At 31.8% G+C, this 115,343-nt stretch carries 102 protein-coding genes and 1 tRNA gene (2 of these 103 running past the window's edge); 47 read left to right on the forward strand and 56 right to left on the reverse strand.

The annotated features are described in order from the left end of the window. The 5 genes from DEA20_03240 to DEA20_03260 form a co-directional block, all read right to left on the reverse strand. Window positions 1-607: the beginning of a hypothetical protein gene (locus tag DEA20_03240; protein ID HBS48184.1), read on the reverse strand. Its footprint begins 2,582 nt before the window's first position; 607 of the gene's 3,189 nt are visible here — the first part of the coding sequence; the start codon lies at window positions 605-607; its stop codon lies beyond the left edge, outside the window. Window positions 608-742: 135 nt separating this feature from the next. Beyond that, a complete protein-coding gene (locus DEA20_03245; protein ID HBS48185.1) occupies window positions 743-2,830 on the reverse strand; it encodes a hypothetical protein in 2,088 nt (695 codons plus the stop codon). Window positions 2,831-2,984: 154 nt separating this feature from the next. Continuing rightward, a complete protein-coding gene (locus DEA20_03250) occupies window positions 2,985-3,209 on the reverse strand; it encodes a DUF378 domain-containing protein (GenBank protein HBS48186.1) in 225 nt (74 codons plus the stop codon). Window positions 3,210-3,326: 117 nt separating this feature from the next. Then, complete coding sequence (locus DEA20_03255; protein ID HBS48187.1) at window positions 3,327-4,034, reverse strand: hypothetical protein; 708 nt, start codon at window positions 4,032-4,034, stop codon at window positions 3,327-3,329. A 140-nt stretch (window positions 4,035-4,174) separates the two neighbouring features. Beyond that, window positions 4,175-4,855 carry a hypothetical protein gene (locus DEA20_03260; protein ID HBS48188.1) on the reverse strand — a complete coding sequence of 227 codons (681 nt, stop codon included), beginning with the start codon at window positions 4,853-4,855 and terminating at the stop codon, window positions 4,175-4,177. 113 nt (window positions 4,856-4,968) lie between these two features. Between DEA20_03260 and DEA20_03265 the strand changes: the two genes are divergently transcribed. The 8 genes from DEA20_03265 to DEA20_03300 all read left to right on the forward strand — a co-directional run bounded on the left by DEA20_03265 (window position 4,969) and on the right by DEA20_03300 (window position 11,605). After that, complete coding sequence (locus tag DEA20_03265) at window positions 4,969-6,417, forward strand: chromosomal replication initiator protein DnaA (protein ID HBS48189.1); 1,449 nt, start codon at window positions 4,969-4,971, stop codon at window positions 6,415-6,417. Between the two features lie 58 nt (window positions 6,418-6,475). Further along, on the forward strand, window positions 6,476-7,390 hold the full coding sequence (locus DEA20_03270) for a hypothetical protein (GenBank protein HBS48190.1): 915 nt from the start codon (window positions 6,476-6,478) through the stop codon (window positions 7,388-7,390). 88 nt (window positions 7,391-7,478) lie between these two features. Continuing rightward, the gene (locus DEA20_03275) at window positions 7,479-8,432 is read left to right on the forward strand and encodes a 16S rRNA (cytosine(1402)-N(4))-methyltransferase (protein ID HBS48191.1); all 954 of its coding nucleotides are present in this window, start codon (window positions 7,479-7,481) and stop codon (window positions 8,430-8,432) included. 133 nt (window positions 8,433-8,565) lie between these two features. Next, window positions 8,566-8,826, forward strand: a complete 261-nt coding sequence (locus tag DEA20_03280) for a septation protein SpoVG (GenBank protein HBS48192.1) — start codon at window positions 8,566-8,568, stop codon at window positions 8,824-8,826. Between the two features lie 17 nt (window positions 8,827-8,843). Continuing rightward, window positions 8,844-8,918: transfer RNA gene (locus DEA20_03285), tRNA-Gln, on the forward strand. 40 nt (window positions 8,919-8,958) lie between these two features. Beyond that, window positions 8,959-9,816: an acyl-[acyl-carrier-protein]--UDP-N-acetylglucosamine O-acyltransferase gene (locus DEA20_03290; protein ID HBS48193.1), complete on the forward strand. Its 858-nt coding sequence runs from the start codon at window positions 8,959-8,961 to the stop codon at window positions 9,814-9,816. 26 nt (window positions 9,817-9,842) lie between these two features. Beyond that, window positions 9,843-10,793, forward strand: a complete 951-nt coding sequence (locus DEA20_03295; GenBank protein ID HBS48194.1) for an oxidoreductase — start codon at window positions 9,843-9,845, stop codon at window positions 10,791-10,793. An 8-nt stretch (window positions 10,794-10,801) separates the two neighbouring features. Then, complete coding sequence (locus DEA20_03300) at window positions 10,802-11,605, forward strand: hypothetical protein (GenBank protein HBS48195.1); 804 nt, start codon at window positions 10,802-10,804, stop codon at window positions 11,603-11,605. Window positions 11,606-11,607: 2 nt separating this feature from the next. Here DEA20_03300 and DEA20_03305 read toward each other — a convergent pair whose 3' ends face one another. From DEA20_03305 to DEA20_03330, 6 genes are read right to left on the reverse strand one after another with little or no spacing between them, the layout of a single operon-like run. Beyond that, window positions 11,608-13,188, reverse strand: coding sequence for a hypothetical protein (locus DEA20_03305; protein ID HBS48196.1), 1,581 nt, complete (start codon window positions 13,186-13,188; stop codon window positions 11,608-11,610). After that, window positions 13,189-14,301, reverse strand: coding sequence for a putative lipid II flippase FtsW (gene ftsW / locus DEA20_03310; protein ID HBS48197.1), 1,113 nt, complete (start codon window positions 14,299-14,301; stop codon window positions 13,189-13,191). Next, window positions 14,270-15,721 (reverse strand): UDP-N-acetylmuramoyl-L-alanine--D-glutamate ligase, encoded by a 1,452-nt coding sequence (gene murD, locus DEA20_03315; protein ID HBS48198.1) that lies wholly within the window; start codon window positions 15,719-15,721, stop codon window positions 14,270-14,272. Before murD ends, ftsW begins: the two co-directional genes overlap by 32 nt. A 9-nt stretch (window positions 15,722-15,730) precedes the next feature. Further along, complete coding sequence (locus DEA20_03320; GenBank protein ID HBS48199.1) at window positions 15,731-16,261, reverse strand: hypothetical protein; 531 nt, start codon at window positions 16,259-16,261, stop codon at window positions 15,731-15,733. A 20-nt stretch (window positions 16,262-16,281) separates the two neighbouring features. Beyond that, window positions 16,282-16,986 (reverse strand): hypothetical protein, encoded by a 705-nt coding sequence (locus DEA20_03325; GenBank protein HBS48200.1) that lies wholly within the window; start codon window positions 16,984-16,986, stop codon window positions 16,282-16,284. Beyond that, window positions 16,917-17,480 carry a hypothetical protein gene (locus DEA20_03330; GenBank protein ID HBS48201.1) on the reverse strand — a complete coding sequence of 188 codons (564 nt, stop codon included), beginning with the start codon at window positions 17,478-17,480 and terminating at the stop codon, window positions 16,917-16,919. The genes DEA20_03325 and DEA20_03330 overlap by 70 nt, the downstream gene beginning before the upstream one ends. Before the next feature lie 230 nt (window positions 17,481-17,710). On the opposite strand from DEA20_03330, the gene murB reads away from it, so the two are divergent. The 4 genes from murB to DEA20_03350 are packed head-to-tail and all read left to right on the forward strand — an operon-like array spanning window position 17,711 to window position 20,633. Then, window positions 17,711-18,688 (forward strand): UDP-N-acetylenolpyruvoylglucosamine reductase, encoded by a 978-nt coding sequence (murB, locus tag DEA20_03335; GenBank protein ID HBS48202.1) that lies wholly within the window; start codon window positions 17,711-17,713, stop codon window positions 18,686-18,688. Window positions 18,689-18,699: 11 nt separating this feature from the next. Beyond that, the gene (locus DEA20_03340; GenBank protein ID HBS48203.1) at window positions 18,700-19,248 is read left to right on the forward strand and encodes a hypothetical protein; all 549 of its coding nucleotides are present in this window, start codon (window positions 18,700-18,702) and stop codon (window positions 19,246-19,248) included. A 29-nt stretch (window positions 19,249-19,277) separates the two neighbouring features. Further along, window positions 19,278-19,880, forward strand: coding sequence for a hypothetical protein (locus tag DEA20_03345; GenBank protein HBS48204.1), 603 nt, complete (start codon window positions 19,278-19,280; stop codon window positions 19,878-19,880). Window positions 19,881-19,910: 30 nt separating this feature from the next. Continuing rightward, window positions 19,911-20,633, forward strand: a complete 723-nt coding sequence (locus tag DEA20_03350) for a hypothetical protein (GenBank protein ID HBS48205.1) — start codon at window positions 19,911-19,913, stop codon at window positions 20,631-20,633. A gap of 307 nt (window positions 20,634-20,940) precedes the next feature. On the opposite strand, the gene DEA20_03355 is transcribed toward DEA20_03350, so the two are convergent. From DEA20_03355 to DEA20_03370, 4 genes are read right to left on the reverse strand one after another with little or no spacing between them, the layout of a single operon-like run. Next, window positions 20,941-22,071, reverse strand: a complete 1,131-nt coding sequence (locus tag DEA20_03355) for a tRNA-guanine(34) transglycosylase (GenBank protein ID HBS48206.1) — start codon at window positions 22,069-22,071, stop codon at window positions 20,941-20,943. Next, window positions 22,047-22,727, reverse strand: coding sequence for an integral membrane family protein (locus DEA20_03360; protein HBS48207.1), 681 nt, complete (start codon window positions 22,725-22,727; stop codon window positions 22,047-22,049). The genes DEA20_03355 and DEA20_03360 overlap by 25 nt, the downstream gene beginning before the upstream one ends. Then, entirely contained in the window at window positions 22,724-23,806 is a 1,083-nt protein-coding gene (locus tag DEA20_03365) for a hypothetical protein (protein HBS48208.1), read from the reverse strand. Before DEA20_03365 ends, DEA20_03360 begins: the two co-directional genes overlap by 4 nt. Before the next feature lie 50 nt (window positions 23,807-23,856). Beyond that, entirely contained in the window at window positions 23,857-24,903 is a 1,047-nt protein-coding gene (locus tag DEA20_03370; GenBank protein ID HBS48209.1) for a hypothetical protein, read from the reverse strand. Between the two features lie 260 nt (window positions 24,904-25,163). On the opposite strand from DEA20_03370, the gene DEA20_03375 reads away from it, so the two are divergent. From DEA20_03375 to DEA20_03385, 3 genes are read left to right on the forward strand one after another with little or no spacing between them, the layout of a single operon-like run. Beyond that, window positions 25,164-26,471 (forward strand): glycine--tRNA ligase, encoded by a 1,308-nt coding sequence (locus tag DEA20_03375; GenBank protein ID HBS48210.1) that lies wholly within the window; start codon window positions 25,164-25,166, stop codon window positions 26,469-26,471. 11 nt (window positions 26,472-26,482) lie between these two features. Beyond that, window positions 26,483-26,737 carry an AbrB family transcriptional regulator gene (locus DEA20_03380; protein HBS48211.1) on the forward strand — a complete coding sequence of 85 codons (255 nt, stop codon included), beginning with the start codon at window positions 26,483-26,485 and terminating at the stop codon, window positions 26,735-26,737. Beyond that, window positions 26,734-27,114, forward strand: a complete 381-nt coding sequence (locus DEA20_03385; protein HBS48212.1) for a type II toxin-antitoxin system death-on-curing family toxin — start codon at window positions 26,734-26,736, stop codon at window positions 27,112-27,114. Before DEA20_03380 ends, DEA20_03385 begins: the two co-directional genes overlap by 4 nt. Window positions 27,115-27,197: 83 nt before the next feature. Here the strand turns inward: DEA20_03385 and rplU are convergent, their stop codons facing one another. The 4 genes from rplU to DEA20_03405 form a co-directional block, all read right to left on the reverse strand. Beyond that, window positions 27,198-27,536 carry a 50S ribosomal protein L21 gene (rplU, locus tag DEA20_03390; GenBank protein HBS48213.1) on the reverse strand — a complete coding sequence of 113 codons (339 nt, stop codon included), beginning with the start codon at window positions 27,534-27,536 and terminating at the stop codon, window positions 27,198-27,200. Window positions 27,537-27,646: 110 nt separating this feature from the next. Further along, a complete protein-coding gene (locus DEA20_03395; protein HBS48214.1) occupies window positions 27,647-28,192 on the reverse strand; it encodes a single-stranded DNA-binding protein in 546 nt (181 codons plus the stop codon). Between the two features lie 147 nt (window positions 28,193-28,339). Beyond that, complete coding sequence (locus tag DEA20_03400; GenBank protein HBS48215.1) at window positions 28,340-29,191, reverse strand: hypothetical protein; 852 nt, start codon at window positions 29,189-29,191, stop codon at window positions 28,340-28,342. A gap of 452 nt (window positions 29,192-29,643) precedes the next feature. Continuing rightward, on the reverse strand, window positions 29,644-29,910 hold the full coding sequence (locus DEA20_03405) for a hypothetical protein (protein HBS48216.1): 267 nt from the start codon (window positions 29,908-29,910) through the stop codon (window positions 29,644-29,646). A 322-nt stretch (window positions 29,911-30,232) separates the two neighbouring features. Between DEA20_03405 and DEA20_03410 the strand changes: the two genes are divergently transcribed. Together DEA20_03410 and lpxB are read left to right on the forward strand one after the other, a co-directional pair. Further along, window positions 30,233-30,862, forward strand: a complete 630-nt coding sequence (locus DEA20_03410; protein HBS48217.1) for a hypothetical protein — start codon at window positions 30,233-30,235, stop codon at window positions 30,860-30,862. Window positions 30,863-30,874: 12 nt separating this feature from the next. Then, entirely contained in the window at window positions 30,875-31,972 is a 1,098-nt protein-coding gene (gene lpxB / locus DEA20_03415) for a lipid-A-disaccharide synthase (protein HBS48218.1), read from the forward strand. Between the two features lie 97 nt (window positions 31,973-32,069). Here the strand turns inward: lpxB and DEA20_03420 are convergent, their stop codons facing one another. From DEA20_03420 to DEA20_03430, 3 genes are all read right to left on the reverse strand, one after another. Continuing rightward, window positions 32,070-32,975: a hypothetical protein gene (locus DEA20_03420; GenBank protein HBS48219.1), complete on the reverse strand. Its 906-nt coding sequence runs from the start codon at window positions 32,973-32,975 to the stop codon at window positions 32,070-32,072. A gap of 211 nt (window positions 32,976-33,186) precedes the next feature. Then, window positions 33,187-33,954, reverse strand: coding sequence for a hypothetical protein (locus DEA20_03425; protein HBS48220.1), 768 nt, complete (start codon window positions 33,952-33,954; stop codon window positions 33,187-33,189). A gap of 54 nt (window positions 33,955-34,008) precedes the next feature. Further along, window positions 34,009-34,587 carry a hypothetical protein gene (locus DEA20_03430; GenBank protein ID HBS48221.1) on the reverse strand — a complete coding sequence of 193 codons (579 nt, stop codon included), beginning with the start codon at window positions 34,585-34,587 and terminating at the stop codon, window positions 34,009-34,011. Window positions 34,588-34,708: 121 nt separating this feature from the next. Here DEA20_03430 and DEA20_03435 point away from each other — a divergent pair, with 121 nt between their 5' ends. Genes DEA20_03435 through DEA20_03445 form a run of 3 tightly spaced genes read left to right on the forward strand, consistent with a single transcriptional unit; the run spans window position 34,709 to window position 37,999 of the window. Then, the gene (locus DEA20_03435) at window positions 34,709-35,680 is read left to right on the forward strand and encodes a hypothetical protein (GenBank protein ID HBS48222.1); all 972 of its coding nucleotides are present in this window, start codon (window positions 34,709-34,711) and stop codon (window positions 35,678-35,680) included. Between the two features lie 49 nt (window positions 35,681-35,729). Continuing rightward, a complete protein-coding gene (locus DEA20_03440; protein ID HBS48223.1) occupies window positions 35,730-37,061 on the forward strand; it encodes a hypothetical protein in 1,332 nt (443 codons plus the stop codon). Further along, on the forward strand, window positions 37,049-37,999 hold the full coding sequence (locus DEA20_03445; protein ID HBS48224.1) for a hypothetical protein: 951 nt from the start codon (window positions 37,049-37,051) through the stop codon (window positions 37,997-37,999). The genes DEA20_03440 and DEA20_03445 overlap by 13 nt, the downstream gene beginning before the upstream one ends. Before the next feature lie 20 nt (window positions 38,000-38,019). Here the strand turns inward: DEA20_03445 and DEA20_03450 are convergent, their stop codons facing one another. The 10 genes from DEA20_03450 to DEA20_03495 all read right to left on the reverse strand — a co-directional run bounded on the left by DEA20_03450 (window position 38,020) and on the right by DEA20_03495 (window position 46,189). Beyond that, window positions 38,020-38,358, reverse strand: coding sequence for a hypothetical protein (locus DEA20_03450; GenBank protein ID HBS48225.1), 339 nt, complete (start codon window positions 38,356-38,358; stop codon window positions 38,020-38,022). 62 nt (window positions 38,359-38,420) lie between these two features. Further along, window positions 38,421-39,053, reverse strand: a complete 633-nt coding sequence (locus DEA20_03455) for a hypothetical protein (GenBank protein ID HBS48226.1) — start codon at window positions 39,051-39,053, stop codon at window positions 38,421-38,423. 329 nt (window positions 39,054-39,382) lie between these two features. Next, window positions 39,383-39,853: an IS200/IS605 family transposase gene (gene tnpA, locus DEA20_03460; protein ID HBS48227.1), complete on the reverse strand. Its 471-nt coding sequence runs from the start codon at window positions 39,851-39,853 to the stop codon at window positions 39,383-39,385. A gap of 79 nt (window positions 39,854-39,932) precedes the next feature. Continuing rightward, window positions 39,933-41,525: a hypothetical protein gene (locus DEA20_03465; GenBank protein HBS48228.1), complete on the reverse strand. Its 1,593-nt coding sequence runs from the start codon at window positions 41,523-41,525 to the stop codon at window positions 39,933-39,935. A 13-nt stretch (window positions 41,526-41,538) separates the two neighbouring features. After that, complete coding sequence (locus tag DEA20_03470) at window positions 41,539-42,639, reverse strand: hypothetical protein (protein ID HBS48229.1); 1,101 nt, start codon at window positions 42,637-42,639, stop codon at window positions 41,539-41,541. A gap of 12 nt (window positions 42,640-42,651) precedes the next feature. Next, window positions 42,652-43,575 carry a hypothetical protein gene (locus tag DEA20_03475; protein HBS48230.1) on the reverse strand — a complete coding sequence of 308 codons (924 nt, stop codon included), beginning with the start codon at window positions 43,573-43,575 and terminating at the stop codon, window positions 42,652-42,654. Between the two features lie 10 nt (window positions 43,576-43,585). Beyond that, window positions 43,586-44,005, reverse strand: a complete 420-nt coding sequence (locus tag DEA20_03480) for a hypothetical protein (GenBank protein ID HBS48231.1) — start codon at window positions 44,003-44,005, stop codon at window positions 43,586-43,588. Then, window positions 44,002-44,544, reverse strand: a complete 543-nt coding sequence (locus tag DEA20_03485) for a hypothetical protein (protein HBS48232.1) — start codon at window positions 44,542-44,544, stop codon at window positions 44,002-44,004. The genes DEA20_03480 and DEA20_03485 overlap by 4 nt, the downstream gene beginning before the upstream one ends. Beyond that, entirely contained in the window at window positions 44,540-44,944 is a 405-nt protein-coding gene (locus tag DEA20_03490) for a hypothetical protein (GenBank protein HBS48233.1), read from the reverse strand. The genes DEA20_03485 and DEA20_03490 overlap by 5 nt, the downstream gene beginning before the upstream one ends. An 18-nt stretch (window positions 44,945-44,962) precedes the next feature. Continuing rightward, window positions 44,963-46,189 carry a hypothetical protein gene (locus DEA20_03495; GenBank protein HBS48234.1) on the reverse strand — a complete coding sequence of 409 codons (1,227 nt, stop codon included), beginning with the start codon at window positions 46,187-46,189 and terminating at the stop codon, window positions 44,963-44,965. A gap of 139 nt (window positions 46,190-46,328) precedes the next feature. On the opposite strand from DEA20_03495, the gene DEA20_03500 reads away from it, so the two are divergent. After that, window positions 46,329-47,339 carry a hypothetical protein gene (locus tag DEA20_03500; GenBank protein ID HBS48235.1) on the forward strand — a complete coding sequence of 337 codons (1,011 nt, stop codon included), beginning with the start codon at window positions 46,329-46,331 and terminating at the stop codon, window positions 47,337-47,339. 707 nt (window positions 47,340-48,046) lie between these two features. Then, window positions 48,047-49,441: a phosphomannomutase gene (locus tag DEA20_03505; protein ID HBS48236.1), complete on the forward strand. Its 1,395-nt coding sequence runs from the start codon at window positions 48,047-48,049 to the stop codon at window positions 49,439-49,441. Window positions 49,442-49,449: 8 nt separating this feature from the next. Here the strand turns inward: DEA20_03505 and DEA20_03510 are convergent, their stop codons facing one another. After that, on the reverse strand, window positions 49,450-50,832 hold the full coding sequence (locus DEA20_03510) for a hypothetical protein (GenBank protein HBS48237.1): 1,383 nt from the start codon (window positions 50,830-50,832) through the stop codon (window positions 49,450-49,452). A 181-nt stretch (window positions 50,833-51,013) separates the two neighbouring features. Between DEA20_03510 and DEA20_03515 the strand changes: the two genes are divergently transcribed. Further along, window positions 51,014-53,302: a hypothetical protein gene (locus DEA20_03515; GenBank protein HBS48238.1), complete on the forward strand. Its 2,289-nt coding sequence runs from the start codon at window positions 51,014-51,016 to the stop codon at window positions 53,300-53,302. A 128-nt stretch (window positions 53,303-53,430) separates the two neighbouring features. After that, complete coding sequence (locus DEA20_03520) at window positions 53,431-54,918, forward strand: hypothetical protein (protein HBS48239.1); 1,488 nt, start codon at window positions 53,431-53,433, stop codon at window positions 54,916-54,918. A 203-nt stretch (window positions 54,919-55,121) separates the two neighbouring features. Here DEA20_03520 and DEA20_03525 read toward each other — a convergent pair whose 3' ends face one another. Both DEA20_03525 and DEA20_03530 read right to left on the reverse strand, forming a co-directional pair. Beyond that, entirely contained in the window at window positions 55,122-55,778 is a 657-nt protein-coding gene (locus DEA20_03525; GenBank protein ID HBS48240.1) for a hypothetical protein, read from the reverse strand. 160 nt (window positions 55,779-55,938) lie between these two features. Continuing rightward, window positions 55,939-56,583: a hypothetical protein gene (locus tag DEA20_03530; protein ID HBS48241.1), complete on the reverse strand. Its 645-nt coding sequence runs from the start codon at window positions 56,581-56,583 to the stop codon at window positions 55,939-55,941. 182 nt (window positions 56,584-56,765) lie between these two features. Here DEA20_03530 and DEA20_03535 point away from each other — a divergent pair, with 182 nt between their 5' ends. From DEA20_03535 to DEA20_03550, 4 genes are all read left to right on the forward strand, one after another. Then, a complete protein-coding gene (locus tag DEA20_03535; protein HBS48242.1) occupies window positions 56,766-58,109 on the forward strand; it encodes a phosphoglucosamine mutase in 1,344 nt (447 codons plus the stop codon). A 16-nt stretch (window positions 58,110-58,125) separates the two neighbouring features. Next, window positions 58,126-58,806: a hypothetical protein gene (locus DEA20_03540; GenBank protein HBS48243.1), complete on the forward strand. Its 681-nt coding sequence runs from the start codon at window positions 58,126-58,128 to the stop codon at window positions 58,804-58,806. After that, the gene (locus tag DEA20_03545) at window positions 58,803-59,852 is read left to right on the forward strand and encodes a hypothetical protein (protein ID HBS48244.1); all 1,050 of its coding nucleotides are present in this window, start codon (window positions 58,803-58,805) and stop codon (window positions 59,850-59,852) included. The genes DEA20_03540 and DEA20_03545 overlap by 4 nt, the downstream gene beginning before the upstream one ends. 66 nt (window positions 59,853-59,918) lie before the next feature. Next, window positions 59,919-60,932, forward strand: a complete 1,014-nt coding sequence (locus DEA20_03550) for a hypothetical protein (protein HBS48245.1) — start codon at window positions 59,919-59,921, stop codon at window positions 60,930-60,932. A gap of 81 nt (window positions 60,933-61,013) precedes the next feature. Here the strand turns inward: DEA20_03550 and DEA20_03555 are convergent, their stop codons facing one another. The 4 genes from DEA20_03555 to grpE are packed head-to-tail and all read right to left on the reverse strand — an operon-like array spanning window position 61,014 to window position 64,813. Beyond that, window positions 61,014-61,745 (reverse strand): TlyA family rRNA (cytidine-2'-O)-methyltransferase, encoded by a 732-nt coding sequence (locus DEA20_03555; GenBank protein HBS48246.1) that lies wholly within the window; start codon window positions 61,743-61,745, stop codon window positions 61,014-61,016. An 18-nt stretch (window positions 61,746-61,763) separates the two neighbouring features. Then, on the reverse strand, window positions 61,764-63,428 hold the full coding sequence (locus DEA20_03560; protein HBS48247.1) for a hypothetical protein: 1,665 nt from the start codon (window positions 63,426-63,428) through the stop codon (window positions 61,764-61,766). Window positions 63,429-63,475: 47 nt separating this feature from the next. Further along, a complete protein-coding gene (gene pssA / locus DEA20_03565) occupies window positions 63,476-64,285 on the reverse strand; it encodes a CDP-diacylglycerol--serine O-phosphatidyltransferase (protein HBS48248.1) in 810 nt (269 codons plus the stop codon). Between the two features lie 12 nt (window positions 64,286-64,297). Next, a complete protein-coding gene (gene grpE / locus DEA20_03570; protein ID HBS48249.1) occupies window positions 64,298-64,813 on the reverse strand; it encodes a nucleotide exchange factor GrpE in 516 nt (171 codons plus the stop codon). Window positions 64,814-65,103: 290 nt separating this feature from the next. Here grpE and DEA20_03575 point away from each other — a divergent pair, with 290 nt between their 5' ends. The 8 genes from DEA20_03575 (at window position 65,104) to DEA20_03610 (ending at window position 76,606) form a co-directional block, all read left to right on the forward strand. Next, on the forward strand, window positions 65,104-66,315 hold the full coding sequence (locus DEA20_03575; GenBank protein ID HBS48250.1) for a hypothetical protein: 1,212 nt from the start codon (window positions 65,104-65,106) through the stop codon (window positions 66,313-66,315). A 37-nt stretch (window positions 66,316-66,352) separates the two neighbouring features. Then, the gene (locus DEA20_03580) at window positions 66,353-67,219 is read left to right on the forward strand and encodes a hypothetical protein (GenBank protein ID HBS48251.1); all 867 of its coding nucleotides are present in this window, start codon (window positions 66,353-66,355) and stop codon (window positions 67,217-67,219) included. Between the two features lie 382 nt (window positions 67,220-67,601). Beyond that, window positions 67,602-68,084 (forward strand): hypothetical protein, encoded by a 483-nt coding sequence (locus DEA20_03585; protein ID HBS48252.1) that lies wholly within the window; start codon window positions 67,602-67,604, stop codon window positions 68,082-68,084. After that, window positions 68,077-68,916 carry a hypothetical protein gene (locus DEA20_03590; protein HBS48253.1) on the forward strand — a complete coding sequence of 280 codons (840 nt, stop codon included), beginning with the start codon at window positions 68,077-68,079 and terminating at the stop codon, window positions 68,914-68,916. The genes DEA20_03585 and DEA20_03590 overlap by 8 nt, the downstream gene beginning before the upstream one ends. After that, window positions 68,897-71,938: a hypothetical protein gene (locus DEA20_03595; protein ID HBS48254.1), complete on the forward strand. Its 3,042-nt coding sequence runs from the start codon at window positions 68,897-68,899 to the stop codon at window positions 71,936-71,938. The genes DEA20_03590 and DEA20_03595 overlap by 20 nt, the downstream gene beginning before the upstream one ends. 116 nt (window positions 71,939-72,054) lie before the next feature. Then, window positions 72,055-73,371 (forward strand): hypothetical protein, encoded by a 1,317-nt coding sequence (locus DEA20_03600; GenBank protein ID HBS48255.1) that lies wholly within the window; start codon window positions 72,055-72,057, stop codon window positions 73,369-73,371. 43 nt (window positions 73,372-73,414) lie between these two features. Beyond that, a complete protein-coding gene (locus DEA20_03605; protein ID HBS48256.1) occupies window positions 73,415-76,117 on the forward strand; it encodes a hypothetical protein in 2,703 nt (900 codons plus the stop codon). Window positions 76,118-76,336: 219 nt separating this feature from the next. Next, window positions 76,337-76,606: a hypothetical protein gene (locus DEA20_03610; protein ID HBS48257.1), complete on the forward strand. Its 270-nt coding sequence runs from the start codon at window positions 76,337-76,339 to the stop codon at window positions 76,604-76,606. Between the two features lie 239 nt (window positions 76,607-76,845). Here DEA20_03610 and DEA20_03615 read toward each other — a convergent pair whose 3' ends face one another. After that, a complete protein-coding gene (locus DEA20_03615; GenBank protein ID HBS48258.1) occupies window positions 76,846-77,775 on the reverse strand; it encodes a hypothetical protein in 930 nt (309 codons plus the stop codon). A 226-nt stretch (window positions 77,776-78,001) separates the two neighbouring features. Here DEA20_03615 and DEA20_03620 point away from each other — a divergent pair, with 226 nt between their 5' ends. Next, complete coding sequence (locus tag DEA20_03620) at window positions 78,002-79,246, forward strand: hypothetical protein (protein HBS48259.1); 1,245 nt, start codon at window positions 78,002-78,004, stop codon at window positions 79,244-79,246. Window positions 79,247-79,271: 25 nt separating this feature from the next. Beyond that, window positions 79,272-81,050: a hypothetical protein gene (locus DEA20_03625; protein HBS48260.1), complete on the forward strand. Its 1,779-nt coding sequence runs from the start codon at window positions 79,272-79,274 to the stop codon at window positions 81,048-81,050. Here DEA20_03625 and DEA20_03630 read toward each other — a convergent pair. The 4 genes from DEA20_03630 to DEA20_03645 form a co-directional block, all read right to left on the reverse strand. Next, window positions 81,047-83,683 carry a DNA mismatch repair protein MutS gene (locus tag DEA20_03630; protein ID HBS48261.1) on the reverse strand — a complete coding sequence of 879 codons (2,637 nt, stop codon included), beginning with the start codon at window positions 83,681-83,683 and terminating at the stop codon, window positions 81,047-81,049. The two genes, DEA20_03625 and DEA20_03630, sit on opposite strands and share 4 nt — an antisense overlap. Before the next feature lie 981 nt (window positions 83,684-84,664). Then, a complete protein-coding gene (locus tag DEA20_03635) occupies window positions 84,665-85,618 on the reverse strand; it encodes a hypothetical protein (GenBank protein HBS48262.1) in 954 nt (317 codons plus the stop codon). Beyond that, window positions 85,612-86,469, reverse strand: a complete 858-nt coding sequence (locus DEA20_03640; protein HBS48263.1) for a hypothetical protein — start codon at window positions 86,467-86,469, stop codon at window positions 85,612-85,614. The genes DEA20_03635 and DEA20_03640 overlap by 7 nt, the downstream gene beginning before the upstream one ends. Before the next feature lie 9 nt (window positions 86,470-86,478). Further along, window positions 86,479-86,781: a hypothetical protein gene (locus tag DEA20_03645; protein HBS48264.1), complete on the reverse strand. Its 303-nt coding sequence runs from the start codon at window positions 86,779-86,781 to the stop codon at window positions 86,479-86,481. 254 nt (window positions 86,782-87,035) lie between these two features. On the opposite strand from DEA20_03645, the gene DEA20_03650 reads away from it, so the two are divergent. Then, window positions 87,036-87,335 (forward strand): hypothetical protein, encoded by a 300-nt coding sequence (locus tag DEA20_03650; GenBank protein ID HBS48265.1) that lies wholly within the window; start codon window positions 87,036-87,038, stop codon window positions 87,333-87,335. 66 nt (window positions 87,336-87,401) lie between these two features. On the opposite strand, the gene DEA20_03655 is transcribed toward DEA20_03650, so the two are convergent. The 5 genes from DEA20_03655 to DEA20_03675 form a co-directional block, all read right to left on the reverse strand. Further along, window positions 87,402-89,300 carry a hypothetical protein gene (locus tag DEA20_03655; GenBank protein HBS48266.1) on the reverse strand — a complete coding sequence of 633 codons (1,899 nt, stop codon included), beginning with the start codon at window positions 89,298-89,300 and terminating at the stop codon, window positions 87,402-87,404. 62 nt (window positions 89,301-89,362) lie between these two features. Next, window positions 89,363-90,667, reverse strand: a complete 1,305-nt coding sequence (locus tag DEA20_03660; protein HBS48267.1) for a hypothetical protein — start codon at window positions 90,665-90,667, stop codon at window positions 89,363-89,365. Window positions 90,668-90,702: 35 nt separating this feature from the next. Next, complete coding sequence (locus DEA20_03665) at window positions 90,703-93,603, reverse strand: hypothetical protein (protein HBS48268.1); 2,901 nt, start codon at window positions 93,601-93,603, stop codon at window positions 90,703-90,705. A 72-nt stretch (window positions 93,604-93,675) separates the two neighbouring features. Next, window positions 93,676-95,247 carry a murein biosynthesis integral membrane protein MurJ gene (gene mviN, locus DEA20_03670; GenBank protein ID HBS48269.1) on the reverse strand — a complete coding sequence of 524 codons (1,572 nt, stop codon included), beginning with the start codon at window positions 95,245-95,247 and terminating at the stop codon, window positions 93,676-93,678. Window positions 95,248-95,691: 444 nt separating this feature from the next. Continuing rightward, on the reverse strand, window positions 95,692-96,378 hold the full coding sequence (locus DEA20_03675; GenBank protein ID HBS48270.1) for a lipoprotein-releasing system ATP-binding protein LolD: 687 nt from the start codon (window positions 96,376-96,378) through the stop codon (window positions 95,692-95,694). A 208-nt stretch (window positions 96,379-96,586) separates the two neighbouring features. On the opposite strand from DEA20_03675, the gene lon reads away from it, so the two are divergent. Beyond that, entirely contained in the window at window positions 96,587-98,941 is a 2,355-nt protein-coding gene (lon, locus tag DEA20_03680; protein ID HBS48271.1) for an endopeptidase La, read from the forward strand. Between the two features lie 70 nt (window positions 98,942-99,011). On the opposite strand, the gene DEA20_03685 is transcribed toward lon, so the two are convergent. Further along, entirely contained in the window at window positions 99,012-100,226 is a 1,215-nt protein-coding gene (locus DEA20_03685) for a hypothetical protein (GenBank protein HBS48272.1), read from the reverse strand. A 201-nt stretch (window positions 100,227-100,427) separates the two neighbouring features. Between DEA20_03685 and DEA20_03690 the strand changes: the two genes are divergently transcribed. The 3 genes from DEA20_03690 to DEA20_03700 all read left to right on the forward strand — a co-directional run bounded on the left by DEA20_03690 (window position 100,428) and on the right by DEA20_03700 (window position 103,344). Continuing rightward, window positions 100,428-101,552 (forward strand): carbohydrate kinase, encoded by a 1,125-nt coding sequence (locus DEA20_03690; GenBank protein HBS48273.1) that lies wholly within the window; start codon window positions 100,428-100,430, stop codon window positions 101,550-101,552. 11 nt (window positions 101,553-101,563) lie between these two features. Further along, window positions 101,564-102,484 (forward strand): hypothetical protein, encoded by a 921-nt coding sequence (locus tag DEA20_03695; protein ID HBS48274.1) that lies wholly within the window; start codon window positions 101,564-101,566, stop codon window positions 102,482-102,484. A gap of 191 nt (window positions 102,485-102,675) precedes the next feature. Beyond that, window positions 102,676-103,344, forward strand: a complete 669-nt coding sequence (locus DEA20_03700; protein HBS48275.1) for a hypothetical protein — start codon at window positions 102,676-102,678, stop codon at window positions 103,342-103,344. 1 nt (window position 103,345) lies between these two features. Here the strand turns inward: DEA20_03700 and mutL are convergent, their stop codons facing one another. From mutL to DEA20_03725, 5 genes are all read right to left on the reverse strand, one after another. Continuing rightward, window positions 103,346-105,220, reverse strand: a complete 1,875-nt coding sequence (gene mutL / locus DEA20_03705) for a DNA mismatch repair endonuclease MutL (GenBank protein ID HBS48276.1) — start codon at window positions 105,218-105,220, stop codon at window positions 103,346-103,348. Continuing rightward, a complete protein-coding gene (locus tag DEA20_03710) occupies window positions 105,213-105,947 on the reverse strand; it encodes a hypothetical protein (GenBank protein ID HBS48277.1) in 735 nt (244 codons plus the stop codon). Before DEA20_03710 ends, mutL begins: the two co-directional genes overlap by 8 nt. Window positions 105,948-105,962: 15 nt before the next feature. Next, window positions 105,963-108,428, reverse strand: coding sequence for an outer membrane protein assembly factor BamA (gene bamA, locus DEA20_03715; GenBank protein HBS48278.1), 2,466 nt, complete (start codon window positions 108,426-108,428; stop codon window positions 105,963-105,965). Between the two features lie 125 nt (window positions 108,429-108,553). Continuing rightward, on the reverse strand, window positions 108,554-110,113 hold the full coding sequence (locus DEA20_03720; GenBank protein ID HBS48279.1) for a hypothetical protein: 1,560 nt from the start codon (window positions 110,111-110,113) through the stop codon (window positions 108,554-108,556). A gap of 251 nt (window positions 110,114-110,364) precedes the next feature. Beyond that, window positions 110,365-111,756: a hypothetical protein gene (locus DEA20_03725; GenBank protein ID HBS48280.1), complete on the reverse strand. Its 1,392-nt coding sequence runs from the start codon at window positions 111,754-111,756 to the stop codon at window positions 110,365-110,367. Between the two features lie 289 nt (window positions 111,757-112,045). Between DEA20_03725 and tsaD the strand changes: the two genes are divergently transcribed. Continuing rightward, window positions 112,046-113,116, forward strand: a complete 1,071-nt coding sequence (gene tsaD / locus DEA20_03730) for a tRNA (adenosine(37)-N6)-threonylcarbamoyltransferase complex transferase subunit TsaD (protein ID HBS48281.1) — start codon at window positions 112,046-112,048, stop codon at window positions 113,114-113,116. On the opposite strand, the gene DEA20_03735 is transcribed toward tsaD, so the two are convergent. Then, entirely contained in the window at window positions 113,099-113,818 is a 720-nt protein-coding gene (locus tag DEA20_03735; protein ID HBS48282.1) for a hypothetical protein, read from the reverse strand. The genes tsaD and DEA20_03735 overlap by 18 nt on opposite strands. Window positions 113,819-113,891: 73 nt before the next feature. Between DEA20_03735 and DEA20_03740 the strand changes: the two genes are divergently transcribed. The 3 genes in view from DEA20_03740 to DEA20_03750 are tightly spaced (at most 12 nt apart) and all read left to right on the forward strand, a layout consistent with a single transcriptional unit that may run on beyond the window. Continuing rightward, window positions 113,892-114,377, forward strand: coding sequence for a hypothetical protein (locus DEA20_03740; GenBank protein HBS48283.1), 486 nt, complete (start codon window positions 113,892-113,894; stop codon window positions 114,375-114,377). A 12-nt stretch (window positions 114,378-114,389) separates the two neighbouring features. Continuing rightward, a complete protein-coding gene (locus tag DEA20_03745; protein ID HBS48284.1) occupies window positions 114,390-114,842 on the forward strand; it encodes an SsrA-binding protein in 453 nt (150 codons plus the stop codon). Window positions 114,843-114,848: 6 nt separating this feature from the next. Continuing rightward, window positions 114,849-115,343, forward strand: partial view of a biotin--[acetyl-CoA-carboxylase] ligase gene (locus DEA20_03750; protein ID HBS48285.1) — the 5' portion only. It continues 267 nt past the right edge of the window; the window shows 495 of its 762 coding nt (coding positions 1-495); its start codon is at window positions 114,849-114,851; the stop codon falls past the right edge of the window.

Below are 115,343 nucleotides of genomic sequence, written 5' to 3' on the forward strand. Positions count from 1 at the left end.
GCCTAATAAGTCTAAACTGATTTATTAAATCTAAATCATTCAACATTTCTAATGTTTTGCTTTCATCTTTCTTTTGAAAAAACTCATTAAATATTATATCTACACTTTCTGAATTTAAACTTTTTATCGAATCTATTAACGTTTTTCTATCAGTAAAACCTTCTATGTATACTTGCGCTAATAATTTAGCTGAATCAGATCCACCATCCCCACATTGTTGCTTCAAGAGTTTGTTTCTATTGGCTACATTTTTAAATCCATGCTTTAATATCAAAGCAGCTGCTGCTTTTCCATAATCTTTATCAGGAGAAGTAAGAGCAAGGTTACAATAAGCATAAAACAAAAAAGTATCTAAATCTTCATCTTTTAAAGCATGTTTTTTTTGGTTCAATAAATATTCAAATATTTCTATTCTTTTTCCAAAATAATTATCTTCTTGTATTGCCCCTATTAACTCTTCGTATTCAACTCCGGCCTCTACTTTTTGTTTAACCTCTTCCAAACGGGCATTCCTTCTTAACATTTCTACCAGATCTTCAGAAAATAAATTTTGTGTAAGCCCAACCAAAAACAAAATCATAAATACTTTTAAAACATATTTTTTCATTTTTACCCCTTTTTCTTAAATTTTATAAATCATCATTTTTAATTTATATCGAAAAAAACATATCAAAATCAAACAAACAAAAAGAGCCCGCTAAAAAACGGGCTCTTTTGTTTAATAATAATTTATAATAATTTATTAAGCGTTTATCTCTTTTATCAAAGCGTCCATATTTGGTTTGCGTCCTAAAAAATTCTCTAGCAAAATATTTGGATCTACGCTTCCGCCTTTTGCCAAAATTTCATCTGCGAATTTTCGCCCCATCTTTTGATCGAGCAAACCATGTTTCTTAATAAAATCAAACAGATCAAGTGAATAAACAAATGACCACATGTAACAATAATATGCAGAATCATAACCAACTAAATGCCCAAAAGATGCCTGGTCATGAGTTTGTGGTTCATATGCTATACCAATTGAATATTTATCATAGAGATCTTCTACTATCTTGCTAGTTTCTTTCACCGCACCTTCACCATAAATATTCAGTGAAATCGAAGCCAAAATAGCCTGCCGGTTTATAAAAAATCCCATATCAAAATTTTTCAATTTAACTTTTTTATCAATAAGATCATCTGGCAATGGCTCACCCGTTTTATAATGTGATGAAACTTTTTTAAGCATCTCTTTATCCCACATCCACTCTTCAAACATTTGTGATGGCATCTCACTAAAATCTATCTTTGTTGCTTCACTGGAAAAAGATGCTAAATCTGTAGATCCAAGAAGAAAATGCATCGCATGCCCAAACTCATGAAATAAACATGTTACGTCATCATGTTTTAAAAGCGCAGGTTTATCCTTTGTTGATTTTGGGTAATTCGCAATAATAATCGCAACTGATGGTCTTATGACTGAATTACCTTTTTCATCCATATACTTAATAGATTGAACTATACCACCATGACAAGCATGAGAAAATTTACCTTCGCGAGGATGCAAATCTAATAAAATAAAACCTCTAAATTTATTACTATCACTATCAAATGCTTTAATTACCTTAACTTCTTTATCCCATAACCCTTTAGGTTGTACAATCTCAAATTTCAATCCTAAAAACTTTTGGTATATTGCAAAAATTCCATCTATTGTTTTTTCAAGAGGGAAATATTCTGACAACTTGGTTTCATCCAAATCAAAATGCTTCTTTTTATACTCATTAATAACATAATGCACATCCCAAGGCTTTATTTTTCCATCCTTTGTCAAACAAACACCATCAGGTAGATCACAGATCCAGCTTTTAATTTCTTTTTTAGCCTTATCTTCAATAATTGCGCGCAAATCAAAAAGAAATTTATCTACATTTTCCGGAGATTTTGCCATCGCAGAATTCAACTCTAAATGCGCATAACTTTTAAAACCTATCTTCTTAGCAATAGCGTCGCGAATTTTTATAATTTTTTCTAAAATTTCTACATTCTTAGGATAAGCCCTATTTTCAAAAGCTAAATAAAATCGCTTCCTTGTATCTTCAACTTTACAATTTTCTCTAACTGCAAAACGTGTTGGTTCATCACAACGTAAAATGTATTTACCATCTTTATCTATTTTTAAACCAGAAATCAAATCTTCCGAAAGCCCCTCTAAAGCACTTTTATCAACCGCTATAAAACTCTTATCCTCTGCAACATTAGTCTCAAACTCAAGCACTAAAGATATTACCTCTTTTTTTAACTTTTGGACTTCTTCAAACTTTTCATCAGATAAATCTAACCCTGCACAAACAAAATCTTTCATCTTTTCTTCTAGAAAATATTTCTGACTTTCATTTAAGTTTTCAGATTTAGCATTACCATCTACATATTTTTTAAATGCCTTGTAAAAATTTTTACTATAAAAAAGATCTATCCCTATTTTTTGAATTTCATTTACATTCTTTTGACATTCGGCCCTAACATCTTTTTTGGGACTAACAAGTAAAAGAGCGTAAAATAACTTCATCCGCTCACTATAATAATCAAAAACTCTATCAAAAGCCCTGGCCGTATTTTCAAAAGATCTTTGATTGGCGGGGATCTCGATAATTTCGTTCAGTTCTTGGTTTATAACATTGCAAGCATGTTCCCTATCAGCTCTAATAGTCGCTACTTTTTTGGGGAAAAATTTTACTAAATCTTTTACCGTTTTGATCTGAGTACCGCTATTCATTTTTGATCCGGCATTAACACAAATCGGAAAAAGTAAAATTGCAATGGCAGATTTTTTAATAATATTACTAAGCATTCAAACCCTTTAATTAGATACATCAAACTCTAAGATATTTTCAATCTGTTCAAGAATAAAATATAAACTTAAGTTTAGCAAAAAAGGAAAATCCTAAAACTAAAAAAGGCCTGGAAAAATCCAAGCCATTTTTAGTAATAAAATAGAATTTAGTTTACTTGCATGAGGTGCAATGACAAGAACCTGCAAATAAAGTCAAAATGGTAAGAATTCCACTTACAGCTATAAGGCCGTAAATAATTTTATCTAAATAAGGAACTGATGGAACAGCTTTAGCTAAGCTTTCAACAATATCTAATCCGAAAAATGCCTTTAATCCCCAATTGATAGCACCAACTCCACTCAACAAATATGCAAGCCATGAACAACACTTCATCATAAAAGCTCTCCTTTAATTTAGAAGCTTCGACATACAAACTAAAACAAAATTAACGCTAAACAGTCGTTAATTTAACTTTTCGATCATAAATTAATCAAAAATAAAAAATCAAGAATATCAATACAATTTTAAAGATTTAGCTTTTTTTGAAACCCAATTTTTAACACTTGACCACCAAGAATATATAGAAATTTCTTTGCTACCATTTTTTTTACGCGATTCACTTTTTTTATCAACTTTATGGGAAAATGTATTCATACTTACCAATTTTTCAATTTCTCCTTCAAGCAAGCTCTTATTGGTAAATGCATAATTTTTAGGAATTATAAGCAAATCACCCTTAAAAAATAGTATGAAAGGAGAAACTTCGTTATTTTGATCTTTAATTGTTGCCAAAAATTGTAAAAATTCAACAATGTTATTTTTCATTAATACAGAATTATCCAAAGAATTAGGCGCCGACTGCGAAATAACAAGTAAATCGGTAATCAATTTTTCCAAAAGATCTGTGTTCTCATTTATATCTATAGAAACAAATTTCACTTTATGACGAAAGATCTCTGCCAACTGTTGAAAATCAAAATCATTTTTACTAACAGAGGAATAAAATTTTGCCACTACCGGAAGAGGATTTGAAATCACTTCTTCTTCAAAAACATCTATGTCATTAACTTTCACAACAAAACTATCATAACCTTTTTGCGTCAATTCAAAAGACCGATTAGATAAATTATCAAAGATAGGATTAAGTAATCCTTCATAAGAAAAAATATTAGAGGAAAAAACAAGGGTAAAAAAGACCACAAATTTAAAAATCTTATTCATAAAAAAGAATTCTATATTTTAAAAATTTTATTTTAGTATTGCCCCACCAACCCTTATTCATGATTTCATATTAAGAGAAAATTAGTTTCGAAATCAATATTAAATTTTAATTGATTAAAAAGACTTAAGAAATGCCGTTTTTAAGCCTGCCTTTTATTTAATCTTTTTTTTAAATCAATAGCACCTAAATGTTTAGGCTCTAAAAATAAAACAATATCCGCTTCTTTTTTCGCCAAAGCATAATTTTTCAAAAATTCTTTAGATAAATAAGCAAGATAAAAATGTGCATCCAAATAATTCGGTGCAATTTCAATAGCCTTTAAAAAAGCTTCCTTTGCTTTAACAAATTCTTTGCTTATTATAAAAAATCGCCCCTCGTTTACCAATGCCACTTCAGGAGTAAAATAATCTTTATTATTTTCCAAATGCTTCCAAATTTCTAATCCCTTATCCCCCTCACCAATTTGAGAAAGTAAACATGCATAATTATTTAAAACCTCACACCTTAACTTTGGTTGCATATTTTTATTTAAAAGTTTTTCAAAAATATTTTTTGCCTCCTCATACTGTCTTAATTTAAAAAACAAAGATGCTTTTAATGCAATAAAATCAACGCGATTTTCTTGTGCAATTGCACTATCAAGATAGGAAATAGCGGTTTTTATAGCCTGTTCGTTTTGAGGATATTCATCAAGAGCAAGCAATGCCATTTTATAAGAAGTTTCAGCACTATTTTTTTTATTTTCCTGCTTCGCACACCCCGATAAAAAAAACAAGCCTAATAAGAGCAAAAATATATTTATAAAGATTTTGATACTCATAAAATCTCCTCTTTGATATAATTTTTTATCACTTAAAAAATAACTCTATTAATTAACAAAATTTAGATTTAAATTTATGCAAAATTAAAAATAAATGCTACAGAGGCTAAAACGTGCAACTAGTTTGGAATGAATTTTTAAAAATCATCGAAAAAGAAGCTGGTAATCAAGTTGTAGAAACTTGGTTTAAGGCGGTTACTTTAGAACAATGGAATAAAGAAACAAATTCGGCATTTCTTCTTATGCCCAATCCCTTTGTGCAAAAATGGATTGAAGAACATTATTCTGAATTAATAAAAATGCATCTAAGTCGTCTTCTATGCGCTAAAAACCTTACCCTATTTTTAACTTGCAAAAAAGATGAAAAAAAACTTATACCTGCATCACACCTACAAAAACAAATCTTAATAAATACTAATGACGAACTTTTTGCAGCTTCATCAGAAATAAAACAAATTTTAAACCAATCACTTGAAAAGACAAACAAGTCAACAGCTCTACAAATCAAACCACAAAATTCAATTGTCAAAAGAAAAAAGAATTTTAATAAATTAAATGAAATTCATACTTTTGATTCATTTGTAGTCGGCCCCAATAATGCATTAGCTCATGCTGCAGCACTTGCCGTCTCGCAAAAACCTGGAATAGTTTATAATCCTCTTTTTATTTACGGAGGCACCGGTCTTGGCAAAACACATTTACTCCATGCGATCGGTAATGAAGCAAAAAAATTAAATCCTTCCTGTTTTGTTTACTATGAAACATCGGACAACTTTATTTATGAATTTGTAAATTCAATAAAAACAGATCAGGTCAGATTATTTAGAGAAAAATATCAAAAAGCAGATATTTTACTGCTTGATGACATTCAATTTTTTTCAAAAAAGGAACAAACACAAGAGGCATTCTTCCACATCTTTGACAGCCTTCAGCAACACAACAAACAAGTCGTTTTTTCAAGCGATACTGCACCAAAAGACATTTCAGGACTTCAAGACAGACTCAAATCTCGGCTTCAAAGTGGATTAATCGCGGACATTTATATGCCAACATTTGAAACTAAAATGGCAATTTTAAATAAAAAGGCAGCTTTTCACTCCGTCGTTCTAAATGAAGAAGTTACAAAATTTATAGCATCCAAACCTGCATCTAGCATTCGCGAACTAGAAGGTTATTTAATAAGACTGTCCGCCATGTCTTCATTGACTACTCAAGCAATTTCACTTGAGCTTGCAAAACAAATTTTAAAAGAAGATAACATTGAAGAAAAACAAAATGTATCCGCGGAAACAATAATAAAAGCCGTAGCAAAATACTACACACTAAGTGTGTCAGATTTGAAATCAAAAAGCAGAAATAAAAAATTAGCATTCGCCAGACAAATCGTTTTTTATATGATGAAAAAATTTACACTCTATTCTTTGCAGTCTATTGGTGAATATTTAGGTAAAAAAGATCATACAACTGTGCTTCATGCAATTACCAAAATAGAAAGATTAAAAGAGAATGATCAAAATGTTACAACAAAGCTGAAAGCTATCGAAAATTTAATTCTTAAATAAATTTATTCAATTAACCAAGATAAATCTGATACGATAAAAAAATTAAAAGGAGAACAAAATGAAAAATTTTAAAATTGTATTAACATCTTTCTTGTCAATTTTAACATGTTTATTGCTTAGTAGTTGCTATAAATACCCAAAACCACCCGCAATGATCGAAAAAGAAAAAGAAGTCGATCGAGAAAAACGAAAATTAGATTTCTTAGTAGAAAATACAAATACCTCAACTTTGTTTATTACATGCTTTTATTACGCAAAACCATCTACGAATTTACGATGGGAATGGAGAAAAACACAAGTATTAGAAGTAGGACCAAATAAAACAACTTCTATAAAAATAGGTTTTATACCAAGTAAAGAAGATTACGACGATATATACGGTTATTTAGGAATATTTGATACTAAAACAAAAGCCGAAGATGCTATTTTCGAACTCACCGCCGATGAAAATAAAGCCGACCTTGATAGATTGAGTAGATTAAAAGGCGAAAAAGTAGTTTTATATACCATAAAATATGGACTTGAGACTCTGAACACTTATAGATTCGACCCGCTACAACAAGGTCAAATCCCTGAACTTGATTTTTACTTAACAAATAAAACAGGCGCAAACCTCTACATAAACCTATTTGCATATGAACAAGAAGAAGGGCAACCAATGTGGGAATTTGATAGAAACGGCCCTATTTTTGCAAAAAATGGAGAAACCATTTTTGTTGATGTCGATACCATTAAAAACAGCTATTCTCGTCAAAATGTTCGTGGCTACCTTGCAGCCTTCGAAGAAAATGAAAAAACAATAGCTGAAAATTCTAGCTATGAACTACTAAAACCGGAAAATAAAATAAATCTTGGATATCTAAGCGAACTCAATAGCGGTACCGTAATTTTAACCGCCAAAAAATATGGAATTTTAACGAGTGAAAAAGATTCTAGATACCCAGCAATAGAATTTACAGTAAAAAATAAGTAATTTTTTAGCTTTTTTAAGCTTATTTAAACATTTTTAAATAATTCATCTATAATAAAAATCTAAAAAAATAATTAAATTTAAGGTTTTTATGCAATTTATGGAAAATTTAAAAGAAACAAGCTCAAAAACGTCTAATTTCGACAATTCTTCAACAAAACTACTCCACACTCCGGTTTTGGTAAAAGAAGTTTTGGAAAATCTCAATATAAAACCAAATGGTATTTATGTTGATGCAACATTCGGCTGCGGAGGCCATACTAAAGCTATTTTAGAAGCCGAAAAAACATGTCGCGTCATAGCTTTAGACTGGGATCTCTCAACTATTGAACAAAACGGCCCTATTTTTAAAGAAATTTATGGAGATCGTATTCAGATGATATGGGGTAATTTTTCACACCTTTATCGTCTCCTCAAAAAAGAAAAAATTAAATCTGTTGATGGAATTTTAGCGGACTTTGGAACATCTCAACTTCAGATAAATCAAACCGATGGACTGTCTTTTCAAAAAGATTCTCCTCTTGATATGCGAATGTCAAAAGCTCACAATTATTACAATGCTAAATTCGTAGTTAACCGCTACTCTGAGCGAGATTTAATTAAAATACTTTTCGAATTTGGTGAAGAAATTCATGCAAAAAAAATTGCGCGCACTATAGTCAAAGAACGACAAAATCAAGAAATCGATACAACATTGCAACTTGCAAGTTTAATAGAAAAAGTTGTTCCAATAAATTCAAAAAATTATAGAATCCACCCTGCAACAAAAACTTTCCAAGCCCTTCGAATTTATGTAAATAAAGAACTTGAAAATATCGAGTTATTCCTACCTGCAACGCTTCACTTTTTAAACAATGAAGGAAGATTGGCTTGCATTAGTTTTCACTCGCTTGAAGATCGAATTGTGAAAAATTTTATAAAAGAAAACAGCGCAAAATTATTAAACTTAACTCCAAAACCAATAACCGCATCGGATGAGGAAATAGAACAAAATAGATCTTCTCGTTCTGCTAAATTAAGAGTTGCACAAAAAATAATTTTTTAACTGTTATTGACAAAAAATTCATTAATATTTAAATTGTTAACAATTCAAGATCAAACTAAGCTTTTGATCGATGAAATTAGTAAGTGTAAATGTTATAAGTCCGACAAATATTTGCTTCTGTGGAGATATTATAATGGAGATTACAGAAATAAAAGTATTCCCTGCTAAAGAAGGTAGACTAAAAGCATACGCAACAATGGTTTTTGATAACTGTTTTATAATTAGAGATCTTAAAATCATTGAAAGCGACAAAGGATTGTTCGTATCGATGCCTTCAAGAAGAAAAAAAGATGGTTCTTTTAAAGACATTGTTCATCCATTAAATTCTGAAACACGAAAAATGATTGAAGACAAGGTAATAGAAGAATATAAAAAGGTAGCAGAGCAAGGATAAATTCCTAAAAATTACGCTGGGGCGTGGCCAAGTGGTAAGGCAGCGGTTTTTGGTACCGCCATTCGGAGGTTCGAATCCTTCCGCCCCAGCCAAAGTATTTAATATTTTCACATTTTCTTTTAAGGTCACCAATTGAATAACCAAGACACAAATACTAATTTAAAAAGTTTTATTCCTAATCTTCAAAGTCATTTTGACTTTGAAGATATTTTTTTTAATTCAACAGAAACATTTGTTCATCCAACATCTGTCGTAGGAAAAAATGTTCAGTTACAAGATGGCGTAAAAATTGGACCTTATTGTACAATTGTTGGAAACGTAAAAATCGGTAAAAATACAAAATTATTTTCTCATGTTTCAATCGGTTTTCCAGCACAAGATGTTGGCACACCAAAAAGTCTAGGATCTATCGAAATAGGCGAAAATTGTAACATTCGAGAATTCGTTTCAATACATGCATCTAAAATTGAGAATGATGGTAAAACAATAATCGGTAACAATTGTTACTTAATGGCGTATTCGCACTGCGCTCATGATGTTGTTTTAGAAGATAATGTAATCTTAATAAATAATGTAAACCTTGCTGGTCATGTGCACATAGAGCGAAATGCCATTATGATGTCAAATGCAGCTTCACATCAATTTTGCAAAATTGGAAAATTTAGCTGTGTAACTCCTTTTAGTGCAACAAGACAGGACTTACCTCCTTTTTGTATGTTCACAGGACAACCAACACAATTTTCAGGATTAAATAAAGTTGGTTTAAAGCGAGCAGGATTTAGTCAAGAAAATATTGATAACCTAAAACATATCACAAAACTTTTTTATCAAGACAAAATTTTATTAGATGAAATAATTAAACAAGCAGAAGAAAATAAGGCATCTTGGGGCAGTGATGCTACTGTTTTAGAATTTATTGAATTCATAAAAAACAGTAAGCGCGGGGTTTCAAAGCGCTCAATATCTTACGGACATGATCTTTATTTCTAATTTTATTTTTGGGGGATTTTTCAGCAATGATTAAACTTGGAATTATTGGATTGGGGCACATGGGAGGATTTCATCTTTCCGCATCTAGCTCTATTATTGGGGTACAGATTATCGGAATCGCAGACCCGTCAGAATCAAATTGGGAAAAAGTAAAAAATCCCAAAATTATAAAAACAAAAAATTATAACGATTGGTTAGGACAAGTTGATGGTGTAATCATCGCAACTCCTACCAAATTTCACTATGAAATAGCAAAAGACTGCCTTTCAAAGGGCAAACACGTTTTGATCGAAAAGCCTTTAACAAAAAACATCGAAGAAGCAATTGAGCTTTTTGAAATTGCTAAAAAAAACAAATTAACACTGCACATTGGACACGTAGAAAGATTCAATGCAGCAGTCCAAGAACTAAAAAAAGTTGTTAGTGAACCCTATCTCATCGAATCTCATCGAATTGGACCCTTCACTGCAAGACCTAAAGATGATTCCGTAATTTTAGATTTAATGATTCACGATCTTGATATAATTTTAAATTTGGTTGGTTCAGAAGTAAAAGAAATTAACAACATAGGATCCAAAGTTGCAACACAAATGGGTGACATAGCCGTAGTACAAATCAAATTTGAAAATGGTGTACTTGCAAATTTAACATCCAGTCGAATATCTCAGATAAAAAAGCGTACAATGTCAATTCATCAAAAAGATGCTTTTATTCAGTTAGATTTCACAACTCAGGATATCAATATTTATAAATGCGCTACCGACAGCTCAAATGTGGATGAAAAAGGCAAAGAATTAAAATATAAACAAGAAGGAATTATTGAACGCCTTTTTGTTTACAAAGATAATCCTTTGAAACTTGAAATTGAACATTTTGTTAAATCAGTCAAAACAGGCGCAAAACGTATTAATCCTGCTCAAGATATCAAAGCTCTTCAGCTCGCACTCGAGCTTGAGAAATGTTTAATAAATAGTTGAGAAACAAAATGATCGCAGTTATTGCAGGAACTGGTAATTTACCGCTCGAAGCATGTAAAAATTTAATCAAACAAAACAAAGATTTTTTTGTTATTTCTCTTTTTCCTGAAGATAATTTGATAGAACTACAAAAAATTATATCTGATCCATCTAAAATAATTATTCAAAATTTTTATCAAGCTTCTACCATTCTTAATTTATTAAAAGAAAAACATGCAACTCATGTCATTATGATAGGGAAAGTCGACAAAAGAAATTTACTGAAAAAAGTAAAACTTGATTGGCTTGCTATAAAGCTGCTTGCATCGCTTGCTTACAAAGACGACAAAGCAATCATGGAAAAAATCCTTGAAACTCTAAAATCAAATGGTATCGAAGTTATAAATCAAAATGAAATTTTAGACAGTCTTTTTATTAAGCCCGGATTAATTTGCGGCGAAATAAATTCTTACATACAAACAAATATCGATCTTGGTATGCAGCTTGCCGTAAAAATAGCAGAAATTGGTATTGGTCAAACTCTTGTTATGAAAGATGGAATGATCATCGCAGTTGAAGCTATAGAAGGAACTGATGAATGTATAAAAAGGGGAATCGAGCAAGGCAAAGAAAATATTGTTATTTGCAAATCTGCGCACAAAAATCAAAATAACAAATATGATTTACCAACGCTTGGGACAAAATCTTTAGAAAATATTTTACCAGGACAGGTTGCAGCTATCGCATGGCAATCGTCAAAAACAATCATCGTTGACAAAGAAACTTTTATCAAAAAGGCTCAAGAACTTAATATCCCATTAATTTCGATTTAAATTTATTTCGGCAAATTAAAGGAAATTTTAGGTTTCTTAATTATATCGCACCCCGAAGAATATACTATTCCAAGTCCATCTTTATTTAAGACTATATCTGTATGTTGTTTACTGTTTAAATTACCTCTAAATTTTGCTTTAGCTTGCTTATACTCCTTAAAAATTTGATCTTCGACCTTAATAGAGCTCGCCAAATCTGATAAATTTGAAGGTTGATGATTTTTTAAATCAAATTTATATTTTTCGCCAAACCTCTCAAAATTAACATCTTTCAGATACTGAGATCCATATTGAAAAACTACCAACGAATGAAAATAATTATCCCCTAATACTTTTACAAGTATATTATCTATAACATCCCCTAGTTCTTGCTCTGAAATAAAGGGTAAAGCATGCTTTTCACGAATTTCAGCTATGCATATTGTAGCTACACTCTTTACTTTTTTAAGTATTTTAACATCAGATGCTACAACTTCACTATAAATAACAACTAATCTATTTATCAATGCAGGAATACAAATATCTTTCTGATGTAATTTAAAATAATTCAAAACATCATATCTAATTAAATATCCTAAAATATTATAGAACAAATATTTTTTCATTTCCGGAATCAAAATACCCCAAGTTAAATAAACTTGAAACATTGGATAAACCAAATCAAAAATAAAAGCGCCGTGTTCTGGAACATACAAAAGAATATTTGAATCCAAATTTAAAGGTTTACCAGACATAGGAATTAGATATGGATCATTCAATGCTTCTTCTACCAATCCTACCCAAGCATTTTTAAATTCAGGCTCATTTCTATACATTCCAGCATAATATTTATCCATCGCAACTTGTAATGAATTCGGCTGATACGATAAACCTGCCATTAATGTTTTCCATAGAGCAGGCGCCCAAGAAGATGCTCCTCTTGAACTTATAATATCAGCAAACTCTAAAGCTGCAGCCGCCAACCGTTCACCCATGTAAGTTGCGTCTGGCCCAAATTCTGAAACATAATCATCGTCTTTACAAAGTCCAAAAGACTCTTTCTCTTTAGAATCCGAATATGCAGCACAAGCATTCGAAATCACTCTAGCTGGTACTAAAATTAAATTTTTCGGATTAAGTATGGTTCTTTGCTGTTTTAATCTTTCTGATTTTTCTTTAGACACTCTGTCTTCTTCATCAATATCTATACCTAAAAGACCATACCCTGATCTTCTTGCGTCTTCAAAAGTTTCTTTCGCATTAAAAGCTAATTTTCGCGTTTTATAATAAAGTTTTCCTAAAGAAGAAGCATCAGTAATTGATTTATCAAATTCTTCATTTGCTTCTTTTAGCTCAGCTATTCGACAATATCGCTTCAAACTAGCAATATTTCCTTCACGGTTCGCTATTTCTCTTTTTTCAGTTTCTATTTGTTTTTCAAGCGTGATTGACATTTTTTCTACAGGCAAAGTTCTTTGCGATTCTATTTTTTCATCTTCTCCAAATTCATCAAGCCAAGCCAGGCTTGGTCCGTTTTTTACACAAAATAAAATTGAACTATTCAATAAAAATAGAAATAAAAAAGTCTTAAGAAATTTTTGCATTTAATTTGTTCTTTGTTCTTTCACAAAATTTGCGATCAGCCCGAGCATAGAAATATGACAAATTAATGCTGTGCCACCATAACTAATAAAAGGTAAACCTAACCCTTTAGTTGGAACTAATCCACAAACAACCATTAAATTTATGAGAGCCTGCAAACTTATAAGAATCGTAAATCCCATTGTTGTATACATTGCAAATGGGGATTTCAAAAAAGTTGCAATTCTCAAGCCAAAATAGCAGAAAAGAAGATATAAAACAACTATGAAAAATGAACCTACAAAACCGATTTCTTCTGCAATAATTGCAAAGATAAAATCGGTATGAAGCATTGGAAGATAAAAAAACTTTTGCTTCGAGCAAGATATTCCCTGTCCCAAAAATCCACCACTACCTATCGCTATTAATGATTGAATGATTTGATAACCCTTTCCGCGCGGGTCTATCCAAGGATTTAAAAAAATCAAAATTCGTTGAAAGCGATACGCTACAAAAAATATCGCTACAACTGCAAGTGGCAAAGCGGATAAAAATGTAAAAAACAGGTGTGACTCTTTAATTCCTGCAATAAAAAATACAGCAAACGCTGCCAAAAATATTGTTGCAACCGATCCAAAATCGGGTTGCTTGATAAGTAAAATAAAACAACTTCCAAGTATCGCAAGAAAAGGCAAATAACTATAAGAAAATGATTTAATAAAATTTTCTTTTTTCTCTAAAAAAAATCCTAAGTAAATAAAAAGAAAGAATTTCAAAATTTCACTCGGCTGGAAACTAAATCCAAATAAGTTTAACCATCTACTAGATCCATGTACCTTCAAGCTAAAATGAGGCACAAAAGTTAGTGCAGTTAACGCTAAAGACAATAAAAAAATATATGGAATTAATTTTTGAAGTAGAGAAACTCGCACATTTGCAAAAAATATAAAACTACAAAAGGCTATCGTTAAATAAAAAAGATGTTTTTTTAGAAAATATCCAGCGCTCCCAAACTTTTCGAGCGCATATATCGAACTTGAAGAATAAACAAAAATGATCCCAATTAAAATAAGAACTAATGATATGGAAAAGAAAATACGAAAACTAACTCTTAACTGATTCTCCTTTGCAAGCATACTCTCTTACTACCTCCTTAAATAAATCACCTCTGTGTTTATAATTTTTGAAAAAATCAAAGCTTGTTCCACCAGGGGAAAACAAAACTTGATCCCCAGATTTTGCTATCTTCATAATTTCGTCAACAAGATCCTGCAATGTAGGAAATGTTTTATATCCACCAAATTTTTGCGGATCTTTTCCAAGACAAAAAATAGATTTTAAATTTTCTTGCGGAATGTTTTGCAAATCTTTGAAAAATGGAGAACGGTCAACACCTTTATCAAGCCCACCCAAAATTAAAATAACCGGTCTTTTATTATTGATAAGTTTATCAAGTGCAGCTTTTGTAGCCTGAATAACTGTAGATTTGGAATCATCATAAAAATCGATTCCTTTAAAATTTGCAAAATGCTCTAATCGATAAGCGTCAACACTTGGATTGAATTTTGTTGATATCAACTTTTCGGTCCACTTTTCATCATTTAAAAAGTTACAGTTACCTGCAAGTAAATAAAATGTAGTTAAAATCAAAACCCAATTTTCAAGAAAACCACTGCTTGGAAGATTATTCAAATCTGCAATTTTAAAAGATACAAAATTTTCTGCTTTAAACGATCCAAAATATAAATTCTCTTTTTCAGCAAAGAAAACCATTTTCCCAAATTTTTTAATTCGTTCTTTATCTTCATCACTAATAGGATTTGAAGATATAAAACAAATTTGTGATTTTAAAGTTGCAAGTTTTGATGGCAAATCTTCATACAAATTAAACAATGAAAGAGGAATTATAGAAACTTGATCGCTAGATTGATGCTCAAATATTTTCCACTTAGCATCAAAATAATTTTTTGTTGTTAAATGTCGGTCAAGATGATTGGGATAAAAATTGGTAAAAAGCGCAAGATCAGGTGCAAACTTTGTATTTGGTTCAAGTTGGAAAGAAGATAACTCTAAAATTGCCAAATCCACGTCATTATTTTTCAAAGCCAAATTAAGCATGCCGCTTCCAATATTTCCACCCAAATTAACAGCAAAATCTGTAAAACTACTTGTAATTTTATAAATCATATTTGTTACAGTAGTTTTACCAAGAGTTCCTGTGATGGCAACAGTTTTTTTGTTAAACACTTGTGCAAAGAGATCAAGTTCACAAATAAATTTATTAGCAAATTTATTGTATGCGCTTAAATCAACTCCAGGACTTGCGATGATATAACCATTTGATTGTAAGAAGAGAGAAACATCTTTTGAAGTAAAATATTCTGCGCCAAAAGATTCGATCTCAGCGATCTCGCTTGAAGTTAAATCCTTTTGATCAAATACAGATATTTTTATATTTTTTGGATCAAACTGCTCTAATGGGCTTTGTATTTTTTTTAAAAAATTTAGAGTTGATTTTCCAACAACTCCAAATCCTAAAATTCCAATCTTTTGCATAAATATAATTTAAAAACCTTCAACAATTTTTTGCAAAGAATCTATTAAAATTATCTCTTGCTCAAAACTAATCTTTTTATTTTTTAAAATCTCTAGTGTCTCTAAAATTCTAAGCTTTCCTGACTTATCAACCATTTTAAGAAAATATTTCTTTTGCACAATATTTTCAATCAAATCAAATAATTCCTTTTTTACATCCGAAATAGCTCCACAATTTCGCAGTGCAAATTCGACCCTTAATTGTCCTAGATAACTTTTGAATTTTTGTATTTTAGTTTTTTGCAAATGTTGAAAAAAGAAAAATAATGTTATTAAAGCAAGGAAAAAAGTTATTAAAAATAAAAGAATCTGAATTGTAATAAAAATTACTTCAATATCATTTAAAGAATCTTTAAATCCATTTTTTACAGAAGCAATATCTTTCAAAACCGAATCGACACCCAAAAATCTTAACGGAAATGCTATCTTTGCAGATAAAAAACTGCAAAAAGAAAACATCGTAAAAAATGTTAGTAAAAATAAATTAAACTGTTTTTTCATCCACCAAAAGTCCCCCAAATTTACTCGAAATATTTTCTTATCCCCTGCGCAATTGAATATGCAACAAGCTTACGATAATTTTGATTTCCGAGCAAATGGGCTTCTCTTGAATTGGTGATAAATCCAACCTCAACCAAAGTAGCTGGCACTGGACTACTTATTAAAACTAAAAAATTCTCTGTTTTTATACCACGATCTACTATTTTTAAGTCATTTTTCTTATTTGTAAAAAACATTAATGCAGATTGAATAATTTTAGATAATTTATAAGACATATAACTTTTTTGATAATTTATTACATTTATGAGATTTTCTTCTTCTTGCTGAGCATCGAAATTACCATAAGCAAAATCTTTAGAGTTGTTATTAAAAGTTATTTTAGCATTATTTGTATAGTAAGATTCTATACCTTGAGGAATTGGTGATCCGCCTGAAGAGTTTGCATGAATCGATACAAAAATATCAGCATTTTCTTTTTGGGCGATTTTGGTTCTCTCTAAAAGAGGAACCTCTATATCTTTATCGCGCGTCATCTTTACTTTGTATCCAACCTTTTCCAAAAAAGATTTAGTCTGAAGCGCTATGTCTAAAACTAAAGTTTTTTCTACCAAGCCATTGCATTTTGCACCGTCAGCAACTCCGCCGTGACCAGGATCTAAAAGGATACAGCAGTCTTGTTTAATTTTTTTTTTACCACGCCTAAAGCGCTTGCTTCTGTGTTTAATGCTAAATAAAGAGGACCATCAACTTTGTTCGATATTTTTTTGAGTTCTTCTTTTGAAAAAATTTCGATTTTAAAACGATTTCTGTCTATTTCTGAATATTTTATATAAGCGTTTTTATTAGAATATTTAAATGTAAATACAGTTGCACCCGTCTTTGCCTTTAGTCCAATTCGAGATTTTTTATATTCATTATCGACTTCGACAAGATCAATTAACTTTAAATCGTTAATTTCATCAAAAAACTTCTTTTTATCGATCAAATTTACCAAATCAGATTCTGCAAAAGTAATAGTAAGAGTAATTACTCCGTTTAATTCGCTATTGCTTACAGTTGGTTTACAACCATTTTTGAAAGAAAAAATAGCATGCGTAGATATTTTGCCATTATTAAAAATGTCTACATGATCCATCATACCCAAAAGTGATTCTGCATTTAAGCTTAAAAATGTTAAAACACTTAACATCAAGCTTAAAACTAATTTATTAATACTCATGATTGCCCCCAATCATTTATTCATTGTTTTATTTCCCTAAACTCACATTAACAATATTAATTTCAAATAGTCAATGCGAATTAAAATAAATTGAAAAATGTTGGATTCTAAAGATTTATGTATGTAAGATTTTTGAGAGCAAAATTAAAGTAACGATTAAAAACATTTTAGATTCGCAAAAACAAGCATTTTTGCTATGTTAACAAGGTTAATTTTTAGGAAAGTAAATTATGGAAATATTAAAAAACATCCCTCTTCATGATAAAAACTGGTTTCAAACCGGCGGCCCTGCAAAATTTTTCTGTGAGCCGCAAAATGAAAACGATTTTTCAAAAGCGGTTAAATTCGCAGCTGAAAACAATTTAAAAATTTTTGTTTTAGGCGAAGGTGCGAATATTTTGATCAGCGACAACGGCTTTGACGGACTTGTAATTCATCCAAAACTTTCAAATATTACGATTTTAGAACAAAAAAATCTTGCCGCCTTTGGATTAAATACAAAAATAGATGAACAAAAAAAATTGGTTACAGCCGGCGCGGGTGTCAAAATTCAAGATTTGATCAATTTTACTTTGGAAAACAATTTAGTAGGACTTGAAGAATTCAGCGGAATTCCTGGAACTGTGGGCGGCTCAACTTATATAAACATACATTTTATCGACTATTTTTTGAGCGACTTTTTAGTTGCTGGACAGATTATTGAAAAAGACAGCGGCCAAACAATCTGGGTTGATAAAAACTGGTTTGAGTTTGGCTATGACCAATCCAAATTACAGTCCGGACAATATTTCTTAATTAATGCAATTTTTGCACTCAATGAAGTTTCACCTCTTCAAGCTGCTTACTGCAAAGGAAGAAGTGATGAAACAATTCGTCAAAGAAATCGCCGCTACCCTACCTCAAACACATGCGGCAGTTTTTTCAGAAATTTTCATGCAGATGAAGTCAAAATAGAAATCAATGCTAAAAAGATGATCTTTGTAGCATATTACCTTGATAAATTGGGAATAAAGGGCGAATTAAAAGTTGGAAATGCTATTGTTTCACCCAAACATGCAAACATGATCGAAAGCTTAAGGGGCGCAACATCCAGCGACATTGTAAACCTAGCAGTCAAAATGCAAGAAATGGTTTATAAAACTTATGGAATTATTCCACACGCAGAATGCGTTTTAGTCGGATTTGAAAAATATCCATTTTTAAAATAGAAAGAAATTATATGAAAAAAATATTAACTATAGTTTTAGCAACAATTAGTTTAGTAACAGCTGTTACTTTAAGTGCAGTCGATTGTACTTTATGCAAAATGCTAACTAGTGAAATAAACAAACTAGAAATATCTCAAGAAGATGTTCACCAAAATGTTTGCGTTGCTATAGAAAATCAAAAATATTATGAAGCAAGTTCATATTTAGAAAAATTTTTATCTGAACAACAACGTGTAGAGCTTTCCAAAATAGTTTTACCTCCACAGCTTCACGCTCAATTTGAAAAATTCTTAAGAGAACAATATGCATCAAAAGAATCCGCCCTACTTGCCTTCGGATCTTTCTTTAAAAACTTTGTTTCATTTTTAACAGCAACTGCTTTAGGTATAGCAATTTTAGTAGCAGCACCATTTATTATCGTAAGTACAATTATATTACTTAAACTTTTAGTTGCAGCAATCACCGTTGGCGCAATTATAGTAACAGGAGCAGTTATTTTACCTGCAGCAATAATCGGATCATTATTAATTTTATCTCCATTTTTAATTATTTTAGGTTAATTTTTTAAATCATTTAGGGACTTTGATTTATGAAAAAAATATTATTTATAGTATTTACAGCAATCTGCTTAATGACTATTACGTCTTTAAATGCACTTGAATGCACACTATGCAAAACAATATATTCTCAAATAAAAGATGCAAAAGTATCACAAGAAGAAATTCACCAAAAAGTTTGTACTAAAATGCAAAATGGTAAATTTAACGAAGTTTTGCAATTTCTAAAATTAAACTTAAACCCAAATGATTACGCTTTGATTGAAACAGAAATAAAAAATATGCAACCAAAGATGGCAGAAATTATAAAACAAGATTCCCAAAATGCTACCGCCAACATCGAAACAGTAATAAACAAAACAATTGAAAAAACAAAATCTACCTCTATTTACTCCGTCAAACTGTTCGCTGAAATTATAGCAGGCATTTTTGTAACAGGAATTGCAATTTACTGCATTGGAATGGGAATAGAAAAAGGTGTCGAAATTTACGAAAAAAGTGATTTTTCTTTTCAAGAAAATATAAAAATACCACTTATCAATACACTCAAAGAAATATTAATTAAATCAAAAGTAGTTAAAAAACCTTCATATAGAGATGCTTCAACGAAGCCAACTTACGGAATTAGTCGATAATAATAAAAATAAAAAAAGGAAAAATAATCTATGAAAAAAACAAATATATTTTTTGCAATTTTAATTCTTGGCATTTCAGCAACAGCTTCGAGTATTCGCACGCAATCAGAATCGTTTTCTGTGGGTTATTGCGAACACTGCAAGTTTATTAAAGAAAACCTCCCTACAAATTTATCTCACATCACAACAACTGAAATACATCAAAAATTCTGCAAAAACTTAAATGCTGGCAAGCTTAAAGAAGCTACGACATATCTTGAATCACTTCTGCCTCTACAAACGGTAGCACAAATTAAAGAAGCTTTAAAAGATGCAAATATTGATGCAAAATTTAAAGAATTTATTCAAAATCTTCCAGATGAAATAAAACAAGATAAAAGAAGTTTTTTGAGAGCGATTTCAGAATTTATTTGGACAACCATAAAAACAATTTTATATATTCCTTATTTTCTAATGAAAACACTTTTGCTTGCAGGAACATTCGCAATCGTTGGGATTTTAGTAATAATTGCCGTTGCTGCAGCCGTCATTTTTTGTTGCGATTCTTTTATCGGTACTGATTTCGCAAAAACAATAACACAAGCAATCTCAAGTTCTGATTTTGTACAAAACATAAGACTGTTTAATGCAAAACTAAAAATGGAATTAGGAGAACATCAAATAGAACAAGGTGCTCAATCAGGAGATATAGGAACTATGGCTACAGGATTTTGGAATTCTTTTTCAGCACTTCTTAGTGGAGCAAATTCTTAATAAAATTATTTAAGACAAATCAATAAAAAAGACGGAAATAATTTCCGTCTTTTTTATTTACATCGAAATTTTTCGATTGTTTCTATTTATTAGACCTCTTCTGAAACTATTCTTGTAATTCAAAATTAAACCATAAGAAAGTCAAATATTCGTAATCCGTTCGACTACGCCACAAAGTGGCTACGCTCCCACCTTCGCCAAGGCTATGGCGGGCACACAGGGTGAACGGTATTTTCATGTTGGAATTAAGTATTAATAAATTGGTTACGTTTTTATAGTTTCAGAAGAAGTCTATTAATAAACAAAGTTAAATTCTATCTTCCAAAATATCCTGTCTGTACTTCTCCATCAGTCGCACCATAAAATGCAAATTATGAATCGTTGCAAGATTCATAACAGTCATCTCACGCGCTTTGAAAAGGTGTTGAATATATGAAAGTGAAAAGTTTTTGCATGTGAAACAGTCGCAATCTTTATCAATCGGTTCGAACAAATTTGAATTTCCACTTTTTAAAATTCGCAAAGGTCCATTTTGCGTTAACAAAACTCCATGACGCGCTGCACGTGTTGGATATGAACTGTCAAAAGTATCAATACCAAGCGGAATAGATTGTTTGAGCGATTCTAAATCACCAATTCCAAGCAAATGATTTGGTTTATCTAATGGCAAATGATTCATTGTGAACTTTAATAAGTTAATCATTTCATCACGATTTTTGCCGATACTGCCACCGATTGCAAATCCATCAAAATCTAACTCTGATAAAATTTGACAACTTTTTGCACGCAGTTCATTATCAACTCCACCGTGAATCACAGCATACATCGCTTGGTTTTGTCGGTTTTGCAAATGTGCATTAAGAGATCTTCTTTCCCACCTGTGAGTTCTATCAAATGATTCTTTTAATTTTTTGGGTGAAATGTGGTATGGAGGAAGTTCATCAAATGGGATAATGATATCCGCGCCAAGATCTTTTTGCGCTTTTATAGAAGTTTCTGGCGTTAACAAAACAGGAGAACCATCGCGATATGAACGAAATAAAACTCCATCCTCAGAAATTTTTAAAACGGTTCCGTCAGTTTTTTTGGTTCCACGACTTTTGAGCTCATCAGCTACAGATCCGTAAGCTAAACTAAAAACTTGAAACCCACCAGAATCGGTGATTATCGGATTTTTACGATTGATAAACTTATGAAGTCCGCCTGCATTTTTTATCACTTCTGTACCAGGTTGCAAAATCAGATGATAGGTATTGCAAAACATTAACTGCAAGCCAATAGAATCCACAGTTACACTATCAAGCGCTTTGAGTGTACCATTTGTTCCAACCGCTACAAAATTTGGCGTATCAATTATTCCATGCGGAGTATGAATTCGCCCAACTCTAGCTTTAGATTTTTTAGATTGATGTATTAATTCAAATTTAAAATGTTCCATTTTTTAAAAACTTTCACAAAAAGCAAAACAAGCGGCGAAAGAACAAATATTATCAAAAGCTTGATAAAAAAACTCATTAAAATCACATCTGATACCGATGCAACCAATCCCCAAAGACCTAGGAAAGTAAAAAGTATTGTATCAATTAACTGAAACAACACAAGAGAAAAACTATTTCGAATAATAAAATAATGTTTTTTGAAAACTTTCTTTAAAAACGCATAAAATTTCAGATCTAGAAATTGTACAACAAAATATGTAAAAAATGATGCTGCAATGATTCTAGGTTCAACAGACAAAATAGCATTATAATGACAATGATTTATATCATGAACACTAGGAATATAAAAAATTTGGAAAAGAGACATCCCGCAAAAGAATAATGCAAAAAATAAAGATGCGTAAATTGCTTTTTTTGCAAATTCAACACCAAAAAACTCTTGCAATAAATTAAGACCAAGCATCGCGCCGACAGCGAAAACATCACTACACGTAACCTCAAACCCAAAAAGATTCATCTGTTTTAAAACAAAGAGATTAGCAAGAATTGATTGCAAAATAATGAATGAAAACAAAAATTCTTTTCCCATCTTTAGCGAAAAAATTAAAAATGCAAAAACAATTAAAATGTGGAATAAGAATAAAATCTCATTCATATTAAACTTTCTACCAATTGAACATAATCTACTATCGACAAAGGAGAATTTTGTTTTAAATAGTATAAACGTCGAAAATAATAAACTCTTTTCGAAAGAGATGGATGACGCGTTATAAATATATTTTGCACATCTACCAATTTACTTCTGCGTTCGGCGATTTCTTTAACATAATATAAAAACACATCTTTACAATCTTCTGTTTTTTTACATCCAGATAAAATATCAGATCTTATTTCGCGAGTAAGAGTAAGAAACATATCAATTAAAATTATTCCATCAACATCTGTTTTGATATCAAAAAGAGCATTAGTTATATCTTTCTCTAATTTATCCCCAGAAACCAAAAACAAAAATTTAAATTTCTCACAAGCTTTTAAAGAATTCAAAAGATAAGATTTAACCTCAGGATCACTTATTCTTAAAATAGCATCTTGAATTGATTGCTTATCTTTTAAATTTTTTAAGATTTTATTTATAAAATTTGATGCTAATGAATCTTTATGTAAAAAATGCTCTATTTCATGCCTTATACTATTTGTATAATTACTAATCGAATCTTGATTTATATCAAAATCAACAACAACTATAAAATTAAATATATTACAAAAATAAGTACCATAAAAAGGTACTACATTTTCACCTACCTGTAAGCCATACTCACTACAAACATTTTTAAAAAACTCAAATTCATATTTTTTATCTATGGATAAAGGCTTTGAATTTATAGATCCATTTATAATTAAATTTTCATCACGCAAAACTTTTTGTACTAAATCAATCTCTTCCAGCTTTGCCTGTTCAAAAATTTCTATTAAAAATTCTTTAGACAATCCCGAAAGTTGCAATATTGCTTTTATATATTTTTTTTCATTTTTATAAAAAATTCTTTCTAAAATTTGACGATCCGATTCTTTTGAATATTTTGCAAGATTAACGTATTGAGTTACACCATCAAATATTTCACTCACCGCATCATGAAAAACCATTTCAAAATCAATAGCATATTCACGCTCTGCATTTAAAATGAAAGCGCAAAACATAAATAAAATGGTTAATAAAATTCTTTTAAATTTCATAAATTGCCCCTAAATAATAGATTATTCCCCAAACTACAACAACGCTAAATCTATGCGCTTATGGTCGATAATAAATATACAGCATTTAACATAATGGATCTTTTCAAGTACGATGGATGCCTTGAGCTAAATACATCTTGAGAATCTACGACTTCTTCCCCCCTAATACTCTCTTGAAAATGAAATAAAGCCATCGCTCTTCCATCATTTAAATTTTTATAACATGCTAAAATATCTGCTCTACATTCTTTAGTTATGACTAAAAACATAAAAATCAACTTTATTCCGCCTTCAACAGTTTCAATATTAAAATTTTCAGCTGATAAAGGAGTTGGAAATTGTTGTCCCGGAGCTAGAAATAAAGATGAAAATTTATTCAAAGCTAATAATGGATTTAAAAGATAGCTTCTTATTTCAACATCACTAATTCTAGGAGCAGCTATCCGCATAGACCCTTGACGCTGGTCAACGTGCTCTAACACGATATTTATAAAAGCAGCACATAAAAAATCTTTATGAAGATAATGCTCCAATTCATGCCTTACAAATGCTTTATAAACCGGAATATTACCATACAATTGCTCTACAAATTGGCGCATATCAATTAAAATAATAAATTTATTAAAAGAAGAAAAAAAATCAAAACCACAGAATGGTAAAATATCTACATAGGGAATTAGACCATATTCATTAGCTATAGATTGAAATATTTCTTTTTCAATAACCTTATCATCTCCCAATGGCAGCTCTAAATTTAAAGGCAAAGAACCTTCTCTAGTAACATTTTCTATAAATGCAGATTCCTCTTGTTTTGCCTCATTAAAACATTCAAGTAATTCCTGCTTATTAAAACCCGAAAGTTGCATTATAGATTTTATATATCTTTTTTCTTCTAAATAAAAAGATTTCTCAACAGCTTGCCTTGGAATAATGGTTGAAAATCTAGTAGCATTCCCCCCCTCTGATACTCCGTCAAATATTTCGCTAATCGCATCATGAAAAACCATTGCAAAATCAATAGCATATTCACGCTCTGCTTTTAAAATAAAAGCAAAAAACACCAATAAAATGGTTAATAAAATTCTTTTAAATTTCATAAATTGCCCCTAAATAAATAATTTAATATTTCCCCCGAAATATTGAATTTAATAAATGTACCAATATTCTGTTTTTTTACAAATGGCAAAGTCAAAAACTGGTTAAAACCGCTATTTTTATAGTTTTTTAATACTTAAACAACTGAAATTCGATCTTTTTTAACAAAACTTTAATCACATTAATAATATTTTCCACTCACAAAACAGATATGATATACTGTCTGCTGTGTAAAAAATTTAAGAAAAGAAAGGGCTTTTAAATGAATTCCAAAGCATCATTAGAAAAAATTGTATCACTCTGTAAACGTAGAGGTTTTGCATTTCCTTCTGCTGAAATTTACGGCGGAATAAATGGAATCTATGATTTTGGCCCACTTGGCGTCGCATTGCGACAAAATCTCAAAAATGCATGGATCAAAAACTTAACAACAAGTGGAGAAGATGTAGTTTTGATCGAAGGCTCACTACTTGGACCTGAAGGTGTCTGGAGAGCATCGGGACATGTGGACAACTTTAGCGACCCAATGGTTGACTGCTTAAGCTGCAAAAAACGTTACAGAACTGACGAAATCGATTTAAATAAAAGTTGCCCTTCCTGTGGCGTCAAAAAATGGACCGAACCTCGTCAATTTAACATGATGTTCAAAACTGAGCTTGGAGCAATGGCGGAAAATGCTTCAATTGCTTATCTTCGCCCAGAAACAGCTCAAGCTATTTTTATTAACTTCAAAAATGTGATGACTAGTTCTCGAGTCAAAATTCCATTCGGAATTGCACAAATCGGTAAAGCATTTCGAAATGAAATCACACCAAAACAATTCCTTTTTAGAATGCGCGAATTCGAACAGATGGAAATGCAGTTTTTCTGCCAAGAAAAAGATGCTTCCAAATTTTTCGACTTCTGGATAGATATTCGAAGAAAATTTTATGACTCTATCGGATTTAAATCAGAAAACATTCACTTCCGAGATCATGAAAAAAACGAACTTGCTCATTATGCAAAAGCTGCGCGCGACATCGAGTACGATTTTCCATTTGGCTGGAAAGAGATGGAAGGAATTCACAATCGCTCTAACTTCGACCTTTCGCAGCACACAAAATTTTCAGGGAAAGATTTGGGCGTTTATGACGACGAAACAAAACAATCATACATTCCAAATGTAATAGAATGTTCTGTTGGTCTTGATCGATTATTTTTTGCAACCCTTTGTGACTCTTTTGACGAAGATACTGTTGAAAATGAAACAAGAACTGTTTTGCGTTTTCACCCATCAATCGCACCTGTCAAAGCAGCAGTTTTACCATTGAGCAAAAAATTATCTGAACCTGCAGAAAAAATTTACAAAAATTTAAAATCTTTAGGTTACAATGTTCAATTTGACAGCGCAGGATCAATTGGCAAACTTTATCGTCGACAAGATGAAATCGGTACGCCAATATGCTTTACCTACGACTTTGATAGCGAAACAGACCATAAAGTAACAGCTAGAAATCGTGATACGCTCATTCAAGAAAGAATATCTATCGATAAAGTTGCAGATTACTTGGCAGAAACTTTGAAAAAATAAAAGGATAAGTAATGATAAAGAAGTTAATAAAACATGGAAATAGCAAAGCGTTATTAATTAACAAAGATTTACTAAAACAATTAAATATTGAAGATAAAATAAAAATAGAGATCACTTCAGATGGGGTCTCTTTAATATTAACTCCAATCAAAACATCAAAAAATAAAAAAATAACAAAGATAAGTAACAGAAAAGAAGTTCAAAAAGGTTTTGAAAAAATTCTAAAAAAATATGATGCCGTATTCAAAGAATTAGCATCAAAATGACAAAATCAATTAAATTTTTGCAAGCGAAAGAAATACTAGAAATTCACAAAAATATTATCGAAACTTATGGCGGAGCCCTTGGTATTAGAAGTAATCATTTGTTTCTATCGGCAATAGCGCAACCAGAATTTAAAATTCAAAACAAATACGTTCATAAAAATATTTATTTAATGACAGCGGCTTATCTTTTCCATTTAATAAAAAATCATCCATTTGTAGATGGCAATAAAAGAACATCCGTTGCTTCAGCCTTGCTTTTTTTAACAATCAATAAAACAAAAATAAATATCACCGAAAAACAACTAACAGAACTATCTTTAAAAACAGCAACTACTAAGATCACAAAAGAAAAAATTGCTGCAATTTTGAAAAAATAAACAAAATAAAAAGATTTGCACAAAACAAAAGAGGCGATCGAAATTTCGATCGCCTCTTTTTTAAATTCTTTAAAGAATTATCTTTAAACAGATTCAATTCTAAGAACTGTGATTGGTTGTCTGTGACCTTTTCTTGTTCGAAGCTTTTTTCTTCTTCCGAACTTATAAATCACTAACTTTGGACCTTTCATTGTTTTTACAATCGAAGCTTTTACAGATGCACCGTTAACATATGGCTCGCCAAATTCGAATGCATTTTCACTGTTTTTTCTGAATAAAACTTCTTTGAACTCTAGCATTTTCCCTGCCTCACCTTCCAATTTCTCAACGGCAAGTGTGCGTCCTGGAATCGCTTGGTATTGTTTCCCTCCGGTTTGAAAAATAGCATATTTTTCAAAAGAAACCTTAGTATCTTGATTCATCTTCCAGCAACCTTTCTGCGATTTAAAATAAAATTATCAATTAGAAAATAACAAAATAATATAAATTTTATAAAACAACTCTTCAATAATAACAAAAATTCAAAAGATGTCTAGAAAGGCAACTCATCTTCAAACGGTTTTTGGTCTTTAAAATTGACCTCTCCGCCATTTTCCCAATTTGTAGAGGTTTCAGTAGAGTCTAATGAAGTTTCGGATGATTTTTTGCGGCTTTTCTTTGGGGCTTCAGCTTCAGATGCGATTTGGGTTTCTGATGTTGTTTCTGCATCATACTCTTGTCCACCGAAGCTAGATTCTGCTTGAGCTGCATTGGTTAAGAAAACAACTCTATCAGCAACGATGGAATGCTTTGAGCGCTTTTGACCTTCTTTATCCTGCCAAGAATCAAGCTTTAAACGACCTTCGATCAAAACGGATCTACCTTGTTTTAGATATTGCTGGCTACTTTCAGCCTGAGCACCCCAAACTTCGACATCTACAAAGCAAACTTCTTGAACCATTTGTCCAGTTTGACGATTTTTGAATTGACGGTTTGAAGCAATGCTCAATTTGCAAAGAGATTGTCCTGAACTTAACTGTTTTGACTCAGGATCTCTGGTCAAATTTCCCATAAAAATTATTCGATTATATCCAGCCATTTTCTTTTCCTTTTCTACTTAAAAACAAAATTTATGCATGATGCTAACACAAAATAAATCTTGTATCAAAAATTAATAAAAAAGGCCCCAAAAGTAAACTTTTGAGGCCTAAGCGAAAAGGAGAATTAAGTTATTAAATTTTAATTATTAAAACGGCAATAAATAGTACCAAAAGGGAGGATTTGTTACATTAACACTAGTAATATTAACTCTTCCCAATTTTTTTCCTAAACAACAACCTAGATAAAATGATAATAAAATTTTCTTATGTCGCCACGCAGGAACAAGTAAATCATTCCAAACTTCAGATGCAAAAGAAAAGCTTTGTTTACCAAAATCTACACATCCATTACCTAACGCAACAGCACCATCTCCAATAGTTTTACCAGCAACTATTACGCCATCTTTGGTAGCAACTGCATTTTGAGCTACTTGTGCACACATTTGTGGGTTATTAGAAAGTTTATAAGCAACTACGCCAGCTGCTATTAAAGCAAGAGGAGTACCTACTATAAGAGTGTTTCTCATAAAATGACTTGGTTTATCATGAAGCTTTGCATGCTCGTTTATAATAACTCCAATATAAAATTTGATTATTTCTAAACGATCTTTTAGAGCTGTTTCTGTATTAATACCAGATTGTTGAACAATAGGTTGTAAAATATTTTCAATAAAACTATTTAATTTATCATTTAAAGAAGTGTTAAAAGATTCTTCATTAACATGCTTATCGCTAATAACTATTTTTTTGATATCAGCAAAAATAGTATCTATTCGAGTTGCCATCTCTTCATTTAAAACTGGATTATTATCAGCAAAAAGTTTATGCGATAAAACATACTTTGCGTTTTGAATAACTTGTAAAGCTTCAATTTTCTTTGCTTGTTTTTTATTTTCTGCATCAGAATTAAACAGCAACCCTGCATTCAAATTGCTGCAAAAAAGTTGCGCAATCAAAGCTAATGCCACTAAAAAATTAAACTTTTTCATTGTTTTCATAAAAGCCCCCACGACTTAAAAAATTAATATTGCCTAAAAGTTGTAGTTATAAACTTCGATTACTAATCTCCTTTTATCCCTACCCCCACAAAACTTTTATAGCATTCATATAACTAGGTATAACATTGTAAAAAAAGTAATAAAAACGCCCCCCTACAAAAAGCCTAAAAACGCGCTTTTTTGTCAAAAAGTGGGAAAATTTAAATTATTTGATGGCTATTTGCGATTTAAAAATGGGGTCATAAAGAGATGAGGTATGCAAACTGCAAATAAGGAATTGGTTATCCCTTAAATTTATTTATCTCTATTTTTTTAATTAAATTCTTCATTCTTTTCTTTACTGTTTTTTGTTTATTTCTGGCTGCTCCCGCAGAGGGGCAAGGAGATTTTGTCGCAAAAACCTCCTTGCATCCTCCGTGCGCCAAAAAAGCACTTTTGGATTTCCCACAACGCTAAACTATCTGGATGCAACTACGTTGCACTGCGATAGTAGCGTTGCAATAAGGAACCACAATTTTGATTTCTGTCTTCGTGGAAATAGCGTCCGGAAAGGATCTTCGTTTTTTTTCGTCATTCCCATAAAGACGTTTTTCTAAATTTTTCAACAATTCAAATTTAGAAAAATAAAGGAAAATACATATTATACCGCTTGTACCCGTTCGACTGCGCCATAAAAAGACTTCGCTCAGGGCAAACGGATTTTTTATATCTGATTTCATAAGAGGCCTATTATATATTGTAGATCCTTATTTGCAAGGCTACTGTCGCAGCACAATGAAATTGTGGCAAGACAGTTTAGCGTTGCGTTAAAGGAAATCCAAAAGTCTCTTTTGGCGCATAGGAGAGTACAGAGAGGATTTTGCGCATAATCCTCTCTGTCACCTTGCGTGGAGCAAACCAAAGATAAAAATAAATTAAAAGACAACCTATAGAAGAATTAAACAATATAAATATGAATTAAATGAAAATAGTAAGATAGAAGAAGAATAATAAATATGTTAAAATCTGCTTTTATCTTACCCCAATTTTCCTGGAGCTTTTATGAAAATATCCAAAATATTTCTTTTACCACTTTGTCTTTTCATAACCCTTTGCAGTGAAGACAATTTTATTGTTAAGCAAGATGTTACCGCCAAAAATAAAAACGCTTCCAAAAATGAGCTCAAAGAAGATATCGGTTCAACTATGAAAGCAACAGTTGATGAATGCGCATTTATATCTGCAACGATTGGTGAAATTTTAGAAAAAATTGGAAGTGATGTGGAAAAAAATGTAAATGATAAAAATCTAAATTTAATAGAAGCTAAAAAGCTGTTAACGCAAATGGCGCAAATTAACAAAACGGTTGGACAACCGCTCAAAGAAATTGGCATTCTGCAGCAAAAATATTCTGATAAAATTGAAAAATTAATTGATAACAAAAAACCATTTAAAAGCGCAGGTCATGGTACATTGAAAAGTGCATTAAATGATTCTTCCAATTTACTTTCAAATTTAAAAATAAAAAGTAAAAATTTAAATAAGCTCAAACTTAATTTGTTTGCAGAAAAAGTTGATTGCGGAAAAAAAATATTGCAATTAACGGAGGAAGTCTCTATAAATTTTAGAACACAATTGCAGGATATCGAAACACTTAGATTGCAATTTTGCAAAAACGATTGTTTAAAATAAAGGTTAGTGAAAATGAAAAAAGTTTTTATTTCCACAGGCGAACTTTCAGGTGATAAAATTGCAAGCTGGCTTGTCAAAAAATTAAAATCTGAAAATACAGAAATTAGTTTCGAAGCTATCGGCGGTAAATTTTTAGAAAGCGAAAACATAAAGCTTTACGACCGTATAGAAAATTTTAGCTTTGTTGGCATTTTAGAAATTGTTCGACATTTACCTTTCATATTTAAACATCTCAAAAAAGTTGTTAATTATATTTTGAAAGAAAATTTTGACGAAGTTATTCTGGTCGACTTTCCGGGCTTTAACCTCTTACTTGCAAAACACTTAAAAAGCAAAAAGCCATATTTAAAAATAACATATTTTTCACCTCCACAGCTTTGGGTTTGGGGAGAATGGAGAGCGCGCTCAATTCAGAAAAATTGCGATGAGGTGATAGTAATCTATCCTTTTGAAATTGATTGGTACAAAAAGCATGGCGTCGAAGCTAAATGGTTTGGATATCCATTTTATGAAGAGCTATCACCATACTTTGAAATGAGCAAAGAAAAGAAAAATCAGATTGCACTTTTAGCAGGTTCTCGCGCATCCGAAATTAAAAGCTTGATTCCAATTTTTTGCGAAATTGTACTGCGTTTCAAATCAATTTACAGTGATGTCTCATTTATTTTGCCGCTTGCAGAATCTATCCCACTCGAATTGGTTGATTCAGTTTTTAAAGAAGCAAAATTTGAAAACTGGCGAAATTATATTCGGCCAATATTTGATGAAAAAGAAAAATTAGAAGAATTAAGTAAATCTGCAGTTGCTATCTCAAAACCAGGTACAGTCACCCTACAACTCGCACTACTTTCTATCCCAACTATCATAATTTATAAAGTTTCGTGGATTACTTACTGCCTTGGTAACATGGCAGTATCAGTACGTTACATGGGTCTTCCAAATTTATTTTTAAAAGAAGAAATTTTCCCAGAACTGCTTCAAGAAAAATGTAGTAGCGATTTTATTTTCAAAGCTACATTTAATTTGTACGAAACATTTTTACTCAAAAATAAAAGCTATCTTCAGACCAAAGAGAAGCTCGATTCACTTCGAAATGTTTTAAAAAAATAAACAAAATTTAGAAAAATCATTTAACTGTATAAATAAAAAGGGGCTAAAAATTTAGCCCCTTTTTATTTATTAATCTCCAACTCAACTAAATTAGCGTTTACTTAATTCTAAACCAAGCTGCAAGTCTAACTTTAAAATGACTGATTTCTGGAAGTAAATCCCAAGAATGTTCTATATCTCTTAAATCTTTTCCCATCTTTGGGCCAATGGTTCTACAATCACTCATTCTTTTAGGTTTATCGGAAGATTTTAATAAGCCACCCTTAGTTGGAACTTCTGAATCATCCTCATCTCCATTTGATCCAAAATAATTTTTACCGCCAATCAATACAGCTGCTATTACAATAACTGCTAAACCAATTCCCCCAAGCACTGCATAATTTGTATACCAACTTTGATTTGCAAAAAATTGATTCAAAAACAATACCAAACCACTGTCTTCATTATTATTTAAATATTCAATTATTTGATCGCAAACAACAACCATCACAGAAGAAAACTCACGAATTGTTGTAAGCAAATCAACCACGTCTTTGTCAAAAGAATCTTTTTTGGAAATAAACATTTCAATCGCGTGCTGATAACTTATAAAATCTTTTCGCCAAAGTTGGAAAAATAAACGCATTTTTTCATATTCATTTTCAACATTAATCGAATCAAAAGCGGTACGCAAATATCTAAAATCAAACAAGCGATCTAAATTATTTTTTAATTCTCGTACTCGCATATCTTGTTCAAGCAAGGCAGCAATGCGAGGATTGTTAAACTCTTTTTGCAGCATATCTCTGATTTTTAAAAGCTTATTTTTTTCTTGCAAAAATATTGCATAATTAGATTTGTTTTTCGCTACACTTTTTGCATCCTGCGGCATTTGACTTGCATATTCATCGGTTTTTACAAACACACTCTGCAATGTTTTATCAAAATTTTGATAATCTGATTTTGCATTAACGACACAATAAATTAAGAGACACGCAACACTGAGCGATTTTTTGATATTCATAAAACAAACTCCTTCTACACTAATCTAAATATTGATCTACCATTTAGGCATCCTCGCATATGCGGGGATCCATTCTTTTATGCTTGCACGATTATACAAATCAAAAAAAAATCAAACAACAAATGTTATAAAAATTTTGCAATAAAAAAGGCGAGGAAAAATTTCCTCGCCCTTAAAACTTAAAATATTTTTTTAAATTTTATGTTTGATTTTACCAGGAAGAACCACTTTTATGTAACGCATCGGAAGAAGCTTCACCACCGTTTTTTGGTCCACTTTCAACAGCTGAAGCTGAACTAACACCTTCGACTCTGGTTGCAGGCAACTCTGGTGATTTAGCTAAAGGAACTGTATTTCCTGAATGCTTTTCGACTTCTTCTTTCTTAGCGGCTTCTAAAGCTGCTGCTTTTTTATATGCAAATCTATTATAAATTGCTTTGCCACCAAAACCTAAAGCTGCAACTCCGGCTGTACCGAGTACTGCGTAGCAAGCTCTTCTATGTTCATTCCACAAATATGACATGAAATCTTCTGCTTCGATACCAAATGTTTTTGCAGCTTCAACGGGGTGACTTACTACCCATCTTTCAAGCTCTGCATTTTGACAAATTAAAACAGCTGCTGCTAAAACAGCAAAAGCTTCTGTACCATAGACTGTAAACTTTGCAAGTTTTGGATTCTTTGATAAATCAGCATAAGAAAATTGTGCTTTTAACATAGCTTCAATTCTTGATTTTTCAGCAGTTAAACTTTCATGACCCAATGCTTCAATAATTTCTGCATTAAAGCCTTTTACGGTTGCATTTTCATCGCTAGCATTAATTCTAGCATTTGCTCGTGTATAATCTTCAGCTGTTGCCGATCTCAATGGATTGCCGATTTCTGGTAAATTTGCTCTAACAGTATCCAATATTTTTGCATTTACCGTTGCTAAAACCAAACAACCCGCAAGCAATGTGAATATCTTTTTGTTCATCATATCTATATTTCCTTTATTTTATTGTTATAAAAAATACTCTCGCTACAAAAAAATTTAACTTTTAAATTTTTGCAGCAAAATCTTTATACCAATGTTTATATAATTCATCAAGGAAAAAGTAGAAAAAATTATTATGAAAACAAAAAACAAAAAAAATGTTTTTATTGGAATCCATGAAAAGAAAAAGCAGCTCATATACCAGAAGATAAATATAATTTGAAAAAATGTTGTTAATTTTCCCCAAATGGTAGGATTAATTTTTAAATCGTGAGAAACAAATGCAACCAAAAGCGCACCGATAACAATAATCAATTCACGCACAAGCAAAAATATTAAAAACCAAAAGGGAATAACAAGTTGCGACATATTTGCAACTATCAAAGATGCGAATGTGGTAAGAAGTAAAATTTTATCCGCTACAGGATCGAGCAAAGTTCCAAGCGATGTCCGCTGCTTGAACAACCGAGCCGCAAAACCATCCAGCATATCTGTAAGGGCCGCGATAAAAAATAAAATCAGAGCAAGTTGCCAATTGTTTCGAATTATGTAAAAAGAGATAAACGGAGCAAGTACAATCCGCAAAACTGTAAGCAAGTTGGAAACGGTAATTATTTTCTTTGAATCAATAGACATCTTGATAACCTAAACTTTGCAATCCATAACCTTGAAAATATAATTCATTTTATTTATCATTACAAAAGCGTAAAAAATTTACAGCTTTATTTTTTTAATATTTTTAATTTCAGGGAAAATAATGTTTAAAAGGCCTAGTTCTTCAGTTTTTCTTTTTTTATTAATTTTCACTTCAAATTATCTAAGTGCTGATTTCCCATTTCAAGTAAAAAAAACAACCCCTAGTAAACTGCTTTATATAAATGCAGAAACAGAAAAACTTTTAAAAGAATATGCCGCACAAGAATATATAAATCAAAAAATTGAAATAAAAACCATCGACGGCTTAACAAGAAACGGGGAGCTAAGCTTATGTCGCGATGCAAAAGCGTTGGTGGTTCTATGTCACTACGCAGCAGGCGATAAACATGACATGGAAATGTATAGAAAATCAATTTTTTCACGCTGCACCACAATCAGTTTCGACTTCCGTCGTTTCGGTGAATGCCATAGACATCAATGTACAACATTTGGTCGAGATGAAGCATATGAAGTTGAAGCAGCTGTAAATTTATTAAAAACCGACCCACGTACCAAAAAGTTATTCAAGAAATTACCTATCTATGGTTTTGGAATATCAATGGGAGCGGTAGCGCTAATCGAAGCAGAAAGCAAATATCAATTATTTGACGGATTAATTTTACAATCATCTTATGACACTCTCAAAGACCAAGTAAAACGCATGTACCCAATTTTCGACGGCCCACCACTTTGCGCATTTATTTTCCGTCAACCATTCCGAGGCCTTGCATACTACAAATATCGAATTAAAGTACGAAAAGTAAAACCTGCTGAATCTATTAAAAAAATTAAAACCCCAATATTTTTGATCCATGCATTAAATGATAATTTTATTTCCATCGAAGCATTCTATAAGCTTCAACAAAACGGAAAAAGCATAATCATGACCTGGAATCCTGAAAAAGGAGAACACACAAAAATTTTGGAAACATACCCAGCTCTCTACTCACAAAAATGTGAAGAATTTTTTCAAGCTGTAAAAGAACGCAAATTGGCATTAAATAAAAATTGTTCACAAAAACTTTCTTCATAAACAAAATTTCGCTAGAGTATGCATAAACGAATTTATATAAGGAGATTTTATGAAGAAACTTTTTAGAATTTTATTTTTTACCCTTTTAACTATCGCAAATTTAAAAGCAGCAGATTTACCAGTATTTTATCGAGCACAACATTTCCAAGGCAATTTCCCCAAAAACGCTACCGAATGGGCAACATCTCCACAAATAAGGTATAGCACAGGAAATTCACGCAAGGGTTATGATGCATCTTGTCACACAACAAATGTTTTAAACATTTATGGATTAATTAATGTAAACAAACTTGCATACAACATGGAAAATTTAACAAGTAAACCAATAACAAATCAATGGTTAAACCAAAATACCGGAACAATTCCAAATTATTTTTTTGGCGGTGATAACGGCAAAATAGAATTAAATGGAAAATTGAAAGTAGATGAATTTGAATTTGATATCCAGCAATATTTAACTTCTGGATTTTTTGCACGATTTTATATGCCGCTTCGACATGTCAAAATAAATCAGATTAGTTACACCGACAAAACATCAACCACTACAGCACACTATACCGATTTTGAAAGTTTTTTAACAAACAATTTCAATACCGTTTTAAACGAAAATGGATTACATAACCTGACATCACCTTATAATAAAACATCTGCTGGCGATCTAAATCTTTCTTTGGGATGGCAAGGCAAAGCTAAAATGCACGAATACATCCAAGAAATAAGTGGTTATGCCGAGCTTGGAGTAACAATCCCTACAGCATCAAAAACTCCACTTGATCAAGTAGTTTATGTCGCAAACTCTTATGATGGATTTTATAGCGTCAATGCACGTGGTGTATTTGAAATAACAGTTTGCAACTGGTTAAATGGCGGACTTTATGGAAATTTTTTAACATTTTTCAATCAAAGCAGGACCATTCGAATGGCCACAGATAAAACACAATCAGGTCTTGTAATTTTGGAAAAAGGTCACACACAATTGAATGCCGGAAATATTTGGAATCTTGCAGCATATTTGAAACTCAATCCATTTTTTAAACAAGTTTTAATAAACGTTGGCTACTCTTTCACAAGACAAGAACCAACACATCTAGATGTCCGCGATAGTACATTCTTAAGCACTTATATAGCTGCACAACAAGCAGACGCTTCTGTAATTTACAAAGAAACAAAGGACGACGTAGTAAATAGTAATGTACGTTTGAAAGATTGGTCCCAACATGTTTTGCACTTTCAAATCGGATACGATGCAACAGCAATAAACAATTATAAATATTCACCAACTATCTATTTATCATATGATTGTCCAATTTACGGCAAAAGATCATACAAAACAGATATGCTTGGTGGCAATATAGGATTAACAATTAAATGGAACTTTTAAAAAACAAAAAAATATTAAGTCTTTTACTTTTAACAATCGGATTAAACAATATTAATGCAATGTTTCATCATGAACCAGAAGCTCCACAGCAAAGAAAAAAAGCTCGCGAATATTCCCCTAGTCCATTGAGCCAAACAGAACTTACAGAACTTAATGCGATATTTCATCATGAACCACAAGCTGCCACGATCGAATCGCCGCAACAAAGAAAAAAGGCTCTAAAATATGCTCCTAGCCCATTAAGTCAAACCGCGCTTGCTGAATCACAATCTGAACCGGATTTAAGAGCTAGAAATTTTGAAGAAGTTCAACGTCTCATGCAACAATGCAGACCTGCAAGTTGCCCTCTTACCGACAAAATTTTATTTCATAAATCCGAAGAAGAAATGGAACAAATAAGACAAATAAGAAGATTCGAATCATTTAAACAACAAATCGAATCAAATACTATCATCAATCAAAAACTTCGTTCGAAGGCATCAAACATATGTCTTTTTATAAAAATAAATCAATTCCGTATGAATATGTTAAATTCATTTACCACAGATGAACTCCTATGGATGCTCAGCGATTACAAATGTCAAACTGATGGCAATTCTATCTTACATTTATTAATAAACTATAATTACTCACAAGAAATAATTGAACAAGTTTTAAATAAAATACAAAATAATTACGTTTTAGAATTAATACTAACAAATAAAAATAATGAACAAATAAATATTTTAATAGCGGCAATTAATAAAAATAAAGTTGAAATATTTAGAGTGTTTTTTAATACATTAAAAAGATCGCATCTAATTAATGAAGCAACAATTTTAGAAAAACTCATCGCTATCGCAAAAAATAATGATAATCCTTATATCAATCAAATTTTAGGAATAGAGAAAGAGGAAAATGATGGTCTAGACCCCTGGGAAAAGGGGCTTTTTGCTTAAGGTATATTGCAAAGATGGAATTAATTATTCCTTCTTTGCAATTCTATAACAATCGCAGAACAGTTGTCTTCGGAAAAATGTAAAGCTTTTTCCACTAAATCTTTTGCTAAATTTTCTCCATGTGTTCTTATGTTTTCAGTCAAAAGACGTCCTATGCCACGATTGCTATATTCCCATTCAAATTGTTGTTCATCTTTAAAACAGGAAGGTGGTCCTGCAATTCCTTCCCAAACACCATCACAAACTAAAACAATAAAGGTATCATCCGATTTTAGCTTTATTTTAGTTATGTCTGGTATTGGAGAAATTATGTTTAGGCCATCTGGTTTAAACATAAAATCGCCAATAGTCCTAGTCATTGCAATGTTGGGAGCGGCGCCCGCATACTGTACGTAACCATTACAAATTTCTGCTCCTTGCGTTAAAACTCTATCTCTTTCTTCTTTAACATAAGGTCTATGATCTGTTGTCGCAAATCTGCAATACTAACTAAAACACCCCTACTGTCTCCTAGGTTTATAAAATAAGCAGTGTTATTTTGCTTATCAATATAAACGCATGTTGCGCATGAACCCTGTTTAATAGCTTCTTCTCTATTTTTCAATGCTGACTCAACAGTTGCAAAACTTAGAGAAAAAACTTCCCTGTTTAACCAATATTTATCAATTATTTCGAAAATACATGCTTGCAAGTTACCTTGCAAGCATTCAGATACAAAACTTCCTCCATGTCCGTCATAAATTCCAGCAAAAATTCTTTTTTCATCTTCAAAAATATTAAATCTATCTTCCATAGCAGGGCGCTCATTTTGTACATGATGTTCGTAAATCTTAAATCTAAAAAAATTGTTTGGTAACCTAGGCGTTGTAGCTGCCTGAGGTTTTGGTAATATAGGTTGTTGCTGCAATTCTTCTACATAATGTGATACATCAAAAGGTTTTTCAGCGGGCTTTTCATTCATAGGCTCGCCCAAACCTTTTGAAGCCCCGCATCCGGCAAAAACATTGTTGTAAAAAATAAACAGAAAAATTGGTAAAATTTTTATAATTTTCATTTGACCTTCTTTTTTGATTTTTATTTTTGTTAAAACTTTTTATTACAAGTTAATTTTTTTAAAATAACTTAAATTTTCTAAAATTCAATATTCCTTTTTCAAAACCCTTAGCCATCTTAGTCAACTCCTTGCATCTTTACTTTCGTTCGTACCCATTCGACTACGCCATAAAATGGCTCCGCTCAGGGCAAACGAAAATTTAAAATATGATTCGATGATAATAACCACTGTAAGATTATAAAATAAAGTTTAATGTAGATTCGAAAGAGGTTTAATATTCCAGTGAAAGCCACCCCGGCTTAAAAGCCGGGGCTTCTAACTCATGAAAACTATTTTTGATTTTGAACATATTTTTTTATCACTTCTTCATCACAACTTCCAACCGTCTCGGCAAAATATCCATCCGACCAAAGACTATCTCCCCAAAGAAATTCTTCTAACTCAGGAAACTCTTCTCTTATCTTTTTACTACTTCCACCCTTAAACAATTGTATTGCTCTTGCAACACTAGTTTTTGTGTCTAATTGCACAATTGCATGTATATGATCAATCTGCACGTTAATTTCTTGTACTTGCCAGTTATTAACTTCTGCGCATTGAATTAATAGTTCCTTAATTCTATCCGCAAGCATCCCCTTTAAAATTCTTTTTCTATATTTTGGTATCCATATTATATGGTACATAAGCCTGTGTTTTGTATGTGAACCTAACCAATACTTTTTCATATTTAGGAGTATGCCATCTTTATTGGCGACTCGCAAAATCTCCGATTTTTGCTGCCTCGCCAAGTGGACTCGCATTCATCCCCAGGTTTAAAACCCTGGGGTTTTCTGCTCGATTAAATAAAAAAGGAGTGCTCAAAACACACTCCTTAAAATTTTATGAACCCTTAACACTACCTATCGGCACAGATGATAAAAAGTATTTAAGATCTTTATCACCGAATCGAATACCAGCGCCAAGGAATGGACTTGCACTATTCTTACTTATCACATCATCTACACCGAATGCTGTATATAGATGCTTCATAAAGTAGAATCTGTTCAACCATTTTATATGTGGGCGATTATCATTCATTCGATTTACACCTTTAAAGTCGAACGCTTCTAAAGAAGAAATCCAATGTAATTTATCTGTATTAAGAGGAACATAATAATCTACTCCAGCACCAAATGTACTTTCAAACAAACCAATTCTGAAAGCTAAACGATTGAAACGTTTACCAAATTGCAAACCAAACAAAATATCATTTTTAGTTTGCGTTGTAACTTGCATCGAATCAGGACGTTTATAAAGATCGCTAACGGTTGGTGCATTTAAAATATTTCCATTTCTGTCATAACGAACTGTGTCTATAACTTGTCGTTTTACAGACCCTTTATCAGCACCAATTATCTGCAAGTTATAAAAATAATCTTCTTCTGGGCGGAATCGCAATTCAAAATATGCTTTGTTTTTCCAATCTTTGAACATCGTCTCTGAGTGCATATCAACCAAAATATCTAAAGAATGCATTTTGGATGTATAATCGCGAAGACCTTTCATAGTCTTTTTGAAATCATTATAAGTTTCATCTTCATTTATAATTTTACCAACCAAACCTTTTCCAGTGTTAATCTTCTCAGCAACTTGTCCAAACTCTTTGAAACTTTCTCGCGCCTGCACCGCTGTATCATCAAGAGTTTCAAATGTTTCACCAACACGCTTTGAAGCATTGCCAAAATTTTCCATTCCACTAGAAATTGAAGGTAAAACATTTGTGCGAAGTTGTGATGCGGAATCTCTCAAATCTGAAGTAATTGATGGGCCATCTTGACGCAAATTTTGGGCAAACACTTTGAAATCTTCTAGCATGCCATTCATGTTTTGTTCATTCTTAGTTAAAACACGTTCAAGCACACCAGAAAAATTTGAAATAGTATCCGATGCTTTTGCAAAACCTTTAAGAACATCTTTAAGATTTTGTGCACCTTCATTTGATGCAAATACATCTTTGAATACAGAAACTACACTTTTTAGATTTGAAGCAATGTCATTGAATTTATTTAAAAGATCGCTAACACTCGCAGGAGCTTGTGATGGTAAACTTAATGCACTTCCTGGGATCAAATAACCAGTAGAAGAATCTCCCGGATCAATTTCCAAAAATTTGTTACCAAGCAAACTTTCTTGACGAACTAAAGCAACTGCATTTTTAGCAAGTTTATTTTTTTTATTAACCAAAAATACAACCATTGCTCTACCGGCATCTTGTAATTTGATATCGACAACTTTTCCAACATCAACTCCAGCAATTTTCACCGGATCTTTGATTTCAAGACCGGCTGTATCAGAAAAATAAGCTTTGTATGAATGAAAATTATCACGATCTACTCGAAACGAACCTATTGTAAAACTTAAATAAAAAAATATTCCGATCGCACCGAGTATAAATAGACCAACGAGAGTTTCTGTTTTCACCGATAGCTCCAGTTTTCAAAAACTTTTATAACCAAATAACTTTTATAACTTTAAAATATTGCGCAAGGTTTTCTTGTTCTTCCTTGTGACTACCGCTTCCTTTATTTGTAGAGCTTGTTTTTGGATTTTGTTTAACCAAAACGGCTAACAATTTTTGCTCTACATTTCCAATTTTTCCACATGATATCACAGTATACACAGATGGTGCAAATTGTTGAGATAATAATTTACCAAGCACTTGGAATGCTGCCGGTTTTTTCTCATAAATAGGGATTAAAGCACCCCAATTAACATCCCAATTCGAACCAAGATCTAACTTAAATTTATCAATTGCTTTTACAAAATTTTCCTTCATCACACTCGCATCATTTGGCTTTGGTAATCTTACACCAAACAAAACATCGAGCGAATGTGAAAACAACCAAGGCTCAACTTTTTCACTTTCAGAATAAACTGTAAAAAAATCTTGCAAATAAATAGTCGAATCTTCTTTACCACTTGCTGTTTTTTCAACTCGCTGAAGCGGTGAATACATCAAATTGATACTTTTCAAAGAATCTATCTCAAGCAATTCTGATAAATCTTCAATAGGTTTATTTTTTCGTTTAAAAAAATCTGTTAAATCTTTTAATATTTTTTCACCTTTGATGTTACTTCCTACAGTCATCAATTTGATAATATTTGCCATGTCTGGTTTAAATTCTTTTTTTTGAAAATCAAACCATTTGTTTAAATTAATTTTTCCATCTTCAGAGAAAATACAAACTTTTATTTCCCCATCTACACCGTCTTCTTTTTCAGTCAATTTAAAAATTTGCCAGCGATTTAAAACTGGCAATATTTTTTTCAATAAATTTTTGGCTTGTTTTTGCTCTTTGCTATCTTTATTTTGTTGCTCTTGTTCATTTTTTTCATTTATAGGCAAATAAGCTTCTCCAAGCTCTGCTCGTGCCATAGTAATACCACTCAAAGCAAGCAATTTAGCATTTTCTTGCAGATAAACAGTTTTCGTAAAAAAAAGATAAACATTTGTCTGCTGTGTAAGTTTTGAAACAACAAATGACAAAAACGAAAGTACAAGTAAAACAAAAATCAAAATATAAGAAGAACTTTTTTTCATTTTCATAAAAATCTTTTTTTAAGTAACCGGCGATTGGTTTGGTTGATTTACACTTTGCTGCGGAGCTTGTCCACCTTGCTGGCTTACATTCTGTTTTTCGCCCTGATCTTGTCGTACGCGCTTTGGCTGTTGCTGCGTAACTTTTTTATTAAAAAAATTTATAAGCCCATCAAAAACAAACTCTTTATTTTTATTTTCACTCCAAAAAACAATATGATATTTTAAAAAATCTGGAATCTGATCTTTTGTTTTTTCGCCACCATCCCATTCAAACGACTTATAAATTTCTTTTTTAGATTTTCCAGTTTTTTGATCCTGCTTTTTAAGTTTTTTAAAAAATTGCAAAGAAATTTCTTTTATATTTTTCGCAACCAAATCGCTGTAAATAAAATCTTTTGATGATTTTCTTGTGATCGAATCTGCTTCTTTCAGCAAAACATTATCTAATTTTTTAGTTTCGCGACGAATAAGGTCGTAACTATGCTTTTCTCGGTCCCCTGCTGTTTTATTTAACTTGAGCTCATAGCCTACTCGTACAAGATAAAATTTGTTTTCTTCTATATTTTGCAATGGGGATGTTGAAACAAAAGATGCAGTTTTAAAAAGTTTTCCTTTAGCTTTTCGCAAACTATTCAAAGTATCATCTTCCTGCGTTTGCGCTTGAAAAAATTTGTTAGGCGCTTCTTTACGATCTAAAGTAACTTTTTCCTCTTTTGTTGATGTCGAAGTAGTATCAAAAGAAAAAATTGTAACGGATGAGAAATCTCGTTCCATTTGATTTATAAGTAAAAAAGCCTGCTCATTAATTTTTATATTTTCATCGCCGATGGCAACAAAACGAAAAGAACTTCGCATCGACATTATAATAAAGCTCATAAATGTTGCCGCAACACTCATGGCTATCAAAATTTCAAGCAAAGAAAATCCATAACTTTTTCGCATAACTCTTCTTTTACTTTTTAAAATCTAAAGCTTTTAATTTAAAAGTGCTTTCATTAGATCTGCCTTTTAAAAAACTTTTCCAGCTACCTTCACAAGTTGCCCAGTCCAAATGTTTTGAAAAATCTTTTAGAGAAGATCTACCATTAATACCTTCTGATGAAAGATTTATTACAAGTTCGGGCTTTTCAAATTTTTTCTTAAAGCTGCTTTTTTTCCAAACCGCTTCGTCCAAATCTTCTTGCAAATGAAATATTTTTTTATACAAATATTCTTTTACCAAAAATACTCTGCTGGCCTCTTCTCGTCTTTTAAAAATAAAATTTAAAGACTGTTTTTGAGAATAAAAAATGATAAATGAAATGGAAGCAAAAAGCCCCATCGCGACAATCACTTCCAAAAAGGTAAAAGCTGCTTTTTTTGCAATTTTCATTCTCTTACCCATCCATCCAAAAGTTCAAAATAACCTAAAAAAGATTGCGCTTGGAGTGTCACTTTAGCTTCAGTTCCACCCTCACTTGCAATCGCAAGCTGCACAAAGATGGACGGTAAGATTCCATTTTTGGAAAAATCTACAAACACAGAGCCGCGTCGATCTTCATCCATTCTTTTACCATCTTTGTAAACAGATCGTGTCGTAATATTTTGTGGGAAATCATATTTTGTTTTCAAATAAGAAGACACAAACTCTTCTCGTTTTCCCTTGCCTGCAGAATCTGTAACAAGCTTAAAAATAGCAATTCCGTCTCTTTTTATTTCGATAGAAAATTTAGTATCAGAAATAAAAGCGTTTTGTTTTGTTAGAAAAACTATATTGTTTATTTTTTTAACAACTGTCTGAATATTATCTTCAGCTTTTTTAAATTTGAAAAACCGAGTTGCTATGGACATTAAAAAAATCATAATGCCCATAGCAACAACAACTTCAATTAAAGTAAATGCACTGCGATTTACTTTATTCACAAGTTTAATCTCCTAGAACTATTTCTCCGCCACCTTGTGGATCGCCTTGAGAAATTAATTCATAAATTTTAAATTCTTTATGTTGAATCTCTTGTCCTGCATGATATTCGATAGGATTACCCCACGCATCATTTATAAATTTTTCGCTATCTAAATAAGTAGTTCCTTGACGTGGAACAAGCAAAATAGCAAGACCTTCTCTTGTTGTTGGATATTTGTTTGTATCGCTAGAATATAAAAGCAAAGCATTTTTAATAACACCCATTATCTGTATTGTCTCTTTAACACTAGCTTGTTTTTTAAATTTTTTAACGATTGTAAATACCGTTGCCATCAACGCAACGGCTAAACTTAACGCAATAACAATTTCAATCAGCGTAAACGCTTCGCTTTTTCTTGATAAATTCATAAGACTCCTCTATTTAAATTAACCCATTTTTTCGAATGCACTTCCTATATCTTTCATAGGAAGGAACATCGCTAACACTATAAAAAAAATCAATCCTCCAACAATCAAAATCATTAAAGGATTTATTTTGGCAATTAAACTGTCAATTAGTTCAAAAAGATCTCTTTCGTAATCATTTCCAACCGATGTTAACATTTCAGCCAATTTTCCAGACTGCTCTCCAGTACTTACCATATAACTTACGATCGGAGGGAAGATTTGTGTTTCACCAAGATATTTCGAAATTTTTCCTTCCTTTATAATTTTGTCTCTCGCATTTTTCAAAGTTCTGGTCAAAACAGTATTATCGACAAGATTGCAAACGATATCAAGAGACTCTGCCAAATTCACTCCGCTCTCAAGAAGCATCCCAAAAGTTTTTGTAAAATCTACAACAACTTTGGCTTTGGTAAAATATGAAAATATTGGAAGTTGCAATTTTAATTTATCAAATGAATGACGACCGTTTGGAGTTGATTTCCAATATTTAAACAAAATAAAACCACCGATTGAAAATACAACAATCCAAAATAAATAAGCGGAAAAAAAATCTGATATACCCAAAACAAAACGTGTTGGCCAAGGAAGTTCTATACCGCTTTCTTTAAAAACTTCTACGATTTTGGGAACCGCAAATGTGATAAGTAAAGATACGATAACTACAGATATTCCAATCATCATCACAGGATAAGACATAGCTTTTTTCACGCGGCGTCGAATTTCATCCATTCGTTCCAGATAAACAGCTAAATTTTTCAAAACCGCTTCTAGATTTCCACTCGCTTCACCAGCGCGAACAAGTTGTACATAAACATTAGAAAAAACTTTTGGATAACGTTCAAGAGAAGTTGCAAAAGATTTTCCACTTTTCAAATCATCTTTTACTTCTATCAAAATCCTACGCAACTTTCCTTCAAATTGTTCCGCCAAAAGTTCTACCCCTTGCAGCAAAGGTACACCTGCTTTCAAAAGAACTGCTAACTGCTTGGTAAGTAAAATTATACTTTTTTGATCGACCGATCTTTCAAACAAATCTTTTATCGAAAATCCACCGGCTGCATCAAGGGCCGCAATTTCATTCATTTTTATCGGCATAAAACCTTGACTTCGGATAATTTCTTTTGCGGTTTGGATGGTAGAGGCTTCTATCGTTCCGCTAACCTTTTTCCCCAATTTATTAAAGGCGTCATATTTAAAAAGAGGCACAATTAAACTCCTTTACCTTAATTTATTTTTCTCACTCTTGAAAAAATATTTAAGACCATGATATCATCCAAAGCGTAAAACTTTGTTTAAAAATGCAAAACAATTTAATATTTAGCACTTTAACAAAAAGGGACAAGGAATGAAAATAAAAAATATAGTTATATTGGTAGTAGCTTTGGCAGCAATAATTAACTTTGATAAAAACATTTTTGCAAAATCAAATATCTCCAAAAAAAATTATTTTACTGCGCATCCTTCAGTCAAATACAATGTCAATTTAAATAGCGAATATAAAACACAGCAATTTAACACCGCACTAGAAAAGTATATAAAAGAAGAATACAACAGCAGTGACTATGCAGATTACATTTCACAAAACAGCGGGCACTTTCTCGAGCTTTTAAAAATTATAGACAATTTCAAATTGGGAGACGACTCCATCCCTTATTTTTATACAATATTCAAACTTTTCAACGACAAAATGAAATCATGCGAACTTGTAGATTACGCTGTTGTTCAATCAATTTTAGAAGAGATGCCACAAATTTTAAAACCTTATTTAAAAGCAGAAAACGTTGATGTCAAAACATTAATTGAAAAGCAACTTGATTATCTAATTCAATCCAAAATGCAAACATACCTAAAACCAGTCAAAACACCAGTCAGCAACATAAAAAACTTTTCAAATAATTTAACACGCGAACTATCAACAACTTATCAAAACGAAAAAGATAAGATCGAAAATTTGTTTAAATTGAGAAGTATCGCAGTACGCTTTTTAGAAAATATAATCGGTAAATCAGTCTGGAGCAAAAGCCACTATGAATCAATCTGGCCCGCTTTCACCAAAATCTCATTTTTGATTGATAATCTTTATAAATATGAAATCATTGATGATGAAGACGAAATAGACAGTCTAAAATGGTCGCTCGTTCATTCATTTTGCAAATTTATAGATATTGTCAGCATTGAACTTCCACTAGATTTTTACGAAGAAATCGAAGACGATCTTGTAAATAAAACAATTCCATTTTTAGAGGAAGAAGAACAAGATGCATTCATCAAAACAAAAAAAACAACCATCGGTGAATGCCTGCTAAAAACTAAGAGCCGAACTATTGGATATAAGAAGATGGGAATCATTTCATAAGGAATTTATCATCCCTTATTTATATCCCAATTTTTAAAACTTAATTTATATATTTATTCTTAGTTTATCTTTTAATTTATTCTGCTTTAAGTTTGTTTTTCTTTTTTCTTTAATCAAATTAGCTCCGCTAGGGCCAAGGGTGTTGATTTGAACACCCTTGGATCCCCAAACTAAAGAAGTTTCTTTAGAATCTCTGACGCCTGAAACTCCCGCATCCAGTCTAGCCCGGACTTCGCATAAAGCTATGTCGGGCTAGACTGGACTGCGGTTCTAACAGCCAGGCTAATTTGGAATCTACAAATTTATATTATAGAAATCCAGGAAAATATAATTATTAAATACTGATCCAGCACTACCTGTTTGAGTCGGAGTACAACGTAGTTGTATCCCGGCGAGTTTAGTGCTGTAGAGATTTTAAAGAAACCTCTTTAATGTGTGATTGCAAAGGATGCACACCCATCCTTTGCCGCACAGCGCGTAGCTGCTAAGGATAAAAAAATAGAATAAAAAAGCATAAGAAAAATACCTAAAATACTAATAGGATTTATAAAAACATCCCTTCCATACCTCTTAAAACCAAAAAACAATTAAATTCAAGGTTTTTTAAAACAATTTTTAACGCTAACTATCAAACCTTTAAGTTTTTCAAATTTCGCTTTATCATATTTGGATATAAAAATTAAAAACCAAATCTGTAAGGGAACAATATGTTACCAAACATTTTCAGAGAATATGATATCCGCGGTGTTATAGGGAAATCATTTTTGATAGATGAAGCAGAAAACCTAGCACAATCTATTGTCACATATTTTTTGAGCAAAAATCCAAATATTAATACCGTAACTGTAGCGATGGACGGCAGAATTCATTCACAAGCGATCAAAGAAAAAGTAATCAATTCAATTACGCAAATGGGTATAAATGTCATCGACATCGGACTCTGCCCAACTCCTACATTCTATTTTTCACTTTTCATGCACCCAGAAAGCACAAGCGGTTTAATGATCACGGCATCACACAACCCAAAAGAATATAACGGAATGAAAATCTGTTTTGAAAAACAATCGGTGTTTGGAAAAGAGATCCAAGAAATCAAAAAAATCAGCGAATCTCAAAATTTCTTTGAAAACAAAACAGGCAAAGTTGGCACGGTCGCAAAATACGATGCAACAAATTTGTACATCAAATGGCTCACAGACAACTTCGCACATCTAAAAAATTTACCCATTTCTGCACTTATTGACTGCGGAAATGGAACCGCAGGAGCAATATTGCCTCAATTGATATCTGCAATGGGATGGAAAAATGTAAAAACAATTTACGAAGAAATCGACGGTAATTTTCCAAACCACGAAGCTGATCCAACAACTTATGAAAACATGCACGAAATAATTTTAAAATTAAAAAATAATTCTACTTTTGAACTTGGAATAGGATTCGATGGCGATTGTGATCGAATGTCTCCAATAACCAAAAATGGCAAAATAGTTGAAGGCGACAAATTACTTGCCTTATTTTCAAAACAAATTTTAAAAGACGTTCCAAATGCTACCATCGTTTTCGACATCAAAAGCTCTTGTGGACTTATGGAGCTACTTGAAGAATGGGGCGCAAAACAAATTTTGGCACCATCCGGCCATTCACTAATCAAAAATACAATGATCCAAAATAATGCAATGCTCGCAGGCGAACTTAGTTGCCACTTTTTCTTCAAACATCGCTACTTCGGCTATGATGATGGAATTTATGCAATGATGCGCACATTTGAAATTTTGCTCGAAGAAAATAAAAGCTTAGAAGAACTGCTGCAAATTTTTCCTCAAAAATTTAGCTCTCCAGAATATCGCCTCACTTGCAAAGAAGAAGAAAAACAAGAAATTGTTGAAAAAGTTAAATCTTATTTTTCACAAAAGGTTGATGCCAAACTTATCACAATCGATGGAATCCGTGCACAACTACCATTCGGTTGGGGGCTGGTCAGAGCTTCAAACACCCAACCAGCCATGACATTACGATTTGAGGCAAATAGCTACGAAAACCTAGAAGCAATAAAATATGAATTCAAAATAGCTTTAAATCCATATTTCCAAACTGATTTTTAACCTGCTGTTTAAACTTTGGCTTTTCTTTGTGGCAAAGTATCTTTTACGTTTCTCCAGACTTTTGCTATCTGCTGCAGTAAATCTAAATTAAAAGTTTGTGGATCACGATAAAACAAATTTAAATTACTTGAAACCATCGAATCTATAATTGCAAAATTCAAAGTTTCAAGAAATTCAAAATCGCTAACACCTAAAACATCATTTTGCATTTTGATAATTTGCTCATCAAAAGAAATAACATAACCATGCCCATTGAAACTAATAAAATCTCTTCGATGCGTTTGCACTAAAAGAGCTTTTTGCACCTCTTGCCATACCTCCACAAATGAAAGATATAAATCTTCGCCTTGATATTTAATAGTCTGTTTGATAAACGCATAACGTTTGAACAACCGAAATAAACCAGGAATCTTTAATATATTCTCACAGTTTGCACCAAACCAAAGCAGCATGAGTTGCTGAGAAAAATAGTAAGCTAAAATTTGATGTTTTCCTGGTAAAAATTTTTGAACCTCAGCAAAATCATATTTCTCACCATTCTTACCATAGAACTCACCCTTCTTAAGCTGTTTATATGTTTTCCAAGGTTTAAAATAAAAATCTACAACCTGTTTTGATTTTTTATAAAGATCTTTTCGTTCTTCAAATAGTTTTGCCAGTTGAACTTGAAACAAATTATCTTTTGAGAAATGTGCAGCATTCCAAAGATTAAATCTATCTTTATTACAATATCTTTCTAACTCTTTAAAAATGGGGAAATCCAAATCACTTTTTGCAACTGCTGTATTTGCATTGCTTAGTCCAAGACGTAAAAGCATTAATTTATAAATTCCCAATTCGGATAACGCAAATTGCTTATTTTCTAAATTTTTAAAAATAATTTTCGAAATCCCGGGCGCCGAGCAAGTATCTAAATTTAATAATAAACAACCGCCACCAACATTTTTCATTTTTTCGGCAACTGATAAATCTATAAAAAACGCTGGTGAAACTGGTAAAAATAATGACTTATCCTTTTGTAAAAAAATATTTTTGCGATTTGCATCATAGATATGAGGAAAAACAACTCCCTTTGCTGTCGCATTTTCTAAAAAATCGATTGTTGCTTTAAAAGTCTTTTTATTTGTCACAATATCTTGTATAAATTTTTCCCAAGACTTTGTTTGTTTAGAATACTTTTCAGTCCATTCATTTTTTGTAAGCCATTCAAATCGATTTAAATTACTAAAACCAACATTTCTCATATCTTCAAGTAGTTGTAAATTTAAAATCGGAGCGAAAATGGTCTCATCAGTTGAACACTGAAAAAATAAATATTTTGGATTTTTACCTAAATTACACAATAAATTTGGCGTAAACAACAATAAAAAAAATAAATATTTTTTAAACATTTTATTAAATCTCCCTTTTTATCCCTAATACCCCTAGATTCCCAAAACATCTATATAATTCAATTATAAAGTAAGATGATGTTTACATTGAATAAAAAGAATAAAAACCCTAAGGATGACTTTTTATTAAAAGAACATTATCTTTAAAATCTAAATTTTTAGAAGCGAAAAGGATAACAAAGTGTTAAGTGCAAAATTAGATTTCAACAATTTTTTAGAAAATGAATTAAACGAGCAACAAAAAGAAGCTGTAACTCATCAAAAAGGTGCAGTTTTAGTTATTGCAGGAGCAGGAAGTGGAAAAACTCGCGTTATAACAAGCAGAATTGCAAATTTAATTATCAATGAAAATGTTGATCCAAAATCTATTACCGCATTAACATTTACCAACAAAGCAGCCGGCGAGATGAAAGAACGCGTTGCGTTTTATTTGCAAAAAAAATCTTACACTCCTTTCGTCGGAACATTTCACTCTTTTTGCCTAAATTTGCTTCGTACAAATCCATCTATTTCACCATTTGCCCAATTTTCGATTTTGGACGAAGATGATAAAACTTCACTTCTAAGAAAATTGTTAAAAAGTTACAATCTCGAAAAACAAATAAATATTTCGCAACTCACCGGGCATATTTCCAGCTTAAAAAATAGTCAATTAAATTCAGATGATATCAAAGCAACTCCGCCTATATTTCAAGAACTTTACTCCGCTTATGAAAAAGAAAAAAACAATATACATTGCCTAGATTTTGACGATCTTCTAATAAAAATTTTAGAAATTTTCCAAAAGAACAAAGAATTCAAAAATAAATTCCAAGAAAAAGCAAAACATATTCTTGTTGATGAATATCAAGACACAAATAAAATACAACATCTTTTATTGCAAAATATGGTTTTAAATGATGAAAACAAATTGGCAGTAGATTCGATTTGCGCAGTCGGCGACGAAGACCAATCAATTTACTCCTGGCGTGGCGCAGTAGTCGAAAATATGATCAAATTCAAACATGATTTTGCACCTGTAACAATAATAAAAATCGAACAAAACTATAGAACTGTAGAGCCTATTTTGAATGCAGCAAACAAAGTGATCGAAAACAACAAAATTCGAAATGAAAAAAAGCTTTGGTCAACCAAAAAAGGCAAAAACAGAATTTTAGTTTTAGAAAATAGATCTGATTATCAAGAAGCAGATTCTATAACTAATTTTATAAATTGCTTTTTAAAAGAAAAACCTCAAAATAGTCTTGCCATTTTATATCGTACACATTTTCAATCACGAATAATTGAAGAAGCTTTGATTTACAACAAAATACCTTATCAAATCATTGGCGGAATTCAGTTTTATCAACGAAAAGAAATTAAAGATCTGCTTGCTTACATGCGCCTGGTAATTAATCCATTTGATAAAATAAGCTTTTTTAGAGTTATCAACACACCTTCAAGAGGTCTTGGCGATCAATTTGAAAATTTGGTGGCAGAAGAATGGAACAATAATCCATTTTTAGACTTTCAACAAATATTGGATTTAGTTCAAAACAAAATCCCACAAACATCCAAAAAAGTTGCTTCCATCCAAGAATTTTTACTTGCATTTAAAAATTTCACACCCAAAAGCAAACCTAGCGATTTTTTAAATCATGTTTTGGAATCAACAGAATATTTAAACTACATAAGAACCTTTTATGAAGGCGAAGAATCATTAACCAAAACAGAAAATATCAAAGAACTTTGCCGCGCCATAGAAAACTTCGAAAATCAAGAAGACAAATTTATGGAAAACAAAAGAAATGAAAAAGATTTAGAAGAATTTTTGGCGGAAGTTTCGCTGATGGAAGAAAGATCATCCAAACAAAATAAAGAAGCAAACACTGTTAAGATGATGACACTTCATGCTGCAAAGGGGCTAGAATTTGATTTGATAATCATTATCGGACTTGAAGAAGGTTTGTTCCCATCTTCGCGATCTCTTTACACCAGCGAGAGCCTCGAAGAAGAAAGACGACTATTTTATGTCGGCATGACTCGTGCAAAAGAATGGATAATTTTATCAAATGCAAAACAAAGAAACACGTTTGGCCAACTTTGTGAACAATCTCTATCAAGATTTGTAGAAGAAATTCCACAAAATCTTTTTGAAAAAATTATAACATCTAAAGACACAACATATTCTCTGCAAGCAAAATTCAAAAGTTTTATATCAAACATAAAAATCGATGCTCCAAAAATATTTTTCGGTGCAAATAAACCAATGGATTTTTCATCTGAAAAAAAGATGGTTCCAAAACCAATTATACCCCCAAAATCAAATTCCAGTAATTTATGGAGAATGAACCAACTTGTATCGCATGAAAAATTTGGCGTCGGAATTGTTAAAAAAATTGAGAAAAAAAGCGAAAATCAATACTTTTTAACAATTTCCTTCAAAATTGGTGAAAAAAAGGTTTCTTCATCGTTTTTAAAGAAAATCTAAATATTCACTAAAAACTCCATTTTTCGCATTTTTATTAACACTTAACCCCTACCCGGTTGCATTTTTACCCCCAACCTTTAAATTGATTTCAAACTGTAAATTATAAATTAAATTCCGTGGGGGAATTGATGAAAAAGTTAATATTAGGTGTTTTCTTATTTTTTGGTCTTTTTGCACAAGTATCAGCAGGATCCGTGCCAAGATCTGTCTTAGCAGCAATGCTACAAGCAGAACAAGCTAAATCTACAAGCAAATCTGTAGCTACCACAACTACTGCAGCTCCAAAAGTGAGTAAATTATCTATTGCTCAAGTAGCAACTACAAGTTTAGTTGTACCGCGAACTAGTTTTTGGCAAACATGCAAAAGTGGAACATCTTCTTTAATGAAAATGGGTTATGATTTTGCTGGCGAACAAATTAGAGACACAGCTTTAAATTCATTACAAGGTAAAACTCAATCAATAACGGCTCAAGTCTTATCGGGTACAAAATCAGAAGTTATTTTTAACTGTCCCGAAGATTTCAATTTATCAAAATTTCTTTTTACACTTTTAGATAATTTCATAAAGCAAAAATTACCTTATTCACTTCAACAAAAAACAACTCTAAAACCTGAAAATTTTATAAGCTCTAAAGAATATTTAGATGAGTTCAAAAAATTTGCTGATATATTTGCAGAAGAACATTTTAATATAAAAAAAATAGAACAACCTACAGATTTTAAAACGGCAGAAGAATATCTTAAACAATTAGCTAATTCCGCCCAATATTCTCTTGATTACGTTTTAAATTTGATAGCTGATACCCAAATTGAAGCTGATATTCAAGATAAAATTAATGCACATGTTCAAACTATAATTGATACGGAAATTCAAATTATAAAAAAAGAAATTAAACAAAATAAACAAGAACCTATTGCTCAATTAAAAAAAGAATTAAAAGAACAAATTGTTAAAAATGGTGAGAAAAAAGTTACTCAAGATCTTTTTTTCAAAAAATGTTTTGTGCCCGCCTTCATAGAATATATGCAAAAAAATCAAAATGAATTTAACGAGCAACTCATACCTCATATAAATAGGTTAAAATCTATCGCGATAATTTTATCAGGACCTACAGCCGCAAGCCTACTCCACCAAATGTGTACAATAGGATATGAAAGTTATAAAACAGCTGGACTTTGGTCTGCTATAAAAGATGGATTAACATTAAAAGGTTTTTTAGAGAAAAATCCAAATCTTGGAACAGATTTAATTGAACAATTTTTACCAAGTTCAGAAGATAGCGTAAGTGCACAAATTTGCAGATATAGTTTGTTTAAACAAGCTGATGAAAAATGTTTTAGAGAAGGTGTAAGAGCTTTTGGTACAGGAGTATCTCTTGTTAAATTTCTAGCAGCCCTAAGCCAAGTCAAAGTAAAACATAATTATTTAGATGTAGCATTTTGCGGCATGGAAACAATTTTAAAAGGATTAACAATTCAAGACAAGCTTTTGGGTTGTGAAACAGCTTGGCTTAAAAAACCTTTATTTGTTACTCGAGCACTGCATAACTTCACCGAAACTAAAAACTTTTTATTACTTCCATTAATCGCATTGAAATTATTCTACTCCGCCTGAACCCCCAAGGCCTTTAGCTTTGTAGTGAATGGCGAGTAGAACCCTTCGTAGCTCCATGGGGGCGAAGTAGGGTTGGCTTCGAAGAATTACGTGTGATACAACAGCTTAAAAACTGTTTCACACTTCATTTTCATAAAAAACAAAAAGGGAAGAGAGTGCAATATCTCTCTTCCCTTCAGCAAAAAAGATGTTCATCAAACTTTTTATGTATAAGGCAACGCCTCATTAAATTCTTCTATCGATTTATCTAGCTTTTTAACTTTTTCTTTTGTTTTAGGTGGAAAATCCCAATCTCCAATTTTAAAATCTAATTTTTTTGCAAGCGCAATACCTTTGTAAGATAATAAACCATCTTTTGCAACCATTTCACCCACAGGAACTTGGGGTGTTATTATCACATCTTTACCCATGACTTTACCATTTGGTAATTTGACTCCATCTCCAGGAACCACAAAATAACCATCGGCTGCTTTTATTATTTCAAATAATTTTCCCTGAATTGTTGAATTATCAGGAACATATGGACCTTTCCACTGCTTTGGATATGCAAGATTTAAACATCCTATTTCAGAACCTGCAAACTCTTTTACGGTTAAAAAATCTATCAAATTTTTATCTGCGCGAATCGACAAAATGTTACAGTAATCATCAACTTCTTTTAAAATATTTGATATCTGCTCTACTTCAAATGCTATATGTCTTGCAACGAAAAAAGCACGTCCAAAAACAAACTTATAAACAAAAAATGAAAACAGTAAAATTAAGAAAAAAGAACTTAAAATTGGAAAAATCTTTTTGACTACAGGACCCGAACTTATTTTATTAACCAATTTTTTAATTTTATTTGAAAACCCTTTCATAAACCCCTCCCAGCTAAAATTAATTTTGCAAATAACCCCTTCTAGAATGTGATAGCTAATCAATTTTTATCCTTGAATTAGAATACCACCATGGAAGAGGACAATAAAAATATTTTGAGAAAAAGGAAAAGAAATCGGATAAATAAGAGACAATTAGATTTTAGTATGCCAAAAGTTTGGAACCAAAATCCCAAAAAAGATAGATGCCTATCGCTACAAAAATCATTCCTGTAATTTTTGAAACCCGCTCAAGTCCTTTTGGGGTTATCGCAAGTCCTAAAAAGCTAGCTGCAAAGCTTACCAAAGAAAGGCCACTCAAAGTTCCCAAAAATACAAAACCACTACCTTCCAAAAGTTCTCTATAATGTAAAAAAGATGCATCTTGGGGAAGAACCTTCATACTCCAAAATGCAAAAAACGCAATATTCATTGGATTTATGAAGGACATTAAGAAAGCTTTGACCGGTACAAAAAAAAGATTTTGCCCTGACTTAATTGGGGCCGCCCCGTTTTCAACTTGAATTTTTTTTCTGAAAGAATTGATACCTAAAATCAGTAAAAACACTCCCCCTATCAAATCCAAAATCAAAATAAAATTTTTTGAAGCGGCAAGAAAAGCTAGTACTCCCATCATGCCAAACGCAAAAAGCAAACCATCCGAAAAAGCAGCTCCAAATCCAGTAAACAGGCCAATAATAAAACCATAAACTGCAGCCCGATTGAAGGTTAAAATGAAAATAGGTCCTAAACCCAAAGTTGAAAGTAAACCTATAAAATAGCATTTAGATAAGAATAAAATGTCCATTACACCACCCTAAATAAATTTATTAAAATAGTTGCAATTAAAATTCACCTTTGTAAATAATTCTACTTTAACTAAGCTTAACATAAACAATGAAATTGACGAACAAATAAAGGTAATACTAGAATAAGAGTCTCGTCAATTGCTAAATTATAAATAAATTTAAAAAAATCTAGGAGCAAAAAGTGGAAAACGGGATTCACTTTGGAACCGATGGAATTAGAGGGGAAGTAGGAAAACATCCTTTCACTCCGCAAGCTTTAATAAATATAGGTAAAGCAATAGCTGCATGGAGTAAACAAAAATATAACAGCGAGCCTAAATTTTTAATTGTGAATGATACAAGAATATCATGCGAAAATATAAAAAACTTTATAAAAACAGGCCTGAATTATTTTAATGTAAAACATGTTGATGCAGGTATCCTTCCTACTCCAGCAAATTTAGCAATTTTAAAAAACAATCCCGATTTTGATTTTGGTATAGTGATCTCCGCGTCACACAACAAATTTAGCGATAATGGCATAAAAATTTTTGATAAAAAAAATAGCAAACTCAGCGAACTCGATGAGAAAACAATAGAGTTATATTTTGCCGAATTCTCTGCAGAAAAAGTAAATGAACCCTCTTATTTCCAAGATCTATCATTTTCCCCTAAAACATCTTTAGAATTCAAAGAACAATATAAACAAAATATTTTGCAGCAAGTGCAGCCAGGTTTGCTTCAAGGTTTAAAAATAGTGTTAGATTGTGCAAACGGAGCTACATATGAAGTTGCCCCAGAAATTTTCAAAATATTAGGCGCAACAGTGATAGATGTTTCAACATCTCCAAATGGAATTAATATCAATGATAATTGCGGCGCGCTTCATACCAAAACTATGCAAAAAACTATTTTGGAAAACAACGCAGATTTTGGGTTCGCATTTGACGGTGACGGTGACCGAGTAATGTGCGCAAACCATAAAGGTGAGATAAAAGATGGCGATGATTTACTTGCGATACTTTCCACCCATCCACAGCATGAAAATTTAAAAACAGTCGTAGGTACAATAATGACCAATTTTGGCCTTCAAGTTTATCTCGATTCGCAAAATATTGAATTAATTCGCACATCGGTGGGAGATAAATATATAATGGCAAAACTAGAGGAACAAAATCTTTTGCTCGGCGGTGAAACATCAGGACATATAATCATAAAAAATTATTTGAATACTGGAGATGGGATTTTTGCAGCACTTAAAACACTTGAAACCGTTCTAAAAACAAATAATTTTGAGCTTCAATCTTTTGAAAAATATCCTCAAGTTATTTTAAATGTACCTATAAAAGAAAAACGCAATTTATCAGAAGGCATTTACGCACAAATAATAAATGAGCAACAACAAAAGATGAATCATGGTAGAGTTATAGTCAGATATTCTGGAACAGAAAATTTACTGCGAATAATGACAGAAGACAAATCTTCGAGTTTAGCTAATAACATTGCATCCACGCTTGCGCAAGAGCTTCAAAAAGTTTTGAATTAAATAGGAATCTAAAAATATGGAAAATAAAAAAGGAATTTGGAAAATTTTAAACAAATTAAAATCTTTATTTTTTAGCGGTTTATTCGCTTTAATACCAATTTCGATAACAATATTTTTTCTACACTTTGCTTTTCACACATTTACCGGATGGCTATCACCTCTAAAAAAAATAGAACCTACATTTTTACAACAAATTCCAGGATTTGAATTTATTCTTATAATCGCTTTTGTAATTTTATTTGGAATAGTATCAAAGTTTTTAATAATAGGACCAATCGTCCATCACTTTGAAAAAGTAATTAGTAAAATTCCAATAATTCGAACAATTTACTCTGCATCAAAAACATTAGTTGATTTTTTTAATGTAAAATCTAAAGAGGACAAAATTCAACGCAAGGTTGTTTTAATTAAATTTCCAACCAAATACACTTTCAACATAGCATTTATTTTAGGCTCAGCAAAAAACACTTTTCAAACAGTTATACCACCTCATTTACAAACTCTTGAAGATGACAATGATGAATATGTAAAAGTGTTCATGCCTCATTCACCAAATCCAAGCACTGGATATTTTTTCATAATTCCAAAATCACAAACAATTGAAACAAAAATCACTTTCGAAGAAGCTATAAAAACTGTAGTTTCGTGTGGTCTTATCACACCTGAAAGTTTAAAAAATCTTGAAATAGAAAAATGATTCTTGCTAGGTACATTTCAAAACGATTTTTTATATATTTTTCACTTGTAAACTGTGGACTTACACTTCTTTTCAACTTTATAGAATTTTTTGAAAAGTTTTCACAACTGCAAAATGTAACCAATATTGAAATATTGCATTTTATACTTTTGAATTTGATACCTACTTTCTTCGATCTTTTCCCACTTGCATGCTGGATTGCAACATGTTTACTTATTCGCGACCTTTATCAAAAAAATGAATTCACCAACCTCCATGTTCTGGGTATAAAATCAAATAAACTACTCCCCGCTCTTTTTGCATGTGGACTTTCATTATCAATCATCGGTTTTTTTGGCAAAGAATTAATTAGCCGCCCAATCGCAAATAAGTCAGAAAATTTTAAACTCCAACATTTGAAAAAGAAAAGTAATAAAGTAATTTATAACCAATGGTTTTTACCTACTGATAATCTTTTTGCATATTTTCAAATAATTGATCAAGAAAAAAGCACTGCAAACAATATTTTGTTTTTATTTTTCAATGAAAAATTTGAACTTGAAAAAAAAATAGAAAGTAAATTGGCAGTTTTATCACCAATCGATCATAAAGTATTTATTCCAAATGCTAATATTTTAAACTTTAAAACAAATAATCTTTATACTTCAAAACTAGAAACCTTTTACCTTCCCGGATTGTTTACCCACTTACAAATGCATAAACTTGCACCATCTATAAAACGACAAGCTTACAATTTAAGTTTGATTTATCGAATTTTACCTTATGAAACTTTCAATCTCGAACTTGGAAAGTTAATTTCAAAAATTTTGGGATATTTTCAACCACTTTTATACATTTTGTTAACCTTTTGCCTATTTTTCCTAACTCCACAAACAATTGTCTATCGCTGGTTATTAATATTTTCTGCGTATCCACTGTTTTTGGTAATAAACAGTATTGCAGATTTCTCTTTGCAACATAATTCGCCATTTTGGGTGGTAATTATCCCATATCTTCTTGTTTTAATATTTTTAATAATTTTCAGATTTACAATTTTCAAAAAATAATACCTAATTTTTTATAAAAAAATTGCCAAGCTTTTCAGAAAATGTAGAATCTAATAAGGTAATTTAATGGTTAAATTAAAAGGAAAAAGGAACTTTTTTATGATATCTAAAAAAATACACTCTTTTTTAGCAATACTTACAATGAGCTCCGCTTTAGTAAATATTAATGCTAGCGGCGAAGCAAATTCTGTAAAAAACATGGTAATCAATGCAACACCTGCAGTAAGACTTTACAACGCAGGAAATTTCTACCTTGAAAACAGACTTCCTATAGACGGAATGAACAAAGTTCTTGAATTTACTTTAGAAAACAATGCAGCTGATGTTCTCACTGAATGGAAATGGAACTACGCTCTTTGCAAAAAAACAGAAAACAAATTTACTCCAGAAAGAATTGGCGGCCAAATCCTTAATTCAACATTCAAATTCTTCCATTTACTTTCACCAGATTTCGCATACAAAGGCACACCTATCGTCGATGAGTATTTAGCAGAATCTCCTTTCTTTGTGTCGCTTAAATCAGAAGATCTTAAAACAGTCATTAACTACATAGAATCAAAATTACAAAATAAAGTTGCAGAAATTAAACCAATATTACTTCTTGAATTAGATGACAAAGTAATAACTGAAAAAGAACTTGCTGCTAACGTAAAAGTAGATAAGAAAGACAAAGAATTCTTAATCTCTCACTTTACACTTGTTACAGAAGATGAAATAGCAGCCGCTAAAAAATTCTTCGCAACAAGTATCGATAACTTTAGAGATACAGTAAGCACAGTTGAAGGAAGTAGCCCTGAATTGAAATATGCAAATATCAGAGAAACTATCTATCACGATTTACTTAAAAAATGTAAAGATTTCAAGATTGAAAAAATTGCAGCTCCTATTTTAGAAGGTTTAATTATCTCAGCTGTTGCGGCTGCGGCAGTAAAACTAAAACTAGTAAGCAAAGAAGCTTTAACAGCAGCTGCAACTACTATCGTAGCAACAGAATTATACAAATCATTGCGTCACACAGAAGAAGCTTCACCTTACAAATCAATGCCTTTTAGAAGCGCAACCGCAAATCAAAGAATTTAATTTAATTTAATTCTACAAAATAAAAAGAGGTCGCAAATTTGCGACCTCTTTTTATTTATAACATCTTAAACTTCTTAGAGATTATTTTTTCTCAATCAATGCTAAAAATTCTTTATTGCCATCTGATCCAAAAATCGGTGAATCAATAATTTGTTTTACTTCTAATCCAAACACTTTTACACCCTCTTCAATTTTTTTGATCACCTTTTGATGTAATCGTTTATCTCTCACCACGCCGCCTCGGCTAAGTTCATTTCTCTCAAGTTCAAATTGCGGCTTTATCAGTGCAATTATCTTCCCATCATTTGTCATCAGATTTACAACAGCTGACAAAACTTTCAGCAACGAAATAAAAGACAAATCCAAAGTAACTAAATCCACTTTTTGCGGCAAACTTTGTAACTCTTTTAAGTTAGTCTTTTCGATCAAAACAAATCTCGGATCTTCAACTAATTTTGAATTTGTTTGCCCAATTCCAACATCAACACCATAAACTTTGCTCGCGCCACTTTGAAGTAAGCAGTCACTAAACCCACCGGTTGAAACTCCACAGTCAAGACAAATTAGTCCCGAAACATCGATTTTGAATTCTTGCAGTGCTTTCTCCAGCTTGTAACCACCACGACCAACATATTTTTGCACAGAAAAATCTATTTCAAAATCAAAATCGGCAGGAACTTGCATTCCCGCCTTTTTCAAAACTTCATTGCGCGATTTCACGGCGCCTTGAGCAATCAAATTTTGTATTTTGTTACGACTCAATTCTGGATATTTTCCCAAAATCAAAATGTCTAGTCTAATTTTATCGCTCATTAAAAAAATTTCCTTATTTTATTTCTTTTTCAATTGATCTATTAATTTTGATTTATCATAAAAATATCGCTCTGCAAAAATATCTTCATCTTCTAAAATTTTATCAAGTGGAAGCGAGATAAATAACTCATCAATAATTCCATCATAAAATTTAACCGTTACATAACCAGATTTTTTACTTTTTAAAATCGCTTTTCTAAAATCTGCCAAAGTTGAAACATTCTCATCATTGACCTGATTTAAAATAGAACCATCTGTCAAAGTATGCGCTTTGTCAGCTTGAGAACTTGGCAAAATATGAGTAACTATTAATTTAGGTTTAAATTGAAATTCCATTTTTGTATAAGCTATCAAATGCGTAGCTCTTTCTATCAATACAGCAATATGATTTAACGAAAGCTCCATAATAACCATACCACCAAGAACTTCATAATCAATTTTTTCAAAAACCGGATAAACTGCTCTTATTGGTAAAACCGCCTGCTGTTCAAGTTTAAATTTAATTTCTTTATGTTTACCTTTTCGATAAATATCTAGCTTTACCTGATCGCCTACAACCAATCTACTTATAACCGATAAAACCGGAATTCTATCTTCAGACCATGGAACTTTTACTTCGCCAAAACGATCTATTTTGTAACCATTTATTTCGTAAATCATATCTCCAGCTTTTACGCCATTTTTTTGCAAAGTACTGTTTTCAAACACTTCTGCAACATACCAGCCACCATCCCCAGGATTGCCCAAATATTTAGCAAGATCTTTTGTTGATGCTGTAAACCAACATCCCAAAAGAGGTTTTCGCAAAAATTTAACTTTATAAAGATCACTTATCGAAGCTTTTACCTCACTGATTGGAATTATATAAGCCATATTTTGAGCATTGGTAAATCCTGCATTTAAAATTCCAATAACCTCGCCATTTTGATTAAGCGCAGGACCTCCTGAATTTCCGGGATTTGATGCTGCTGTTATTTGGATGTAAGACTGATTTGCGATTCTCTCTCTACCACTGACAATTCCCTGCGTACTTTTGAGAGTTGGGAGACTCAAAGGATAACCTAAAAGAAGAATTTCTTGAGTTCTAAGAATTTTATCTGAATTTCCAAGTTTCAAGTATGGAAATTTGCCACCCAATCCATTTTTGACTTCATCAATATATTTGTCTTTAATTTTTAAAAGTGCAATATCTCGATCCGGGCTTACACCTATCACTTCTACTTCATAAATTTCTTGCCCAAGCGATGGAACTTTTATACTTATTACTGTTGCGTCATCAATCACATGATAATTGGTAAGAATGTGACCTTTGTCATTTATAAAAAATCCAGATCCTGTTCCCGCGCCCTGCTCTGGTGTTTTGTAAGGTTCTAAAAAATTAAATTTATTAACTTGTGAAATAATTTGGACAACTGTATCTTTTGCAAATTTTTGCACATCGAGCCAGCAAACATTTTTATTAACAGAACATTCTTTGCCCGCCATACCTTCTTGTGATTGATTTGGAAATTCGGTTGTCGATATTTTTTGATTTTCATTTGTTGAATAAACAACATCTAAAACTTTTTTAAATTCACTTTCTAAATATTTTTGACTTCTATAAAAGCGAAATGCGAGCAAAACAGAAGCTAACAACAAAACTACTAATGCAATACCAATGGCCGTTTCTTTTCTGATATTCATAATGACTTCTCACCTATTATTTTTTATAAATTTTATTTTAATGAAACTTATTTTCGATACTCTGAAATTTCTAAAACTTTTGATCTTTCTTTTGCAAATTTAACTTTCTCAAAAATAGCATAAATAATCGAACCTATTAAATAAGAAATTAAAAGCAAGAACAAAAACAAATCGAAACGTAAAATAGAAAAGATAACAAAAAACGCTGTAAAGACTGTTTTTTGCCATCTCTTTTGAAACCAAAAAAACTTTTTCTTAAAAGTTGGAAACTTAACCAAACTAACCATCAAACATGCAAGGTTGAATGTGAAAAATGTGAGAATCGCTGCAAAATTAAAATTTTTTAGATAATGAGCATTGAGCATGGTCGCAATCAAAAGAGAAGCGGCCATAGTCGTTGGTAAACCCAAAAAATAAATTGTCTGCTGATCTGAAATTAAATTGAAACGCGCAAGGCGCAAAACTCCGGCAAAAAGGAAAAATGCCGCTGCGATAAAACCTAAATAACCAATTTTATAAAGATGCCAGTTGTATGCCAAAAATGCAGGCGCAAGGCAAAAAGTAATTGTATCTGCAAGAGAATCTAGCTGCATTCCAAAATTGCTACTAGAACCAACATATCTTGCAATTCGTCCATCAAGACTGTCCATCATCGCGCCAAGGAATATGCTATAGCATGCAGCTTCCCACTGACCTTTTGCTGAAAAAATTATGGAAACAAATCCGAAAAAAACATTACCTAAAGTAAAAATATGAGGCAATACCGAAATCCCTTCACGAAGAAGAATTTTTCGACTTCGATATAAATTTTCAACCTTTTGTTTTAGAAGCTTTCTTCGCCAATTTTTTTCATTCATAATTTCTCTATTTTATTTAGCGACACTCACTTTGGCATGTCTTACCACTTCGCCATTGTGCAAAAAGCCAAGGCTAAACACTTCTACTATTTCGCCGCTTTTATGGTTTTGGGAATCTGTTTGCATAATAGCTTCGTGCAAATTCGGATCAAAATTTCCACTGCAGTCAATCTCTACAACATTTAAATCTGCAAGTCTTTTGATCAGATTTTTTCTGATTAATTGTACACCATCAACCCACTTTTGCATCTCTTCGCTGTTTTCAATTTTTTGACTTGATTTGAGAGCCATGTCGATATCATCTATTACCGGCAAAAGTGATCGAATAACTTCGCTTTGAGCGATTTTTATAATCTCAAACTTTTCTTTTTCAGCTCTTCTTTTGTAATTTTGAAAATCTGCCGTGATTCTTAAAAATTGAGTTTCCCAATAATTGGGCTCAACTCCTTTTGATCCAGTTTCAACTTCGCTGGCAGAGTTGTCAGTTTTTTCTTTTAAATCTTTCTCATCAATTTCAGATTGAAACATAAATCCTCCCGCTAAACTTTAACTTAAAATACTCTTTAATTTTCAACTAAGTAAATATATCAGAAAAAAAGGATGCTAAAAAGAACAAAAAATGAAGTATTTCTAGGCATTTATTCTATTTTTCAATTTTACTCTGCAATTCAAACACAATATCAACATACCAAAAGGATATTTTTGCCGATTTCTAGGCAACTTTTTATTGCTTTACCCTTTGGGATTGTTATAATCATAAATATTTTAAATTTAATGAAGAAAATCTAGGTTTAACCATCTAAAAATCAAAGTGGGTTATGAATAAAAATTTCAAAAATTTAACTCTAATTTTAACAATTTCATTTTTAACAATTTCTACTAAAATGTTTGCACCACCTTCAGATTTTTTTGATTTGTATTCTGGATACGAGTCAAGGGGTACTTCCTCTCAGATAAAATATTTATTAACACAACAAGATACTATTAACGCCTCTTTACTTGAATTCGAAGCAGGGTTACACACACTTGAACACCCATCAGACTCAGATGCACTAGTATTAGATCCCAACAAAGATGCAAAAATAGCTTCATTAAAAGAAAAAATTAAACAGAAAAAAACAGCTCTTAGGGCTATAGACAACCAATTATCAAAATATGAAGCGCCAGGTTTTAAAGATATTATTGTGCGAAGTGCTCTTGGTGAAGATGCAAAAACTCTAGCTCGTGATTTTAGATCCAATGACGCAAGCTTTCCCATAATCGCTTTAGATATTCTCGCAGGAACAGGAACTCGAGTAATCAGTCGCCGGCTTGAAAGCGCTGTAGATAAAACAATAGGCTCTGCTTTCGAAAAGCTTTTAGCCACTGGAATAAATTGGGCAACAATACCCTTCACCTGGACTTATAATAAATTCACAGGACGAGAAGGCGAACCTTTGCTTTACACAGAAATCGAAGCATGGGGAGTTATGTTAGAAAATACAGCTAAACAATTAATTACTATCTCAACAAAGGCTACCACGCTTGGAGGCAGAGAAAAAATGCAACGAATGTCTTTAGATGAAGAGTCTGCCCCTGAAAATGTTTATGATGCTCAATGGGAAGGGATTAAAAAATTATATACAACGCTATTTCTCAACGTTGCAGATCAGTTAAACGAAAAATTAAAATATTATTCTGAAAGTTCTTCCTCCAAAGACAAACAAATCGTTGTTTATGGAACTCAAGCAAGAGATTGGATAAAGGCTTTCATAGAACAATGTTTTAGCAAAACCAAAACTTATAAAGATTTAGGTTCAAGCAATAATGTTATATTTTTAAACAGTTTACGAAGCCAGCTAAACATTTGTTTTGGAATATTGCTTGGTTATTTAGCTGATAACGAAAATCAAAAAACAAAACCGCAAAGTAATTATAACTCTCCTTACTCCGGTGGATTTGCTAAACCATCAAGATATCCCTCTTCATTCAATAATCCAGACTATTCAATGGGAATAGGTGGAGATTCTATGATGGACGCCTCAGACTAATTTCTGATTTAATTAAATGTTGATGGAGATAAATATTATGAATTTTTTTAAATCAATTTGGTTTTGTTTGTTTCTGTGTTTAGTTGGTAACAACATAAATTTGTCAGCAACAGTTATTACATTGGAAAATACAAAAATAGAAAACTACAAACTAGAACAAATAAATTTAGAAAAAATAAAAGAGCTAACGGCGGAATTCGAATCTAAAGAAACAACTAAGAATTGGGTTAAACGTGCGATCGTTACAACCGCAATACTCACAACCATAGGTATAATAACTTACGAATGTTTTTTAAAGGGAAAATCTAAAACCTCTTCCAATGAATCTTCTCCAAAAACTGCTCTTAATGGTTGCCCAGGAATTCATATACCAACAACTCGTGATAAAGTAGAAGATTGGGTTGTTTATATTACTCTAGGATCATTAACTATTCCTCTTGGAAACTGTTTCGACAAGGGAATTACAGAATCTTACAATAAAATCAGTAGTTGGTGGGGATCCAAAGGATTTTCGCCTGCATTATTTTTGCAACAATGTCAGCAAAATATTAGCTTAATGCAAAACAACTTTGAAGGCATAATAAACTTACAAAACGACACTGCTTATTCGAATTTTTATTTAACTCGAGTCATCGAAACACATAATGCGCTTGTAGGTTCAATAGAATGTTTAATAGCATCTTCGTTTGCATTATCAAATAATAAAAACAATAAAAACTGGTTATTAAGTGATCAAAATGGATTAATTTTAGAAATGGAAAGCCTAAGAACATTTTTAGACAAAATACTCCATCAAAATCCTGTTTCCATCGATTTAATAGAACTAAAAAATCATCTAAACAGTTTATTATTAAAAATACAACGATTAAATATTGATTTTAGAATCGCACCCGAAAATGAATAATTTTTTATATTTGTACAATTCTAAATTTATGAATATTTACAATATTTTCCTGGATCCCCGCATTCGCGAGGATGACAGTGAGAGAAATATATATTGTAATTATTCCTCATTTTCAGAAGGAATTAGCAACCGATCCCGTCATCCTCGCGAATGCGGGGATCCAGTCTTTATAGATCCAATCAAGGATGAAGATAAGATCCTATCAAGTAGTTCACAAAAATTGCACACACCCAATTCAAGCAATATCAAATTTGACAAAGTCCCACGTCATCCTCGCGAATTGCATATGTCTCATTCAAGCGATATCAGAATTGATAGTGTCCTCCGTCATCCTCGCGAATGCGGGGATCCATTTCAAAATTTATACAAAAGAAATACCACAATGAAAACCTTTTATGTTTATATTACTTGTTCTAAAAAAAATGGAACCTTATATATTGGGATGACCAATGATCTTACAAGGCGCATGCAAGAACATAAAAACAAATTAATTAAAGGATTCACAAAAAAATATTCGGTAAATTTGCTTGTATACTATGAAACATTTGAATCAATAATTGATGCAATTAAAAGAGAAAAGCAATTAAAAAAATGGAAACGTGAATGGAAGATGCACTTTATCGAAAAGATCAATCCCAATTGGAAAGATTTAAGTGAAACCGATATTTTCCTGGATCCCCGCATTCGCGAGGATGACAATAAGGAAAATATGAATTTTACATATTCTTCAGCAACTAACACCGATAACTTTAATATTGGCTCCCTCCCTAATTCAAGCGATATCAAAATTGACCAAGTCCCACGTCATCCTCGCGAATGCGGGGATCCAGTCTTCATTGCTCCAAACAAGGAAGAAAATGAATAAAAAATTTTTAATAATCTTTTTTTCAATTTTTCCATCTTTTACTTTAAATGGGTGTAAGTGGTGCACACAATGGAACCAAAACACACAAAATCTGAACATGCAAACAGAAAACAAAATCAATAAAGAATTAACAAAATCGCAAACTCCAACAAGCAATAACAATGAAGCTATCACAAAAAAAAACAATACAACGCAAAATTCCGCTCTAAAAACAAAACAAGAAAAAACAATTTTCTATAAAAATTATTTAAAAAAATATTATCCACGAGCGCTGGTCATTTCCGACTATTTTTTCGAAATGTGTCCGATCGCAATAGATCAAGCGCTACAAGAATTAACGCTTATCCTTAGCGAAAAAGAATGGTTTTATTATCAAGATAAAAAAAGTGGATTTCGTGGCGGCGAATTTTGGGAAGTAACCCTAAAACAATGCAATACTATCGCGCTTAATTTAGAAAGCGCAAAAGTAAATGGTGAAACAGGCGAAATAATCAAAAGTTCACCAACAGAACAGTGTGATAATTACTTTGACAACGAAAATATAAATTTAAATCAATCGCTTTTCGAATTTTTTCAAACTCACAACTTAGTAGCATATGAACAATTTTATGCGCATTTTGCAGACCGCATTGTAGAACTTTTCAACGAAGCCATAAAACTAAAAAATATTAATGCCGCATACGATTACGATTTATTATTTAATTCGATTTTGCAATTTTTAAAAGATTCACCACTCTATGCAACGTATCAAAACGCTTCCAAAACGCACAAAGAGCTTTCTGAAATTTTATCTAATGAACTAGGTAATAACTATGCTCATAAAAATTTTTAATTTTTTCACACTCCTCCTTTTTACAACTCCACTTTTGGCAGTTGCAGAGCTAGAAACTAATATTGCTACAAACCCACAAGAACAGCATCAATTTGTAAAAAGCTTTGTTTCGCATTATGACGCACGGACAGCAAGCAGATACACCCACGAATACCATAAACATATTTTGACCAAAACGGCACAAAGTTTTTTAAGCCTTGAGCAAAAACTAAGATCTGAAAATATAAATGCTTGCGGACGAATAGTTGTCACAGGATATGAGGAAGGAGCTTTCCCGTCTTATTATACAAATTATAAAAAAGAATCCATCAACGACGAAGCATTTTCCAAAAATAAAACAGGTTGGTCGCAGCAACTTCACAATAAATTTGGATTTCTAACAGGGTTCTTATTTAAAGATGTTAATGAAATATTAAAAAAAACAGAAAATCCAACATATCTGCATATAAACCCAGAGCTTGTAGAGCTCTTTGATGAAAACAGCTCAATTTTTCAAGAACATGCTTTCGGCGAATCTTATGATTTACTTTTAGAGTACAAAAATATTTTGGAAAAAAAATTAAAAAAACAAGATCACAAAAATATTCTAAAAATATTAAAAGCTTTTTGGGAAGATATTTACTCCCGCGAGTTCAAAACCAATTCAAATCAACTAGCAGCGACTCAAGATATTTTGTTCTCCATTGAATATGCAAACTATTTGATGAGCTCAAATTTACCATTATTCAGATATTACACAGGTCCAGATATAACGTATCCAATCGAACAATCTATAAAACAAAAAAAAGGCGCTACCAAACATTCTCAAAAATTTGTTCCTATCTTTTTGTCCAATTTGCAAGCAATCAATAATGAACCAACAGTTTATATTTTCTGCAGTTTTGTGGATGGTGTTGGCAAAAGTACAATGCTTGGAAATGTTAAAAACTGGATGGACTTCGGAGATGATATCGAAAAATATGAAAGAACGGACAATTCTTCTTCGCAATTTGCAGAAGTTTTTAAGTTTCAAGAAAACATTTTCATCGCTGATCTTCCAGCACAAGTTAGTCATTTCACATACAAGCCAGATGGACTTGTTTACACAGACTTTGAATCGGAACTCAAAGATACAACTTTTATAAGCGAAATAAGAACGTTCATCCAGCAAAATAAAGATTTTCTTTTTAACAGCTACTTTGAAAATGCAAAAAAAATTGAACTCGAACTAATCGCAGCCAGATTTTCTCAAGAAAAATTTTTGGCAGATGTAGAACCAGAAACAAAATTTATTCAAAATTTATTTTTACTAAAAAAAATTAATGCCAATGGATGGATTCCATTCACATTTAAAAATGAACATTTTTTATTTAATATTTTAAATCAATCACAAGTTAGAATTTTACGACCACTTTGCAAAGTATCATCCTATGGTCTAAAAAATGTTGATGTCGAACAAATGATTTTTACGCAAGTAAATTTCCCTGCGTCCTTTGATATTTTCTTAAACGATTTCACAGCGAAGTTAAAAGAACAAAATATAAAAAATGCAGTTTTTGTAGACTTTATGAGTATGTACCCAAGGTCATCCCGCGAAAACATAAGAGTAAATTATTTACTTTACCAGCTTGCTCTTCTTAACCAAAATTTTGATATCGAGCACAGTTTTTACAAAAATTTTATTAGCGAAGCACAACTTTTTGCACATTTAAATTCAAAACAAGAATTTCCACTAATGGCAGAAAATTTTCGAGAAGAAAGTTTTCTACGCCTAGCACTTTTTGAGATTATAGATAGAAGAAAAGATCAGTCATTTGAAGCTATGTTAATTGATCCATTATCAAAACATTTAACCATGCAACTCTCAGAGTTTCAAAGCAATACTCCTCTAAGCAGATACAACGAAGAAACAACATTCACAAAACTTGAAGAAGAGCGCGAAAACCTAGGTAAAACTTTCAACCGCAGTAAAGAATATTTAAGTATTTGGCAGTTCAACTTTCAATTATTAGATATATTTTCCAAACAACTTACAAGAATTTTCACCGAAATGATTCATAATGAAAATTTAAATCAACTTTGGAGCGACTTTGACGGAGAAATTATTCCTCCACAGCAAACTGGAAATCTAAATGATGGAAAAACAAATAAAACTTTAGAACTAACAAATCAACAAAAACTGCTCGCAACTTTTGAGTTTTCTAGCGAGTTTAGAAGCGAAGAGTTTTTAACCCCATTTATAAGAACACTCCGAACATATTGGTATTCAACACTTGCAAACTTACTTTTTTGCCAAAACAACCAAATCGGAAAATTAAAATACCCAGTAGTTCCAACGATCGTAAAACATGAACCTAAAACAAACCGTTTTTACTTAGTTCAAAAGCTTTTACCTCTTGTAGAAAATGAAAAAATGAAAGGCAAAACGTTAAAAACATTTGGTTTAACATCTAACTTAAAATTCGCATTTTTTGAAGAAAATACATTTCTACAATCCTTTACTCCACCAACAACAAATTGTGGAATATTCAGCTTTGATTTAAGTTATTTGGATCAAAAATCAAATCCATATTTTATGGGCAAAACATCTATAGTTAACCAAATCATAAAAGAATTTCAAAAAGAATACGGCGCTAACAAAGCTATTTTGACTAGCGAACTATACGAAAAATTACAAAGTAACGCGCAATGGCGAAAAGAAATTTACAATTTAAAAATGCAAGCACAACGAAGCGGCGAATACAATTCTGCTCAAAAACAAAATACCCCTAATGTAAATCCTCCTATATTTTTAGGTGCACAATCGCAAATTTCAGGCGCTCAACTTTTTGTTCTAGCAATTGCAACACTTGAAATGATTTTAAAAGATCCCGACTGCTTTATTGCCGCAAGAAAAGGTAACAAAAAAGATTTTATCGCTACAATAAAGCTTCTTGAACTCGTAACTCTTCCAAAACATTTTCATATCATTTTCGCCCAACCTCTCTTCGAAAACTATGAAACTCTTCAGCCGCTTTTCCCTTGGGAATATTTCGAAAACTAACTCAAAAAACGAATTTGTTGCCAAAATAAACTACTTTTTGAAAAACTAAAAAAGTTACAAAACTAAATATTTACAAAACATAAGTAGAATCGTAGGGGAAAAATAAGGAGAGGATTATGATGAAACAAAATCGCAAACTGCTTATAACTATCCTAGCAGTAGGATTAACAACAAATGTAGCAGCAATCGATAATGCTCATTTTTATAAAGCTGCACATTTGCACAGATCATCAACAACAAGTTTGTTCGATAAAGTAGAAAACTATGAAAATTATGATTGGTTTACCAAATTAGATGTGTCATACGCATATGGAGATACAAGATCAGCTTGGGACAAAAACGGACATAGTGGTTCGCTTCTAAACAGAGTCGGCACGCATGATATGCTTTATCTCTTTGAAAACGTTCAAAAACTTGCAGATGCTCAATATTTCGCAAATTTTTTTCAAAGTGTTGTAAATCATAGCGCAACAAACAGCACGTTTGGTCAATTAGATTTCCATGGCAAATTCAGAATTCATGATGTTAACATAGATCTTCGTCAGAATTTGGTATCAAAATTCTTTGTAGATTTACATGTTCCTGTTCGCAGTGTAAGTGTACGAAGCATTTCTTATACAGATCTTTCACCAGATAACGGAATTTATTCAAAAACAACACATGAGTGGATTCAATTCAAAAATCAATTAAATACTATTTTAAATACATATGGCTACAACTCTTACGGCTCAAAATATGAAAAAACATCATTTGGTGATGCAAGTTTACTTCTTGGATGGGAAGGTAATTTCAAAACAGAAGGCGATGACCCAATTAAATTTAACTTAACTGCAAAAGCTGGAGTTTTATTCCCAACCGGTGTCAAAGAAAAGACAAATTATGTTTTCTCAGTTCCAACTGGATACAATGGCCACTGGGGTATTCCTCTGTTTGCACAATTTGATATGATGCCAAAAGATTGGTTCACAATCGACGGCCAAGCTAGCGTAACATTCTTCTTTAACAAAACAATGGACAAGAGAATGAAAACATTCTCCAAACAACAAAGTGATATTCGACTCGCTCATGGCAATGCAAAAGAAGAAAAAGGAACATTGTGGCATCTTGGTACCGATATCAAATTTGACCATATTTTAAAAGGTCTTTCAGCACTTGTCGGATATTCCTACAACAAACAAGAAAAAGATACCTTAAAGGCAACGGATTCTTCTCTTTTCGATTATTCAGCAGTCAATAGCGATAGCTTAATCAAAGGCTTTTCGATGCATGTAATTCACTTCATGGTCGATTACGACTTTAGTATTCACATGGAAGATTCGAAATGGGCACCACGCTTAAATGTTTTTTATAACTACCCATTTGATGGTAAGAATGCATTTAAGACAGATATGATCGGAGCCGGACTTGGCATGGATATTCGCTGGAAATTTTAAATAAAAATGTTAATTAGTTAATGAAAAAAATAAGGAGAATAATATGAAGCAACTTAAGATACTGACATTGCTTGGTGCTACATGTTTATTTACATCGCTTGCACCGCTTACACAAATAAGTCAAAGCAGCGGAACTGCTAACTTCGCACAAGATATTGGATCTAAAGCTTTCGACCGCTACACAGGTACATTTTATGTAGCCACAGTGGCTGCAAATGCAGCAAATTCTATTTCCAAAGCTGCACGAACCGATACAACATTTACAGGTATGGCAACCGGGGGCGCCATAGACGCTATATCATCAATCGGTCTTGTAAATAATGGTGGTGTTGGAGCAACTCATTTACCATTTAAAAGCAGTTCAAATCTTTTTCAAGCAATACAACTTTCAAGTTCTAGCTACACCGTTACTGGTATTGCTACAGCATCTTTAATAACAGATACAGATGGAAATGCAGCAACAAATTGGGATCATATTACAGGATCTACAGAATTCGCATTTGTACGTGTTCATTCTAGAGTTGGAGGAGGAGCCAACTCTTTAGGTTCTGGAATTTCAGCTATTTGGGTAAGCGGAACAAGCGCACCTGTCGTAATGAGAAATGCTCTTCAATGGAATGCCGATCAGGCTTTTGCAAATCCACTTCGAATGGGAAGTACTGATTCCATCATGACAACATCTCCAGTTGTAAATGATTTATATTGGAGTACAAGTTTATATTCTTTGATTATTACCGGATCTGCTAAGGCCGTAAATGTAGGCGCTGCGGGAACAAATTATTACTGTGCTATATCAACTGCTACAATAAATAATGGGGCATTCTCTCTCAAAGAAGTTTTAGCTCCTGGCGTAAATCCTGCAGCAAACGATGTAAATACAATTTTTGTATACAGTAATACAAATAACACAAAATTTGCTTCTGTTGATATAAACAAAATTAGAGAAATGAGCACATCAACTGGAAAATATTATTTAATCGTTAATGGTGGAATTGAAGGTGGAGGAAATAGTTCACTAGGAAATTATGTTTTCTGCTTAAGATATAGCCCAACAGAATCCCACGTAATGCAAAATACATCGAATTGTATGTCACTTGCTAATAACTTTAATGAAGTAAATTTAGCCGGTGATTCTCAATATTCTTTAACTGTTGGTGGCGGTGTCGCTCCTTGGGCAAACACATACTACGCTTCCGATATGGAAGTGATAGGCGATACTGTTTATGTATCATTCAATGGCGCAGCTAGAGATGCAAATAATGATCCAGGAGTCTGGGCATCTCAAGCTCTTTTTGATAACAACGGAATTATTGCCGGTTGGACAAAATGGGAAAGAGTTTCACCTTCTCCACTTACAAATGCAAGCACCACAGATAGAGTACAATTCTTCTCCGTCGATGCAAGTAATGGAAAGATTTGGGAAGTTGCATTTAACTCAACATCAACTGGAACTCAAGCTGTTTTCCGATCCACTTGGAACACAACAGCTAACACAGCAAGTTCGCTTCCTTACATTTTAAACAGCGATACAACTTTCAATACTTACGGAATTTCATGTTGTTTAGATTTGATGCAAGGTACAACAGCTCTTTATAACCCCGCAAACTTCTGTAACTCACTTGCGCTTTTTGGCGGTTATCAAAAAGTTGCAATTGCTCAAACTAAATCTGGAATGGCAAATGCTATAACAACAGACTTTTCACTTCCTGCTAACTATAAAGCAACAACATTCACCGATTCTGCAATGGTAAGATGCTTAGAATTCTCAAGAGCTCCATTAAATGGAACAGATACCAAAGGTTATTTTTTCGCAGGTTGTGACCATGGACTTTATGTTTATGCTACAACAACAAATGCAGGATTCAGCACCGCACCAGCAACAGGCGGAATTTCAGATCTAAACACAATATTCGGAACAAGTTTTAGCTGGAGCAGATTATTACAAAATTCAATCACTGGCGCAGTAAGCCAAGTAGAAAGTGATGGAACCAATATTTACGCCGTTGAGCAAGATATTACATCCGTAGGTAGCATAACTGATAAATTATGGAGAATTCCTCTTGCAAATACAACCACAGCAATGGCCGGTACTACAATCGCCCAATCTGGCTCGGGCAACATACCTGCAAATGCAGTAATTTCTGGATTCAAAATTGTAAAACTTGATAGCGATGTTACTGGTTATCGCGGAATATTATCAACAAATGCAGGAACTTACATATCAACTAAATTATTAGGCGATGCAACAACCGCTGACTGGACTGCTATAGATTCTACAAAATGTTACCATTCTCTCTACTCAACCAAACGTACACCTTCCGCATCCATTCCAAATTATGGACAAGCAAGCAAAGTTTTTGGAATTCATTTCACAGATGTAGGTGGACATAATTATTACCAAAATAGTTTGTTCGATTTAATTACAACATCATCTTCGTTTTATTCAACTGACAATGTACCTGACACAAACACTTATACAAACGCCAGCGGTACAATAACATCTCTTGATAGATCATTATCTTTTTACACCGATGGTGCACGACGATTTTACACAAGATTTGATCCGTCAGAAACTGTTTACAATGCATTAAGAATTCTTCCTTACAACACCGCAGAGTGGAATATGACAACTCCTTATGCTCCAACAGATTTGAGCTCACTTTTAAGACTACACTGGATTGAAAATATTTCCGGAAATGGAACAATATTAGCAGGAACTGATAGCGGAGTTGTTTCGTTAGAGTAAAGTTGCAAAAAACAATTAATAAGAAAGGGGCGGAAAATTCCGCCCCTTTCTTATTTTGTTACAATCCATGTTTTGTCTAATTTTAATTAAATATTTTTTAAATTTTAAAATTTTTGATATTAATTTCTTCTTCCGTTTCTTTCTTTTTTTATTTTTATCTTTAGCTGCTCCCGCAGTGGGGCAAGGAGATTTTGTCGCAAAAACCTCCTTGCATCCTCCGTGCGCCAAAAGAGGACTTTTGGATTTCCTACAACGCTAAACTATCTGGATGCAACTACGTTGCACTGCGATAGTAGCGTTGCAATGCGGATACACAAATTTTATTTACTGGGTTTAGAACTTTTGCGAAAATCTATTTTATATTTCCTTTATTTTTCTAAATTTGAATTGTTGAAAAATTTAGAAAAACGTCTTTATGAGAATATAGGATTCCAAATTAGCGCTACCTGTTTGAACTGCAGTCCAGTTTTACTGGATGCAGGAGTTTAGCGCGTAGAGAGATTACAAAGAAACCTCTTTGTTTTGGGGATCCAAGGGTGTTCAAATCAACACCCTTGGCCCTAGCGGAGCTAATTTGATTAAAAAAAAAGTAAAACAAACTTAAAGCAGAATAATTTTAAATAAACGGAAGAAGAATAGAATTAAATTAAATTAAGAAAATTAGGTAAAAAAATAAGGGACCATTTCTGATCCCTTTGTCCTTTTATCAAATATTTTTGAAAAAAGATTTAAGCCTTTCTTCCCGGAATATAAGTTGATCCTTCAAGGTGCACTGCTTGGCAAGCTGCTGTTGTCCACTCAAATTTTTCATCAAAATTTTTATCCAATGTTGAATCAGAAATTTTTGATACTTTATTAACTTTTGTATTTTGAGGCTTTAAATTTAAAAGTTTATTTCGTTCCTCTTGTTGTTTTTTTATCAAAGCATTTTGACGCGTTTGACGCGCTTGCTCCTCGGCAAACATTTTATCTTTTAAAGTTATTAAATCTTTTTCTAATTGATTTATTTTTTCAGCAAGCTTTTCAATCGCTTGGATGCTTTCTTCACTCGTTGTATTTAGAGCAAAAATTGAAGCGTCTTTAAGTTTAGTTAAATCTTCTTCAAACTCTTGTCTTAAATTTTTAATCTGAAAAGAAGTTGTCCATGGAAAATATATTTTAAAATAACGGACATCAATATCGTTTAATTTAGATGATAAATATTCTAAGAATGAATTTCTAAATTCTTGGATTTTACTTAAAGTTTGAATTTGAAAATCTAAACGTTTTATTAATGATTCCATATCTGCAAAATTTATTAAGCTGAAATTTTCTTCATTTTTTATTTTGTCCAAATTTTGTTTTCCAGCTTCTAAGTAATATTCCAGGTCATTTTTAGATTGTTTCAACTGATTAACAACATTGTAGAAACTATTTTCTTTCATTGTTTTTACAAAAGTTATCAAATTTGGTTCTGTTTCTAAATTTGCTTTGATCGTTGGAAGTTCTTTAACTTCTTGAGTTGTTCTTACAATCTTGTTTGCAAAGTTAGCTGGTGCAAAAAATGTATGAATTGCACTGACGGCTCGAGCAAATAAAGACAAGTTGTTTTGCTCTGACAAAATTGCTTGATTTCCAAGCAAAATTAAGCAAAATGTGAAAATTAACGATTTTTTCATAAAATAGACCCTTTTATTTTTAAATTAATTCGATTTATAAGCATTAAAATAACATTAAAGCAATCATATTTTTTGTAAACCGCCTAAAAACTAATAGTTTTTGTCTGAAATATATTGATTTTAATAACTTTCAAGCGGTTGCAAATAGTAATTCATTCATTAATATAGTTGTTATTACTATTATTTTAATAAAAGAGCTAAAAATACAGTTTTTAATGGAGAATTTATGAAAATGTTAAAAAAGTTAATTTTATTACTCAGTTTATTTACTGCAAATCTAAATGTTTTATCGGCTGTAACGTATCAAGAATTTAAACAGGACAAAGAATCGTTTTTGCAAGAATTGCAAAGAGAATATCCTTTTGTAGGAGATCTTATACCTTTTTGGCGAAATCTTTTAATAGTTTGTAAGGCAAAACTTAATCCAGAGTTGTTAAACAGGCCTTATGTAAAAGCTATTGTTAACAAAAATGAAAATCTAAACATGTTTAATGTGGATAGACTTGAAGAATATTTGCAAACAAACAGTTTAGGAGAATTTTGGATAAAATATTTTGATCTAACTAATTCTAATATAAAAGATTTCATAAGCCCTGAGATATGGGATAATCAAAATTATTGGCGTTTGATAAATGATAATTTTGACAGGATAAAACTAGCATTAAATGACAGAAGCGTAAAAAATGGGTGTCTATTTGATTTTACTAATTCAAGCCAAGCTAAAATTATTTCTGATTTAGGTTTAAAAAAAGTTGTTAATTTTTCTGATTCAAGTTCAACAATTGCCGAATTCCTAAAAAATACATTGCTAGAGTTTGGTGAAAATCCCGATGATTTTTACTATGTCACTGAAAAAGAGATTTTTAATAATGAATTTCGATTAGAGTTTTTTAAAGGTTTTATTAAAAGAATTGATGAATCTCCCGAAGGTTTAATTTTGACGACACCTTTTGGTTATCTTAGATTACAAGGAAATTGTCATGTATTTTTAGCAAGTGAATCAATTTTTTCAGTTCTTCCAGAAACGGAAAAGAAGGCTTTGCTACTTCATGAATTGGGCCATAAAAAAACTAATGATTATTTTTTACCTTTATTTAGCGGGTTTGCACAAGCAACTTTATCAGATGAAACATTTAAAATGTGCATATTGCCGTTGATGAATATTGCAAAGCAAATTGATGAATTTAAGGCAGACCTTTTTATGGCTTGTTGTGGGAAAAAATATCGAAGCAAATTCATTGATTTATTATTTTTTGCCCAAGAAAGTTTAGAAAAGAGCGGCGAAAAAGCTGAAGCTGTAGATCCTGCGCATCCTTCTAATGCTAAACGAATCGATGCGATAAAGATGGTGGGAAGTCAACTTGATGCACAAGGAGCCGGGGAAAATGTGCTTGCAAAGTTGAAAGAAAATTGGAAAAAACAATATGACGAATTACTACAAAAAGAGCTTATAAAAACTGATTCAAAATAAAAATACAATTTTTAATGGAGAATCTATGAAAATATTAAAAAAGTTAATTTTATTACTTGGTTTACTTACTGCCGGATTGAATGATTTATCGGCTAATCCACTAATGGATTTTTTACGATCTTTTCAAGCACATGTTCAAAGTCCACTCAAAAAAGAACAAAATTTAGTTCAAATGCCCCGAAGAACTTTTTTTGATATGCTGCGCGATATTCCAAAAGCGATTACAGAAACTGATGAAGAGCAAGCCAAAAAATATGAAAAAATAGCGGCAATTGTTTTAGAAAAAAAGTATGAAGAGTATAAAAAAGATAAAGAATCATTTTTAAGCGAATTGTACAAAGATTATCCATTTTTAAAAGAAGCGTACCCTTATCTGCGTAATCTTTTAATAATTTCTAAAGCAAAGCGTGATCCAAGTTTATTACAGAGACCTTATGTTCGATCTATCTACGATGGAAAAAAAGATTTTTACTGGTATATGGATCAAAATAAAGAACTTGCCACCACTGAATCGTTGAGGGATTTTTTTGAAAAATATGTAGATTTATCGTATGCATCAGTGAGAGATTTTTCAGATCCTGATTTATTAGAAAGCAAGGATCAGCTATTTTGGGAGCGTATCTATTTTTCTTTTGACAAGCTAAAAGGCAAAAATTATCAGCAAGTAGAAGAACTTGCTGAACAAAAAATTGATAATTACGTAGAACAAATTGATAAATTTTTGCAACACACTGATTGGAAATCCGTAAATTCAAATTCGTTTTGGTTAAAATATTGGAAAAAATTTAGTTTAAGAAGCTCTACGATTACCGAATTTATACAAAAACAACTACAAGCATTGGTAGATGCTTTAAAAGAATCCGAACTAGAACGACTAAAAAAAATTGAAGCCATAAATTCGGAACGACAAAAAACATCTGATATTATTAAACAAAATCTATTTTGGGGTTGGTTAAAACGTTGCAAAAAACTTAGTTTAAATGATTCTATAGTGGCCGAATTTATAAAAAAAGAAATATTAGAGCTTGGAGGAGATCCAAGAAATTATTTTTTTAATGAAGAGAATGCTACTTACGGTAGTCCTGCTGCTTATGGGAAATTTAGAGGGAAGGAAGCTTTTTATTTCGCAGAAAATTTTTTATCGTCTTTATCAAAAAAAGAAGCAGCGGCTGTATTTAGACATGAATGGGGACATAAAATTTTGCGTCGCTATGCATTAAATTATTTGTTTTTGGAAGATATTAGACCACCATTATTTTACGGCCATTTTCAGAATGATGAATCAAGAGCAGATTTATATGCAGCTTTATGTGGGAAAAAATATAACGAAGCATTAATTTCCTTGGATAGCTGTGAGCCAGAAAATTATTCGGATAAAATACATCCTTTAGCTTCTCAGCGCGTCATATTGGCAAAAAAAGTATGCAAATCCGTTGTCGAGCAAGAAATAGGAGAAGATGCTCTTGGACGACTTAAAAAAGAACACCTAGATGAGGTAAGTAGAGATATTACTCGAAAAGGAAAAGAATTATTTGATACTATTTTTCCAGAATTACGATCGACTCGAGGATTTTCTGATCTAATTCCACAAGATTTATCTGGGAACACAGGTGCATTAGTTGCTAAAAGAGAACAATGTGATGAAACGAAACATGATGCAAAAGTTTGTAAAAAATCGAATGGATTGAAGGATTTAACAACGCATGAATCTGCTAAAAAACAAAATGGTTTCAAAGATTTAGTAAAGTCAAAACCTGAAGATATGCCTGCGCGTAAACCGTTATTTGAACATCATAGTTCTTAAATTTTCTTTTTTAATTCCCACAAAATATCCAAAGCTTGCCTTGGTGAGATTTCATCAAGGCTTATTTTTTTGATCTCATCAATTATTAAATTCTTTTTTGACAGTTCATTTTTTAGATAATTAATTTCATTTGCAAGTTCATCACTATTTTGATTAAAAAATGATTGTTGCAAATTTTGTTTTTGAAATAAATTTTGATCGAATTTGTTTTCTGCTATATCAAGTGCTTGGAGTATTTTGCCTGCACGTGAAATTATTTCTACTGGAAGCTGTGCAAGCTTTGCAACTTCTAGACCAAAACTCCCTTGCGAAAATCCCGGTATAATCTTGTACAAAAATAAAATGCCGCTGTCTGTTTTGCGCGAAGACATATAATAATTTTGAATTCCGTCAAAGTGATCTTTGAGATGCGTAAGTTCATGATAGTGAGTTGCAAAAAGGCATCGAGCTTCTATCTTCTCATAAATAAATTCGACAACAGCTTGTGCAAGTGCAAGGCCGTCGTAAGTACTTGTACCACGTCCAACTTCATCCAAAATCACAAGACTGTTTTTTGTAGCTTGATTGCAAATTGATGCAGTTTCTTCCATCTCTACCAAAAATGTACTTTTTCCTTCTGCCAAATTGTCGCCCGAACCAATTCGTGTAAAAATGCGATCCAAAATTGGCAAGCTTGCAGCTTTTGCAGGAATCAAACTTCCACACTGCGCCATGATGGAAATAAGCGCAACTTGCCGCAAGTAAGTAGATTTACCACCCATGTTTGGTCCGGTGATAATTAAAAGCGATTCTTTATCAGTTAATGTCGTATCATTTGCAATAAATTTGTTTGAAAGTTTTTGTTCGATTACTGGGTGTCGCCCATCGGTTATTAAAATATTTCTACTTTCATTAAACTGTGGTGCGACATAACTATTGCCGTATGCTACCGATGCAAAACTATAAAGTGCGTCAAGATATGAGAGTGCATGTGCAAGTTGACGAAGGTGTGGCAACTCTTCAAAAATTTGATTTTTTATTTTTGCAAAAACTTCTGCCTCTACCGCATCGATTTCATTTTGCGCTTTTGTGATATCTCGCTCGAGCAGTGAAAGCTCTGGAGTGATAAATCTTTCTTTGTTACTCAGAGTTTGCTGCCGAATATAATCAGCTGGAACAAGATGTAAATTTGTTTTGGTGATTTCGATGTAGTATCCAGAAATTTTGTTGTAACTAATTTTAAGACTATTTATTTTGCTGCGTGCAACCTCTTTTTGCTCAAGTTCTAAAATCGCTTTTTGTGCATTTATTGCTAAATCACGAAGTCGATCAAGCTCTACGTCAAATCCTAATTTTATCAAAAAATTGTTTGTTATTTCTTGATTCAAACTATTTTGCAGCAAATTTAAAAGATCATTAAAATTACCAAGCTTTTCCGAAATAATTTTTATCAGATCAAACTGTTTTAAATTGGAAACTGTTTTTTTGATCGGATCGATTATTGCAAGTGAATCTTTTAGCGCAAGATAATCTTGAATCATTGCTTTACCAAGCGCAATACGACCAACAATTCGCTCAATGTCTGCAAGCGTTGATAACTGTTGCTCTAATGTCTGCAATGTTTGAACATCATTTGAAAGTGCAGTTACAACTTCTTGGCGCTGCAAAATTGCATTTTTTTGAATAAGTGGCCGAGTAATCCATTTCTTAACGGTTCGCGAACCCATTGCAGTTTTAGCATTATCCAAAATTTCGAAAAGTGTATTTTTACGACCACCGTCAATACTGTTTTTTACAAGTTCAAGATTCTTTTGCGTTGCAGAATCTAAGATTAAAAAATCTTCTGGCTCATAAAACTGAATCTGCTTAAACTGCTCTATAGATTTGTTTTGCGTTCGCTGCAGATAGCTAAAAAATAAAAAAATAGAATTTTGAAGTGCTGGGAAATAATCTATTTTTTTGAAATCTTTTTCACCGAACTGTGAAAGCAACCACTCCTTGTTAAACTGCGGACCAGCGATATCATCTTTTTCATTTTCAAAACTTGTAGGACTTGTTGGATAACCTAACTTTTTGAAAAAACTATCGAAAGATGAATTTTTAAAATTGTTTGAAATTATTATTTCGTCTGGAGAAAACCGTGCAAGTTCGTTTTCAAGTGATCTAAAAGCTTCTTGTGGCAAAACGGTTGCAAAAAGTTGCGTCGTCAAAAGTTCGCCAAAAATTAAACCCCACTGATCTTGCATCGGATAAAAAGAAAAAAGATATGAGGCTGCCTTTTCGTCTAACATCAAAGAATCGGTAAGAGTACCTGGCGTATAAATTTGTGTGATACCTCGCTCGACTACAGTTCCAGGTTTTGGTTCTGTAAGTTGATCACAAATTGCAACTTTAAATCCACCTTTAATCAATTTGGTTAAATAATGGCGAATCGCATGAACGGGAATTCCGCAAAGAGGAATATCTAGACCTTTACATTTTCCACGCTTTGTAAGTGCGATGGCAAGAAATGATGAAACCGTTTTTGCATCTTCAAAAAATAGTTCGTAAAAATCTCCAACTTGATAAAACAAAATTGTATCAGGATTTTCATTTGATAATTTATTTTTGATTTGAAAATATTGCTCCATCAAGGGAGTTAATTTTTCTTCCATTTTCACACTATTTTTTAGAATTTTTTGGTTTATAAAAAGGCGCTAGATAATTTAACATTTTGGTTTAAAGAATCCAAGAAGGAATTAATCATTCCTTACATTTATCCATATTTTTATTATTCTACTTTAAGTTTGTTTTTTAATTTTATTTTGTCAAAGATTCTACCCGCCCAGACTTCGCATAAAGCTTCGTCGGGTAAACTATGGGCCAAGGGCGCTCAAAATACAGCCCCCTTGGATCCCCAAACTAAAGAGAAATATCTTTGGAATCTCTGACGTGCAAAATTTATTTATTCTTAGTTTATCTTTTAATTTATTTTTATCTTTGGATTGCTACACGCAAGGTGACAGAGAGGATTATACGCAAAATCCTCTCTGTACTCTCCTATGCGCAAAAAGAGACTTTTGGATTTCCTTCAACGCAACGCTAAACTGTCTGGTCACAATTTCATTGTGCTGCGACAGTAGCCTTGCAAATAAGGATCCACAATAGATACAATAGACCTCCCCTGAAACCAGACATAAAAAATCCGTTTGCCCTGAGCGAAGCCTTTTTATGGCGTAGTCGAATGGGTACAAACGGCATAATATGTATCTTCCTTTATTTTTCTAAATTTGAATTGTTGAAAAATTTAGAAAAACGTCTTAATGAGAATGTAAGATTCTGATCCAGCACTATCTGTTTGAGTCGGAGTACAACGTAGTTGTATCCCGGCGAGTTTAGTGCTGTAGAGATTTTAAAGAAACCTCTTTAATGCGTGATTGCAAAGGGTGCGCATTCATCCTTTGCCCCCCTGCGGGAGCAGCCAGAAATAAAAAAATAGATAAAAGAAACAGAAGAAGAATTAGAAAACAAACTTAAAACAGAATGACGTCATAAATTAAAAATAAAGAAATGAAGGAAGAGTTAATTAACAAACAAAAAAAGAATTTAGATAAAACAGGATTAAACAAAATAAAAGGCGAAACGCCTTTTTCTTGTCACTTCCACATCACAAACAAAGCAATTACAAGAGAATAAATAGCAGATGATTCAATAATTGCTTGCGTCATTAAAGTATTTCGCAAAATCAAATTATAATTGTCTGGATTTTCTGCAATCATTTTACATGCCTTGGATGCAACATAACCAGTCGAAATACCAACTCCAATTGCACCAAATCCCATAGCAATCGCAGCAGCCAAAGAAGAAACAACTGATGTAAAAAGCAATGAAGAAGATTTGGAATAAATAAGCAAAAATGAAACTATAAAAGAAAAGATAACCGGCGTTTCGATAATCGCCTGACTAAACAAAGTAAATGGAAAAATTTTACTGTAAGCAGATTTATTTAAACCTATCGAATGACATGCACTTTTGACAAAAATTCCCTGCCCTATCGTTGGCCCAACACAACCAAATGCGATAACAAGTGCGGCAGCGAAAAGATGCATTCCTTGATAAAGTGAAATCGGATTAACAACAAAAGTTTTAATTATCAAAAAAATTATAAATGCAAAAATAACTGGTGCTTCAATAATAGATTGTGTAATCAACATAAATGTTGTAATTTTTTGCGCAAAATTGGGTTGACGAAAAATTGATTTGCAAGCTTCTTTTACCGCCATACTTGATGAAAATCCGACCACAGCCGCAACAAGCCCCATTGCAAATCCACTTCCAAATCTTGCAAGTCCAACTCCCATCGTTGTTGTATCTTTAGAAATATCAAAAATAGATAAAATTACCGCGACAAATGCTAAAATCGCACCACTTTCTGTTATACCAAGACCTATCATCAACGTTCGAAAGCCTGCTTCATGTCCCATTTTTTGCCGCTCTAAACCATCAAGTGCACCAAATCCACCAAAACCTTGACCAAAAGCAACACCTAAAGCGCTAAAGATAATTGCAAAAATAGGACCTAAGTATGCTAGAATTAGAGGAGTTAACATTTTTCTTCCTTTGTTAAATGCTCATCATCATGGGATCCATGAGCAAGAGCAACCGATAAGTATGTTATAGCAAGCATCGTGATAACAAATGCTTGGATGAAACCTTCAAATACTCCAAAAAACATCTGCGCACCTGAAAGTAAAAAAATTATTAAAAAAGAGGTATAAAAAAAATATTTCAAAATTTTAATTTTAAAAAGATTAAACTTTTTGCTAAAGATCCAAAATATAAACAAAATCAAATATGTAAAAATAAGGTAATACAAACTAAAGCCTTCAAATAACATTACAAGCAGGGAGTAAACAATCGCTCCACCTAAAATATTTCCAAACAACCGAAAAGACATCGAAACAACACTTGCAAGCTTGCCTACAACTTCCAAAGGAAGTAAAAAAGCAACAGGTTCTATAAATGTTTTTAGATAACCACGTAATCCTAAATATTTTATACTTTGATATTGAACAAACAAAAAAGCACTTATGCCTAAAGCAAATGTTGTGTTTATATCAACCGTAGACTCTTTACAAAAAGGCAAAATACCTATCAAATTACAAGCCAACGTGAAGAAAAACATACTGCCCACAAACGCAAAATATTCATATTTAAAAAAGCCAATAGATTCCGCGCAAAGATCTGCTAAAAAAATAATAGCTTGTTGAAATATATAAGATGTAGGATGATTCTCTTTTTTCAAATAATGACGAGCTATCAATCCGCCACCAACAAGAAAAACCATCGCAATCCACGTATATAAAATTGTATAAATATTTATTTCAAAAAAAGAATTTTTAACACCTAAAAAAGAAAATAAATTTACAGTTTCTTGCGGTTCTAAAACTTCAAATTTCATCAAAACCCCTTACGGCTTAAAACTTTTATTTTTGAAAATGGTAAACAAAAGCATTGTCCAAAAAGAAATTAAATATCCTATAAATAAATAAATTAATGAAAAATTATATTTAGATATTAACAAATAAAATACCACCAAAAGCAATAAATATCGAAAGAAAACTCCAAAAGAAGAACTTAAAGCTTGAGTAAAACTATAAGAGAATTTTTCAGCTGAAAAATTGATAAGTTTTCGCTTTTCAAAAACAAATAAAAAACCAAAAACGAGGCCTACGATTAATCCCGCAAAAAAAGAATTTCCTACTATTCCCATAAAAACTCCATATTTTTATTGCCATGAAAATTAAAAAACATCTTAACTCCAATAAAAAACCTCTGCAAGCTTCGTAAAACTAAAATAAAATAATTGGCAATAAGCAAATTTAATATTTCAAAGTTTAAAAATTTTATAAAAAACAAAAACCGCATTAAACCCATAACAAAATCAATTTAATAAAAATGATTGAATTTCAATTTGCATTATATGTAAAATGTACTTAGGGATTAAAAATAAAAAGGGGGAATAAAATGGACTCTTTTAACAAGATAAATAAAAACTATTTTTTTAAAACACTGTTTTTGTCAGTATTAATTTTAATAATTCTTGCTATAAAAATGCCTCATCAAAGCAAAGCGCTTGAGGGAAGTTGTTTCTATAGAAACAACAACTGTTCTATGAAATATGTAGAATGTTTTTGCAACTGTAATAAATACAAATTAGATGCAAAAGGAGTTTGTCCTAGATGTAGGCACCGACATAGCAATCTCCCTAAGATTTTCGAAGCTAAAATAGAAAACAAAGAAAAGAAACCAAGAACTGAAAATTAAAAATATTCCAAAGAGAATCCTCTCCACCGAGAAGATTAAATGCTACAATCTTCTCGGTTTTGATTTTTAATCCATCGAAATATTTTCTAATAAATGCATACCTTCGCTTGTTCCTAGACAAATATTTCTTCCATCCACCGATATTGCAGACGAGTAAATATAATTTTCAGCAAAATAAAAACTTTTACATTTATCAACTTGAGAAAAATCTGGATTTAACAAACCTTTAAATAAAAAAACTTCACAACCAAGTAAATTCAAAGTAAAACTACATTTTTCTAATGTACCCCTATGCCCAGCAACCAATAAAATTGTACCATCTAAAGATAAAGAGATCGTATCAACGGAAATAGGGAGTCGTTTATAAAAGGATGCACAATGTAACAATCCATCTTTAAAAATCCATTTTGTTATTTTATTACTATGACATGTAAAAAATAAACTTCCATCTGCATTAACTATAACCTTATCAATAACATCATTTAATAAAGTATCGTCATGCTTATCTTCAACTTTTAAAAAAACATCTCCTGTTTTTTGAGCATCAACTAGAGGAATATAATTTTTTCCATTCCAAACTAAAGGCATAATTTTTCCATGAAAAAAACCTACAACCAAAACTTTTCCATCTGCAGACATGCCAATAGAATTAGCCGGTTCATCATAATCTATAAATTGCAGTAAATCGTAAGTTGGCCCTTTTTCATTTTTTTTAAAAATACCCACGATACGCTCAAAAGGATTAGAGTTTGTTGCGAAAAAACCTACAATTAAAATGCTTCCATCTTTACTCAAGGCAATATCTAATTTACCTTTGTCTAAAAAATATTCTTTTTTATTAAAAACAAATTTAGAAATCTCTTGTATTTTGATATATTTACCATCTTGCAAGAAAAATATATGAATATTACATTTGTCTGTTTCCACAATTAAAAAATGTTCATTTTCACTTATAGCTATACTTTTTACCCACCCATCATTTAATGCAATTTTTTGAAAAAATTTATATTCTTGCGCTGTCTTTTTTTTATAAATAAATATTTGTTGGTCCCATGATCCAGTAACAATTAAATTTGCATTTGACGTCATATTTACAACGTGCACATCTCTTAATCTTTTTCCTTGAATAACAACCGGATCAAAAACTGTTCTAATCTCTCTCAGATGATCCAAAAAACCTTTAGCGCTAACTCCTGATTTTCTTAGTGAATCAATTTGAACATTAAGCCTTTCCTTACATTCTGCATCTTCGCCTTCCCGAGCCTGTTTTTCATAATTTATTTGAAAAAAATTATTTATAAAACGATTTAAGTTTGAATTAGTTATTTGTGATTTTATTATATTACAAGACCGTTCTATTACTGTAAAATTAAGTCCTTGCAAATATTTATTTAAAAATTCTTTTTTAACTAATACAAAATCACCAAAAGCATCATATAAAGAAAACTCATAGAAATCTAAAATAGGAATAATCAAATCTAATTCTTTTTTGTTGATTGTTAATTCAAATGAGCCAGGTAAAAGTTTAAAATCTCTAACCAATGATTTTGGAACAAAACAAATTTTGTCATCAGAAGATTTAATCAAACAATAATGAAAAAAGAACTTATTTAACACATTTTGTAATAAACTATTTTCGAATTCCTCAGCAAGGGATCTTAATATCGCAATATTAGATGCTAAAAAATTTTTATTTTCAACAAAAAATATGAATATATATTGCTGAATTTCGCTATAAGATAAATTATCGCAAACTCCACAAATATTACCTAATACATCCTCTACTTTCTTAAAATCTACGTAAGTAATATTTATTTTCCTATTTTCATTAAAAAAACAATTTACAATTTTAAAATCCACATCATAAATTCCATCAGCAAATTGAACTTTTGTTAATTCACCAAACAAAAAAGATTGGGCACAAAAATGGAAAAATATAAATAAACAAAAAGCTCGTATTTTCATCAAATCACTTACAATAAAAAAGACCAGCTTATCACTGGTCTTTTTTTTACTTTTTTTAAATTTTAAAAATTAAATGCTAAAACTCCACCAAAGGTACTTGCCATAATTGTTCGACGACCAATAAGCGGATATTTATAGAACAAACTTAACTGAGGCTTAATTTTTGCATTTGGAAAATCTTTATAAAAATCATAACTTAAATTAAAAATCAGATTATGATAATTCCACTCCATAAAACTTTGCGCAGTATTCGCAATATCTTGATTAAAATTCAAATCATGAACTTGCAAAGTATCTTCTCCATTTGTTCCATATTGATAATTTAACTTAGCACTTAAACCATGGAAAAAATGTTCCGCACCAGCATACATGTTAAAAGTCCATTGATTGCCAAATGATCTTCTTACCATTCCTTTATTTAATAACAAAAAATCTGTTTGATTGGAATCTGACTTTAATCGATAAACCTTTGTGATATCAAAAACTTTTATCATTTCCAAATCTACACCAAATCTAAATTTGTATTTGAATGATAAGTCTAGCGACGCAGCAATTGGGAATGCAAATGCTCCATCATTTCCAAGCGGCATACTAAAAGATTTGTTTACATCTATTTCTGGGCTTGTAGGCAAAATCAAACCTGTTCGAAAACCTAAGCGCACATTTTTTAATGTTGATTTATATTTAGGAAAATCATTGTACCAACGCAAAATTAATTCTAAATCACCAAACCCAGTTTTTGACCAGCTTCCAATATCTAAATCTCCAAGATTTTTAACAACAGTCGCAATGTCATTTGTCAAAACTCTTTTTACCTCTAAATCTGCTGCATTATAACTTTTGGTTTGATCAATCCACTGAACATCTTTTATTTTTAAACTTCGAACTGGCAAATAAGCGGTAAAATCAAATTTTCCAGGTATTGATTCGAAATCAAAATTAAATTGTGAATACAAAGAATAATCAATCCCTTCGAATTTTCCATTTACCTTAAAGCTTCCTCTGTTATTATCTGTATTTGGAGTTGTATACGCATCTTCTATACTGTTCTTTAGATTATAAATTGCGCTTCCTGGCTGAGCTTGAAGCAACATGGCAAGAGAAGATTGTTTGTCTTGGTACAAAGAAAGCAGATTTACACTGTCTCTGTTATAATTTCTAGATTTTTTTGTAGAACCAAACTCTAAAGTGTTGCCAATTTTTACAATTTCTCTTTTATTTTTTCCTTTTATAGGCCAAGAAGTCATTCTAAAATTTGGATCATGCGGTTTTGTGAAATTTATAGGAGCATAAGCAAATGGGTTTAAATTTCCAAATAAAAAAAATATTCCAAAAATCTTTAAAATATATACTTTGTGCAATTTCATTAATAACCCTTTTATATAAAGTTTAATTCAAATTTTTATTCGTTAACTCTAACACCAAAATCTCCAGGAACCATATATGAACCACAAGCACTATTTCTAGATGCTATTCCAACACTGTAAGCATCAGAAGGAACACCGACATCTATAGAAAATCCCCTACTGGTACCATAAGAAGTCATATTCAATTGGTGTTGCATAATTTTTACAAAATCTCTACTTCCAAAATTTTGAGAAAGTTCGTGAAACAAAAAAGAACCATCCGTAAAAATATTTCCACGATAATTTCCAATCGACAAAAATTGTTTGAAATTCCCAGCTTCAACTATTTTTTGCACAGTCGAATAAGAAACGATAGCTGCGCCACTTGTATCTTGTACTTCAAATCTATAAATATCTGCCAATCTTCTTGAATAATCACAGACAAGCAAATATAAATTTCCACCTTGAGTAAATCCACCTTTTGTAGCAGAAAGAGGGAATAACTGTTTTGCAGAACTATATGAACTGCTATAACCACCAGAATAATCAAGTTTGATTTCTGTCCAATTTAAATCCGAAGCACTGACTCCAGTTTTTATATTTTTGCCATCACCAACGCGGAAAATTCCTTCACTTGTAGCAAGTAACCCTAATTTGGAAGAAACAATGAAATCATTAAATGACGCATAACTTTTACCAGTTAAACCTACAGCTGTCGCAAGCAGAGTAACAGTTGGGCTTGGAGCTCCAACTGTCGAAAAATTAGCTGCATCTAAGGCTATTTTATATAAAGAATCAGCAGTCAAAATATATAAATTTGTATCATCACAAATAACAGTACGAACACGAGAAAAATTTCCAATTTCTTTAAACGACATAGTTGATGTAATTCCAACAAAACCTCGTTGTAAACCTGTAGCTGTATCCCAACCATTTCCATTAACTTCGCTTAAAACAGCAACTCCATTATAACCACTAACAAATAGCCATCCATTATTTGTACCGCCCGCTAAAACATTTCTGGAAATTTCAACTTTTGATATTGGACCTAAATTTGTCAAATCACCACCAGCAATGGCCATTACTTTGCTATTTGCATCACCATCAACCGCATATCCGTTAGTTGATCTAAGTAAACCTGTTGTAAAATCTCCCGAATTTGGTAAAAAAGCACCGGCTACATTTCTGCCAGTTTCAACCAAAAGCAATTTCTGATATCCACTAACAGCAAGAAATGATAATCCATTTGCTCCAGATTTAAAAGTTGGGCTATTTTCATCAAAATTAAATATTTCAGATACGCCACCAAATGCAATATTAAATTCGTTAGACATCAAAGAAACAAAACCATTAGAACCATCGGCTGTTGATCCACCTAAAATTCCGTCGCCTTGTCCGCTTCCCCATTGAGTTACATTCATCGAATTTGCTCCAGCAGTATCAACTGATAAATAAGCAAACAAAGAAGAAGTTGGATCTATAACAGCTGTAACAATTTTTTGCGAACTGCCACAAACTCTTTGCCATGGCGTCCATTTTGCAATAACACCATCTTTGTTAAATATCGCACTACTATAAAAAATTCCTTGCTTTGAAGGTTCATCTACCGCTGCGCTATCTCCAGTTAAGCAAACATAAACAGAATCCCCAAAAGTAAACATATCACCGATTGCAACATTTGCAGCAATTGGCAAATCACCCGCCCCAACAATAGCCGCTGCATCCGTAGCTCTTGTCATTTCAGCTGCAGTTGAAACCACTTTTGTTAAATCATTTTTATTTGCGATCTTATTGTTGACCATTGGCAAAGCAAAAACTTTATTTTTTGCGAGAGCTGTTGGTGCTGCAGTCGTATCAATCACACCACCATTAACAATCATGTAACGTTTGCTTGTACTCGTTTTTAATATTTTAAGTTTATAAATAGCAGACCAAATTTCATTTGCAGAATTAGTATAAAAACCAACAATTTCATTATTTGCATTTAATGTAAAATTTGAAGAATTTGAAGTAACAACAGGTTCCAAAGTTAATTTATAAGGATTTTCCAAAGTTGCATCTGTCGAAAAATAAGCCGATATCACGGAAATCGCACCACCAACAGAAGCCGAATTGCTTCTCTTTGCTTTCAATGCAATAAATAAATTTTTTGTTTCGCTATCCCATTGCATGGAAACAATATTATCTAAAGCCGCATCTTGAGTTATCGCGATAAGATTATTCGTAGCTCCTAATCCTATACCGATAGCTTTATTATTATTTTTTGTTCCAGCGACAGCATCTGCAATATTTAAATAACCTTTATCAAGATAAAGAACTGCAATTCCACTATTTAAAGTACCAAAGCTGTTACCATTTGGAGCCACAGCTGCAAAAATAGTCCCTGATGCGGCGGCAATTGTTGCTATTTTACTTGAATCGTTTCCACCAGCATCTTTGATTTTTACTTTGTTTGTACGAACTGTATCTTTTGCCTCGATCAGACAAATTTTTTGAGTATCTCCCAAAATCTCATCTGTTGTATCTTGATCAATAACAACAATAGGCGCATCACCCAAAACTAAATAATCAATTGATTTGCCATAAATCGGATTACTTTTTTTATCTTCAGTTTTAGGAGCAGAGGACATTTCTGAATCTTTTTTTATAGGCTTAAAAAAATTTACATATGCTTTTTCATCAACAAGAGGATTAATTTTTATTTCATATAGCTCTGTATCATCATTTTGCCTATAAGAAAAAATTGAAACAGCATTTTGCCCAATCAAAGAACTGTTGTTTTGCAAACTTACATTAGCGCCTAAATAGCCACTAAAACCACCTGCCCAAGAAGATGATAATAAACAAGGTCCAGCGGCAACATTAGTTGCATTACTCAATGCACCTTTAATTGTTTGAAAAGAAAGAAGCGAACAAATCGATAAATAAAACAAAAATTTTTTCATATTTAATCCCATGTCATTACCTCGCCTAAAACAAAAAATCATCTAGATATTTTAAAAGGATTTTAAAAAATATGAAAGCTCAATTTATCGATCTAAGAAGTAAATCTTTAGTCCAAATTGTTTTCTTGTAAAAAATAGGAATAAAAGAGTTGCACCACAAAGTGGAGAAACAATTACCCAGTAACCAATTCGGTAATAAAAAAATGAATAAAAAGAGGTTTTGGAAATAAAATAAAAAATTGCTAAATAAAATATATAAAAAAGAGAAAACCCAACACTAAGTTGAAATAAACATTTTGAGGCAAAAGATCCAAGACGACCAATATGAAGTGAAGCGTTATGTTTTCGATGTAAATATAAAAAAGATAAAATAGATGTTGTAATACCCGATAAAACAGTTGAAAAAGCAATACCATAAATCGCAAATTTACCAAAATAAAAATAACTAAGCATATTAAAACAAAAGCTCAATATAGTTGAAATAATTCCAATTAGAGTAGGTGTCCATGTATCATGAAATGCATAAAATACATTGGTTAAAACCTTATTCCATGACAAAAATATTATTGCACAAGCAAAAATAGTTAAAATCCACGAAGCTTTCAAAATTTGTGCATTCGTTGCCGATCCTGCAAGCATTAAAGTCGAAAATATTTTTTCAGAAACAAATATCAAAAACAAAGAAGAAGGCAGCGATATCCAAAAGTTAAACTTGGTCGCTTCCAAAAGATAAAAACTAAGCCTGCTAGGTGCATAAAGAATTGTACGCGTAAGATGCGAAAGCAAAACGGTAGCAAAACCTATTGCAAAAATACCAAGCGGAATTCGCATAAATGAATAACCATAAGTAATTATAGAAATCGAACCTTTTTCAAAATAAGAAGCAAAACCTGTATCAATCCAAATACTAATTTCTATAACACTTGTCGCAAACAAACAGTTTCCAAATTTGCTGATAGCTTTTTTAAAATTGACCATGGAATTCGCATCATATTTTTGAAAACTAAAATCAAATCTAAAATAAACAAGCAAATAACATAAAAACTGTAATATTCCACCAATCACAATACCTATACAGTAAACAATAACCGGAAGTTTAAATAAAAAACAAAGAGCAATCGAAAGTAAAAATGTGATATTTAAAATAATCGGTGCAAAAGCTATCATAAAAAAATGATTTGAAGCTTGAAGAGCTGCAGAAAGAAGCGCACTTGCAGAAATAAAAAGTATGAAAGGAAACAACACTCTCACGAAAGGAACCGCATAAGAAATCTGCTCCTCCGAAAATCCTGATGCGAGTAAACCAATAATCAAGCGAGGACAAGTCACAACAAAAATAGTAAACAAAAGCAGAATAGCTTGAAAAAATAGCATCGAAATTGAAATTAACCTTGAAGCATCTTCTTTTCCATCTTGTTTTACAATTTTTACAAAAGAAGGAACAAATGCAGAAGAAAGAGCTCCTTCGGCAAAAACTTTTCGTAAAGTGTTTGGAATTCGCAAAGCTACCAAAAAAGCATCGGAGATCGCACCAAAACCCAAAAGTCTAATCTGAAGCAAATCTCGAATCATGCCTAAAAGGCGGCTAATTAAAGTTAAACTTCCAAATTGAAGGGTTTTCTGCACTATAGATTTTTTGGTCATTTTATCATTCATCACAATACTCTGCTTACAAGTTAAAATTAAACGTCAAAATTTTCTTTTTCTAAAAAACTTAAATCTTCTTCATCTAATCTAAAGTCATCATCATCAAGAAGATTTTCATCTTTTAAAAAATCAACTTCTTCTTCATTTTCTTTTACTTCTTTTACCTCTTGCTTTTTTACTTCCTCCTTTTTTATCGTTTCTTTTGGCGAGGAAGTAACATTTTCTTCAGCTTTTTTAACTTCTTGCAATTTTGGCTCGGGTAAAACATCTGTTTTTTCTGAAATAATAGAAGTTGCAGCAGTCGCCCCAGTCGAATCAAAATTTTCAGCAGCTTTTGCAAAAGTTAAAGAAGCACAAAATAAACAACCTAAAAATATTAAAATCTTTTCCATAAAAATCCCTCTAATTTTGAATTTAAAAAGATCGAAAACAGCTAATATTATTCGCCTTTTTTTACTTTTTTGCAACAGACAAAACGCCCTCATGCAACTTAAAAATTGTATCCATGCGATCATACACATCCGGATCATGCGAACAAATTATTATCCCAAGACCCCACTCGTGCTGGCACTTCAAAAATAAATCCACCATTTTTGCAGCATTACGAGCATCTAAATTACCCGTAGGCTCATCCGCCAAAATAAATTTTGGTTTATTAAATAACGCACGCAAAGCAGAAACTCTTTGAAGCTCTCCACCCGAAAGTTCAAATGGATATTTTTTTTCTACATTTTCAAGCTGCATAAAACTTAAAAGCTCTTTTGCTCTTTGTTTGCAAAAGTTTCTATTTTCACCAAAAATCAAACCTGGAACCATTAAATTTTCAAGAACAGAAAACTCATTAATTAAATAATGAAATTGAAAAACAAAACCAATCTCTTTGTTTAAAAAACTCTCTTTACGTTTTTGTGAAAAACTCTTTATATTTTCTTCATCAAAAAACAGATCTCCTGCTGTCGGAGTATCAAGTCCTCCCAGAATATGTAAGAAAGTAGATTTGCCGCTACCAGAAACTCCAGTTAAAGCATAACTTTTACCCTGCTCAAAATCAGCCGTAACGCCTCTTAAAACAAGCTGCTTCTGATCATCTTGGCTGTAAAACTTTTCAATACCCTTGGCAGACAAAATAGAAGAAGTCATTTTTCTCCTAAACAATTTATTTCTAAATGCAAAATTATTATAAACAAATTATAAAGTAGCATTTCATGAAGCTTTTTAAAATGTCAAGAGTAAATTAATGGAATATAAAAGATTTTGAGCGCTATTTTTTTCAGGAGTTGTTTTAACTAGTTCCTTTCAAATAAAATTAAAAAAAGAGAGAAACTCAAAAACACACAAGGGGGGGAAAATGGAAGAAACAAAAAAACAAAATATGGAAAAAATACCTGATAAACTTCCGGTTATACCAACGATGGATGTGGTAGTTTTTCCACATATGATAGTACCGCTTCTGGTACTCGACGAACAAATAATCAAAGGAATCGAAGAATCATTAGAAAATTCTAAAAAAGTAATTTTGCTCGCAACACGCGAACAAGCTGACGGTTACCAAGGACCAATAGGCGTCCAAGATTTACATGAAATTGGAACTGTAGCTTCTATTATGAGACTTGTAAAACTTCCCGAAGGTGGCATAAAAATTTTAGTACAAGGTATCGTAAGAGCTGAAGTCAAAGAAATATTAACAGATGAAGAAATTTTGTTCGTAAAGTTAAAACCAATTTATCTAGAAACCAAGGCCGAAGATGCTAACAAAACCGAAGCTCAAATGAAAAACATCACTTCTTTAATTGAGCAAATGAGCAACAGCGGTAAAATATTCGGACCAGATTCACAAATAATAATTTCACAAATGAAAGATCCTGAAAAGATTATAGATTTTACACTATCTCATCTGAACTTGGATACCAGCGCATCTCAAGATCTTTTAGAAGAAAAAAATTTATCAAATCTTTTAGAAAAAATTTATTTGGAATTAACCAAAAAACTTGAAATTTCAAAAGTCCAAGAAAAAATTCAGTTAAATGCTCGCGATTCTATAAACAAATCACAAAGAGAATATTATCTACGGGAACAACTAAAAGCAATCCAAAAAGAGCTCGGGGATGACGTTGATTCTGATCTTGAAATAATCAAAAAACGATTAGAAGAAACCCCTCTTTCACAAGAAGCATACAGCGAAGCATATAAACAATTTAAAAGACTTGAAAAAATACCACCTGACTCGATGGAATATACGGTTCTTAGAAATTATTTAGATTGGGTCGTTTCTCTTCCTTGGGGTATTTATACAAAAGATAATCTAAATATTATAAATGCCAAAAAAATATTAGATGATGATCACCATGGTCTAGAAGAAATAAAAGACAGAATTTTAGATTTTCTATCGGTAAAAAGCTTAAAAGAAGACTGTCATACTCCTATACTTTGCCTTGCAGGGCCTCCGGGCGTAGGTAAAACATCGCTTGGACAATCGATTGCAAAAAGTATCGGTCGTAAATTCTGCAGGCTTTCAGTTGGTGGGGTTCATGATGAATCTGAAATTCGTGGTCATAGAAGAACTTATGTCGGATCTATGCCAGGACGATTTATTCAAGCTATAAAAAAAGCTGGAAGCAGTAATCCTTTAATAATGATCGATGAAATAGACAAAATTGGAAATGATTACAAAGGAGATCCATCGTCTGCGTTACTTGAGGTTTTAGACCCAGAGCAAAACAACACGTTTTATGATAACTATCTTGGCTTATCTTACGATCTTTCAAAAGTTATGTTCATCACAACAGCAAACGATTTGTCCACTATCCCTGCACCGCTAAGAGATCGAATGGAAATAATCGAATTATCTGGTTATACACACAATGAAAAAATTGAAATTGCAAAAAAACATTTAGTTAAAAAATCAATAAAAAATTATGGCCTCGAAGAAAAACATTTAAAAATAGATAACGACACTATTGATCAGATAGTTTTAAACTATACAAGAGAAGCGGGCGTTCGCCAGCTTGAGCGACTTATCCAAAAATTATGTGCTAAATTTGCAAGATCTATCATAGAAGAAAATAAACCATTAAATTTCACACCTAAAAATCTTGCTAAGTTTTTGGGCAATCCGCTAATTCACCATCACAACAATAGTCACAAAAATAGAATCGGAGTTTCTAACGGACTTGCATGGACACCTTATGGTGGAGAAGTACTTCAAGTCGAAACGCAGCTCATGCCAGGAAGCGGAAAATTAATTTTGACAGGACAACTTGGAGATGTGATGAAGGAATCTGCACAAGCAGCTCTAACATATGCAAGAGCTCATGCCGACAACTTTGAAATAGCTCGAAAATCTTTCACCGAGTTTGACCTTCACATTCATCTACCTGCTGGGGCTATACCAAAAGATGGACCTTCCGCCGGAATAACATTGCTTTCTGCTATTCTTTCTGCATTAACATGCAGGCCAATAAATGGTGATTTCGCAATGACAGGCGAACTAAATCTCCAAGGTGAAGTTTTGCCAATCGGCGGATTAAAAGAAAAAATATTAGCAGCTAAACAAGAAGGAATGAAATATATCATTATTCCTAAATCAAATGCTATTGATCTAGAAAAACTAGGCGAAGCAAAGAAAGGGATAAATATTATTTTAGTAGATAATGTCTCCGAAGTTTTAGATAAGGTTTTAATGCCTAAATCTATAATTGCTTAAGTAAAGTACAAATAAAAAGAGGGTTGCATTTGGGCAACCCTCTTTTTTGTTTTAAAATCTTATTATTTAGTCAACTAAATAAACGCCTTGGTCTATTCAAATCTGACATTACTTGCTGCGGATTAAATTGAATTTTTCTTGAAATTATGGCTGCTTCATAAACGCAGCCCAATCTTAGCAATTCATCTTTAATTGCTAAAGGTAAAGAATCAAAAAATTTTCTTAATTGCATATCAAATTTTAATTTTATTGGTTTTTCCATAGATTCTTTAATGAATAAGATTTGATCTGAAGTTAAACTAGGATCTTCTAATAAATTTTTTATAAAAAATATTTTATTTTCATAAATTTTATGAGAAAGGTTTTCTTCAATAACCTTTGATTCAACATAAATTGCGCCACCAACAAAATATTTATTGTATATGGTATCAGAAACAAAACGATCACAAGCAAAATATTCTTCAGCTAAACTTTGAGTTATTGGTATTTGTTCCAACATACCACCTCTAAACTCGTACGCTTGATATCCATATCCTATTATTGAATCACATTTAATAATTATTTTTTTACCAATAATTTTTACTGAAGAACAATCACTTAGTGTTATAAGATCTTGAGATGCTGAGATGTCCCCGTTTTTATCTATAACGAAACACCTAAAATAATTTTCCTCATGACCTTTAACAACGCTGTAAAGCCGCATTACAATTATTCTATTATCAATTTCTACATCAACAACCTGTTCTGACATATTTAATATTTTAGGTTCTGATATCTCTCCATTTTCATTGACTAACCATAACAAAAAAACATTGGTATTTCGTTTTTTACCCAAAATAATTCCATCCCGAACTTGCAATATGCGTATATCATCTTTATCGTCAATTCCTGGCAGATTTGTTAGTTCTGATAATGTGCTATCTTCTTTAAATCTCAATATCCTATATTTACCAGGGCTATAAAAAGAATTGAAAAGACCTGCTAGTGCTATAATAATTATTCCATTAGTGGTAAATATATTATCTATTCGCTCATAGACTACAAGTTCAATAGGGAGCGCAAAATGGCCATTTTCATCATATCTACAGACCAGTCCAGAAGAATCCTTAAGAACTGCTGCCATTATTCCATTTGCCGCCCGTACAACTTTAATTTTACTTCTCGTCTGAAATTTGAACTCAGTTGGTTTTGCACCAAGTAAAATTGGCAAATTTTTTGACTTTGCATCGCCTAATAATGCAATACCAAGTAGTAAAAAGCTCATTACCTTCAACATTTTATTCATATAAATACCTCTCTAAATAAATTCAAACAAATTTGGCTTTGTAACAAAAATAAACTAAATATTTTTAATGGCAATCGGTTAAGATAAAATTTGCTGCAAAATCATGAAAACATACCCTTTTTTCGATTTTATTGGCATAAGTCGAAAAACTTGAATAGATTTTAAAAATTAAAAATTACTTTTTAGCAAAAGAGAGAAAAAATGAAAATTTTAACGATCGGCGGCGCAACTCAAGACATTTTTCTAAGATGCCAGGAAGGCGCAGACATTTTGCGTCTAACCAAAAAACATTTTGAAGAAGATTATATGATCTTCAAAGCTGGCGAAAAGATCGAAATAACAGATCTTATTTACACAACAGGAGGCGGAGCTACTAACTCTGCTGTTTCTTTCAAAAGACTTGGATTCGATACAAGCTGCTTTTGCAAAATAGGAGATGATTTCGCAGGCAAGGAAATAGTTAAAGATTTAAAATCAGAAAAAATAAATATCGCGAATATAAAAATTACAAAAACAAATCCCACCGGCTCATCTTTTATCATCAATTCACTTCAAGGCGATCGAACAATTTTTGCATACCGAGGAGCAAATGGTTTTATAGAAAAAAAGGATTTTCCCCTAAGCTCTATCAAGGAAAATGATTTAATCTACATCACATCATTAAGCCATAAATCTTCCAAGCATTTTGAGGAAATCGTAAAATTTGCAAAAAAAGAAAATAAATTCATCGCAATTAATCCCGGAATAAGTCAGCTAGCAGAAGGTGTTCTCACGCTCAGAGATTCTTTAAAATATATAGATATTTTGATTTTAAACAGCTCTGAGGCAAAAACCTTAATGTTCTCGCTTGCTAAATCAGATGTTAGTTACCACAAAATCTTGGATAAATTAAAAAAAGAATATTTACCCCAAACAGCGCTCGCTGATAATCAAGCATATCTACTCAGCACAAGCATAATGCACGAAAATTTATGTTTTAATCTAAAAACATTTTTCAAAGAAACATTAAAACTCGGCCCCAAAATCGTAGCTGTCACTGATGGCGCAAAAGGTGTTTATGTCGCTACAAAAAATGAAATCTATTATCACCCTAGCATCAAAACAAAAATCGTTGACACGCTAGGCGCAGGAGACGCTTTCGGTTCAGCGTTTGTAGGTTTATATGTAAAAACAAAAAATATAGAAAAAGCATTAGTCGGCGGAATAATAAACAGCTCTTCAGTAATAAGTTATATAGGCGCAAAACCTGGGCTTTTGAAAGAAAAAGAGCTTTTAATCAAGCTCCAAAATTTCAAAACTAAAAGTTTACAGAAATTTAAATTTTAAGATTTAAAAAAATGTTTAGAAAAAACGAAGACATTATTTATTTAGAAATAGCAGATAAATCCATTTTGCTTACTAAATGCTACAAAATAAATAACCTTTTGAATCTCGATCCAAATAGCAGACTTCAAATAACTTTAGAAAATAATGAAATAAAAGATGGAGTTTTATTTAACCCCACACTGCTAAATCAAACAATTTCAAATTTTATAAAAAAAGAAAAAATACAAAATCCAACATTTTTGATAAGCGCAACTTATTTAACTGAAAATGCAAATTTAAATCTGCAGCTTTTACAGCTACTAGCAGCTCTAAAACCAATCAAAGGATTTATAACACAAATCTGCAATGAAAAAATATTTAAAAATGATAACAAGATTTCTATGCAAGAGCTTCAAACATATACAAATTTGCTTGAAAACTTTTATCCGCCCAAAAATTCAGATCCTAGAAAATGGATTGCGTACACTTCTTTCGCGTTAACCATTTTCTTATCAATAAATATTTTTAGGACACTCGCAAATAATAACACTCTGCAAACTGTAAAAAATAAAGCACTGCAAATCGAAAGTGAAAATAAAAAAATAGAAACAGATCTAAAAAATTTTAAAGTGGTCAAAACCAAAAACATCACGCTTAAATCGCTCAAATCTAAAATAAATAATAACGTATCTTGTTATACTTCATGCTTAAAAACAATTAGCAAAACTATTCCTCACAATTGCTGGATTACAAATCTAAAAATAAATGAAATTTCAAAGAAATCAGAAACCCACAGTTTCAGTCTCACTTTAAACGGGCAAAGCTCTTCAAAATCAGAAATAGCCATTTTCTTAGAAAATTTAAATCAAACAAAAATATTTAAAACTTTATCTTTACAATCGATTCAAAAGAAAAACAATTGTTACCAATTTGAGTTTTTAGCAAATAGTTAAAAAACACGCAATTAGTTTCAATTAGAATCTAATTTATTAAAAAATGCAGTTTTTATTGAAAATAATGCAAAAAAAACATACTTTTATCGATAAGCGTTAAATTTCTATTTGACTATTTTTAACCCTGCTGTTAGTTTATTAAAATAAGAAAACAGCTTATTTTGCAGGTAAATTTTGGAGGTTATATCAAAATGATACGTGTTAAAAATTTAACTATTAAATCAACAAACGCATCTAATCAAGAAGAAATAATCAAAAATCTTTCTTTTGTTGCCAAAAAAGGAAGTTTAACAGCTTTTTGCGGAACAAATAGTAGCGGTAAAACAACAATATTGCGATCTCTTGGAGGACTTGAAAACCACTACGAAGGATCAATAGAAATAGATAAACAAGAAATAAAAGATATTAAGCCAGAAGATGTAACAAATTTGGTCGGAGTTGTTTTTCAAAATTTTAACCTTTTCCCACATTTAACAGGAATCGACAATTGCATTCAGCCTTTAATTTTATCTCAAAAAATGAATCTTGAAGAAGCAAAAGAGATAGTATTTAAAATTTTTGCAGATTTAAAAATTGAAGAATTAGCAAGAATGAATTATTCAGAATTATCTGAAATTCAAAAACAAAAAATTTGTATTGCCCGCGCATTAAACTCAAATCCAAAAGTTTTAATTTTAGATGAACCTTTTTCCTCGCTTACACAAGACGAAATAAAAGAATTAATATTATGGCTAAAAAATTTAAGTAAAAAAGTAATTACCTTAGTCATATCTCATCACTCAACAGAAATTATTACAGAACATTTTAATCACATTCACCAAATTAACAATGGTGAAATCATTGAGAGTACAAACAAATAATCTATTTACGCCGCTTAAAATTCTTCTCTAACTCATTTTTATTGATAACCCAAGTCGTTGGCCTACCATGAACACAAATTATGCGATTTGGGCAAATTTGAAGTTGACTCAAAAGATTCCGCATTTCTTCAAAAGATAATTTATCGCCAGCTTTTATCGCAGCCTTGCAAGCCATTTGAGATTTTACTCTTTCATTGAGCTTTTTATAAAACAAATCTTTTTCTAAATTCTCATTCTCTTCGATAAATGAAACTATTTCTAAAATAAGTTCTTTGAGAGACTGACTTTGAACTTTTGGAGGTGCAGATTTTATCGCAATCTGATTTTTTCCAATTTGCTCAATTTCAATTCCTTGCTCTAATAAAAAATTTGCCTCTTTCAAAATCAATTCTAATTGTAGTTCGCTTAATGAAATAACTTCAGGGAAAAGAAGTCTAATACCGTCTTTCAAATCAAAATATTTGGAAAATTGTTCATATAAAATTCGCTCATGCGCCGCATGTTGATCAACAATCACAAGGTTTTCATCTTGCTGGAGTAAAATATAAGTATCTAATAATTGCCCTATAATTTTAAAATTGTTATGAACATTTTTTTGAACAGAATCTATTTTGTTTTGTTGCATATTTTCTTTAACAATTTCCAGCTTATTTTCTTCAAAAATCACAGCGCTACTTTCGTTAGCATTAGATTCTGTTTTTGGAAAAGAACGCTCAAAACTTGAATAAATGTTTAGTTTTTCGAAAATTTTATCTTTGGAAGCTTTATCAAAATCTGCAATTTTTTCCTTTGTTAAATTTTCTGCATTTATAAAATTATCTTTTAAGGTAAAGCTTTCAGATTGAGACAAACTGTTTTGCGATTGTGAAATTTTACTTGAAACATAATTTTCTAACGAATTTCTTACACCTTCAAAAATTAAATTTTCAACAACTTGTGGCTTTGAAAATTGCACTTCTTCTTTACGAGGATGTACATTCACATCCACAGAAGAATTTTCCAAATTGATAAAAATAAATCCGACCGGGAAGCGCCCTTGAGGCAAAACATTCAAATAACCTTTGATAAGAGCTTTACCAAGAGCTGAATTTTTTACATAACGACCATTCACAAAAAAGAATATTTGGCTGCGATTATACCGCCAAAAATTATGATTTGAGATTAAACCTCGAAAAGAAATATCTCTAATTTCCTTAGGATTTAGATCAATCAAATTTTCTGCAAAATTATTTCCAAATATTTGAGCAACTCTACTTTTGAAATCCGAAACAACAGGCAAATTAAACTGCAAAGCCCCATCTCGAAATAATTTAAAATGCACATCTATATTACTCAAAGAAAATGCGTAAAAATTATTTAAAATCTGATTCCATTCAGTTTCATCTTGTTTTAAAAATTTTTTTCTTGCTGGCGTATTATAAAAAAGATCACAAATTTCTAAATCTGTACCATCAGCAGCTGCAACTTCTTGCTCTTCTTTGAAAGTACCTTCAAAATATTGCAACTTAATGGCGGGAAATTGCGATTCTTTGAGTCTTGTGGTAAGAGTCACTTTGCTTACTGAAGAAATAGCCGCTAATGCTTCTCCCCTGAACCCAAAAGACTGCAAATAATTTAAATCTTCTACCGTTGTTATTTTACTTGTTGCATGTGGTAAAAAACAGATTTTTGCATCTTGAGGTGACATGCCAAAACCATCGTCAACAATTCTGATAAGTTTTTTGCCAGCATCTTCTATGTAAATTGAAATTACTGATGATTTAGCATCCAAAGAGTTTTCAATTAATTCTTTGATAACGCTTGATGGACGTTCAACTACTTCCCCTGCCGCTATTTTAAGTGCTTCTTGAGGAGGTAGAACTTTAATTTTATTCATGTTTTTTAGATTTAATCTCTTGAGCTTGAGTTTTTTTTGCAAGTTTCAAAGCCAATCTATCAGCTCTTTTTTCTTGCGGAGTTTTTTTCTTTTTCATTAGTGACGGATAACCTTCGATGATTATCACTGTGGTAACCGGCTTTTGAGGTGTTCCAAAAAGACAAATCTCTTCTGTGTTCATGTCCAAAGTGGCATTGCTACACTCAGCTGTAATCGGAACATCTTTAGGATTTTCTTTTTTTTGTTCGATTTTAACATCACCCGAAAGTTCGCAAATTTTTCTGTCTGGAAAAACTTCAATTTTGCCTGCAGTTAAGAATCTATTTTTCTGCTGAATATGAATGTTTTCTAAAATTTCAATTTTTTTAAACATGCCCATCATGTTGTCATTTTTTTTATCTTGTTTACCGTTTTTATCTATAACTTTTTCTACTTTTTTAATTTTCGAATTTTTTGCTTTTAAATTTTTACCCACTTTTTCATCCACAGGTGAACTTTTCAAAGTTATAGCCAAAGAGCCTGCTCTTAGATTACTTTCATCAGCTAGTTTTACCAAAACATCATCTTTGTATGTTATTAGATAATTTTCTGCATTGTTTTTATCTTTTTCACAAACAGCTTTATTACTTGTGATTGTAATTTTAGAAAAAGGATTTGAAGAATCCTCTGCAATCAAATGAGAATTCAGATAAAAAAGAGTAAACAAACAAACTATAACTTTTTTCACATAAAACCTTTTATCTTAGAAGGCAACGTTTGCGCTCAAATGCAACTCCGAAGGCGATTCACCAGGTCGTCTATCCAATTTATAACCCCAATCAATTTTGATAGGTTGAGGCTGAGTTATATTAAATCCAAATCCGATAGACTGACGGAAATCAAAAGCATTTCGCGTAATTAAATCTGGTCTTACTGTACCATATTTTGGGGTACTCCATCCAGCACCGGCATCATAAAAAACGTGAGCCTTGATTCCCATTTGTTCTACAAGAGGAAAAATTAATTCGGTATTAAATAAAATGGCATTTCGACCGCCCAAAGGATCTTGATTTTTCCAAGAAGGACCAATTCCACCAAATCTGAAACCACGAACTGTCGACTGACCTCCCATATGAAATAACTCTTTGTATGGAATAGATTTATCTTGACCTATTTGAAATACAGTTCCAACTAAACCATGAAGCATCAAAACAAGTGCATCGTCTCCAATCAAAGCAGTATAACAACTTAAATCAGCTTCCATTTTTAAGAAAGAATAATCTTTGTTAACACCGGGAAGTGCAACTTTATTTGACCATATAAATTTGTATCCCTTATTTGGATATGCTATGTGATTTCGAGTATCTTTTATGAAATTCAAACCAAGCCACTGAAGAGGCGCTCTTCTAAATGAATTATCCATTATCATTTTCAAAGCTTTTCGCTCTTTAGCTGTTGATCCTTTTGTTACATTATTTTTTCGAGCATCGACAAACTCAAATCCGACTTCTGCTTCTATGTTCAAATATTTATCAATCTTATTTAAAGCAAAACCTAAACCGATATCTCCACCAGATTCTTTAACATATGGAGTCGAATTAACATTTACCCATTCATCAAACTCTTGTGTTTTATGGAAACCTTCAACATGGCAGGAAACATCGCTATCCCACAAATGTGGATTCAAAAAATGCATTTCAAATAATTTGCTTCCACCTTTTGCTAGCTGTACCTGAGTCTTTGCGCCGACATCATATCCCTCGCCCATAAAGTTGCGTTTCTCCAAATCAAAACCGACTTTTAGCGCTCTTTTATTTGAGTCAGCATCACTACCCAAACTTGCATTTAATTCTGCTTTACCAGTTTTTGTTTCTTTAACATTCATTTCAAGATCAACTTTTTCATCATTTATTTTATGCAGTCTCCAGTTAACTCCACCTTTGTCAAAGTAACTTAATCTTTCAACATCATCCTGAGCCTGTTGTAATTTTTTGTTTGTAAGCAAATCGCCTTCTTCAAGTCCTATTGCATGACGAATCACACGATCGTTTGTAACATCGTTTCCAGTAATATCAATTTTTCTAACAAAAACTTTATCTCCACGATCCGCGTAAAAAGATACTTCTACAGTTTTTTCTTCTTCGCTTGGAGTTATTTGAGGATAAACATCTGCATTTACAAAACCTTTATCACCCCAAAGATCTTTCAATCGTTCAACAGATTGCGTAACTTTTGTTGCATTATAATATTGTCCTTCTTCTAGCAATACTTGTGACAAAATATCACTTTCTAGAAGCACATCATCACCAGGAGCAGAAATTTTGCTAATTCTAAATCTGTCACCTTCTTCTATATGAAATGTTATGAAAATATTTTTTTTGTTTTCAGAATATTCGACTTTGACATCTGTTACTTTTGCAAGTAAATATCCGTTATCTTGATAAAAATGTTCTAAAAGATGTTTATCATACTCAAGCGCTTCAGGAATATATTTTCCAGCGCCTGTTAATTTACCCAAAACCCAATTTTCTTTTGTGAAAAGAATTTGTCGCAATTTACTTGATAAAAACCTCTTATTTCCCACAAAGGAAATTGTCATAACTTTGAGACTACTACCTTCTGTAATTTCAAAAATAATATTCGCTTTTTCACCTTTATCATTCAAAACCAATTTGCCTTTTACATCTGCAAAAAGAAAACCTTCTTCTTTATACATTGCTTTGATCGATTCACAAGATCGCTTCATAAAAACGTCATCTACAGTTTCTACTTTATCTAAAGTCAAACGTTCGACTATTTTTTTAGTTTTGATTGCATGATTGCCAACAAATTCATATTTTTCAAGCTTTGGATTTTCTTGCAATACTACATAAAGATTTATTGAATCGCTTTCGGCGGAATCAACTTCGATTTTGATTTGGCGAAAATATTTAAGAGATTCTAAATTGCGAATTGCATCAGAGCTAAGCATCGGGTCAAATAAATCACCTTCTTTGTATGGCAATTTGCTTTTGACCATTTCTGTTGTTATTTGCTTATTTCCTTCTACAATTATTTTTTGAATTTTTTTATCTTGATATTTGCTAAAGTCTTTTTTTGGAAAACTCTCTTCCTGCTGCAAATCATTTTTGCTTCTTTGCATTGAAGGTGCAGAAATTAGATTGTTAATAGAGTTGCAAATAAAAAATAAAACAAAAATTGTTGTAGAAATCTTAAACCTAAAAGTCATTATCAGTTCTCCTAAGCGCTCGCAATTTTTTTAGAATTTTATATTCAGATAAAAATAGAATACATTTTCAGAAAAAAAAAGCTATTTTTTATTAGTGTTTTTTCTGAAAATTATTTGCTATAAGATCAATCGTTTAGAGAAGACTGCAATCTCTTGTAGGTATTATATCTATAAAGATCATCCGGCTCCCATGGTGCAACTTTCTTTTTGATATCTTCTATGATTGTGTTTGGTAAAAAAGCCTCATCTATTCTCTTTTCTTCATCATGTTTTAAAAGCCAAGCTTTAATTTTTGTTTTTTCAAAAAATAGATCTAAATCCACATCTTTAAATTCCGGATTATTATCCAAAATTTGTATCAAAAAAGGAAATATAATAACTAATGGAAGCGGTTTAAGAGGAAAATTGGGCTGACTATATTCTTTGTTCCAAGCAAAAAACCATAAATCTTTATGAGTTGGTTCTTTTCTTTCTTTTGCAAAAATTCGATCTAGCGAAAGTTTATTCCACCAAGATTTGTCACTTTTTTCTTTGGCTAAAATTTCTAAATCTCTGTCTATCAACATTCTTACTTGAACAACTTTTGGCTTAAAACTTTCGTCACTTTTGAAATTAAATCGTTGTCCGCTGTAATGTTTTGTCGTAAAAATATCCATAAATTGAACAATATCTTGTTCTGAATAAAAACTATAAGCTTTTTTGAATATTTCTGAATTTATAAAAAATGAATTTTCAGCTTGGACGGGTGTTCCTGTAATAATTAATTCTTCTATTTTTAAACCCTTTTTGGATGGAATATAATCAAATTTATGTAAACCTTTTTGTTTTTTAGCAAATCGCTTCGAAGGCAAAGATTCCAAGTAAGAGACCATTCTATTAAAATATTCCAAAAGTTCTGGGTTCGCATTTAGCTCCAAACCTTCGATTTTGGCATTTTTATCTTTTACTCTTTTTAGCGCTTCATGAACAAGACCCAAATTAATAGAAATATTTCCACCATGGCTATGCGCTACGATTTTAACTTTTGCATCTATTCCGTTTCTTCGAAATTTTTCAACCTCTTCTGCAAGTGCATTATAAAACCTTACAGCTTCGATAATTCTCTTCGATTGGCTTAAAATTCCACTCCACCCAAAAGTATAAAAATGATTTATCTCTTTTTTATTATTAGCGTAAACAGAATTGTACACATCTTGATAACCAGCAATTATCGGATAAGCTGCATATTTGAATTCTGAATTAATAGATGAAACATCATAAGTTGGATCGATAGAGGTCAAACCCCTAGATAAAATAGGTTGCTCTTGATAGAAAAAAGGATCTTTGCGAAGTCTTCTTACAAGTTTGATATAGCTTGTTCCTTTTATGTCATCTTTTAAGACATTTGGAAGACTTAACATCCCAAGACCTGTGTTAAAATTTCCATGAATGAAAATGTTCAAATAATGTTCTTTTTTATAAAAAAGGTTTAAAAACTTATTTTTTATATTTTCTACGATATTCCAAGAGGTTTCGCACTCATCTACAAGATCGCTTATCGAATCTTTAACAGAGTCCTTTATATCCTCTACCATCTCAAGCGAAATATTTTGACTAGGAAAAAACTTTTTATAAGCTACAAAAGCCCCACCCAAAAATGCCGCTAACAAAAAAAATAACCCACAAATTTTCCAAAACTTTTTCATCTTTATTCACTTCAAAACTAAAAAATATCGTTTCAACCAAATTTAATAAAAACATACTATTCAATGTGAAAATATCAGCGATAAAAGTCAAATGGTTTAATTAAAATTTTTAAAAAGCCGCTAAATTTTACGTTTTGAACGAACTATAAAAACTTTTAAGTAAAGAATTTGCTTAAATACCCCAAAACCGTTTTCATTTATATTTTTGATATTGATACACATTATTATTTAGTTACTTGAACTGTTTATAGTTATTTGCCGACCTTTTTATGAGCCATACGATAATTTCTTTTTGGGCCATGTGTAGAACAACAAATTTTATAACATTTACCGTTTTTTCCGCTACATGAAAAATGTCTATGTTGCATAATGAATGGTAGAATCTTGTCAAATTTCGTAGAAAAATTTTCTACACTACTAAACTTTGGAATTTCAGCCATTGAAATCAACGCCAAAGGATCGCCTTCTTGAATTACTTGAACAAACCCCAAATCTAAAGCCAAATGATTTAAATTATTAATATGAGCGTTACCCAAAAAATTTATTACTATATCGGCATTTTGCAAAGAAGAAAAAAGTGACCACATATAACCAAGATCTTGCAACCATGAACAAACAGCAGGACTGCCATTTAATAATATGATTACCGATGAAAAATCTTTAGCCTCTATAGCTTTCTTTACTAATTCCTCTAAAAAAACATTTTTTAAAGCAGGATATTTATTACCGACATCTTCTAAACTAGTTTTTATAGATAAAGCTTTATTTTTTACTTCTGTAACCGATCTAATATCGTTAAATATCACATCATTTTCCACCTTAGTTAAAATTCGATTATAGTCGCCCAAATAATTTTGCAAGGAAACATTTTCTATTCTGAAATCTCTGCTTGCAAATCTTTGTTCTAATTCTGTATTAAATCGCGAAAAACTATTAGATGATATTATAGTGGTTGCAAATTGATCAAAAAATTGCCTTGAAATAGGATTGCTTGGATAAATTCGTACTAAAATGGATAAAGTTTTATACAAATCAAGATGATTTTTAGCATCCACGCAGCCATTCTCTATTAATAACTTTGTAAACGGTGGCATTAAGGCCCCGTTTACCTCAGACGAGCGACTCCACAGCGGTAAAGCTTCACTTACAAGATCATACAAAATGCTATTAATATAATTCATATAAAACGCAAACTGCGCAAAGATAACATTTGTACAATCCGCAAAATTATATGTAAGTTTCAAATCAGTCTTTTTTTGATCTGCTGCATGAAAAAAAGTTAAAGGCAAATCTCTTTTGTCAGCGGGCGTTGCATATGCTGTTGATGCAAAAACTATATTACCCGAGGCATCTGCCTGCACCTCGAAATTTAAAACAGTTCTTAAGTATGGCTTAATACGATTTAACAACTCAATAAACTTTTGCTTCCCGCTAATCTCAAGATCTCTTTTTAATCCAGGAATACGCGTAATTCTTCCATCGGAAGCATGCCGCTCCCCAATATTTAAAATTATTTGTTTACTACTAGGGTGTCGATATAACGATATAGATTCAATTATTGGGTTTAAAGAACGGATAAAAATAAATGACAAACTTATTAAAAATATTTTTTTTACGTTTTTATACAATATTATCTTATTCATAAATACCTTTTTTTTATTAATTGCTTCTCACACAAAAATTAATTTCAATTCTATATTAATGCCATTACAAAGCTCAATAATCTTTACAAATATAATGACTTATCTATTTTTAATTTTCTAAGACTGCGAGAAAAATTTGATAAAGGAGCAAACTCTACTAATCAAATTTTAAAACACTAAATGGAATAAAATTCTACAAAATTAAAACTCCCTTATTTGATTTTGCCCACCCTTTTCTATATTTTATTTGTATCATTTTTAACATTTAATAATTTATTTAGGTTTTACAATGGCATTAATTTTGGGTATCGAAAGTTCTTGCGATGAAACAGCAGCATCGGTTTACGACTCTTCTGCAAAGAAGATACTTTCCTCCTGCGTTTTTTCACAAACGAAGCTCCATGAAATTTTTGGTGGCGTTGTTCCTGAAATCGCATCCCGCTCCCACCTGGAAAAAATAGGTCCCATTGTAAACCAATCGCTAATCGATGCAAATATCTCACTCGATGAAATCGACTATATTGCGGTCACTAATAAACCTGGATTAATTGGTTCACTTTTGGTTGGACTTTGTTTTGCAAAAGGTATTTGCTGGGCAAAGCAAAAAAAACTGATCGCTGTTGATCATCTCGAAGCACATATATTTTCTGCATTTTTAAAAAACGATCTAACTTTTGACGAAAATTTATTAAAATTTCCACACTTAAATTTGTCAGTTTCTGGCGGGCATACAAACTTTTATTTGGTAAAAGGTTTTGGAGAGTATGAACTTCTCGGACAAACTTTGGACGATGCCGCTGGGGAAGCTTTTGATAAAATAGGATATGTTTTAGGACTTGGTTATCCAGGCGGACCAATCATCGAAAAATTAGCAAAAGAAGTTAACTTTGAAGATTTTTATAAATATCCAAGAAGCAAGCGCGAAGAAAAAGATTTAAATTTTAGTTTCTCAGGACTAAAAACAGCAGTTTTGTACGATCTTGTTAAAAAAAATATTTTTGATTTAAAAAGTGGAATTTTAAAAGAAAATATAACACCACAGATTCAAGCGAAAGTCGCAAGTTCATTGCTTGTTTGCATCGGCGACATTTTCGAACATTCAGTAAAAATTGCTTTCAATAAATATCCAGAGGCGACCGGCTTATCATTTGTCGGCGGAGTTGCCTGCAATAAATATTTAGCAAAAAAATTAGAAACTTTTTGTACCCGATATAAAAAAGATTTTGTAAATCCACCTTGCAAGTTTTGCTGTGACAATGCGGCGATGGTAGCTCTCGTCGGAGCTTACAAAGCATCTAAAAATCAATTTACAGATTTAACAACCGATGTATTTGATAGGCATTTAAGCAACGACTTGTGAAACCTTAACTAAATTTTTCCCAACAGCTTTTCGTTCAACCCTTTTAGTCGGTTCATAAAATTTCTTCACATCGATTGCAGTTCCAAGCAATGATTTATATTCAGATTTGCTTGTCTTTTGGTCAGTAACTGTTGATTTCAAAGTTATTTTCACAAAACGTTGAAACTTATTCGAAAAAGGTCCCTGCCAATTTTCAACACTACTTATAATTTTCGGATTCATACGGATGATCACACAATTATCTGGAATTTTATCGGTTAACAATTTTTGAAACTGCCAGCAAGGTTGTCCCCACATATTTGCGGTTTGAACGAGATAAACGTAAGGCTTTTTACGATCGATAAATTGGCCTAAAACAGTATTTGAATCTTTTTTAATTTTTTTACATTTGCAATCGGACTCAATTTTTACAACGCTTTTTTGAAATCGAGGTTTAAAATCTTTGCATACAAGTAATGCTAAATTTGCAATCTGATAACGTGAGACAACAAGTGTGAAAACTCCAGCCTCATCACTAACAGTTTGTACGCCCGCATAGTAAACCGAAAATTGCGGCATTTTTTTTGTTTCTTTGTTAGTGGTTATAAAACCTTTGAGCTGAACCAAATCCTCAAAATAATCTTTCCTGCCATTTAAAAATGAAAAACTAAAAAGCAAAAGAGCTGTTAAAAATCCAAAAATTCTATTTTTAAAAAATTCCATGTTAAACTCTCCAAATGTGGCCCTAATTAAAAATCGATTTCAAAGACTAATGTTATTCTAAAATAATAAATAGTTGAACAATTTTTACAAGTTAAGGAAATTTGTGAATTTAACTCAAAAATTTAAAAAAAAAATAATCGATATCATTGAAAAACAAAAAATAACTACCACTGCCCCAAGCACCCTCGCTATTTCATTTTGCCTTGGACTTTTTATCGCATTTTCACCCTTTATTGGATTTCACACAATCATGGCGGTTGTTTTTCCTTGGTTATTTGGATTAAATATGCCTATGATTTTACTCGGAACAATTGTGAATAATCCATGGACAATGATACCAATTTATTCACTCGATTATGGAGTTGGATATTACATCATTCATTCAATCTTCAAAATCGATTCGTCTTGGGTCATCCCTCTTCACCATTTATTTGGTTGTGGGAAAATCTGTTTATTATCATTTTTGGTAGGTGGTAATTTAATGGCGATTCTAGCTAGTTTTATCGCATATCCATTTATTTTAAACTTCTTTAAAAATTACAAAAAAACTAAAAGTTAAAGCAGGAATAGCATGAAAATCATTACAATAAATAAAAAAGCATTTCACAACTATGAAATTTTATACACCATGGAAGCTGGCATAGTTTTAAACGGAGATGAAGTACAATCAATTCGCGCTGGAAATATTTCATTAAACGAAGCTTTTGCAACAATCCATGAAGGTGAACTTAATCTAATAAACTGTTCTATTTCCACATATTCACACGCATACCAAAAACAAGATACATCTAAAAAAACTAGAAAATTGCTTTTACACAAAAAAGAGATAATGAAATTAATCGGTGAAACTTCTAAAAAAGGATTAACGATCATTCCGCTCAAAGCTTATTTTAATGAAAAAGGTCTCGTGAAAATAGAAATCGGCGTAGCAAAACATAAAAATGCGATAAGCAAAAAACAAGAGATAAAAGAACGGGATATAAAGCGAGAAACTCAAAGAGAAATCAAATTAAAAATAAAGTGAGATTTAATGGTAATCGGAAATAAAATCTTATATCAAAAAAGCTGCAAAAGTTCACTTGACTGGGCCAAAAGTAATATTGAAACGGCTGGTGATGGAACAGTCTTTTTGACCGATTTCATAGAAAATGCAAAAGGACGAGGAAATAGAGTTTGGCAGTGTTTTGAAGGTCAAGCAATTTTGACAATTTTGCTAAAACCACAAATTACCTACATTGATGAATCTGATCTTGAAAATAAAATAAATAGTTTAACAATGGCATTTTCACTTGGAGTAGTAAATGCGTTGCAAGAGCACAATATCAAAATTAAATGGCCAAATGATTTTATGCTCAATAATAAAAAACTTGGCGGAATGCTGGTCGAAATTGTTTGGGAAAAAAATTTACCAAAAGCGATAATCATCGGAATAGCTTTAAACATAAATAATTCATTTCCACCAAATGACGAGCTTTACAAAATCGCAACAAGTTTAAAAGATCTGCTAAACAAAATTTTTGATCTA

Source organism: Candidatus Dependentiae bacterium (genome assembly GCA_003511165.1).
GTDB lineage: Bacteria > Babelota > Babeliae > Babelales > UBA12411 > UBA12411.

What these genes read in the sequence shown, in the direction of transcription:
- DEA20_03560 (HBS48247.1), bottom strand. Translation starts at nt 63,428, where the DNA reads ATGAATATCAGAAAAGAAACGGCCATTGGTATTGCATTAGTAGTTTTG.
- DEA20_03370 (HBS48209.1), bottom strand. Translation starts at nt 24,903, where the DNA reads ATGAAATTTAAAAGAATTTTATTAACCATTTTATTGGTGTTTTTTGCT.
- DEA20_03665 (HBS48268.1), bottom strand. Translation starts at nt 93,603, where the DNA reads ATGGGATTAAATATGAAAAAATTTTTGTTTTATTTATCGATTTGTTCG.
- DEA20_03555 (HBS48246.1), bottom strand. Translation starts at nt 61,745, where the DNA reads ATGAGCGATAAAATTAGACTAGACATTTTGATTTTGGGAAAATATCCA.
- DEA20_03600 (HBS48255.1), top strand. Translation starts at nt 72,055, where the DNA reads ATGATGAAACAAAATCGCAAACTGCTTATAACTATCCTAGCAGTAGGA.
- DEA20_03590 (HBS48253.1), top strand. Translation starts at nt 68,077, where the DNA reads ATGAATAAAAAATTTTTAATAATCTTTTTTTCAATTTTTCCATCTTTT.
- grpE (HBS48249.1), bottom strand. Translation starts at nt 64,813, where the DNA reads ATGTTTCAATCTGAAATTGATGAGAAAGATTTAAAAGAAAAAACTGAC.
- DEA20_03430 (HBS48221.1), bottom strand. Translation starts at nt 34,587, where the DNA reads ATGTCTATTGATTCAAAGAAAATAATTACCGTTTCCAACTTGCTTACA.
- rplU (HBS48213.1), bottom strand. Translation starts at nt 27,536, where the DNA reads ATGAATCAAGATACTAAGGTTTCTTTTGAAAAATATGCTATTTTTCAA.
- DEA20_03395 (HBS48214.1), bottom strand. Translation starts at nt 28,192, where the DNA reads ATGGCTGGATATAATCGAATAATTTTTATGGGAAATTTGACCAGAGAT.
- DEA20_03360 (HBS48207.1), bottom strand. Translation starts at nt 22,727, where the DNA reads ATGAATGAGATTTTATTCTTATTCCACATTTTAATTGTTTTTGCATTT.
- DEA20_03365 (HBS48208.1), bottom strand. Translation starts at nt 23,806, where the DNA reads ATGAAATTTAAAAGAATTTTATTAACCATTTTATTTATGTTTTGCGCT.
- DEA20_03280 (HBS48192.1), top strand. Translation starts at nt 8,566, where the DNA reads ATGGAGATTACAGAAATAAAAGTATTCCCTGCTAAAGAAGGTAGACTA.
- DEA20_03580 (HBS48251.1), top strand. Translation starts at nt 66,353, where the DNA reads ATGAATTTTTTTAAATCAATTTGGTTTTGTTTGTTTCTGTGTTTAGTT.
- DEA20_03635 (HBS48262.1), bottom strand. Translation starts at nt 85,618, where the DNA reads ATGTTAACTCCTCTAATTCTAGCATACTTAGGTCCTATTTTTGCAATT.
- DEA20_03520 (HBS48239.1), top strand. Translation starts at nt 53,431, where the DNA reads ATGAAAAAGTTAATATTAGGTGTTTTCTTATTTTTTGGTCTTTTTGCA.
- DEA20_03615 (HBS48258.1), bottom strand. Translation starts at nt 77,775, where the DNA reads ATGAAAAAATCGTTAATTTTCACATTTTGCTTAATTTTGCTTGGAAAT.
- DEA20_03345 (HBS48204.1), top strand. Translation starts at nt 19,278, where the DNA reads ATGAAAAAAATATTATTTATAGTATTTACAGCAATCTGCTTAATGACT.
- DEA20_03405 (HBS48216.1), bottom strand. Translation starts at nt 29,910, where the DNA reads ATGAAATCAGATATAAAAAATCCGTTTGCCCTGAGCGAAGTCTTTTTA.
- DEA20_03640 (HBS48263.1), bottom strand. Translation starts at nt 86,469, where the DNA reads ATGAAATTTGAAGTTTTAGAACCGCAAGAAACTGTAAATTTATTTTCT.
- DEA20_03685 (HBS48272.1), bottom strand. Translation starts at nt 100,226, where the DNA reads ATGAATAAAATGTTGAAGGTAATGAGCTTTTTACTACTTGGTATTGCA.
- DEA20_03500 (HBS48235.1), top strand. Translation starts at nt 46,329, where the DNA reads ATGAAAATAAAAAATATAGTTATATTGGTAGTAGCTTTGGCAGCAATA.
- DEA20_03330 (HBS48201.1), bottom strand. Translation starts at nt 17,480, where the DNA reads ATGAGTATTAATAAATTAGTTTTAAGCTTGATGTTAAGTGTTTTAACA.
- DEA20_03620 (HBS48259.1), top strand. Translation starts at nt 78,002, where the DNA reads ATGAAAATGTTAAAAAAGTTAATTTTATTACTCAGTTTATTTACTGCA.
- DEA20_03250 (HBS48186.1), bottom strand. Translation starts at nt 3,209, where the DNA reads ATGATGAAGTGTTGTTCATGGCTTGCATATTTGTTGAGTGGAGTTGGT.
- DEA20_03605 (HBS48256.1), top strand. Translation starts at nt 73,415, where the DNA reads ATGAAGCAACTTAAGATACTGACATTGCTTGGTGCTACATGTTTATTT.
- DEA20_03575 (HBS48250.1), top strand. Translation starts at nt 65,104, where the DNA reads ATGAATAAAAATTTCAAAAATTTAACTCTAATTTTAACAATTTCATTT.
- DEA20_03595 (HBS48254.1), top strand. Translation starts at nt 68,897, where the DNA reads ATGCTCATAAAAATTTTTAATTTTTTCACACTCCTCCTTTTTACAACT.
- DEA20_03255 (HBS48187.1), bottom strand. Translation starts at nt 4,034, where the DNA reads ATGAATAAGATTTTTAAATTTGTGGTCTTTTTTACCCTTGTTTTTTCC.
- pssA (HBS48248.1), bottom strand. Translation starts at nt 64,285, where the DNA reads ATGAATGAAAAAAATTGGCGAAGAAAGCTTCTAAAACAAAAGGTTGAA.
- tsaD (HBS48281.1), top strand. Translation starts at nt 112,046, where the DNA reads ATGGCATTAATTTTGGGTATCGAAAGTTCTTGCGATGAAACAGCAGCA.
- DEA20_03450 (HBS48225.1), bottom strand. Translation starts at nt 38,358, where the DNA reads ATGACTAGGACTATTGGCGATTTTATGTTTAAACCAGATGGCCTAAAC.
- ftsW (HBS48197.1), bottom strand. Translation starts at nt 14,301, where the DNA reads ATGCTTGCAAAGGAGAATCAGTTAAGAGTTAGTTTTCGTATTTTCTTT.
- DEA20_03655 (HBS48266.1), bottom strand. Translation starts at nt 89,300, where the DNA reads ATGAAAATACGAGCTTTTTGTTTATTTATATTTTTCCATTTTTGTGCC.
- DEA20_03530 (HBS48241.1), bottom strand. Translation starts at nt 56,583, where the DNA reads ATGGACATTTTATTCTTATCTAAATGCTATTTTATAGGTTTACTTTCA.
- murD (HBS48198.1), bottom strand. Translation starts at nt 15,721, where the DNA reads ATGCAAAAGATTGGAATTTTAGGATTTGGAGTTGTTGGAAAATCAACT.
- DEA20_03550 (HBS48245.1), top strand. Translation starts at nt 59,919, where the DNA reads ATGGTTAAATTAAAAGGAAAAAGGAACTTTTTTATGATATCTAAAAAA.
- bamA (HBS48278.1), bottom strand. Translation starts at nt 108,428, where the DNA reads ATGACTTTTAGGTTTAAGATTTCTACAACAATTTTTGTTTTATTTTTT.
- mviN (HBS48269.1), bottom strand. Translation starts at nt 95,247, where the DNA reads ATGAATGATAAAATGACCAAAAAATCTATAGTGCAGAAAACCCTTCAA.
- DEA20_03690 (HBS48273.1), top strand. Translation starts at nt 100,428, where the DNA reads ATGAAAATTTTAACGATCGGCGGCGCAACTCAAGACATTTTTCTAAGA.
- tnpA (HBS48227.1), bottom strand. Translation starts at nt 39,853, where the DNA reads ATGCGAGTCCACTTGGCGAGGCAGCAAAAATCGGAGATTTTGCGAGTC.
- DEA20_03435 (HBS48222.1), top strand. Translation starts at nt 34,709, where the DNA reads ATGTTTAAAAGGCCTAGTTCTTCAGTTTTTCTTTTTTTATTAATTTTC.
- DEA20_03300 (HBS48195.1), top strand. Translation starts at nt 10,802, where the DNA reads ATGATCGCAGTTATTGCAGGAACTGGTAATTTACCGCTCGAAGCATGT.
- DEA20_03420 (HBS48219.1), bottom strand. Translation starts at nt 32,975, where the DNA reads ATGAATATCAAAAAATCGCTCAGTGTTGCGTGTCTCTTAATTTATTGT.
- DEA20_03470 (HBS48229.1), bottom strand. Translation starts at nt 42,639, where the DNA reads ATGAAAATGAAAAAAAGTTCTTCTTATATTTTGATTTTTGTTTTACTT.
- DEA20_03455 (HBS48226.1), bottom strand. Translation starts at nt 39,053, where the DNA reads ATGAAAATTATAAAAATTTTACCAATTTTTCTGTTTATTTTTTACAAC.
- DEA20_03525 (HBS48240.1), bottom strand. Translation starts at nt 55,778, where the DNA reads ATGAAAGGGTTTTCAAATAAAATTAAAAAATTGGTTAATAAAATAAGT.
- DEA20_03650 (HBS48265.1), top strand. Translation starts at nt 87,036, where the DNA reads ATGGACTCTTTTAACAAGATAAATAAAAACTATTTTTTTAAAACACTG.
- DEA20_03400 (HBS48215.1), bottom strand. Translation starts at nt 29,191, where the DNA reads ATGAAAACAATGAAAAAGTTTAATTTTTTAGTGGCATTAGCTTTGATT.
- lpxB (HBS48218.1), top strand. Translation starts at nt 30,875, where the DNA reads ATGAAAAAAGTTTTTATTTCCACAGGCGAACTTTCAGGTGATAAAATT.
- DEA20_03735 (HBS48282.1), bottom strand. Translation starts at nt 113,818, where the DNA reads ATGGAATTTTTTAAAAATAGAATTTTTGGATTTTTAACAGCTCTTTTG.
- DEA20_03505 (HBS48236.1), top strand. Translation starts at nt 48,047, where the DNA reads ATGTTACCAAACATTTTCAGAGAATATGATATCCGCGGTGTTATAGGG.
- DEA20_03440 (HBS48223.1), top strand. Translation starts at nt 35,730, where the DNA reads ATGAAGAAACTTTTTAGAATTTTATTTTTTACCCTTTTAACTATCGCA.
- DEA20_03320 (HBS48199.1), bottom strand. Translation starts at nt 16,261, where the DNA reads ATGAAAAAACAGTTTAATTTATTTTTACTAACATTTTTTACGATGTTT.
- DEA20_03625 (HBS48260.1), top strand. Translation starts at nt 79,272, where the DNA reads ATGAAAATATTAAAAAAGTTAATTTTATTACTTGGTTTACTTACTGCC.
- DEA20_03410 (HBS48217.1), top strand. Translation starts at nt 30,233, where the DNA reads ATGAAAATATCCAAAATATTTCTTTTACCACTTTGTCTTTTCATAACC.
- DEA20_03545 (HBS48244.1), top strand. Translation starts at nt 58,803, where the DNA reads ATGATTCTTGCTAGGTACATTTCAAAACGATTTTTTATATATTTTTCA.
- DEA20_03585 (HBS48252.1), top strand. Translation starts at nt 67,602, where the DNA reads ATGAAAACCTTTTATGTTTATATTACTTGTTCTAAAAAAAATGGAACC.
- DEA20_03745 (HBS48284.1), top strand. Translation starts at nt 114,390, where the DNA reads ATGAAAATCATTACAATAAATAAAAAAGCATTTCACAACTATGAAATT.
- mutL (HBS48276.1), bottom strand. Translation starts at nt 105,220, where the DNA reads ATGAATAAAATTAAAGTTCTACCTCCTCAAGAAGCACTTAAAATAGCG.
- DEA20_03260 (HBS48188.1), bottom strand. Translation starts at nt 4,855, where the DNA reads ATGAGTATCAAAATCTTTATAAATATATTTTTGCTCTTATTAGGCTTG.
- DEA20_03480 (HBS48231.1), bottom strand. Translation starts at nt 44,005, where the DNA reads ATGAAAATTGCAAAAAAAGCAGCTTTTACCTTTTTGGAAGTGATTGTC.
- DEA20_03350 (HBS48205.1), top strand. Translation starts at nt 19,911, where the DNA reads ATGAAAAAAACAAATATATTTTTTGCAATTTTAATTCTTGGCATTTCA.
- DEA20_03270 (HBS48190.1), top strand. Translation starts at nt 6,476, where the DNA reads ATGAAAAATTTTAAAATTGTATTAACATCTTTCTTGTCAATTTTAACA.
- DEA20_03675 (HBS48270.1), bottom strand. Translation starts at nt 96,378, where the DNA reads ATGACTTCTTCTATTTTGTCTGCCAAGGGTATTGAAAAGTTTTACAGC.
- DEA20_03305 (HBS48196.1), bottom strand. Translation starts at nt 13,188, where the DNA reads ATGCAAAAATTTCTTAAGACTTTTTTATTTCTATTTTTATTGAATAGT.
- DEA20_03720 (HBS48279.1), bottom strand. Translation starts at nt 110,113, where the DNA reads ATGAAAAAGTTTTGGAAAATTTGTGGGTTATTTTTTTTGTTAGCGGCA.
- DEA20_03425 (HBS48220.1), bottom strand. Translation starts at nt 33,954, where the DNA reads ATGATGAACAAAAAGATATTCACATTGCTTGCGGGTTGTTTGGTTTTA.
- murB (HBS48202.1), top strand. Translation starts at nt 17,711, where the DNA reads ATGGAAATATTAAAAAACATCCCTCTTCATGATAAAAACTGGTTTCAA.
- DEA20_03340 (HBS48203.1), top strand. Translation starts at nt 18,700, where the DNA reads ATGAAAAAAATATTAACTATAGTTTTAGCAACAATTAGTTTAGTAACA.
- DEA20_03645 (HBS48264.1), bottom strand. Translation starts at nt 86,781, where the DNA reads ATGGGAATAGTAGGAAATTCTTTTTTTGCGGGATTAATCGTAGGCCTC.
- DEA20_03695 (HBS48274.1), top strand. Translation starts at nt 101,564, where the DNA reads ATGTTTAGAAAAAACGAAGACATTATTTATTTAGAAATAGCAGATAAA.
- DEA20_03445 (HBS48224.1), top strand. Translation starts at nt 37,049, where the DNA reads ATGGAACTTTTAAAAAACAAAAAAATATTAAGTCTTTTACTTTTAACA.
- DEA20_03355 (HBS48206.1), bottom strand. Translation starts at nt 22,071, where the DNA reads ATGGAACATTTTAAATTTGAATTAATACATCAATCTAAAAAATCTAAA.
- DEA20_03490 (HBS48233.1), bottom strand. Translation starts at nt 44,944, where the DNA reads ATGAATTTATCAAGAAAAAGCGAAGCGTTTACGCTGATTGAAATTGTT.
- DEA20_03245 (HBS48185.1), bottom strand. Translation starts at nt 2,830, where the DNA reads ATGCTTAGTAATATTATTAAAAAATCTGCCATTGCAATTTTACTTTTT.
- DEA20_03660 (HBS48267.1), bottom strand. Translation starts at nt 90,667, where the DNA reads ATGAAATTGCACAAAGTATATATTTTAAAGATTTTTGGAATATTTTTT.
- DEA20_03700 (HBS48275.1), top strand. Translation starts at nt 102,676, where the DNA reads ATGATACGTGTTAAAAATTTAACTATTAAATCAACAAACGCATCTAAT.
- DEA20_03540 (HBS48243.1), top strand. Translation starts at nt 58,126, where the DNA reads ATGGAAAATAAAAAAGGAATTTGGAAAATTTTAAACAAATTAAAATCT.
- DEA20_03380 (HBS48211.1), top strand. Translation starts at nt 26,483, where the DNA reads ATGATAAAGAAGTTAATAAAACATGGAAATAGCAAAGCGTTATTAATT.
- DEA20_03295 (HBS48194.1), top strand. Translation starts at nt 9,843, where the DNA reads ATGATTAAACTTGGAATTATTGGATTGGGGCACATGGGAGGATTTCAT.
- DEA20_03630 (HBS48261.1), bottom strand. Translation starts at nt 83,683, where the DNA reads ATGGAAGAAAAATTAACTCCCTTGATGGAGCAATATTTTCAAATCAAA.
- lon (HBS48271.1), top strand. Translation starts at nt 96,587, where the DNA reads ATGGAAGAAACAAAAAAACAAAATATGGAAAAAATACCTGATAAACTT.
- DEA20_03385 (HBS48212.1), top strand. Translation starts at nt 26,734, where the DNA reads ATGACAAAATCAATTAAATTTTTGCAAGCGAAAGAAATACTAGAAATT.
- DEA20_03725 (HBS48280.1), bottom strand. Translation starts at nt 111,756, where the DNA reads ATGAATAAGATAATATTGTATAAAAACGTAAAAAAAATATTTTTAATA.
- DEA20_03475 (HBS48230.1), bottom strand. Translation starts at nt 43,575, where the DNA reads ATGCGAAAAAGTTATGGATTTTCTTTGCTTGAAATTTTGATAGCCATG.
- DEA20_03275 (HBS48191.1), top strand. Translation starts at nt 7,479, where the DNA reads ATGCAATTTATGGAAAATTTAAAAGAAACAAGCTCAAAAACGTCTAAT.
- DEA20_03375 (HBS48210.1), top strand. Translation starts at nt 25,164, where the DNA reads ATGAATTCCAAAGCATCATTAGAAAAAATTGTATCACTCTGTAAACGT.
- DEA20_03510 (HBS48237.1), bottom strand. Translation starts at nt 50,832, where the DNA reads ATGTTTAAAAAATATTTATTTTTTTTATTGTTGTTTACGCCAAATTTA.